The organism is Pseudomonas sp. (genome assembly GCF_048265905.1).
Taxonomy (GTDB): Bacteria; Pseudomonadota; Gammaproteobacteria; order Pseudomonadales; family Pseudomonadaceae; genus Aquipseudomonas.
In genome coordinates, this window is sequence record NZ_JBLXAP010000005.1 from 1 (window position 1) to 115,343 (window position 115,343).

A 115,343-nucleotide genomic window follows, 5' to 3' on the forward strand; every position below is an offset into this window, starting at 1 on the left:
CCACCAGCCGTAAGGGATGCTGTAATAGAGACTTTGGTTGTCGGAGTGGCGCCACTGATCACTGACGATGTCGTTACTCGCCCGCAGGCTTAGTTGGTCAGCCAGCCCAAGCGGGCTGTCCCAGTCAAACCCGAGCCCGACCTGTTGCTCACCGGTGCTTTTGTCACCATCGTTATGCCGGTTGGCCGATACCCGCCAAGGTTTTACCTTGGTCCCTTTGATTAGAACCCGGCTGCCGCCCACAGCCTCACCTGGAACCAGCTCAAGTTCGGCCTGGCGCGACGGTAGACGATTCAATTGATCGACTAACTGTTCAAGCTCGCGCAGATCAAGGATCTCACCGCTCTCGCCAGGAAAGGTCATGCCAAGCTCTGGCTCGGAGGCCACGCCAGAGCTGTCCAGACCTTCAAGCTTGCCTTCTACAACAATGACCTGAAGCGTGCCGCTGGATAGATCCTGCTGCGGCAAATAGGCGCGAGTGGTGACGTAGCCACGATTCAAGTAATGCGTGGTGATGACTTTGAGCAGGTCATTGAGTTGAGTAACGCCTAAGCATTGATCAATGTAAGGCGCCAGCAATTGCGTTCGCTGCGCAGCACTTAGGTGTTCGGCGCCCTGGAGGTCGATGTGTTTGATGTCGAAGCATTGTGCATTCGGGTCTGCGGCTTGAGGCTTGGGGGCTTCAACCTTGCCCGGCAACTGCTGGAGCGTCTCCAAGCGCTTTTGTTGCTCGTCCAGCAAGCGCTCCTGCCGATCTCGGATCAGGTCGCGGTCGCCTGGCGACTGCGGTGTTTGGGCATAGACAGCCGACGCGCCCAGCACTCCAAGAAGCCAACAATAGCGTACAGCGCAATGCATAAGCTCAATCCCTTGATCCTCAGTAAAGGCAAAATGCCATCATGCGTTAATGATCGCGACAGTAGCACAAATTAAAAGTTCCATTACAGTGGATAAACGAATATGTGACTTGGGTCCAGCCTCAAGACACGTATCCAACCGTAAGTCCGGCTGAGTGGAACGACCACGAACGCAGACAGAACTTTTGGCGCACCGGGCGACGGCTAGCGACCGTGACGCTATCGTCAGAACCTAAAACGCTTAAACAAAAAAACCGGCACATGGCCGGCTTTTTGATCAGCTACAGGTTATGAAGACAGATACGAGGAGCGCGTCAGGCCCAGGCGTAGCGCATCAAGATAGGTGGTGCGCTCGCGCGCGGTGATCTTGGCGCTGGCGACTTTGTCGCGGTAATGAGTCATCAACTCTTCTGGCGACAAGTGCACGTAACGCAACATGTCTTCGATGGTGTCGTGGGTTTCGATACCGGCGTGGTAAACACTGCCGTCCGGATTCTGGTAGATATTCACCGAGTCGGTGTCGCCGAACAGGTTGTGCATATCACCGAGAATTTCCTGATACGCACCGACCAGGAAGATACCCAGCAGGTAGTCTTCACCCTCGCGCACTTCATGCACCGGCAAGCTGCTTTCGATGCTTTGCTCATCGACGTACTGCCGGATTTTACCGTCGGAATCGCAGGTCAGATCCTGCAGCACCGCACGGCGCAGAGGCTCTTCTTCAAGACGATTGAGCGGTAGTATCGGCAATACTTGGCCAATCGCCCAGGTATCCGGCAGGCTCTGGAAGACCGAGAAGTTGCAGATGTATTTGTCAGCCAGTTTGTCGTTGAGCTCATCAAGCACTTGGCGATGCGAACGCTGGCGCGCCTTCATCGAGTTGTACAGGCGCCGGCACACCGCAAAGTAGCATTGCTCGGCCAGAGCTTTTTCAACCAGGCCAATCTTGCCTTCGGCATACTGGCTGGCGACATCACTCATGTAATGGGTGGCGCGCCAGTACGTTTCGGTGGCCATTTCAAAATCAGTCGGTGCCAGCAAGTCGGCCAGGTAACCCACGGTTTCCGGCAGGCTTTGGCGATCCTCGATAACCGGTACGTCATCGTTATGCTTTTCAACGTCGGTCACCTGCACCACCAGCATGGCGTGGTGCGCGGTCAGCGAGCGACCGCTTTCCGAGAAGATATTGGGATGCGGCAACTCCTGCGCATCGCAGAACTCCTTGAGCATGCCCACGACAACGCCTGCGTAGTCATCCATGTCGTAGTTGATCGAGCTGGCATTGCGCGAGTGGGTGCCGTCGTAGTCAACACCCAGGCCGCCGCCAACGTCGATGTGATCGACCGGCAAGCCAAGACCGCGTAATTCGCCGTAGTAACGAATCGCTTCCTTGAAGCCGTGCTGATAATCAGCCAGGTTGGCGATTTGCGACCCCATATGAAAGTGCAGCAGGCGGATGCCCTGGTCCAGCTTGGCCGCGCGAAACCGCTCAACCACCGAGAGCAGCTGCGCGGCAGACAGGCCAAACTTGGACTTTTCACCGCCCGTATCAGCCCACTTCGAGGAGGCCAGCGACGACAAGCGCACACGCAGACCAATCTGCGGCGCCACCTTGAGTTCAGTTGCCTCATCGATCACCAGCTGAACTTCGGATTCCTTCTCGATGACGATAAAAACGTTGTGACCGAGCTTCTGGCCCATCAATGCAAGCCTGATGAATTCGCGGTCCTTGTAGCCGTTGCAGACGATGGTGCCGCCCTTTGGCGCCAGTGCCAGCACGGCCAATAACTCAGGCTTCGAACCGGCCTCAAGACCGATGGCGACGTCCTTGGTGGCGATGATGTTCTCGACCACCGCCTCTTGCTGGTTAACCTTGATCGGGTACAGCGCCATGTACTTGCTCTGGTATTCCAGGCGCTCAATGTTGGCGTCGAATGCGCCGGTCAACTGGCGCACACGGTCTTGCAGAATATCCGGAAAACGCACCAGCAACGGTAAGCTGAGGCCGCTGGCACGCAACTCGTCAACCTGCTGATAAAGATCAATCGGTGTACTGTCAGGGCCATTCGGGCGCACTTCTACGCGGCCGCTGTCATTGATGGCGAAATAACCAGCGCCCCAATGACGAATTCCGTAAACGCTACGGCTGTCGGCAACTGTCCATTGGCTGCCGTCATCTTTACGTGTGCGTCGCGCAGACATTGAAGTCTCCCTTGCTTGCGATAGATAGCCCTGGCTAAACCAGTGCCTGTACAGGTTAAAATCTGGAAATGACGATTTCTCAGTAACTGACTAGCAATCCACCGAGCAAGTTTAGAATAGTCGCTTGGCTTAGCCGCCAGACTTTTTCGCTTTGAAACCGCGCTTTGTGAGTTCTTCGAGCAGCAGCTCGACGTGATCGCCCTGGATCTCAATCACCCCATCCTTCAGCGAGCCGCCACAACCGCAGCGCTTTTTCAGCGCAGTGGCCAGCTCTTTCAGGGGTTCCTCAGGCAATGGCACACCGCTGACGGTGCTCACGGTTTTACCACCACGGCCTTTGGTTTCTCGGCGCACACGGGCAATGCCGTCGCCTTCAGGGACCCGATTGGTTTTACAGATGCAGGCGTCAACCGGCTGACTGCAATCCGGGCAATGCCGGCCTGTGTCAGTGGAATACACCAAACCGCTTAATGCGGCGAATGACGAGGCTTTCTTGACCACCGGCTATCCTCTTTGGCAGGTCAGAAACATGCTGGGCAATAATCAACCCAACAGGTTTGAAAGCGATAGGCTGACAAGCGTCAACCGCGAAGCCCCACTCTGGCAGGGGCAGCGCACCACAACCCTTGGGATCTCTTGGGCTGTGGCTTAAAGGGCGCGCAGTGTAACGAGAAAATAGCGGAATGCTAAGCATAAAAACGCGCCATTAATCGCTGATTTAGCGACGTTTACCGGCAGACGTTCGACATCATGGACAGCCTGCCCGCATATCCTGAACAAAATGGGTCTCAAGCCAAAAAATGGCTTAACAACCGCTATTTTGCTTCTGGGTTTCAAGATAGGCGCGCAAGGCCTGCAGTGAGTCAGGGCAGTAGTCTTTGACACTGGCTTCGGCGAGAGCCTGTTCCACACTGATGAACCGCGCTTCGAGCACTTCTTCGGGCTGCAGGACCAGCGGCGCATCAGACACCGCTGAAAACACGGCACACCACAAACGGTTGTCAGCCTGATCAAAAAAGAAGCGCTGGCCCTCTCGCAACAGGACGCCCTCGATACCCAGCTCTTCATGCAACTCACGAGCAGCTGACTCAGCGTAGCTTTCATCCGCCATGACCATGCCGCCAGCGGCCACATCCCAATAACCGGGGTACAGAGCTTTGCTCAGCGTACGCCGATGCACGCAAAGCATGCCTGCCGAGTTGAATAACAGGATAAAGGTTGCGCGACCAATCAGGCCGCGCTCTCGCAACTGCGCGCGGGGCAAGGCGCCGAGTTGACAGTCTTGCTCGTCAACCCAGGCGATTCGCTCCGCGTCTGAGGCCGCTCGATGTGCGATCTCGGCTTGCGAGATAGGCATCGATCAGCCCTGCGACAACAGTTGGCGCAAGTCGATAATCCCAGCGTTGGCGCGGGAAATGTAGTTGGCCATGACCAGCGAGTGGTTGGCCAGCAAACCATAGCCGCTACCGTTGAGAATCATCGGGCTCCAAATTGGCTCTTGCGCTGCTTCCAGCTCACGGATGATCTGACGCACGCTTACCGTGGCGTTCTTTTTGGCCAGTACATCGGCAAAGTCGACTTCCACTGCACGCAGGAACTGCGCAAGAGCCCAGGCTTGACCACGCGCTTCATAGAACACATTGTCGATCTGCATCCACGGCGTTTCGTAGGCGTTCTCGTCGACCTTGACCGCAGTACCGGCGGCGACAAGGTCTTGTTTAACGTCAGTATTCAAACGTACCTGACCGACGCTGGCTGACAGGCGCTGCGACAGCGAACCCAGACGTGTTGCGGCATCGCCCAGCCAGTTGTTGAGGTTATCGGCACGGGTGTAAAACTCCGCAGCTGGCTTGGCATCGCCGGCTAAACGCGCGAGGTAGCGATCCAGCGACTTGATACCTTCGCGGTACTCCGACTCGGATGCAGGCAGCGCCCAGCTTTTGTTATCAAAGTTGAAACGTGGCTCAGCCTTGGCCAAGTCAGTATCTTCGGTTGACTGCGACTGTGAGCGCGAGAAGTCTTTACGCATGGCCCGCGACAGGTCACGTACCTGGACCAACACCCCCAGCTCCCAGCTCGGCATGTTATCCAGCCACAGGCCCGGAGGTGCGAGATCGTTGGACAGGTATCCACCCGGCTTTTCAAGCAGGGTCGTGGCCACGTATATAAGAGTTTCAACGGTGGTGTAACCATTGACCATCTGCCGCTGTGAATTCTGCGCGGCTGATTCGGCGTGCTGCTGTACAGGGAACTGATCAGGCTCCTGGCTCCAATACCAGCCAACTACCAGCGCGGCCAACAAATAGATGCCAAGGAGAGTGCCAAATATCTTGGTTACCCAGCCCCCACGAAAATAACTGCGGACGTTGGCGACGGAATCGTCGACGTTGTCGCGCGTGCCAGTCGTGCGTTTCTTCCAATCCAGCATGGCAATGTCCTTCTTTTACGGCGTTCGGGTGTTCGACAGCAACCTAAGGCAAGTGTTGCGCGAAAGACTTCCACTATAAGGGAAACGCGCAGCAATGCGCAGCGTGAACCACAACCTTAGCATTGGTAGGTGCGTTATACCCCTGAACCACAGAGTCAGGGCAATTGCCGCCCCCTACGCATAAGCGGCAAACCGCAGACCAGATAACTGCCCACTATTTGGCAACTTTGACCAGCGTCATACTTCTGTAACTAAAACGCAATAACTTCATGGGCTTACGGCATGCCGAGCATGCCCATACCGTTCCGTTGTCGGTAGAGCCCTATGCGCCTGAAATTTTTCACCAACCTCAATACCTCCCTTTTGGTCACAGCCTGCATCGCTCTGGGCGTAACGCTTTGGTGGTCGCAGCAAGCACTTGAACGACCCTATGCGCTGATGGAGCGCTACATGAACTTGTCTGAGCGCTTCCAAAAAAACGTCAGCCGCAATATTTACGCTTATCTGCAAAGCGGCGATGCGCTGCGCCACAGTGAAGCACTCAAGGCAATTGATGAGTTGCAACCTGAACTCGATCAGCTACCAGCAGAACTTGCAGGTAACCTCCGCAACAGCCTGAATGCCCTGCGCAGCTTCAGCGCGGGTGAGTTGTTGGCCGCTGGTAAATTGGCGGGTGACCCTCAGGGTTTGATGGTCCAGGCCGAGCGTGAAATGGCGAGCGCCCTTGAGCAGCTCGCGCAATACGCCGCAGACAGCGATTCAACCGCCGCCCGGCAATACCACGCCCCGCTGTTCAGCGCCGCACAACATTTAGTCAAACTCAGCCACGCCCGCAATAAATTAGTGGGCAGCGCCAACAACGATTTAGCCGCCGACGTTGAGCGCGAACGCCAAGCACTCGAACAGCAAGCACAACTGCTCAATAACTTGCCGTTACTCGGGATCGAGGACACAAGCGAGTCCGCCAGCGACGGTTTTGCAGCAATGCTCGGGCTCGATACCGCAAACACGCAAAGTCAGGCGGAAGACCGCGGCATAGGCCTGAAACGCGAATTTTCCAGCTTGATCAGCCGCTACCCGAACGAACTCAAGAGAACGGTCAGCCTGATCGAGCAGCGTCATCAACTGAATCAGGCCACCCGCGCACAAATCGATCAGGTCAGCCAAACACTGGATGAACTGGAACCCTTGGTGCGTGCAGAACATGCCAGGATTCAGGGTGAAGTTCGCCTGTTGCAGGGCGTCATGATTGCCCTGATTCTATGCATCGCGCTGACCATCGATACCTTGCAACGGCGCCTGACCCGCGTGCTTACCCTGTTGGTGCCGGGCTTGTCTGCCTGGGCCCAGGGCAACTTTGCCCAGCCGATCAAACTCAATAGCAAGACCCGCGAACTGGCCGACATCGAAGACTCACTGAGCCACCTGCGCAATTACCTGGTGACCTTGGTTGGCACCATTCGCGAGCACGCCGAACAAGTCGCCGGATCGAGTCGCACCTTGGCCGACCTCAACGGCGGGATGCATAAGGGCGCTGAACGCCAAGCGACAGACACCGCGCAGATTCGCGATGCACTGGGCAATCTCGAATCAACCATTGTTCAGGTTGCAGATGACGCCAGTAACGCTGCAGACGCCAGCCGTAATGCCGACAAAGCCCTGGAGCAAGGCCAGCAAGTCATCAGCCAGAGCCTTACCGGCCTGCACACACTGGCCGGTGAAGTGCAGAACAACGCCCAGGCGATTGAGCGCCTGGCAGAAGAAACCACCACCATCGGCAATGTACTGACCGTTATTCGCGGTATTGCCGAGCAAACCAACCTGCTCGCGCTCAATGCGGCCATCGAGGCTGCCCGCGCTGGCGAAATGGGCCGCGGCTTTGCGGTGGTCGCCGAAGAGGTTCGCTCACTGTCGCAACGCACCAGTGGCGCAACCGAGCAAATTCAGGAGCTGATTGCGCGCCTGCAACAAGCGGCCCGGCATTCGGTCGAAGCAATGCGCAGCCAGCTGGAACACGCGCAGACCAGCGCAAATCAAGCCGCAGCGGCGGATGGCGCACTGGATGAGATTGTCAGCTCGATTCGCACCATCGCCAGCATTGCCGAGCGAATTGCCGCCGCAACAGCCCAGCAGAGCGGCACCGTCAGCGAGATTCGCAGTCACAGCGAGCGAATTCACAGACTCGGCGATGACAATTTGCAACGAATCGGCAAGGGCCGCGACCAAGGCGAACAACTGCTCCAGCTCGGCGGGGAACTGCGCACGGCAGTCCAAGCGTTCCACTTGTAAATGCTGACGCAGGGGCCAGCGCAAGGTAAAAACTGACACCGCGTATATTTGTCGCACCCCTGCTGCGCGTTGCCATATGGGCGTTTTGCGGCATTTCATCGGCCTGACAAAGCCGCTTACAGCTCAGCCAATGCCATCAGTTACCCGGCTCCGCTATGATGGGCGGATACTTGTTTGTCGAGATTCACATGCGCCGTTTAATCAGCCTGCTCCTGCTCATCGTTGCCCTACCCGCCAGCGCCAGCTTGCTCGATAGCCGACCAACCCTTGCGCCACTGGGCGCTCCGCTGAATAACAGCGCCGATTTCCTGCCGGTTCGCGAAGCCTTCAAGCTCAACCTGATCAGCAACTCGGCTGACAACATAAAGCTGCGCTTCGTCGCCACCGACGGTTATTACCTGTACAAGCACCGCTTCAAATTCAGCACCGAGCCAGCCGACATCGGCCTCGGCGAGGCGCAAATACCTGCTGGAGAACAGAAGACCGACGAGTACTTCGGTGATGTCGAGGTTTATCACAACATTGTCGACGTTGACCTGCCGATCAACCCACCGACTGATCGGCCCTATACGCTCAATGTCACCTACCAGGGCTGCGCAGACAAAGGCCTGTGCTATCCGCCCGAAACCGAACAAATTCAAATCAATGGTGGCGCAGCTGCCAGTGGCGCCAGCAACGTCGCAGCGGCTGGCAGCGCTGACAAGACCAGCTGGAAATGGACAGATCTGGCCCTGTTCTTTCTCGCCGGCCTTGGATTGACCTTTACGCCTTGCGTGCTGCCGATGCTACCGATTCTCTCTGGCGTGGTCTTGCGCGGTCGCCCAAGTAATCGGCGCGGTCTGGTGTTATCGCTCGCCTACGTTCTGCCAATGGCTGCCTGTTACGCCGCGCTCGGCGCATTGATGGGCCTGTTTGGCGCCAGCCTCAACCTGCAGGCCATGCTGCAATCGCCATGGGTGCTTATCCCATTCGCCTTGTTCTTTAGTCTGTTCGCGATTGCCATGTTTGGCATGTTTGAGATCCGCTTACCGGCGTTCATTCGTGAGCGACTGGACCGCAAGGCCTCGCAAACCCAAGGTGGCTCAATTGCGGGCGCAGCAACTTTGGGCGTGCTGTCCAGCTTGATCGTCTCGCCCTGCGTCACAGCGCCACTAACCGGTCTTTTGCTCTACATCAGCAGCACCGGCGACGCACTGGGCGGCGGCTTGCAACTATTCGCCCTGGGCCTTGGCATGGGTGCGCCGCTGGTATTGATTGGTGCTGGCGGCGGCGCATTGTTACCACGCAGCGGCGCCTGGATGAACGGCGTGCGCAACTTGTTTGGCGTGATGCTGCTGGCCGTTTCCATCTGGCTGCTCGACCGCTTGTTGCCGGGCCCAGTAACGCTGGCGCTATGGGGCCTGCTGGCAGCCGGTTCGGCGCTGTTCCTCGGCGCGCTGGAGTTCAATGTAAAAAGCTCGAAAGGCAAACTTGCTCAGCTTGCTGGCCTAGCCTTGCTGGTCTACGCACTCACTGCCTGGGTTGGCGCCTTGCAGGGTCATGACGATCCATTACGTCCGCTCGGTCGCATGCAACTCAACTCTGGCCAGATGCTGCCAAATGCCCAAGCCCAACATGGCAACTGGCAAACCGTGACCAGCGGCGCCGAACTTGATGCAGCGCTAGCCGCCGCCCAAAAAAGTGGCAAACCCCTGCTGCTCGACTGGTACGCGGACTGGTGCATCAGCTGTAAGGTCATTGAGCGTGAAGTACTGACTGACCCCACAGTCGTCACCCAGTTGAACGATTACGCCCTGGTGCGCTTCGACATCACCGATAGCACCCCGGCACAACGTTCGGTTCTGGATCGCTATTCGTTGTTCGGCCCCCCTGCCATCCTGTTTTTTGATAAAAGCGGCGACGAATGGCAAGACCTTCGTGTTGTCGGTGAAGTCGATGCTGAAACCTTCTCTGCCCGGCTGAATAAAGCCCGCGAACGCTTTTAAGCATCTCAGTCACAAAACTGCCGCAAACACCGGCCATCGTGCTGGCTACTGCATAGAACTAGACAGTCACGAGGCGACTCCGGCATAGTTCTGCGTGTAAGAACAACAAGGAACACGGAACATGGCGACCTTACTGGTCCTGCACGGCCCAAATCTGAATTTACTCGGCACCCGCGAGCCGGGTGTATATGGTGCAACGACCCTGGAGCAGATCAATCTTGATCTGGAGCGCCGCGCCCGGGAGCAAGGGCACCATCTGCAGTACCTGCAGAGCAATGCCGAGTACGAGTTGATCGAACGCATTCACGCTGCAAGAAGCGAAGGCGTCGACTTTATTCTGATCAATCCAGCCGCTTTTACACACACAAGCGTCGCATTACGTGACGCATTGCTGGCGGTGAGCATCCCATTCATCGAAGTGCATTTATCCAACGTGCACAAACGCGAAGCATTCCGCCATCACTCCTACTTTTCAGATGTTGCTGTAGGTGTGATCTGCGGCCTTGGCGCCAGCGGTTATCGGCTGGCCCTGGAGGCTGCACTCGAACAACTTGAACTTGAACGGCCCTGACCCAACTGGGAGTTGAAAAGCTATGGATATTCGTAAAGTCAAAAAACTGATCGAGCTGCTGGAAGAGTCCGGCATCGACGAACTGGAGATTCACGAAGGTGAAGAGTCAGTTCGCATCAGTCGCAACAGCAAGCAACCTGCTTATGCACCACAACCCATGTACGCACCTGCACCGGCTCCTGCCGCAGCGCCAGCCGCACCTGCTGCTGCCGCCGAAGCAGCGGCACCTGCAGCGCCAAAACTGAACGGCACTGTGGTTCGCTCGCCAATGGTCGGTACCTTCTACCGCGCCTCGTCACCAACCTCAGGCAATTTCGTTGAAGTTGGGCAAACCGTTAAGAAAGGCGACATCCTCTGCATCGTTGAAGCGATGAAGATGATGAACCACATCGAAGCTGAAACCAGCGGCGTTATCGAATCCATTCTGGGCGAGAACGGCCAGCCGGTTGAGTACGACCAGCCTCTGTTCACAATCGTTTGAACCGAGGAGAGCCAGCGATGTTGGAAAAAGTTCTAATAGCCAACCGCGGCGAGATCGCATTGCGCGTCTTGCGTGCGTGTAAAGAATTGGGCATCAAAACTGTTGCTGTGCATTCCACAGCAGACCGTGAATTGATGCATTTGGCTCTGGCAGACGAATCTGTCTGCATTGGCCCAGCGGCCGGTACCCAGTCCTATCTGAACATCCCGGCAATCATCAGCGCAGCTGAAGTCACCGGCGCCACGGCCATTCACCCTGGCTACGGTTTCCTTGCGGAAAACGCCGACTTCGCTGAACAGGTGGAAAACTCAGGCTTTGCCTTTATCGGCCCGAAAGCTGAAACCATCCGCCTGATGGGCGACAAGGTTTCAGCTAAAGAAGCCATGATCAAAGCAGGCGTTCCTGTGGTTCCTGGCTCCGACGGCCCACTGCCGGAAGATGAAGAAACCGCACTGGCAATTGCTCGTGAAGTCGGCTACCCGGTGATCATCAAAGCCGCAGGCGGCGGCGGTGGTCGCGGTATGCGCGTGGTCTACAAAGAAGAAGACCTGATCAAGTCAGCCCGTTTGACTCGCAGTGAAGCCGGTTCGGTATTTGGCAACCCAATGGTTTATCTGGAGAAATTCCTCGGCAACCCACGTCACGTGGAAGTCCAGGTACTCTCAGACGGCCAGGGCAACGCAATTCACCTCGGTGATCGCGATTGCTCGTTGCAGCGCCGCCACCAAAAAGTGCTTGAAGAAGCACCAGCGCCATACATCAACGAAAAGGCTCGCGCCGAAGTGCTCAAGCGCTGCGTCGATGCCTGTATCGAAATTGGCTACCGTGGCGCCGGTACGTTCGAGTTCCTGTACGAGAACGACAGTTTCTACTTCATCGAGATGAACACTCGTGTGCAGGTGGAGCATCCGGTGACTGAAATGGTTACCGGCATCGACATCGTCAAAGAGATGCTCAGCATCGCCGCTGGCAACAAGCTGTCGTTCACCCAGGATGACGTTGTCGTTCGCGGACACGCACTTGAGTGTCGGATCAACGCAGAAGACCCGGATAACTTCATGCCCTGCCCGGGCAAGGTTAAGCACTTCCATGCACCCGGCGGCTTTGGCGTTCGCGTTGACTCGCACCTGTACAGTGGCTACACCGTACCACCGCACTACGATTCATTGATCGGCAAGCTGATCACTTACGGAGCAACCCGTGACGAAGCCATGGCGCGCATGCGCAACGGTCTCGACGAGATGGTAGTTGACGGCATCAAGACCAACATTCCACTGCACCGGATGCTGGTTCGCGACAAGGGTTTCAATGAAGGTGGCGTGAACATTCACTACCTTGAAAAGAAACTGGGTATGGATAAGCACTGATACCAGTGCCTGCATAACCTGCAACAACAAGGGCTGCCGTTTGGCGGCCCTTGTTGCTTACGCAGCTCTATATCTGGAAGCGGGCCAGCCCCTACAGTAAGCTTGCGCCCCCACAAAGCGCTCAAATTGATTTGGCTTCCAACGAGGTTCCGTTATGCCCTGGTTACAAGTACGTCTCGCCATCACCCCGGAACAAGCACCGACCTACGAAGATGCTCTGCTCGAAGTGGGCGCCGTGTCTGTGACCTTTATGGATGCTGAAGACAACCCAATCTTTGAACCGGAGCTGAACACCACCCCGCTTTGGTCGCACACCCATTTGCTAGCGCTGTTCGAAGCGGACACCGACACCGATGCCCTGCTCGCCCACTTGCAGCTGCTCACTGGCGGCGCATTACCCGAGCACCAGGTTGAAGAAATTGCCGACCAGGACTGGGAACGCAGCTGGATGGATAACTTCAAGCCGATGCGTTTTGGCCAGCGTCTGTGGATAGTTCCAAGCTGGACCGATGCCCCTGAACCCGACGCGGTAAACCTGCTTCTCGACCCGGGTCTGGCATTCGGCACCGGCACCCACCCCACCACGGCGCTGTGCCTTGAGTGGCTCGACGGCCAACCACTTAACGATTGCAGCGTTATCGATTTCGGCTGCGGCTCGGGCATCCTGGCGATCGCCGCGTTACTGCTTGGCGCACCGCACGCAGTAGGTACTGATATTGACCCACAAGCACTTGAGGCCTCGCGTGACAACGCCGGGCGCAACGGTATCGATCCGGCACGCTTCCCGCTGTATCTACCAGCCGATATGCCGCAGGAGCCTGCCGACGTGGTAGTTGCCAACATCCTTGCTGGCCCGCTGGTCGCACTAGCGCCGCAAATCACCACGCTGGTGAAAGCTGGCGGACGTCTGGCATTGTCGGGAATACTTGCCGAACAGGCCGAAGACGTTCGCGCCGCATACGCTGCAGACTTTGACCTCGACCCAACCGCAAGCAACGACGGCTGGGTACGCATCAGCGGCGTACGCCGTTAAAAACCTGACGCTGCAGCCACCTCAAGACTTGCGTTAGACTAGCCCCAATGTTTTTCCGGATTGCAGCATGACCGAGAGTTTTGTCACCCAGTGCCCCCAATGCCGCACCAGTTTCCGCGTAAATACCGCGCAATTGGGTGCGGCGCACGGCGCTGTGCGTTGCGGCGCCTGCCTAAACGTATTTAATGCAGCCCAACAGTTGCAGCAACAGGGCCATGTGATTGCGCCTGCGCCCGCAACACCGCCAGTGACGCAACAAAATCACGCTCCGGCAGCGACCAGCAAGCCGAAAAAACCTGAAGACACGCTGTGGATTCATGACGATCTAGATCTCGATGAGCTGGACCTCGATGAAGAGCTGGCCAAACTTGAAGAACAAGAGCAGCAACTCTCACAAGAATTTCTCAAACTTGAACGCAGCACGCACTTCAGCTCCGTATTCGCCGCTCCACCGCGCAATACACCTGAAGCGCACGATGAGCGCTGGGCTGAAGAGTTACTGCGCGAAGATGAAATCAAACCCGCTGATAAAATGGCCATTGAGCCATTGGGCTTGAAACAACGGGACACGCACAGCAGCCCACCGCCTGCGACGCAGCCATTTCAGCAACCGCCCCTGGCTGCACAGCCTTACAGCAGCGATGCGCCCGGCAGCGAACCTGAGCTCAAGCTAACCGCTGCTGATTTCGGGGCGGCTGATGAGCCAACAACAGATACCCTCTCCGAACCGTTACCGGCCAACCCGGCCGATGAGCCGCAGCACAGCCAGCCCTCCATAAGCGACATAGATGATGCTGAAGAGCCCGAACACGCGCCACTGATTCCAGAACCGATTACTCGGCATGAAACCCAAAAGGGCCAGCACAAGCTATTCGAACTGGAAGACGAGCCCGTTGAGTTTGACTGGCAGAAGCCAGGGCCGTCATGGGGCCGGATTATTGGTTGGGCAATCTTGATACTACTGGCCGGCGGCGCACTGGCTGGCCAATATGTGGCCTATCACTTCGAACAACTTGCGCGTCAAGATCAGTACCGCCCTCTATTTGAGCAGATGTGTCCGAAGATTGGCTGCGAGCTGCCGTCAAAAGTCGACATCAGCCTGATCAAAAGCAGCAATCTGGTTGTGCGCTCGCACCCCGACTTCAGCGGCGCATTGGTGGTCGATGCAATCATCTATAACCGTGCTGCTTTTTCGCAACCTTTCCCACTGCTGGAAATTCGTTTTGCTGACATCAACGGCAAGTTACTTGCCAGTCGTCGTTTCACTCCCGGCGAATACTTAGCAGGCGAACTTGCTGGGCGCACAGAAATGCCTCCGCAAACACCGATCCATATTTCACTGGACATCCTTGATCCCGGCAACCAAGCCGTTAACTACAGCCTGAGCTTCCACTCACCCTAATAGCTTCCATAAATGAACAGGTTGTCGCCCTCATAACTCATGGCGATAAGCTGGCAACTGTTCAGATTTTGTTCAAAACAGCCTTTATCCGGTCATCCAGAGCAGGTATGATTCTCCCCCTTTTTCGCCGTCTCCTATTTGGCTCATCAGCTTGTCTTTTGAGCAGGGAACCCTATGTCGACGTTACGCATCGGCCCGTACATACTGCCGAACCAGTTGATTCTGGCGCCAATGGCCGGAGTCACTGATCAACCATTTCGCAAGCTCTGCCAACGCTTGGGCGCGGGCATGGTGGTATCTGAAATGGTCACCAGCGATGTTCGGTTGTGGAATACGCGCAAATCAAGCCTACGCTTGATCCATCAGGATGATCCCGAGCCGCGCTCGGTACAGATCGCCGGTGGCGACCCGCAGATGCTTGCAGAAGCAGCTAAGCGGAACGTCGAATTGGGTGCCCAGATAATTGATATTAATATGGGTTGCCCGGCAAAAAAGGTCTGTAATAAAGCGGCAGGTTCTGCGCTGTTGAAAGACCAAAATCTGGTCCGTGAAATTTTGCATGCTGTGGTCGGTGCGGTTGATGTGCCGGTCACCTTGAAGATTCGCACAGGCTGGGACAGAGAGAATAAAAACGGCGTTGAAGTGGCAAAAATTGCCGAGCAAGCCGGGATAGTTGCGTTAGCGGTACATGGTCGCACCCGTGCAGATCTTTATACCGGTAACGCCGAATACGACACTATTGCAGCGATAAAACAGGCGGTTTCAATCCCGGTGCTGGCCAATGGCGACATCACCAGCCCGGAAAAAGCCAAAGCCGTACTCGCTGCAACAGGAGCAGATGGATTACTGATAGGCAGGGCCGCTCAAGGGCGACCTTGGATATTCCGTGAGACTGACCATTACTTGCGCACCGGCGAAACCATGCCAGCGCCAAGCTTGGTCGAAATAGAAAGTATTTTGCTAGAACACCTCAGCGCACTGCACGTCTTCTACGGCGAAGTGATGGGCGCTCGAATCGCTCGCAAACATGTGGGCTGGTATCTAGCAACTCTGCCGGGCGCCAGAGAATTTCGCGCTGAATTCAATCGCCTTGAATGTACGGACGCACAGTGCGCCAACGTTCGCCAGTTTTTTCGCGAACGGCAAAATGATGGAGATGGGGTGGCTGCATGACGATGTTGACCGAGACTTTAGGAAGTGGAATTGCACCTGTGAGTGACAACACCAGCTTGAAACAGCACCTCAACACGCCAAGCGCAGAAGGGCAGACCCTGCGCGGTAATGTTGAGAAAGCGCTGCATAACTATTTCGCCCACCTTGAAGGCGCAGACGTCTCAGACGTATACAACCTGGTGTTGACCGAAGTCGAGGCGCCACTGCTGGAAACGGTGATGAACTACGTCAAGGGCAACCAAACCAAAGCCTCGGAACTACTCGGCCTGAATCGCGGCACCCTGCGTAAGAAGCTCAAGCAGTACGACCTGCTCTAATCTCTTCCTCTCAAAAAGGGCGACCTAACCAGTCGCCTTTTTGTTTATTTCTCTGCTCTGATGGACTCTGAAATGACCGACCAGACTACCCGCCTTCCCGTTCGCCGCGCCTTGATCAGCGTATCTGACAAGACTGGCATCCTCGAATTCGCTCGCGAGCTCGTCGCCCTCAATGTGGAAATTCTTTCCACTGGCGGCACCTACAAGCTGCTCAAGGACAATGGCGTCGCAGCAGTTGAAGTAGCTGATTACACCGGGTTTCCGGAAATGATGGATGGCCGGGTCAAGACCCTGCACCCGAAAATTCACGGTGGTATTCTCGGTCGCCGCGCGATTGACGGCGAGGTCATGACGCAGCAAGGCATCAAGCCAATTGACCTGGTTGCGGTCAACCTGTATCCGTTTGAAGCCACAGTCGCAAAACCTGACTGCGACCTGGCTGACGCCATCGAGAACATCGATATCGGTGGCCCGACCATGGTCCGCAGCGCGGCCAAAAACCATAAAGACGTAGCTATTGTGGTCAACACTGGCGACTACGCCAGCATCATCGAAAGCCTTAAAGCTGGCGGCCTGAGTTATGCACAGCGCTTCGATTTGGCCCTCAAGGCATTCGAGCACACTGCAGCCTACGACGGCATGATTGCCAATTATCTGGGCACTATTGACCAGAGCACTGAAAAGCTCAGCACTGAAGATCGCGGCGCCTTCCCGCGCACGTTCAACAGCCAATTTATCAAGACTCAGGAAATGCGTTACGGCGAGAACCCGCATCAGAGCGCGGCGTTCTACGTTGAAGCGAAAAAAGGCGAGGCCAGCATCGCCAGCGCCGTGCAACTGCAAGGCAAAGAGCTGTCTTACAACAACGTTGCCGACACTGATGCTGCGCTCGAATGCGTCAAGAGCTTCGTCAAGCCTGCTTGCGTCATCGTCAAGCACGCCAATCCATGCGGTGTTGCTGTTGTACCGGAAGACGAAGGCGGTATTCGCAAAGCCTACGATCTGGCCTACGCAACCGATACTGAATCAGCCTTTGGCGGCATCATTGCATTCAACCGCGAGCTGGATGGCGAAACCGCCAAAGCCATTGTTGAGCGCCAGTTTGTTGAAGTGATCATTGCTCCACGCATCAGTGCTGTCGCCCGTGAAGTGGTCGCCGCCAAAGCCAACGTACGTTTGCTCGAGTGTGGCGAGTGGCCAGCCGAGCGTAGCGCGGGTTGGGACTTCAAGCGGGTAAATGGCGGCTTGCTGGTACAGAGCCGCGATATCGGCATGATCACCGCTGACGACCTGAAAATCGTTACCGCGCGGGCGCCAAGCGAGCAAGAAATCCATGACCTGATCTTCGCTTGGAAAGTGGCAAAATTCGTGAAATCCAACGCCATCGTCTACGCCAAGAATCGTCAGACCGTGGGTGTTGGCGCCGGTCAGATGAGCCGCGTTAACTCGGCACGCATTGCCGGTATCAAGGCCGAACACGCTGGCTTGCCAGTACCGGGCGCAGTAATGGCCAGCGACGCCTTCTTCCCATTCCGTGACGGTATCGATAACGCGGCCAAGGCTGGAATTACTGCGGTGATCCAACCGGGTGGCTCGATGCGTGATAACGAAGTGATTGCTGCCGCAGATGAAGCTGGCATTGCAATGGTATTTACCGGCATGCGCCATTTCAGGCACTAACTAAAAGACGGTCGCACTGAAACAGGCATCTGCTGCGTTGCCCTATGTTCCGCCAATGCTCATTGCCACTTGGCAACTCCGCTTGTCGAAACTTAGGGCGCCTTGCATCTACCCGCTTCATCGCGACCTTGATTGTGTTGGATCGTGGTGTTGGACTGCGGTGTTAAATAATGAAACAGCCGTAGGGTGGATGACGCTGTTTTCATCCACCACATGCAACACCGAACGTACAGTTTAGTAGTGTGGGTAACGCTCTGTTTATCCACCAAAAGGGCTCACCAGCCCGCCTCCATTAGGGGACAGACATGAATGTTTTGATCATTGGCAGCGGCGGTCGTGAACACGCACTGGCTTGGAAAATCGCGCAAGACCCACGCGTTGAGAAAGTCTTTGTTGCGCCAGGCAACGCTGGCACGGCCACTGAAGCCAAGTGTGAGAATGTCGCCATCGACGTGTTGGCGCTTGAGCAACTGGCGGACTTCGCCGAGAAAAACGTCGAAATCACCATCGTAGGCCCGGAAGCGCCGCTGGTTGCTGGCGTGGTTGATTTGTTCAATCAGCGCGGCCTGCATTGCTTCGGCCCCACCGCTGGCGCCGCTCAACTGGAGGGTTCGAAAGCCTTTACCAAGGACTTCCTGGCTCGCCACAACATCCCGACGGCCGATTACCAAAACTTCACCGAAGTCGAACCTGCGTTGGCCTACCTGCAAAAGGTTGGCGCGCCAATCGTAATCAAAGCGGATGGCCTGGCGGCAGGTAAAGGTGTAATCGTCGCCATGACCCTGGCCGAAGCCGAAGATGCGGTGCGCGACATGCTCGCGGGCAATGCATTCGGTGAAGCCGGTTCACGGGTTGTGATCGAAGAGTTCCTCGACGGGGAAGAAGCCAGCTTCATCGTCATGGTCGACGGCACCAATGTGCTGCCGATGGCTACCAGCCAAGACCACAAGCGGGTTGGCGATCAAGATACCGGGCCGAACACCGGCGGCATGGGCGCTTATTCGCCAGCGCCCGTTGTCACCGCTGAAGTCCATAAGCGGGTGATGGACGAAGTTATCTGGCCAACCGTTAAGGGCATGGCTGCTGAAGGCAACGTGTATACCGGTTTCCTCTACGCTGGCTTGATGATCGATAAATCTGGCGCACCAAAGGTTATCGAGTTCAACTGCCGCTTCGGTGACCCCGAAACCCAGCCGATCATGCTGCGTCTGCAATCAAGCCTGTTGCTGCTGATCGAAGCCGCACAAGCCAAAGCCCTGAATATTGTCGAAGCACAGTGGGACCCACGCCCTAGCCTTGGTGTGGTTATGGCCGCGGGCGGTTACCCTGCTGACTACAGCAAAGGTGATGCGATCAAGGGCCTCGATAGCGCCGCTGCAACCGAGGGCAAAGTCTTCCACGCCGGAACCGCGCTGAAAGACGGCGAAGTGATCACCTCTGGTGGACGCGTGCTGTGCGCGACCGCGCTTGGTGAAACCGTCCAACAAGCACAACACAACGCTTATGCGCTGGCCGCCAAGGTCGATTGGCAAGGCTGTTTCTATCGTAAAGACATTGGCTACCGTGCAATCGCGCGTGAAAACGCCGAAGACTGATTGCTCCAGCACAACAATTCATGACAAAGGCGTCCAATTGGCCGTCTTTGTCATGTTTCCCTCCTAGCCCATTAACCTATAATCTCTCGACTAACTTTCGAAGGGAATTCACTGTGCGTCGGCCCGGGATTGCCACCAAACTGTTTTTCAGCATACTGCTGACAGTCTTTTTGCATCTGCCTTTGTATGCGGCAGCGAGCCATAACTGGTCAATTCTCAATGACTCCAGTGGCGAGTTGCAGCTCAGTGACATCCGTTCCCCGCAACACAGCACCCAATTCGCTCCAGTCGATATCAACGACCTGCTAACCAGCGGCGGTGATACCGCTGCATGGCTGCACTACCGTTTAGAACCAAGCAATCAACAGCAACTGATTAGAGTTTTCTCGCCCTATCTGGCCTATCTAGATCTCTACGTAATGGATGGCGACGAGCTGCTTGATCATGTGCGCACAGGTAATAAGCTGCCGCTGTCGAGCAGACCGTTAAACAGTCGCGACTTCTTGTTGCCGCTGCCCATTGCCGACAAACCCATCGATATTTATTTGCGCCTGGCATCCCCACAAATGCTGCGCCCGGCAATTTCATTGAATAACGCCCAAGACATTGCCGCCAATGAAAGCCGACCACTGCTGCTCGGCGCGTTACTGGGCAGTATTTTCATGCTCGCGATTTACAATTTTGTGCGCTATTGGCTGAGCCGTGAGCCAGCAAATCTGTGGTTATGCGCAATCAATACTCTTCTTCTGTTCGCCACCAGCACCTTACTTGGTATCACCAGTGGCTGGCTTTCCAGCCTGCAGCCGTATCAGGCCCATGCTGCCAATCTGTCGATGTTGATCGCACTATTTTGTGCGCTGGCATTAACCTTGAGCTTCTTTCGCGACAGCCCATCCTACTTACTGCTTAAACGCCTGATACTCTCAGAAATCGTGGTAATCGCAGGCTTGTTCGCTGTCATCCTCACCACAACAAACCTGCAATTTGCACTGTTGCTCTATATATTCTCAGCGATATGCGGCTTGAGTATTTTACTGGTCGCCCTGCATCAGTGGCGCAGCGGCTACACCCCTGCCCGGCTATTTATCGTTTCCATCGCCTTTCTCTGTGTCGCGTACATTGCAAGCCTGCCGATCCACATTGGCATCTGGCCGATGCCATCAGGCTGGTTGAGTTACGGCTTCCTGCTCACAGTTATCATTAGCAGCAGTATTCTGTGCATTGCCTTAAGTGAGAGGCAGCGACGCATCACTCATGAAAAGTTCAGCTCCAGCCGTGAGCTGGCAGCAAGCTCGGCAGAACTCAAAGCTAAAGGCGAGTTTTTAGCCAAGATCAGCCATGAAATTCGCACGCCTATGAATGGAGTGCTGGGCATGACCGAACTGTTGCTCGGCACCCCGCTTTCAAGCAAACAGCGCGACTATGTGCAAACGATCCACAGCTCTGGCAATGAGCTACTTAGTTTGATCAACGAAATTCTCGACATTTCCAAACTTGAGTCGGGACAGATTGAACTGGATGACGTGCAGTTTGATTTGAATGCGCTGATTGAAGACTGCCTGGATATTTTCCGCGCCAAGGCCGAACAACAAAAAGTCGAGCTGATCAGCTTCATCCAGCCACAAGTACCGCGCATTATCAGCGGTGATCCGACACGCATCCGCCAAGCGCTCTTAAGCCTGCTGGACAATGCCTTCAAGCAAACCGACGTAGGTGAGATTCTTTTAATCGCAGCGCTGGAAAGCAGTGCAGGTAAACCTCGCTTACGCCTCGCGGTGCAAGACAGCGGCAAGCCCATGCCACCTAGCGAGCGCAATGCATTGCTGCATGCCGAGCTGCACAGCAAAGACTTCCTCGCAGCGACTAAACTTGGTGGGCGCTTAGGCCTGATTATCGCTCGGCAGCTAATTCGCTTGATGGACGGTGAGTTTGGCATCCAAAACGGCAGTAATCAGGGATCCACCTTGTGGCTGAGCTTGCCGCTGGACAGCAAACTACTTGAGCAACCTACAGCCGACCTCGACAGCCCGCTGCAAGACGCCCGTCTGCTGATCGTTGATGACAACGAGACTTGCCGGAAAGTATTGCTTCAGCAATGCAGTGCGTGGGGGTTGAATGTCAGTGCAGTGCCTTCAGGCAAAGAAGCCCTGGCCCTATTGCGTAGCAAAGTGCACATGGGCGAATACTTTGATGTGGTGCTGCTCGACCAGGAAATGCCCGGAATGAACGGTATGCAACTGGCGGCAAAAATCAAAGAAGACCCGAGCCTGAACCGCGATATCTTGCTGATTATGCTCACCGGCATCAGCAACATGCCAAGCAAGATTATCGCCCGTAACGCCGGGATCAAGCGCATCCTGGCCAAGCCAGTTGCCGGTTATACGCTGAAAGCGACTTTGGCGGATGAGTTAACCCATCGCCGCGATGGCAAACCCTCGCAGTCAACGGCAAACAACCTCACAACCTATACGCCACCTGCTGACTTCCAGATTCTGGTTGCTGAAGACAACACTATTTCCACCAAAGTCATTCGCGGCATGCTCGGCAAGCTCAACTTGCAGCCAGACACCGCCAGCAATGGCGAGGAAGCTCTACAGGCGATCAAATCAAAACACTATGATCTGGTCCTGATGGATTGCGAGATGCCAGTACTCGATGGATTCTCCGCCACCGAACTGCTACGCGCCTGGGAAGTTGCCGGGCAGCGTCCACGCACACCGGTAGTTGCCCTCACCGCGCACATCCTCAGCGAGCACAAAGAGCGTGCGCGTCAGGCCGGGATGGATGGTCACATGGCCAAACCTGTCGAGCTTTCGCAACTGCGTGACTTGGTCAATTATTGGATAGGTCAACGCGCGGTACGTGATGCCAAAGCCCCCTGACTTACAACCTTCAAGTCATCGGCTGTTCAGGGCTGGAGATCGGCTTCTCAATCGCTGATCATAGGCCCCATCAGAGAGAAGCCCAAACAGCTTGGTCTATTCTTTGACGTCCATCAGTCAACCACATCTGCAGTTAAGAGCCCACTAATGGCGTCCGATTTATTCAGCCTGTACCTGAAACTACTCGTGCTCTACAGCCCATTCTTTGTGCTGTCGTGCTTCATTGGCCTAAGCCGTGGTTACACCGTTAAAGAGCGTAAAAGGCTGGCCTGGAAAGTCGCGGCCGGGGTTCTGATCGCGAGCATTTTGCTGTACCTGTTCGGCAAATATATTTTTACCTTGTTTGGTATCACTATCGACGCATTTCGTATTGGCGCGGGCAGTGTGCTGTTTATTTCAGCACTGGGCATGGCGCAGGGAAAATCTGCCGTACAGACGGATAACGTGCAGCAAGATGTGACAATAGTACCGCTGACGATCCCACTGACTGTTGGCCCCGGAACCATCGGTGCGTTGCTGCTGATGGGCGCAAGCCAACCGCACTGGGGAGACAAAGTCATCGCAATCATGAGCATCGCCCTGGCCAGTTTTACCGTTGGTATCGTGCTCTATTTATCCAATCAGTTCGAACGCTTGCTTGGCGATCAAGGTTTACAAATAGTTAGCCGTCTTATGGGGCTTTTTGTCTGCGCGTTAGCCGCACAAATCATCTTCACCGGGGTAAAAAACTACTTAATGCCCTGATCCGGTGCGCGACCGTCTGTCGAGCGTGCATCACGCCAATACGCGCACCATTGCAGCGCAGCAGTGTTTCTCTTAACAGCCAAAAAATCGATCAAAAACCATAAAAAACAATCACTTGCATTGATTGGCACGGATGCTGCCATTGGAAGAAGACTCAACCAGTCTCTTCCAACAGCTGCGCATGGAGCCATAAGAATGAAACGCCGTCCTTTTCTAAAAACGACACTCGCCGCAAGTGCCTTAATTCTCAGCGGTCTATTCCCGTTCAGTGCACACGCAGCCGATACCATTAAGGTCGGCATTCTTCACTCGCTCTCCGGCACCATGGCCATTTCAGAAACCTCCCTGAAAGATATGGCAATGATGACCATCGACGAAATCAACGCCAAAGGTGGTGTACTGGGCAAACAGCTTGAGCCTGTGGTGGTTGACCCGGCTTCAAACTGGCCACTTTTCGCGGAAAAAGGTCGTCAACTGCTGACTCAAGATAAAGTCGCAGTCACCTTTGGCTGCTGGACTTCGGTCTCGCGCAAATCAGTACTGCCAGTCTACGAAGAACTTAACGGTTTGCTGTTCTACCCGGTGCAGTACGAAGGTGAAGAACTCTCGCCCAACGTGTTCTACACCGGCGCAGCACCAAACCAGCAGGCAATTCCTGCGGTTGAATACCTGATGAGCGAAGACGGCGGCAGCGCCAAACGCTTCTTCCTGCTGGGCACCGACTACGTCTACCCACGCACCACCAACAAAATCCTGCGCGCCTTCCTGCACAGCAAAGGTGTTGCCGACAAAGACATCGAAGAGGTGTACACCCCGTTCGGCCACAGCGATTACCAAACCATCGTAGCCAATATCAAGAAGTTCTCGGCGGGCGGTAAAACAGCAGTTATCTCGACGGTAAACGGCGACTCCAACGTACCGTTCTACAAAGAGTTGGCAAACCAGGGTATTGAAGCCACAGACGTCCCGGTTGTGGCCTTCTCGGTAGGTGAAGAAGAACTACGTGGCATCGACACCAAGCCTCTGGTCGGCCAACTGGCGGCCTGGAACTATTTCGAGTCGGTTGAAAACCCAGTCAACGAAAAATTTGTGCAGAAGTGGAAGGCCTACGCCAAAGCCAAGAACCTGCCAGGCGCTGATAAAGCGGTGACCAACGACCCAATGGAAGCCACCTACGTCGGTATCAATATGTGGGCGCAAGCAGTTGAAAAAGCGGGCACCACTGATGTCGACAAAGTCCGTGATGCCATGGCCGGTCAAACCTTCGCTGCGCCTTCTGGCTACACCCTGACCATGGATAAGACCAATCACCACCTGCACAAGCCGGTCATGATTGGCGAGATTCAGGATAACGGTCAGTTTGACGTGGTCTGGCAGACCGATGGCCCTGTCCGCGCCCAACCTTGGAGCCCTTATATCGAGGGTAACGACAAAAAGCCGGACTACGCCGTCAAATCCAACTAAAGAGCTCACGGCTCGGCCCAGCGTTTGAGTGTTCGCTAGACAAACGCTGGTCACACCAAAACCTCCACCAAGAGAGGTGGTGCTTTAACAGGAAACTGCATGATGACCTCTGCCCTTTACCGGCTGTTATTCGCGCTGTTGCTCTGCCTGTCATGGTCGAGCAGTCACGCTGGAGACGCGGCTGATTTCAGCGCCGCCAACTCCTCAAAACAGGCCAAGCTGCTGCAAGCCTGGGCTGCAGCACCTGATGCGGCACGCCTGCCTTTACTTGAGGCGCTGCAAAGCGGGCGTGTTGAAGCCGATAGCAACAAAACCCCCTTTTATAAAACCGACTCCGGCTACCAAGCGGCTGAAGGCGGTGAAGTAAAACCAGTCGGCAAGCTGCGCAAATTACGTTTGAACAACCGTTTGCGCGGGCTTATCGCCACCAGCATGGCCAGCCACCAGTTATTTGCCACAGACCCGGCGGTACGTCTGCAAGCCGCTCAAGACCTGCAAAAAAGTGCCAAAGCCGCGCAACTGCAGATGCTCAATGAGCGCTTGGCTCAAGAAGACAATGCAGAAGTCAGCGAGGCGCTGTCACTGGCCCTCGCCAGCTTGCAGTTGATTGATAGCGACCCGCAGGTACGACTTGCGGCGGTACGCTTGTTGGGTGAAACCGGCCAGCCGCTGGCGCGTGTGCGCCTGGAAGGTCTACTCGCCGACAGCAACGAAACCGATGCGGCTGTGCGCACTGCAGCTGAAACCAGTCTGGCTCAAGTAAAGCGTCGCTTGATGATTGGCGAGTTGCTCGGCCAAGCCTTCAGCGGCATGAGTCTGGGTTCGATCCTGCTGCTCGCAGCGCTGGGCCTTGCAATCACCTTTGGCCTGCTCGGCGTGATCAACATGGCGCACGGCGAGATGCTGATGCTCGGCGCCTACTCGACCTACATGGTGCAGGTGATGTTCCAACGCTTCGCCCCTGAAGCGATTGCCCTGTATCCGCTGGTTGCACTGCCCGTCGCCTTCTTTGTCACCGCCGTCATCGGCATGGCCTTGGAGCGTACAGTCATCCGCCACCTGTATGGCCGCCCGCTGGAAACCCTGCTGGCAACTTGGGGTATCAGCCTGATTCTGATTCAATTGGTGCGCGTGCTGTTCGGCGCGCAAAACGTCGAGGTGGCCAATCCTTACTGGCTGTCCGGCGGCATTCAGGTGCTGCCAAACCTGGTACTGCCCTACAACCGGATCGTGATCATCGCGTTTGCCTTGTTCGTGGTGGTCTTGACCTGGCTGCTGCTGAACAAGACCCGGCTGGGTCTCAACGTTCGCGCCGTGACCCAGAACCGCAACATGGCGGCCTGCTGCGGCGTACCGACCGGACGCGTGGACATGCTCGCCTTCGGTCTAGGCTCAGGCATTGCAGGCCTTGGCGGCGTGGCCCTGAGCCAGATTGGCAACGTCGGCCCCGACCTAGGCCAGAGTTACATCATCGACTCATTTTTAGTGGTCGTGCTGGGCGGTGTTGGCCAGTTGGCTGGCAGTGTCATGGCGGCGTTTGGCCTGGGTATCGCCAACAAGATTCTTGAGCCGCAGATCGGCGCCGTACTCGGCAAGATCCTCATCCTCGCCTTGATCATTCTGTTTATCCAGAAGCGCCCGCAAGGTTTGTTCGCACTCAAAGGACGGGTAATCGATTAATGACTATGCCCCTGAATCAAACCCTGCTGGCACGCACCAGCGCCAAGCTTGGCCCGCAGTTATCCATTGCGATTGGCGTTTTAGTGCTGGCGCTGTTGATCGCCCTGCCGCTGTTGCACCTGACGCCCGCCGACAGCGCATTTCACGTTAACGCCTACACCTTGACTCTGGTCGGCAAGATTCTTTGCTACGCCATTGTCGCCCTGGCTCTGGATCTGGTCTGGGGTTACGCCGGGCTGTTATCCCTGGGCCACGGCTTGTTCTTTGCGCTGGGTGGCTACGCGATGGGCATGTACCTGATGCGCCAATCCGCCGGTGATGGTTTGCCAGCCTTCATGAGTTTTCTAGCCTGGAAAGAGTTGCCTTGGTACTGGATGGGCACCGACAATTTCATCTGGGCGATGTGCCTGGTGGTTTTGGCGCCCGGTTTGCTGGCCTTGGTTTTCGGATTCTTCGCCTTCCGTTCGCGGATCAAGGGCGTGTATTTCTCGATCATGACCCAAGCGCTGACGTTCGCTGGCATGTTGCTGTTCTTTCGCAACGAAACCGGCTTTGGCGGCAACAACGGCTTCACCGACTTCAAACGCATTCTCGGCTTTGATATCACCGCGCCCGCGACCCGTGCGGCGTTATTTTTAGCCACAGTGATCTTGCTGGTCGCCAGCCTGCTGCTCGGCTGGAAACTGGCCAGAAGTAAATTTGGCCGGGTGCTGACAGCGCTGCGTGACGCAGAAAACCGCTTGATGTTCTGCGGCTATGACCCACGCGGCTACAAGTTGTTTATCTGGGTGCTGTCGGCGGTGCTGTGCGGTTTGGCCGGAGCACTGTATGTGCCGCAAGTTGGCATCATCAATCCCAGCGAAATGTCACCAACCAACTCCATCGAGGCGGCTGTATGGGTTGCGCTAGGCGGCCGCGGCACCTTGATCGGTCCGTTGCTCGGTGCTGGCGTGGTCAACGGCATGAAGAGCTGGTTCACAGTCGCATTCCCCGAGTATTGGTTATTTGCGCTCGGTGCGCTGTTTATCCTGATCACCCTGTACTTGCCGCACGGCATCATCGGCCTGCTGAAAAGAGGGGAAAAGCAATGAGAGCCACTCCGGTCCCAGAAGCCATGCTTGAACCCATTTACGATCCGTTAAGCAGTGCCCGTGATGCAATCGGCGCTGGGCGTCTGGCTGAAAAAGGCCTCAACGTGCGCCACGGCACCATCCTGACCCTGGAAGATATCAACGTTAGCTTCGATGGTTTTAAAGCCCTGACCAACCTCAACCTGTACATCGGTGTGGGTGAGCTACGTTGCATAATCGGCCCCAATGGCGCCGGTAAAACCACGATGATGGATGTGATCACCGGTAAAACACGACCAGATAACGGCAGCGCCTACTTCGGCGAAACCCTTGATTTGACGCGGATGAGCGAAGTCGAAATCGCCCAGTCCGGCATTGGTCGCAAGTTCCAGAAGCCAACAGTGTTCGAGGCGCTGAGCGTGTTTGAAAACCTTGAGCTGGCGCAGAAAACCAACAAGTCAGTCTGGGCCAGTTTACGCGCCAAACTCAGTGGCGAGCAGCGTGAGCGGATCGATGAAGTGCTCGAAACCATCCGCCTGGAAGGCTCGCACGAACGTCAGGCGGGCTTGCTCTCCCACGGCCAGAAGCAGTTCCTCGAAATCGGCATGCTGCTGATGCAAGACCCGCAACTGTTGCTGCTTGATGAGCCTGTCGCCGGTATGACCGACGCCGAAACCGAGTTCACCGCCGAGCTGTTCAAGTCCCTGGCACGCAAGCATTCGCTAATGGTGGTTGAGCACGACATGGGCTTTGTTGGCTCGATCGCCGATCACGTCACCGTCCTGCATCAAGGCAGCGTACTTGCCGAAGGCTCGCTCAATGATGTGCAGGCAGATGAACGGGTGATCGAAGTTTATCTGGGCCGTTAAGCCCATAACTAGTTGTGATTGATGATCCGGATGGCAGTCCTCAGCATCCGGAAATATGCACAAGCAAGGAACATCCCTATGTTGCAAGTTCAACAATTGCACCAGTATTACGGCGGCAGCCACATCCTGCGTGGCTTGTCATTCGACGTGAAGGTTGGCGAAGTCACCTGCCTGTTGGGTCGTAACGGCGTTGGTAAAACCACGCTGCTCAAATGCCTGATGGGCCTGATCCCCGCCAAGCAGGGCGACATCAAGTGGGAAGACCAGGCCATTACCGGCTTCAAGCCACACCAGCGCGTGCATGCCGGCATTGCCTACGTGCCGCAAGGGCGAGAAATATTCGGCCGCCTCACCGTAGAAGAAAACCTGCTGATGGGCCTTTCGCGCTTTCCCGGCAGCCAGGCAAAGGAAGTGCCGGGGTTTATTTATGAGCTGTTTCCGGTGCTCAAAGAGATGAAATTACGCCGTGGTGGCGACCTGTCAGGCGGGCAACAGCAACAGCTAGCAATTGGCCGAGCGCTGGCCAGCCAGCCGCGCTTACTAATACTTGATGAGCCAACTGAAGGTATCCAGCCCTCGGTCATCAAAGAAATTGGCGTGGTGATCAAAAAACTGGCTGAGCGTGGTGACATGGCGATTCTGTTGGTCGAGCAGTTCTACGACTTTGCCGCCGAACTGGCTGACCAGTACTTGGTGATGTCGCGCGGAGAAATTGTCCAGCAAGGTCGCGGTGAAACCATGGAGGCCGACGGAGTAAGGGGCTTGGTCGCGATTTAAAGTATCGAGCCGCATGGCTTTTAAAAGCCGCGTACAGCACCCAAACTAGCGCATACGCTTAACTGAAGTCTGAATAGTCAGCCCTTTATGAATGCACCCTTGACCCAAGGTATCTTCACGCCCAGCTGGCATGCCGAGCTGGAGCTTGGCTATGCCCGTGATGCCGACACCACCCGGCCGGTCATGCGCCGCCATAAAGGCCCGCTGCGGGTGCAAAAACACCTGTACGCAGAAGGCCCGCAAGTTTGCCAGCACATTATTGTTCACCCGCCGGGAGGGATTGCCGGAGGTGATCGCCTGGATATCGACGTCAACCTCGGCGAGAACGCTTGGGCACAGTTAACCAGCCCCGGCGCAGCCAAATGGTATCGCGCCGCTGGCCCGGCTTATCAGCAATTGAATATACGGGTTAAAGCCGGTGCGACACTGGAATGGCTGCCACAGGAAACCATCGTTTACAGCGCCGCCCAAGCCGAGCTGGTCAGTAATATTGAGCTGATCGGCGATGGCCAATTATTGTATTGGGACATCGTTGCCCTTGGTCGTCCAGCCAGCGGTGAACGCTTTGACCTTGGTCACTTTCAGGCCGAGCTGAATATTCGCCGTGACGGCGAACTGCTCTGGCATGAGCGTCAACGGGTGATCGGAGGCGACGGCTTGCTTGACTCGCCGATTGGTCTTGATGGCTACCCTGTGTTCGCAACCTTGCTGCTCAGCGCCGACATCGCCCCTGAATTACTTGAACAGTGCCGCGAGCTGGCCGCGAACAACAAACTGCAACTGCGCGGCGACCTCAGCCAGCTGCCGGGCATGCTGGTCGCTCGCTGCCTGGCCCGCGAAGCCCTGCATGCCCGCGCGTGGTTGATCCAGCTGTGGCAACTGCTGCGCCCTGCGGTGCTTGGTCGTGAAGCCGTACCACCGAGAATCTGGAACACCTAATTATCGACGCCTTATCGCGTGTAGCTTGGAGAAACACAGATGGATTTAAGTCCACGGGAAAAAGACAAACTGCTGATTTTCACTGCCGGGCTGGTCGCCGAGCGCCGCTTGGCACGTGGGGTCAAGCTCAACTACCCGGAAGCCATTGCTTTGATTTCCGCAGCGCTGCTCGAAGGTGCTCGCGATGGCAAGACAGTAGCTGAGTTGATGCACTTCGGCACGACCCTGCTCAGCCGCGATCAGGTCATGGAAGGCATACCGGAAATGATCCCGGAAATTCAGGTCGAGGCGACTTTTCCAGACGGTACCAAGCTGGTCACCGTGCACCAGCCAATCGCCTGATAGCCGCATTGTACCAAGGAGCTTCGCGTGAATATCGACAACGCAACCGAAGATGATCTACCTGAGCTGCTGGCGATTTATAACGATGCCGTACTCAACAGCACCGCAATCTGGAATGAGACAACCTCTGATCTGGAAAGCCGCCGTATCTGGCTACGCGAACGGCAGGCCTTGGGGTTTCCGATACTTGCTGCACGCAATAGCACCGGGCGTTTAGTCGGCTACGCCACCTACGGCCCTTGGCGCAGCATCGAAGGTTTTAAGCATACCGTTGAGCACTCGGTTTACGTCTGCGCCGACCAACGCGGTCTGGGTATAGGTCCGGCGCTGATGAAAGCGCTGATTGAGCGCGCACGCAGCGCCAATCTGCATGTGATGGTCGCAGCAATTGAGAGCGAAAACCGCGCCTCGATTCGCCTGCACAGACAGCTGGGGTTTAGCGTTACCGGGCAAATGCCGCAAGTGGGACGCAAGTTTGACCGCTGGCTCGACCTGACGTTTATGCAACTCAATCTGGGCGCGGACGAACCGGACGACAATAAGGAGTAACGCCGAATGAGCAGAGCCCAATTGCGTCGCGTCCACCCGGAAAGCTTTGCCCACTATCGACAGGGCTTGATCGACCTGCTCTTTGACGCGGTTCGACACGGCGCATCAGTTGGGTTCATGGCTGACATAACGGATGACGAGGCTCGTGATTACATCAACAGCGTCCAGGCAGATGTGAATGCTGGCGACCTGTTGCTGTGGGTGGTTGTCGACAGCGAACAGGTGCTGCCTTGCGTACAACTCGCGCTGTGCCTCAAAGCCAATGGTCGCAACCGCGCCGAGGTGCAAAAGCTACTTGTTTTGCATCAGGCTCGGCGTCACGGCCTGGGCCAACAATTGATGCAAGCGCTTGAACAAGAGGCAATAAAACAAAACCGCGGCCTGCTCTATCTGGATACCGAAGCAGGCTCTGGTGCTGAACTGTTTTACCGCACCCAAGGTTTCCAGCGGGTCGGTGAGCTGCCCAATTATTGCCAAAGCCCGGACGGACGCTATAGCGCGACTGCCATCTATTTCAAAACCATTGGACAACCCACATGATTCCAGGTGAATACCAGGTCCTGCCCGGCGACATCGAACTCAACTCGGGTCGACGCACCATCAGCCTTGACGTAGCCAATAGCGGCGACCGCCCGATTCAGGTGGGTTCGCACTATCACTTCTTCGAAACCAACGATGCACTGACCTTTGACCGGGCCGCTGCCCGAGGCATGCGCCTGAATATTCCGGCAGGCACCGCCGTGCGCTTCGAGCCGGGCCAGTCGCGTCAGGTCGAGTTGGTTGACTTGGCAGGCGAACGCCGGGTGTTCGGTTTTGCCGGACGAATTATGGGTGACCTTTGATACGCCAGCCTGAAACAGGACATATTCTATGAAAATCAGCAGACAAGCCTACGCAGACATGTATGGCCCAACCGTTGGCGACAAGGTGCGTTTGGCCGATACCGAACTCTGGGTCGAGGTCGAGAAAGACTTCACCCACTACGGTGAAGAAGTGAAGTTCGGCGGCGGCAAGGTGATTCGTGACGGCATGGGCCAAGGCCAGCTCTGCGCCAAGGATGTAGTGGACACCCTGATCACCAACGCATTAATCATCGACCACTGGGGCGTGGTCAAAGCCGACGTTGGTATCAAGGACGGGCGTATTGCGGCCATCGGCAAAGGCGGTAACGCCGATATCCAGCCGGATGTGACCATCGCCGTCGGCGCTGGCACTGAAGTCATTGCGGGCGAAGGCATGATTCTCACCGCTGGCGGCATCGACTCCCACATTCACTTCATCTGCCCGCAGCAGATCGAAGAGGCGTTGATGAGCGGTGTGACCACCATGATTGGTGGCGGCACCGGCCCGGCGACCGGCACCAACGCCACCACCTGCACTTCTGGCCCGTGGCACATGGCGCGCATGCTCCAGGCCGCCGATGCTTTTCCAATGAATATTGGGTTCACGGGCAAAGGCAACGCCAGCCTGCCGGAGCCGCTTATCGAACAAGTCAAAGCTGGAGCCATTGGCCTCAAGCTGCATGAAGACTGGGGCACCACGCCAGCGGCTATCGACAATTGCCTGACGGTTGCCGACCAGTACGACGTGCAGGTGGCCATCCATACCGACACGCTGAATGAGTCGGGCTTCGTCGAAACCACCTTGGGCGCCTTCAAGGGCCGCACCATTCACACCTACCACACCGAAGGTGCCGGTGGCGGGCATGCACCAGACATCATCAAGGCCTGCGGCTTCCCCAACGTGCTGCCAAGTTCGACCAATCCGACCCGGCCTTTCACTAAAAACACCATCGATGAACACCTCGATATGCTTATGGTTTGCCATCACCTGGACCCAAGCATTGCCGAAGACGTGGCATTCGCGGAAAGCCGTATTCGCCGAGAAACCATCGCCGCCGAAGATATCCTGCATGACCTCGGCGCCTTCTCGATGATCAGCTCGGACAGCCAGGCCATGGGCCGCGTCGGTGAGGTCATCACCCGGACCTGGCAGACCGCCGACAAGATGAAGCAACAACGCGGCGCCTTGCCCGGTGACGGCGAAGGCAACGACAACTTCCGCATCAAGCGCTATATCGCCAAATACACCATTAACCCGGCGATCACCCACGGCATCAGCCATGAAGTTGGTTCGATCGAAGTCGGCAAATGGGCGGATCTGGTGCTTTGGCGCCCGGCGTTCTTTGGCGTTAAACCGACCTTGATCCTAAAGGGCGGGGCAATTGCCGCCAGCCTGATGGGCGATGCCAACGCCTCGATCCCAACGCCGCAACCGGTTCACTACCGCCCCATGTTTGCCAGCTACGGCGGTTCTCGCCATGCCACCTGCCTGACCTTTATCAGCCAGGCCGCGCTGACAGCCGGGGTTCCCGAGCAGTTGGGCTTAAAGAAACAGATTGCGGTGGTCAAAGGCTGTCGCGAGGTTAAGAAAACCGATCTTATCCACAACGATTACCTGCCGAATATCGAGGTCGATGCACAGAACTACCAAGTGAAAGCCGATGGCCAGTTGCTCTGGTGCGAGCCAGCGGAAGTCTTGCCGATGGCCCAGCGTTACTTTCTGTTCTAGAAAACCGCTGAAAACTACTGCTCAGCCCGCAGCGGTTGGTCGCACGCGACACAAACAACAAGGCCCGCAATCGCGGGCCTTGTGCCAGAACCTTGAGCCAGGAGACTAGCGTAGCTGGCTGTCTTTACTGGCGCGACGGTTGTAACCCGCAGCGCCTGCGTTGGCTTTGTCTTCAGCCGCCTGACAGCTCACGCACAGGCGCACTCCTTTGATTGCCTCACGCCGCGCCTGCGGGATCGGCGCATCGCATTCTTCACAGTGATGCAGGCTCTCGCCTTGCGGTAACTGGCTGCGCGCCCGCGCGACGGCATCCTCGATACTGCTGTCGATCTGCTCTTGCACCGCACCATCACTTGCCCAACCGCCCGCCATGGAAACCTCCTGAGAAAGAAGTTTGAGTCACTAAGGTATGCGCCAAACCAGAGCGATTGACAAGCGCAGGTCATCGCTCGCGTTACTCCTTAACGTCCATAAACTCTTCTGCCCAGACAATATATTCCTCAGGCAGGGTGTACTTGAGCGCCAGTTCCGAAGCACTCAGCTCCGAGGCAACAGCACCACGCTGCTCGCGCAGGCAATCATAGGTTGCCTTGATCGCAGCAAAATAAGCACCGTGGCCGTTCACCACGATACGCACGCCAAGCTTGGCCAAACGGGCATCATCGCGCAGCTTCGGATTACCGTAAGTCACCAGCATTAACGGCACACTCAAGTGTTCGGCAATTTTCTCAAGGTGCTCGAAATCTTCGATACCGACGATGCAGATACCGTCGGCCCCTGCTTGTTGGTAGGCCACTGTGCGGCTGATCACTTCGTCGACATTGAGTACACCTGCGTGGGTCCGGGCAATGATCGATAACTCTGGATCAACTCGCGCCTCCAACGCCGCCCGAATTTTCCCCACGCCCTCTGCAACGCTGATCAAGTCAGTCGATTTACGCCCGAACTGCGCAGGCAACAGGGTGTCTTCAATGGTCAGCGCGGCGATACCTGCCCGCTCAAGCTCAACCACCGTGCGCATGACATTAAGCGCGTTGCCATAGCCGTGGTCGGCGTCAGCGATAACCGGCAAGCGGCTGACACGGCCAATACGGGTGGCCTGCTCGACAAATTCGCTGAGGGTAATCAAGGCAAAGTCTGGCGCAGCAATTACCTGTAATGAGGCAACCGAACCACCGAGGATACCCACCTCAAAACCCAGGTCTGCAGCGATCCGAGCAGACATCGGATCAAAAACCGAAGCGGTATGAAAGCAGCTATCTGCGGCGAGCAAAGCGCGAAAAGCACTGCGCAGTTCATGATGGGAAGCACGTTGCATGATTGGCATAGACTGTATTTTCCAAAAACTAATATTGAAACGACGCTCGATTACCTACCTTTCGCCACACGCTGATGCAAGGGCAACTCTGGCTTGCCAAACGAGCTAAACAGGTATTGCCCAATTAAGGGAGCGGCACAGATTGCTCAGGATCAGCATCAGGCAACCAACGCTCTAAAATGATCGCGTAGGTTCCGTCACGCCGCATGTCATCAAACGCCCTTTGCCAGCTTGCGACAATTTCAGGGGCTGTACTTAACGAAAAAGCAATGTAGTAAGCCGAATGCATAAATGGTGCATGGCTCTGTACCTCTGCAACCTTGAGGCCACCCGTGGCAAGTTCGTCTTTGAGCGTGACATCCTGAGTGGCGATCAGTTTAACCCGACCATGTTTCAACATGGTCACCATGTTTTTAGCGGTGGCCACACCGTACAGATTGTCAAAGCCCAACTCAGTCAGCGCATCAAAGGTGTACCATTTTTTGGGGACAGCCAAAGGGCCGCTGGCCTTGGCGTCTTGCAGGGTATTGATTTTCAAATTACGCGATTTCAACGAATAAAAGCTGGTGGTGCCGACTAAAATCGGACCGACCCATTGGAACAGCTCTTCACGCTCAGGGGTGCGCACCGTCGAGAAAATTGCAGTGTTGGGCTCATGCAGCGCTTTATAGTAACCGCGTGCCCAGGGCCTGATCTTTATCACCGCATCGCGGCTGGCGGTACGCTGGATCAACTCGCGGGTAATCTCTACCGACATACCGCGCAACTGATTACCCTCGGTAAACGCCAACGGAGCGGCTTCCTCAGTAAACAAGTGGATCGTCGCATTGTTACCCGTATGCGCATTGGCGCCCGCAGCGCACAGGCTTATTAGCATCACTGCGACAATCTTTCGCTGCAAAGAACGCATCAAGCCCAACCCCTTACACACAAATTCTGACGGTAGCCGTTCACAGCAGATACTTAAAGCATTGCCAAGTAGATAGACGTCGACACGAGCCTGCGCATTACATTCATTTGAAATCTATCGGCCAGCTTGGAAAAATCCGCAGTTTGATCGGGTTTCACAGCCCGTGCCGGCATCAATTAAAAGCAGTTTACAGGCCACAACATGGCGCAATTGAGCACAATATTCACCCGAAAAACCAACTATCGATTATTGCGCCAGCCGACCCACCGAACCAAAATCACACACTTCAACCGACAATCGGACTAGCCGGGAAGCCCCAAGCAGGCGATGATCGCGGTTCAACTCAGCGCTATGACAGATATGATCGACACTATTGAAAGCTCAACACCTAAACACAAACCCCGTCCGCTAATCGATTTACTCGTCAGCATCGTCATACCGTCACTGGTACTGATGAAGCTCAGTGGCGAGGCAAGGCTTGGCCCAGATGGCGCGTTATTGCTGGCTCTGGCCTTCCCAATCGGCTGGGGCGCATTCGAGCTGATCAAATACCGCAAGTTCAACTTCATTGCCTTGCTTGGTCTGGTCAGCGTCATCCTCACCGGCGGCATTGGTTTACTGCACCTGAATAACCAGTGGCTCGCAGTCAAAGAGGCAGCCGTGCCGGGCGTGATAGGTATCGCCGTGTTGGTGTCGACGCGCACACGCTACCCGCTAATTCGCACAATGCTGTTTAACAAAACCGTGCTCAATGTCGACAAGATTCAAGAGCGACTTGAGGAAGGCGGCAACACTCAATTGTTCGAAGCCCGCTTGCTCAAGGCCACGTACCTGCTGAGCGGTACGTTCTTTTTCTCATCGGTAATGAATTACATTCTGGCGCGCTGGATTGTTGTCAGCCCTGCAGGCAGTGAGGCTTTCAACGACGAGTTGGGCCGCCTGACGCTGCTCAGCTACCCAATGATCGCAATCCCGTCGATGATCATGATGATGGCCATCTTTTATTACCTGTGGCGCACGATTCATGGCCTGACAGGCCTCAAGCTGGAAGAAATCATGCACCAGACTGAAAAAGACAAACAGTCCTGAGCCCAGCAATGAACAATCCCTATCAGGGTTGTTCTGTTGCGTTTATCTGCACAGTTTCTGCGCAGATAAACGCTAGCCTTCAAACCTGCGATCCCCCGCCTGTGTGCTAACCCTGTCGATCTACCTAAGTTTATTTCTGTCAGCCTTTGGTGCGGCGACCTTGCTGCCGCTGCAATCCGAGGCGCTGCTCGTTGGCCTGTTGCTGAGTGAGGATTACCCGGTTCTATTTCTGCTAATCGCAGCCAGTGTCGGTAATATCCTCGGCTCGGTGATCAACTGGTGGCTCGGTCGCTACATCGAGCGCTTCCGCCAGCACCGCTGGTTTCCTGTTAATCCAAGCCAATTACAGCGGGCTCAGGACTTTTACGCGGGATACGGCCGCTGGAGCCTGCTGCTCAGTTGGACACCCATCATCGGTGACCCATTGACACTGGTCGCGGGCATCATGCGCGAGCCATTGTGGCGCTTTCTATTGCTGGTAAGCATCGCAAAAACTGCACGCTACGGGATTCTCGCGGCTATAACCCTAAGTTTAAGTTAACCCCTCGACAGCGTTAATTTGTCGCAAAGCACAACACATGGGGAGCATTCGCGCGCCACCTCGCATAGAATGCGCGGCCGTTTTTCAGGAACAGCGCGCAGCATGTCTTTTTCTACTCCAGCCCGCGCCTGCGGCATCGACTTCGGCACCTCCAACTCAACCGTCGGCTGGCAGCGCCCAGGCGTTGACGCCTTGATTGAGCTCGAAGATGGCAAGATCACCCTGCCCTCGGTTATTTTCTTTAACTTTGAAGAGCGTCGCCCGGTTTACGGCCGACTGGCCTTGCACGAATACCTTGAAGGTTATGAAGGGCGCTTGATGCGCTCCCTGAAAAGCCTGCTTGGCTCAAAACTCCTGAAGAGTGAAACCACGGTGCTCGGCAGTGCCTTGCCATTCAAAGACTTGCTTGGCTTCTTCATTGGTGAACTGAAAAGCCGCGCCGAAGCCGTTGCTGAGCGCCCCTTTGAAGAAGTGGTGCTCGGTCGTCCGGTGTTTTTCGTCGACGATGACCCGGTTGCCGACCAGGAAGCACAAAACACCTTGGTCGCCGTTGCCCACAAGCTTGGATTCAAAGACGTTTCCTTCCAGTATGAACCGATTGCCGCCGCATTCGACTACGAAAGCACCATTGCCAAGGAAGAGCTGGTCTTGATCGTCGACATCGGCGGCGGTACTTCCGACTTCTCGCTGGTACGCCTGTCGCCCGAGCGCCGTGCCGTTGCCGAACGTCATGACGATATTCTCGCAACCGGCGGCGTACACATCGGCGGCACCGACTTCGACAAACAACTGAGTCTGCAAGGCGTTATGCCGCTGTTCGGTTACGGCAGTCGCATGAAAAGCGATGCATTGATGCCAACCAGCTTTCACCTCAACCTGGCGACTTGGCACACCATTAATGCGGTGTACGCGCAAAAATCCCAGCTGTCGCTCAAGAGCATGCGTTACGACATCGTCGATCCGACGGGTATCGATCGCCTGTTCAAGCTGATTGAGCAACGCGCCGGACACTGGCTGGCCATGCAAGTGGAAGACAGCAAGATCGAACTGACCGAACAAGATGTGCGGCCGATCGATCTCAAGCGCGTTGAACCGGGTCTGGTTGCAGAACTAAGCCGCGAGCTGTTCGACACCTCAATCGAACCACTGCTGGAGCGCATTCGCGCCAGCGTCAGCCAACTGCTGAGCAGCGCAGGTGTCGGTGTTGCCGATGTCGATACGGTGTTCTTCACTGGCGGCTCCAGCAGCATTCCGGCGCTACGCCAAAGCGTCGCGGCCATGCTGCCCAACGCCCGCCATGTCGAAGGCAATAACTTCGGCAGCATCGGCAATGGTCTGGCAATTGAGGCACAGAAGCGTTACGGCTAGAGGATTTGAAGGCGGCAGGCCAAGGCTGGATGACAGGCGCAAGCACGCAGTTCAAGAGCGTTGAATTCGATATTGAGCATGACGCCTTACTGAATAATCTCAGGCTCGAGCCTGTTGCCTACCTGGGTCAGTAGAGCCGCTTTTCGAAGTAGACACGCTTAAAGCCTTCCTCGGTTCTGCGTCCAACTTGTGCATAACCGAGCTTGGGATAGATTGCCAAGTTGTCGCTCATCAGCTCATTGGTATACAGCTGCACGGTATCAATTGCGAGCTTACGGCCAGCCTGCTCACAAAAAGCAATCAGCGACTTGCCCACGCCCTGACCAGCAGCGCTGGGCAAGACAGCCACATTCTCCAGAAGTAGCTGCCCGGCGTTGACATAAAACACAATAAACCCAAGCAAACTGCCGTTTGCATCTGTTGCGACGTAGACGATACCCGCGGCAATCTGCGCGGCATAATTGGCAAGCATTGGTGCGGGCTTGCGCCCGATCACAGGCACATAGCGCGCATAAGCTTGTTCAGCACAGTCACGAATGCTCGACTCATCACTGGCGATAGCCAACCTGATCATGGCAACCTCTTTAGCAGTTGATCCGCTGATAGGCTTCGACGCTCAAGGTTGGTACTCGCTGCAAAACCCAAAAGTCTGGCAGGCGGCGCCTAGCTTGCGGCGTGACAACTGACGAGGTCATCAATGGCGACCCCGTCAGGGATGTAGGGCAATTAACGCGGTACCGCAGGCGCCTTGGTTGGCTTCTTGCCTTTGCCCTTCTTGGCATTGGCGCGTTCTCTGGCCGCTTCCTGGTTCTTGGCGAAGGCAGCTGCTTTAGCCTGCTCACGCTTATCCCAGGGTTTGCTACCGTCGCTGGCACGCGGCGGCAGGCCGGTGTGCTGGGTCAGCATTGGCTTGCCGACTTTCTTGCTACCGGCTGGCGTCGAATTCTTGCGACGTGCGCTTTGATAGCCATCAACCGCTGGCTGAAACGCTGGAATCAGCTGATTCTTGCCATTGCCGATCAAGTCGCTACGGCCCATACGCTCAAGCGCTTCGCGCAACATTGGCCAGCCACGTGGGTCGTGGTAACGCAAGAAAGCCTTGTGCAAGCGGCGCTGGGCCTCGCTCTTAACAATGGTTACACCATCACTCTTGTATGTCACCTTGCGCAGCGGGTTTTTACCCGAGTGATACATGGCCGTCGCTGTCGCCATTGGCGACGGATAGAAGGCCTGAACCTGGTCCGCACGGAAGCCATTGCCTTTGAGCCAGAGCGCCAGGTTCATCATGTCTTCATCAGTGGTGCCTGGGTGCGCAGCGATGAAGTAAGGAATCAGGTATTGCTCCTTACCCGCCTCTTTCGAGTACTTTTCGAACATGCGCTTGAACTTGTCATAGCTGCCGATGCCCGGCTTCATCATCTGATTGAGCGGACCTTCCTCGGTGTGCTCCGGCGCGATCTTGAGGTAGCCTCCGACGTGATGGGTAACCAGCTCTTTGACGTACTCCGGCGACTCAACCGCAAGGTCATAACGCAGGCCGGATGCGATCAGAATTTTCTTCACCCCCGGCAATGCACGTGCCGAACGATACAGCTGAATCAACGATGAGTGATCGGTATTGAGGTTCTCACAAATACCTGGAAACACGCACGATGGCTTACGGCACGCGGCTTCAATCTCAGGGCTTTTGCAGGCAATACGGTACATATTGGCGGTTGGGCCACCGAGATCAGAAATAACCCCGGTGAAGCCTGGCACCTTGTCACGGATCTCTTCAATCTCGCGAATAATCGACTCTTCGGAACGGTTCTGGATAATCCGGCCTTCGTGCTCGGTGATCGAACAGAAGGTACAGCCGCCAAAGCAGCCACGCATGATGTTCACCGAAAAGCGAATCATCTCGTAAGCTGGAATTTTCTCTTTACCGTACGCTGGGTGCGGAACACGTGCGTAGGGCATGCCGAACACGTAATCCATCTCTTCGGTGGTCATTGGAATCGGCGGTGGATTAAACCAGACATCGACTTCGCCATGACGCTGCACCAGCGCACGCGCGTTACCCGGATTGGTCTCCAAGTGCAGCACGCGGTTGGCGTGGGCATAGAGCACGCCATCACCGCGAACTTTCTCAAATGAAGGCAAACGAATGACCGTTTTGTCACGCTCAAGACGTGGGTGCGGCAACAGCTGCACAACCTTGGCCTCGTTCGGATCTTCAACCGGGCCTTTTTCCTGCTCGATGGCGCAGGCCGCAGTATCTTGAGTGTTCACGTACGGATTAATGATTTTGTCGATCTTGCCCGGACGGTCGATGCGTGTGGAGTCGATCTCCATCCAACCTTCAGGCGTGTCACGGCGAATAAACGCGGTGCCGCGAATGTCATTGATGTCTTCGATCTTCTGACCGTAAGACAGGCGTTGGGCGATCTCGACCACTGCACGCTCGGCGTTGCCGTACAGCAGGATATCGGCGCAGGCATCAATCAGGATCGAGTGACGAACCTTGTCCTGCCAGTAATCGTAATGGGCGATACGGCGCAAGGACGCCTCAATACCGCCAAGTACAATCGGCACATGCTTGTAGGCTTCCTTGCAGCGCTGGCTATAAACCAGGCTGGCGCGGTCCGGACGACTACCCGCCTGACCACCAGGCGTATAGGCGTCGTCCGAACGAATCTTTTTATCCGCGGTGTAGCGGTTGATCATCGAGTCCATGTTGCCAGCCGCAACGCCGAAGAACAGATTCGGCTCGCCGAGCTTCATGAAGTCATCTTTCGACTGCCAGTTAGGCTGCGCGATGATCCCGACACGGAAACCCTGCGCTTCAAGCAAACGGCCAATAATCGCCATACCAAACGATGGGTGGTCAACATAGGCATCACCGGTGACGATGATGATGTCGCACGAATCCCAGCCAAGCTGATCCATCTCCTCCCTGCTCATCGGCAGGAAAGGTGCTGGGCCGAAACACTCGGCCCAGTATTTTGGATAATCGAATAATGGCTTGACTGCTTGCATGACGATAACCGAAGGGTTCATGGATTTTCACGGGCGCGGATAATAGCACAATTTTTAACCAAACCCGACGACTAAGCTCAGGCTTTACCTCCAGAACATCGCCTGGACCGGTAGGTTCCTGCGCTGTACGCAAGAAAGCTTAGCCAACCCCCATTAGTCTGCACTGCTGCCAGACGAGGGCAACTGCAGAACTTTTGTATAGCCACCCGCAAAACAACACGTGGCCTTGCCCAAAGCACGCAACCATCAGTAACGAAGCTGAATTGAGCTGCCGTTTCTTCGCGTCCTCTGCACAGCATGTGTTACCCGACAAACGGTGTAACAGAACTTTAGATCACTACCTCGCCCATACCCAAAAATCGACACTAGCAACCGTCTACCCCAAGCGACCATGCGTGCGAGCGAAGTGTTCGGATCAATAGTGTTGGACTGCTCAATCAATAAGAAGCGCTTGGCCAATCCTGCACTCACAACACAGCGAGTGCGGATGATTCAATTGGTCACAGAGGGCTGAGTTGTGAAAACTCCAAGTGAACGCATCTACAGCAGCTTTATCGCATTGCAGGATTTAAAAACAACCGATACGCAGGCGATGTATGCAATCTATTCTAAGTTTTACCAGAACACCTCACACGCGATCTTTATCAATGACCTTCAGCATAAAACCGGTGCGATTGTTGCCCGCACACGCCAAACAAACCGAATAATCGGCTTCTCAACCCTAACCATTTTTGACTGTGATCTGCACGGCAAGAGAATTCGCGGCATTTTTAGCGGCGATACAATCGTTGAACCCGAGTACTGGGGCAGTCGCTGTCTGCATGTAGCGTTCTACAAGCAAATTCTCCTCGCTCGCCTACGCCACCCATTCACCCCCCTGTACTGGTATTTAATTTCCAAGGGCTACAAAACCTATCTGCTACTGACACGCAACTTTTACGACTTCTATCCAAACCGGAATAAGCAGGACAACAAGTTACGTGATGTCGTCAGCGCCTTCAGCAAACAACAGTACCCCGATGCATTCGATCCTGAACGCATGCTGCTGGACTTCGGCGACGGCGCACCGTGCCTAGATGACAATATTGCCAAAATCACCCCCGAGATTCGCGCCCAAGAACCTGATATTGCCTATTTTGAGGACTGCAATCCCAACTGGCGAAAAGGCACCGAACTGCCCTGCACGGGAGAAATTTCGTTCTCTGCGCTGCTGAAGTATTGCTATCACCTTTCACTAAAAGTGCTCAGGTTAAAACTCAAGGGCCGCGCCACAACCGAAGATCAAACACGCCCGAGTGTGCTCAAGGGCGGTACTGCTGGCCCCCAAATATGACACGACTCCTAGCGAGCCGCTTAGGCCATGGGCTCCTTAAAACCTTTATACAACGCGGGTTGCAACGCTTCGAGCGCGAAGCGCCGAATCTAGAGGCAATCCAACGGGGCATGTTACAAAAGTGGCTGCATAGCTATACCCGCTCATCATCAGGCAAGCATTCGCCTCTCAATGTGGGCGATGATTGGGAGCAATTCGGCAGCAAGCAGCCTTGCACGACGTACGACAGCTACCGAGATGCGATTGAGCGACAGCGCACCCTACAAATCCCCTTCCTCATTGACAGCCCAATTAGCCGCTATCAACCTACTAGCGGCTCAACCTCGGCAATAAAGTGGATTCCCTATACACAGGCTTTTTTAGGCGAACTTGATCAGGCGATAACACCTTGGATCGGTGACCTGTACAGACAATTTCCGAACATTGCGCAAGGCAGTCATTACTGGTCGCTATCCTGGATCCCAACCTCATTACGCGATGCTAGCAGCAGCGAACTGAATGACGACATGCAACTCATGTCACTCAGTAAACGCCTGATTGCAGGCCTCACCCAAACAGCGCCCGCCTCTATTGCCCTGGCTAAAACAGCCGATGATTCACTGTTCGCGACGCTCGCATATTTAGCCGCTGATGAGCAGCTCAGTGTGATCTCGATCTGGAGCCCTACTTTTGGCTTAGGCCTTCTCGAGCAACTAAGCACCTGCCGTGAAGAGCTTGCAGAGGTTCTTGAACGTGGTAGCTGGGGTGATCGAATAGGGGCCATGGGTAGCCTGAAGTGCCCTCAATCGCGCAAAACAGCACAGCGCTTAAAAGCCTGGGATGGTGTCGCAGACCCTGCATTTTTTGCGGTGCTTTGGCCACACCTTGCACTCCTTAGCGCCTGGGATACCGCGGCGGCGGAGCCTTGGGCTCAGCGCCTTAAGAAACTGCTCGCGCATGCTCAGTTTCAGGGAAAGGGTTTATGGGCGACTGAGGGCGTTGTTAGCATTCCAGTTCAAGGCCATTACCCATTGGCTTATCGCAGCCATGTATATGAATTTGAAGACCTCGATAACGGGCAAATTCTGGCCCCGTGGCAATTACGCAAAGGTCAGCAGGTCATGCCCTTGCTGACCACCGGCAGCGGGTTTGCGCGCTATCGCATGAATGACGTTTTGGAGGTTAGCCACCACTGGCGAACCTTGCCTTGCTTTACCTTTCTCGGCCGCAATGATGGCACTGATCTGGTCGGCGAAAAGATCAGCGCTACACTCGCACAATCAATACTCGACAGCCTGACCTACTGCGACTTACTTCCCATCACTCTACTTGCCCTTAGCGATAGCACCGCAGGGAAGCCCGGTTATGTCTTATTAATTGAGGGGCAGGCAGACACGACCTCAGTGCCCATCACGACCCTTGCGGCCCAGCTTGAACATGCACTTCTGGATAACTTCCATTACCGCCTAGCGCGGGACCTTGGTCAGCTTGCACAAGCCCGCTGCATCAGTTTGCCTAACATGCGCCAAATCTACTTAGAACAATCTCGCGCGCGCGGAATGCTTGAAGGGAACATAAAACTCGAAGCACTACGGCACTGGTCCAGCCCATTACCAATAGAGCTCCGCCACGCACTACAGGCTACCCAGTGAATAAAGAAATAGAAATTCAAACCCGCCTTGCCACGGCCCAAGACAATACCGCCCTTCTGGCGCTGCTCAAACGCACTCCGCAAATGGGCAGTATCACTCTGACATTTGAGCGAGAGCCAAATTTTTTTGCCGGCGCGCTCGTGAGTTGCGAGCATGAACATGTACTTGTTGCTGAGGACCTGAATACCCCTGGCGTACTTATTGCCATGATCGATATTGGTCTGCGTCGGCAGTACATCGACGGAAAAGTTGAAGCAGTCAGATACTTACATGACTTACGCGTTGCCCCTGAAGCTCGTGGAGGAAAAGCCTTAAAAGCGCTGTTTCTGGCCGTTGCCGACCACACCAACACTCAAGAAGAATGGATGGAGGCCGTGATTTTGGAAGAGAACCTTCTTCCACTAGGCATCATTGATCGGGGTCGATCCTGGCTGCCGAACTTCTATCCAGGCGGACGCGTCATCACCAGCTTAATACCTGCCCAGAAACGAAAAACTGTACCCACCAACAACCTGACAATCCGCGCAGCAACCACAAGCGATGCAACCCTGCTACAACAATTGTGGGATGAGGCTAGCCACCGTCAGGGATTCCCACTTTATAACGTCAATGACCTGCTAGCTGGCAATGGCTATTACCAAGGTTTAAAGATCACTAGCTACCTGATTGCCTTCATCAACGGTAAAGCCGTTGGTACTGTGGGCATGTGGGACCAGAAGCCTTTCAAGCAAACATGCGTAACCCGTTACACGCCCTGGCTGGCTGTGTCACGCCTAGCTTATAACCTGTACAGCATGCTATTCGGCGGCATACACCTGCCGCCGCCCGGCAATTGTTTCGACTACTTGACGCTACATAGTCTGACGATTGACCAAGATAATCCGGAGGTATTTAAAGCACTGCTCGATTATGTGATTGAGCACTACCTACAACCCAAACAAAGTCTTGTCTGTGGGTTCTTTGACAATCACCCTCTGGAAGCCGCGCTTGAGGCCTATAAACGCCAAAAACTTTATAGCCGCCACTTTCTAATCAGTTACCAACAAGACCCAAGTGAATCGCAGAGTTCCACCGTACGTCACGTTGAGATAGCTCGTCTGTGAGCGTCAGCCTGAGTGAGCCACCTGCTGATTCATCAATGTCTACAGCGGTGTCGCCTGACGCCTATCAAATGAACCGCAAGACGCAGACGCGACTTGCCATATTTGCCAGTTTGTTAGCGTTGGCAGCATTAGCCTATTCGAGCTACTGGTTGCTTCATTTGCGTTTTATCGAAAGCACAGACAATGCCTATGTACGAGCCGATACTGTAATTATTTCTAGCCAGCTCGCCGGACGTATCGATCAAGTCCTTGTCAATGACAACCAGTGGGTTGAGGCAGGGGAGACCCTTGCACACATTGAAGATGCAGATTTTAAATTCAATGTTGTGCGCAGCGAAACACAGATAGCTAACCTTGTTGTACAGCTCGACGACTTAAGCAATCAGCGTGATCAGCAACTCGCCAGCATTGAAGCGCAAAAAGCTGCAATTCGTGCCAGTCACGCAGAGTTAAAGCGCCATCAGCAAGACCTTGAGCGTATCCGTAAAATGCGCACCAATGGGTTTGCATCTGAGCAAGCCTTCTCCACCTTATCGGCAAATGTAGCCGTGGCGACAGCCAAGCTTGATCAAGCAAAATCGGCACTTAAAGGCCAACAAATAGCCTTGGCGCAGCTCGACAACCGCCGCCAACAACTAAAAACACAAGTCACGGGCCGCAAAAACGAACTGCACCTGGCCGAGCTCAACCTATCCCGCACAACGATCACCGCCCCTGTTGCAGGCAGAGTTGGTAATCGCTCACTTAACCTGGGGGAATATGTGCGCCCTGGTGAAGCATTGCTATCGCTGGTGCCGCAAACCAAGTGGATACAGGCAAACTTTAAAGAAACGCAAATTGACTCAATACGTAAAGGCTACAAAGCTCAGCTACGCTTCGATGCCCTACCTGACTTGGTTATTGAAGGCGTCATCGATAGCCTGCAACCGTCTACAGGATCTCAATTCAGCCTACTACCGCCGGACAATGCCACAGGTAACTTCACTAAAGTGATCCAGCGGGTTCCAGTAAAAATCCTGCTTCCAGAAGATTTTACTGAGCTGGAGCAAATACGTCCCGGCCTCTCGGTAGAGGTGACTGTTGACCGACGCCAATAGCACCTCAACATCCTTGCAAGAGCCTAGCTTACGCGACTGGATAGCCGTGCTCAGCACTATGTTGGGCGCGTTTATGGCGGTTATCGACATCCTGATTACCAACGCCTCACTGAAAGAAATTCAATCCGCTTTAGGTGCAACCATCACCGAAGGCTCATGGATATCAACGGCATACCTGGTTGCAGAAATCATCATCATTCCCCTCACCGTATGGCTCAGTGACCTATTGGGCAAACGCCGTTTAACAATATGGCTGACGCTTGGTTTTATTTGCTCTTCCCTGCTGTGCTCTCTCGCTTGGTCGCTCAACAGCATGATTATCTTTCGTGCATTCCAGGGTCTTTGTGGCGGGGCCTTTATTCCACTTGCGTTCAGCATGGTACTGACCCACTTGCCTGCACACCGGCGCCCAGCCGGTATGGCTCTGTTTGCCGTAACTGCAACATTTGCCCCCGCAATAGGCCCCACCATTGGTGGTTGGCTGACTGAGACTCTAGGCTGGCAGTACTTGTTCTATATCAACATCCCGCCTGGACTGCTGATGATTATGGGTTTGATGTACGGCCTGAAAAAACAACCCATCAATTGGAAACTTCTGGGTCAAGCAGACTACGCAGGCATATGCACCATGGCGGTTGGTTTAGCAGCGCTGCAGATATTTCTGGAAGAAGGTTATCGCAGCGACTGGTTCAGCTCACGCATGATCGTAATCCTGGCGATTGTCGCGTTTATCAGCCTCGGCGCATTTATTACTATTCAGCTGTCCCGCGACACCCCGTTACTCAATTTGCGTATATTGAAAAATCGTAACTTTTTCCTGAGCTGTATTGCCACCGTAGGCTTGGGCATCGGACTGTACGGTTCAATCTATGCATTACCGCTGTATATGTCGCAAATTCAGGACAACAGTCCACTGCAGATCGGCCGACTAATTATGTGGATGGGCCTTCCGCAACTGGCGATTATTCCTTGCGTCCCCCTGCTCATGCGCTTTATTGACCCGCGCATACTCTGCGCCATTGGTTTTATGTTGTTTGGCTACGCAAGTTTTCTTAGTGGCTCGCTAAACCCAGATATGGGCGGTGAGCAATTGCTGCATATTCAGCTAATTCGCGCCGTTGGCCAGCCATTAATCCTGATCACCTCATCCCTGATTGCAACCAGTTATATCGAGCCCAAAGATGCTGGCGCAGCATCAGCTTTGTTCAACATCATCCGAAATCTCACTGGCGCCATTTTCATTGCACTGTTAGTGACCATGCTGCAAAACGATACCAGCCGCAATTATGAGTATTTACGTGAGTCACTCAGTAGCCTTAACCCGCAAGCACTCAGCCGCTTGCAATGGCTGACTGACAGGCTGGGTAACGCCGACCGGGCTCTGGCAATAGTCGTCGAGCAAACCCGTGAGCAGGCCTCGATCCTGGCTTACAACGAAGCATTCCACATCATGGGGGTTGCCCTGATAATCAGCGTGCTTGCGATGTTTTTTACCCGCAGGCTTCCGGCAGGATTGAAAGCCGGCGGAGCGCATTAAGCTCAATACTGCTCAGAGCCCTCTCAAGCAACCCTACGACGGTAAGCCCAAAGTAGCCGGGTGCGAAACGGACTGTCCACGCTCTAACGCAGACGCGTTTAGTCATTCAGGTAGCGCCGCTGCACCCTCGCTGTGACTTTGGTCAACAGCTCATAACCAATGGTGCCCGCAGCCCGAGCCACTTCATCGACGGGCAACTGCTTACCCCACAACTCCACCGAGTCGCCAATAGCAGGTGCGGCTAAATCAGTCAGATCGACCGTCAACATATCCATCGAAACCCGGCCGATCAGTGGTACGCGCTGGCCATTGACCACTGCCTCTGTGCCCGCCGGGGCATGCCGAGGATAACCGTCGGCATAACCGCAACTCACGGTACCTATTACCGAGTCTCGCGGGGCTATCCAACTGGCGCCATATCCAACAGACTCGCCCATGGCGACCCGCCGCACGGCAATCAGCTGCGCGGTCAGGGTCATCACTGGCATAAGACCAAGCTCGGCGACGCTTAAATCCGCAAAAGGTGTGGCGCCATAGAGCATGATGCCGGGACGCAGCCAATCCATATGCGCAGCAGGGATCATCAGAATCGCCGCAGAATTGGCCAGTGAACGTTGATTGAAATCCAGATCAAGCACATCAAGGAAGCACTCAAGCTGACGCTCCGTCAGCTCATGGCCACGCTCATCCGCGCAGGCAAAGTGGCTCATCAGGTTTAGCTCATTGCATTGGCGACTGTCGCGCAAAGCCAGGTGTGCCGCACGCAGCTCAGTGCTATCAAAACCCAGACGATGCATGCCACTGTCGAGTTTTAGCCATATGTTCAGCGATTGCCCTTCAGGGGCGCCAAGCACCGCAGCCAATTGCTGGTTGTTTTGCACCGCGATGTCCAGCCGCAGTTGTTGCGCCAGCTGCACCTCGACGGCTTCCAAACAGCCTTCGAGCAACAATATGCGTGCCTGCCCGTGCATGGCGCGTACCTGTGCGGCCTCTTCCAAGCTGGCAACAGCAAACCCATCAGCAATGTCATGCAACGCTGTAACCACTTCACGCACGCCGTGGCCATAGGCATTGGCCTTGACCACCGCAAATGCCTCACGCCCCGGCGCGCAGCGCTTGGCGACAGCGTAGTTATGGCAAACGGCATCCAAATCGATGGTGGCAACAAGAGGGCGCATAAACACAGCATCCAAATAGAAAAACAGGCGGCCAGTTTAACGTCTGGACGCCTGTTTTTATTGATCTAGGGAAAGTTTTACGCTGAACACACAGCCAGTCTTGGCCCGTAGTGTTTAATCTTCGTCGAACTGATAGCTACCCGGCGCCAGGTTTTCGAAGCGCGAATATTTACCGAGAAACGCCAGCCGAGTCGTGCCGATTGGACCGTTACGTTGCTTACCGATGATGATTTCGGCAACGCCTTTGTATTCAGTCTCCGGGTGATAGACCTCATCCCGATACACGAACATGATGATATCGGCGTCCTGCTCGATCGCACCAGACTCACGCAAGTCAGAGTTGATTGGCCGTTTGTTTGGCCGCTGTTCAAGGCCCCGGTTAAGCTGCGACAGGGCAACGACTGGGCAGTTGAACTCTTTCGCCAATGCTTTAAGCGAGCGCGAAATCTCGGAAATTTCGTTTACCCGGCTTTCACTGCTCGAGCCTGGAATCTGCATCAACTGCAAATAGTCGACCATAATCATGCCGATTTCGCCGTGCTCACGGGCCAGACGCCGAGTACGAGCGCGCATTTCAGACGGTGAGATACCGGCGGTATCATCGATAAACAACTTGCGGTCGTTAAGCAGATTTACTGCGGATGTCAGGCGCGGCCAATCGTCATCATCCAAGCGTCCGGCACGCACTTTGGTCTGATCGATACGGCCAAGGGATGCCAGCATACGCATGACGATGGAATCAGCAGGCATTTCCAACGAATAAACCACAATCGCCTTGTCGCTGCGCAGCACCGCGTTTTCAACCAGGTTCATGGCGAAGGTGGTTTTACCCATCGACGGACGACCCGCAACGATCACCAAGTCGGCGGGTTGCAAGCCACTGGTTTGCGCATCGAGGTCAGTAAAGCCAGTCGACAGACCGGTAATGTCATCGCCACTGTTGAACAGGGTGTCGATGCGGTCGATGGCCTTAACCAGAATATCGTTGATCGCCATCGGCCCACCGGTCTTCGGTCGCGCCTCGGCAATCTGAAAGATCAGGCGTTCGGCCTCATCAAGAATCTCTTCACCCGTGCGGCCCTCTGGGGCGTAGGCACTGTCAGCGATCTCGCTGCTGATACCGATAAGCTGGCGTAAAGTGGCGCGTTCACGAATGATCTGCGCATAGGCCTTGATGTTGGCCACCGATGGTGTGTTCTTGGCGAGCTCGCCTAAATAAGCCAAGCCACCGGCGGCAGGCAACTGACCTTCTTTGTCCAACTGTTCGGACAGGGTCACCACGTCAAACGGGTGGTTACGCTCTGCCAATTTGAAAATGGCGCGGAAGATCAGCCGGTGATCATGACGATAGAAGTCACCATCCGAGACCTGATCAAGCACACGCTCCCAAGCATTGTTGTCGAGCATCAAGCCACCGAGCACAGCTTGTTCCGCCTCAATCGAATGCGGCGGCACTTTTAGCGCCGAAGTTTGCAAGTCGTATTGCTCGGGAATGCTGATGTCGTTCATAAGTTCTGAGAATAATTCTTTAGGTGCATAAAAACAAAAGGCACGACATCGCTTTCGCAATGCCGTGCCTGATTGTCAGCAGACCCGCACCGAAGTGCAAGATCTACTATGTCGCATACTGCTTAAGTGAATCTCTGAAAAAATACTGCGCTAGAGATTACTGCGTTGAAAAGCTGCTCAAAATGCTCATTTAGAACGACTAAACTGTGCTTTTTCGCATCTTTTCGCCTTGTACTCCCGGCGCTCGCTACCTTTTTCAAAGGTTCCTACGCAGCTACAACAACAACCTTAACGGTTGCTTCAACGTCGCTGTGCAGGTGCACGGCTACGTCGTATTCGCCAATTTGACGAATAGTGCCGTTCGGCAGACGAACTTCAGCTTTAGCTACTTCAACGCCAGAGGCGGTCAGAGCATCAGCGATGTCGTGAGTACCGATCGAACCGAACAGCTTGCCCTCATCGCCCGCAGTAGCGGTGATGGTGACTTCCAGTTCAGCCAGCTGAGCAGCGCGAGATTCAGCAGAAGCTTTCTTCTCGGCAGCAATTTTTTCCAGTTCAGCGCGACGTGCTTCAAAAGCAGCAACGTTTGCAGCAGTAGCTGCAGTCGCCTTGCCTTTTGGCAGCAGGAAGTTACGGCCGTAACCAGACTTAACGTTCACTTTATCGCCCAGGTTGCCCAGGTTGGCGATTTTTTCCAGCAGGATCAGTTCCATTTGGTAATAACCTCTTAACTTTTAACCTTCACCGTTCGTGGAGTCAGAGCCTTTTTTACGCTCATGACGCCCACGAAAATCAAACAGACTGTCGACAATGGCGATTACCACCAGTAACGGATAAGTCAGCTGCATAAACAGCAGCAGCGTGATGTACAGCCCCACAAGCCAAAACTTGGACATCCGCCCTTGCGCCACCAACCCATGAATCAGGGCGATGCCTGCAAACGCCAACGGTACGCTACACAACGGTGTCAGCATGGCCATTTGTGGACCGAGGTTCGGCCCTAACAGCATGCCCACCAGCAGCAACATCGCTAACGGCGGCGGCAGTCTCAAGCTGCGAAATTCGCGCCCGAAACCACCCGGGTTATACAACAACGCCTGCCAGTATCGCCCAAGCATCAGGCTCAACAGGCTGACAATCTGCAGCAAAGCTGCCAGTAAACCGGTCAGCACCGGTGCAATTAGGTTGTCCAGACGCGCTCGCTCATCTACCGACATTTGCTGGTAGACCCCATCAAGCACTTGCGGCATGAGCTGTTTCAACTCACCCGCCATTGCATCGATAGGTTCACGGAACACCGCACCCAAAACCAACCCGTACACCAGGCCTAATGCCACACTGCAAAGCAGTACACGGTTCCACGACATACTGGAGCGCAACAACAACCCCATCCCCAGCGCGCCCAGCAACACCAATAAGGTGCGCGGTTCGCCGAAGTACCACCAAGCAATTGCTGGCAGTAATGCCCATGCGAGGATGCCTAGGGCATCACTCAAACCGCGCCGCAGGAGTACAAGACAACCTGCTGCAGCACTCAACCAGAACAGCAGCGGCAATGCCGCCGATCCGACCACTACAAGAGTGGCCTGCACACGGCCGCGCATAATAAATTCAGCTAAGGCGCGCATGCGTTAATCCCTTACTACTTGTCGAACATCCGGTCTTAGCGGCCGTGGCTGTCGGTGTAAGGCAGCAGGGCCAGGAAGCGGGCGCGCTTGATAGCGGTAGCCAGCTGACGCTGATAACGAGCCTTAGTACCGGTGATACGGCTAGGAACGATTTTGCCGGTTTCCGAGATGTAAGCTTTCAGCGTGTTGAGATCTTTGAAATCGATCTCTTTCACGTCTTCAGCGGTGAAACGGCAGAATTTACGACGACGGAAGAAACGTGCCATTTGATAGGCTCCTCAATAGATCCGTGGATTACTCGTCAGCGTTGTCGCTGTCGTTGTTGTCGCTGTCATCGCTGTTCGAGTCGTCAGACTCAGCGTTTTCAGGACGGTCACGACGCTCACGGCGCTCACTGCGGTTTTCTTCGGCCTTGAGCATCTCCGACTGTTCAACGACTGCTTCTTCGCGACGGATGACCATGTTACGGATCACAGCGTCGTTGTAACGGAAGTTGTCTTCCAGCTCAGCCAAGGCTTTGCCAGTGCACTCAACGTTCAGCATCACGTAGTGAGCCTTGTGAACGTTGTTGATAGCGTACGCCAACTGGCGACGGCCCCAATCTTCCAGACGGTGAATTTTGCCGCCGTCTTCTTCGATCAGCTTGGTGTAACGCTCAACCATGCCGCCGACTTGCTCGCTCTGGTCCGGGTGAACCAGAAAGATGATTTCGTAATGACGCATAAATGCTCCTTACGGGTTGTAGCCTGCCGCTTAATGCGGTCAGGCAAGGAGTGAAGATCACTTGTTTAGTCTTGCTGAGCGGAGGGCACAAAAGCACCTGCCGTCACGGCAAGGGGCGACATTCTAGAGAAGCACCCTACTACAAGCAAGGTAAACTGGTGATTATTTGAACAATTACAGCCGAGCGGCTGGACGCCTCGCCACTCACCGAGAATGGCCCCGGCGACCAGCCGAGCCTAAGCACCCAGCCATGAGGCACTGCGCCCGGCAGTGCCCATGCCGGTCTTATTTCTTCACATTACGACGCTGGCGCATCGCTTCAAACAGGCAGACGCCAGTGGCGACCGAGACGTTAAGACTGCTAACGCTACCCGCCATTGGCAGCTTAACCAGGTAATCACAATGCTCACGCGTGAGGCGGCGCATACCGCGACCTTCGGCGCCCATGATCAGAATCGTTGGGCCTGTCAGGTCTTGATCGTAGATCTCTTGCTCGGCTTCACCGGCAGTACCCACAACCCACAAGCCGCGCTGCTGAAGCTTTTCCAGGCTGCGCGCCAAGTTGGTCACCGCGACCAGCGGAATCACTTCAGCGGCGCCACAGGCAACTTTACGCACCGTTGCATTGAGCGTGGCTGACTTGTCTTTCGGAATCAGCACTGCCAGCGCGCCCGCAGCATCAGCGGTGCGCAGGCAGGCGCCGAGATTGTGCGGATCAGTCACACCATCGAGCACAAGAATCAATGGCGCGCCCTCAGTACGATCGAGCAGTTCGTCGAGCATTGCCTCGCCCCACACCTGACTCGGGCTGACGTCAGCAACAACGCCTTGATGCACGCCTTCGACCCAAGCATCCATCTCGCGCCGCTCACACTGGCCAACCGCTACACGCGACTCGCTCGCCAAAGCGATCAAGGTTTGCACCCGCGGATCACTGCGCCCTTCAGCCAGCCAAACCTGCTTGACTCGCTTAGGGTGGTGACGCAGCAATGCTTCTACGGCATGCACTCCGTAGATTTTTTCCAACTGACTCATGATTTCGCCTTACGTTTACGCGGTGCACTGCTGCTGGCCCCACCTGACTTCGGTGGGCCCTTGCGGTGTTTGGACGGTGCAGCCGGCCCTTCTGTCTTTGACGCCCCTTTAGCTCCAGCAGCTTTTGGCTTGCCTTTGGCGCCAGCCAGCAATGCGCGCTTAACATCACGACTTTTTTGCACATCAGCGTTAGGCGCTGGCTTGCTCGAGGATTTGCTTTCACGCTCACCCTTACCGGCACGCTCAGTCTTGCTGCTGCGCTCACCCTTTGCAGAGCGGTCATTACGCCCACGAGCACTGTCGCCACGCTTGCGACCGACCGGTGCATCGGTGACGCTTTGCGCCATCTCGAAGTCGATTTTGCGCTCGTCGAGATCAACCCGCATCACCTTCACTTCAACGCTGTCACCCAGACGGAAGTTACGGCCACTGCGCTCACCGGCCAAACGATGATGAACCGGGTCGAAGTGGTAATAATCCGCAGGCAGCGCGGTGACATGCACCAAACCTTCCACGTAGATATCACTCAGCTCGACGAACAGGCCAAAACCCGTCACCGCAGTGATTACGCCCGGAAAAGTCTCGCCAACGCGGTCTTTCATAAACTCGCACTTGAGCCAATTCACCACATCGCGCGTGGCTTCATCGGCGCGTCGCTCAGACATCGAGCACTGCTCACCAAGCTCTTCGAGAATTGCCTCGTCATACGGATAAATCCGCGCTTTGGGCATGCTCGTGGCACCGGCACGCTGGACGTGCGGGGTATCGAGCTTGGAGCGGATCACACTGCGGATCGCCCGATGAATCAATAGATCCGGGTAGCGACGAATCGGCGAAGTGAAGTGCGCATAGGCGTCGTAATTAAGACCAAAGTGGCCATGATTATCAGCGCTGTACACCGCCTGGCTCAATGAACGCAGCATTACGGTCTGAATCAGGTGGTAATCCGGGCGATCCTTGATGGTTTCAAGCAGCGCCTGGTAATCCTTGGGCGACGGACCATCTTTGGCCTTGCCCCGATGCAGGCTCAGGCCCAACTCGCCAAGGAATGCTTTGAGCTTTTCCAGGCGCTCAGGCGGCGGACCATCGTGTACACGGTACAGCGCCGGAATTTCATGCTTTTGCATAAATGCGGCGGTGGCAACGTTGGCGGCCAGCATGCACTCTTCGATCAACTTGTGCGCATCGTTGCGCTGGGTTGGGCGAATTTCAGCAATCTTGCGCCCTGCCCCGAAGATAATACGGGTTTCCTGTGTTTCGAAATCAATCGCACCACGCTCGTGACGTGCAGTCAGCAACACGTGATACAGGGAATAGAGTTGCTTGAGATGCGGCAACACCTCTTTGTACTCGCCACACAGAGCCTTGCCATCGGCAGTCTTCGGTTGCTCAAGCATGGTGCTGACTTTGTTGTAAGTCAGGCGCGCATGGGAATGAATAACCGCCTCATAAAACTGATAGTCAGTCATCTTGCCGGTTTTCGAGATGGTCATCTCACAAACCATGGCCAGGCGATCAACATGCGGATTCAACGAGCACAGGCCGTTGGACAGCTCTTCCGGCAGCATCGGGATAACCCGCTCCGGGAAGTACACCGAGTTGCCGCGCACTTGCGCCTCGGCATCCAGCGCCGAACCGATTTTGACGTAATGGGAAACGTCAGCGATGGCTACATACAGCTTCCAACCACCTCCGAACAGGCGCCAGTTGCCGCCGCCTTTCTCGCAATACACCGCGTCATCGAAGTCGCGCGCATCCTCACCGTCGATGGTGACGAACGGCAGATGGCGCAAATCAACCCGCTTCTCTTTGTCCTTTTCTTCGACTTCCGGCTTCAGCTTGCTGGCTTCTTTAACCACCGCATCTGGCCAGACATGGGGAATGTCGTAGCTGCGCAGGGCAACGTCGATTTCCATGCCCGGCGCCATGTAGTTACCCACAACCTCAACCACATCACCTTGCGGCTGGAAGCGCTGGGTTGGCCAATGGGTGATTTTCACCTCGACAAACTGGCCTTGCTTGGCACCCGCATTACGACCTTGAGTGACCAACACTTCTTGTTGGATTTTCGGGTTATCGGGAATTACGAAGCCAATACCGCTTTCTTCGTAATAACGACCAACGATGGATTCATGGCCACGGGCGATCACTTCGACCACCGCACCTTCACGGCGACCACGACGATCGAGACCGGCAACCCGCGCCAAAGCGCGATCACCATCAAAGACCAAACGCATCTGCGCCGGGCTCAGAAACAGGTCATCGCTGCCATCATCCGGAACCAGGAAGCCAAAACCATCGCGGTGACCGCTGACACGGCCAAGCACCAGATCCAACTTATCAACCGGCGCATAGGTGCCGCGACGGGTATAGATTAATTGACCGTCGCGCTCCATGGCGCGCAGTCGACGGCGCAGCGCTTCTATCTGCTCGTCAGTTGTCAGCCCGAACTCTTCCAGCAGCTGTTCACGGTTTGCCGGGGAGCCACGCTCATCGAGATGCTTAAGAATAAGCTCACGACTTGGAATGGGGTTTTCATACTTTTCCGCTTCACGAGCGGCCTCGGGATCGAGGGATTGCCAATCGGCCATTAGAGAGGATTCACCTTTTCTATATAAATTCGGTTTGCCATGCGCCTATTGAAGCGCGAAACAGGTGTCCGGGTCAGCCCGCAACACATAATATTTTTTTAACGACGGGGGTTTACAACTAAAATACCGATCCGTATTATGCGCGCCACAACGACGGCAAACGTTGTTGTAGTTGATCGTAAAAGAGCAATCTTTGCAATCAATGCCCAGGTGGTGAAATTGGTAGACACGCCAGCTTCAGGTGCTGGTGACCTTACGGTCGTGGAAGTTCGAGTCTTCTCCTGGGCACCAAATTCAAAAAACCGAGCCAAAGGCTCGGTTTTTTTATGCCTGTTATTTAGCTTAGCAGCTGTTTGAAACTAACCAACACGCGCCCTCCATCACCTTAATCTAAAGCCTTCCGGCCCCGACCAAGTCTTGAACTGCACATCCAAAAAAGCAGCAGCTCTGGCGCAAACCGCAAACAACTCTGCACTAACCAGTGCAATCGCATTCACCTGACGCAACCTCAAAAACACTTCGCTCGCAATCGCTGGACGAGTGATTTATTTAAGCCCGCCAAGATCCAACCCCAAAAAATTGCCTCGACGGCAATAGCCTCACAAGCAAACGACCCGGCCCAGAATGCAAAAAGGGCCGCCCCAGGCGACCCTTTTTAACCCCGCGCAGTGTTTACGCGAACGGGTGACGCAACACGATGGTCTCGTTGCGGTCAGGACCGGTCGAGATGATATCGATTGGCGCACCGACCAACTCTTCAACACGCTTGATGTAATTGCGCGCGTTAGCTGGTAGCTCTTCAAGGGTTTTGGCGCCCAGAGTCGACTCACTCCAGCCCGGCACTTCTTCGTACACTGGCTGCAAACCGATGTAGCTATCAGCATCAGTTGGCGCATCAACCAGAACGTCACCGTTCTGATCCTTGTAGCCCACACAGATGTTGATGGTTTCCAGACCGTCGAGCACGTCCAACTTGGTCAGGCACAAGCCCGAGATGCTGTTGATTTCGATAGCACGACGCAGGATAACTGCGTCAAACCAACCGCAACGACGAGCACGACCGGTAGTCGCACCAAACTCGTGACCGCGCTTGGCGAGGAATGCACCGGTCTCATCGAACAACTCAGTCGGGAACGGACCCGAACCCACACGCGTGGTGTAAGCCTTGGTGATACCCAAGATGTAATCGAGGTACATCGGACCAAAACCAGAACCGGTAGCGATGCCGCCAGCCGTGGTATTGGAGCTGGTTACGTACGGGTAAGTACCGTGATCGATGTCCAGCAGCGAACCCTGCGCACCTTCAAACATGATGTCTTTGGCGTCACGGCGCATTTCGTGAAGAATAGCCGTCACGTCAGCCATCATCGGCTTCAGCAACTCGGCATATTCCATGCACTCGTCCAGAGTTTTCTGGAAATCGATTGCAGGCTCTTTGTAGAAATTCTGCAGCACGAAGTTGTGATAATCGAGCAACTCACCAAGCTTGGCGGCAAAGCGTTCACGGTGGAACAAATCACCGATACGCAGACCACGACGCGCGACCTTATCTTCGTAAGCCGGGCCAATACCGCGACCGGTCGTACCGATCTTGGCATCACCACGGGCTTTTTCACGAGCCTGATCCAGCGCCACGTGATAAGACAGAATCAGCGGGCAAGAAGGGCTGATACGCAGACGCTCGCGCACCGGCACACCTTTCTCTTCGAGCTTGATGATTTCACGCATCAGCGCATCCGGGGCAACCACGACACCGTTGCCGATCAAGCACTGCACGCCATCGCGCAGGACGCCCGAAGGAATCAGGTGCAGTACGGTTTTCTCACCGTCGATGACCAGTGTGTGGCCTGCGTTATGACCGCCCTGATAACGAACTACAGCGGCAGCCTGCTCAGTCAGCAGATCGACGATCTTGCCCTTACCCTCATCGCCCCACTGGGTGCCCAGGACTACGACATTCTTACCCATAACACTTGTCCTCATTCGCGCAAGCTAGATGTCGGTGATAACCGACGGAAACATATCAGGACGCCAAGGGCGTCACTTGCCAACGACCATCACGCAACTGCAACTGACGGTCACAGCCAGCCTCATGCGCATCAGCCAAAGATTGCTCTGGCAGAGCCTGTACAACCCGCACACCTTCGCCGCGCAGCTTTTGTACCGCTTGCCACAGGTAAACATCGTGGTGATCAGGCGCCCAAATGCCCGCCGGCGCATCCGCCAGCTGCATGTTGCCCAAACTCACCAGCGTTTTTAAATCTGTCGAGAAACCGGTAGCCGGGCGAGCGCGACCGAAGTCTGCACCGATATCGTCATAACGACCACCCTGCGCAATCGACTGACCGACACCCGGTACAAACGCGGCAAATACGACACCGGTGTGATAGTGATAGCCGCGCAACTCACCAAGATCAAAGTACAACGGCAACTCTGGGTAACGCAGACTCAGCTCATCGGCAATCGCCACAAGATCATCCAGCGCCGCATGCACATCATCCGGCGCCTCAACCAGGCACGCTTGCGCCAGATCAAGCACCTCACGACCACCGCACAGCTCAGCCAGCGCGCGCAGCATTTTGCTCAGATCAGCAGGCAATGCTTCGGTCAGCTCGGCAATTTCATCAATAGCCTTGCGCTGCAGAGCATCAAACAACTGCTGCTCAACCGCACCAGACAAGCCAGCAGCGCGCGCCAGGCCGCGATAGATGCCGACATGACCGAGGTCCATGTGCACATCCGGCACGACAGCTAGCTCAAGCGTATTGACCAGCAGACTGATCACCTCGACATCACTCGCCGGGCTCGCATCGCCATACAACTCGGCGCCCAACTGGATCGGGCTGCGCGAGGTGGTTAGCGCGCGCGGCTGCGCATGCAACACGCTACCGGCATAACATAGGCGGCTCGGCCCTTCGCGGCGCAGTGTATGCGCATCAATGCGTGCAACCTGCGGGGTAATGTCCGCACGGAAGCCCATTTGCCGACCCGACAAAGGATCGATCACCTTGAACGTCCGCAGATCGAGATCCTGACCCGCGCCAGTCAGCAGCGACTCAAGGTATTCGATATGCGGCGTTACTACGAATTCATAGCCCCAGCGCTGGAACAGATCCAGCACCTGCCGGCGCGCCACTTCGATGCGCGCAGCCTCTGGAGGTAATACTTCTTCGATGCCATCTGGCAGCAGCCAGCGGTCTACCGTCGCCATTTCGCCATTCCCCTCTTGATCCGGGCGGCACAAGCCATCAGTGAAGCCAATAAAGAAGTGCTGTGCCCAGCAACATGCTGGTCAGCCCCATAAGACGCAGTCCGCGATCTGACAATTGAATTAGCTGCTCGACCATACCGCGCCAACGACGCGGATAGAGAAAGGGCAGGATACCTTCCAGCACCAAGACCAAACAGACTGCAATGCCTAATTCCTGCCACATGATTCCCACAGACGCAAAAAAGCCGGGATTTTCCCGGCTGCCGCATCATACCACGTTTTCTTAAACGGTCACCCCGACAGACGACATGCGTCCGTCGGGGCGAAAGTTATGGCTGCTTGGATTTCTCCAGATAGCGGAAGAACTCGCTACTTGGATCCAGTACCAACACGTCACGCTTGTCCGCGAAACTCTCACGGTAAGCCTTGAGGCTGCGGTAGAAGGAGTAAAACTCCTGATCCTGACCGTATGCCTTGGCGTAGATGGCTGCAGCTTTAGCATCACCCTCACCGCGCAGCTCTTCAGCTTGACGGTAGGCTTCTGCCAGCAGTACGCGGCGCTGACGATCGGCATCCGCACGGATACCTTCCGCCAGCTCTTTACCCTTGGCGCGATGCTCACGAGCCTCACGCTCACGCTCCGAGCCCATACGATCGAACACGCTGCGGTTTACTTCTTTAGGCAAATCAATGCCTTTAACCCGCACGTCAACAACTTCGATACCCAGTTCGCTCTGTGCCGCCCGGTTTAGCGATGCAGTCACGTCAGCCATCAGCGCATCGCGCTCACCCGACACAGACTCGTGCAAAGTGCGCTTACCGAACTGGTCACGCAGGGAAGCCTCAAGACGACGTGACAGACGCTCGTCAGCCGTTTGCTTGATACCGGAAGTCGCAGTGTAGAAGCGCTCAGCATCACGCACTCGCCACTTGGCATAAGCATCAACCATCAATGCTTTCTTTTCCAAGGTGAGGAAACGCGAGCTGCTTGCATCCAATGTCAACAAGCGACCATCAAACAGACGCACCTGGTTAACGTATGGAATCTTCACGTGCAAGCCAGGCTTCACGTCCGGATTGACGATACGACCGAACTGCAGCAGCACCGCACGCTCGGTTTGAGCAACGATATAGAAGCTGTTCCAAGCAACGATTGCCAGAACCACTGCAACGATCAGGGCAACCAGTGATTTACTACTCATCAGCGGCTCTCCCTTGAACGTAGATCAACCGGTTGTGGTGTACGCATCGCCCCTGCATCCGCATCACTTGCTGAAGCGCTGCCGGAAATTGCACTTGAGCCACTGCCTTTACGGCCATCAATCATTTTATCCAGCGGCAGGTAAAGCAGATTGTTCTGCCCTTTGTCGCCAGTGACCAAGACCTTGCTGGTGTTGCTCATCAGCTCTTGCATGGTGTCGAGATACAAACGCTCACGGGTAATCTCTGGTGCCCTGCGGTACTCAGCGACCAATGCTGTGAAGCGATCCGCCTCACCCTCGGCACGAGAAACCACTTCGTCACGATAACCCATTGCATCTTCGACCAGACGCTGGGCCTGACCACGTGCCTCTGGAACCACACCGTTGGCATAGGTTTCAGCTTTGTTCTTTTCGCGCTGCTCATCCTCACGGGCACGAATCACGTCATCGAACGCCTCTTGAACTTCACGCGGCGCCGCAGCACTTTGCAAGTTCACCTGAGTCACAACGATACCGGTCTTGTAAGTGTCCATGAACCGCTGTAAGCGCTCCGTGACCTCACTGGCCAACAGCTCACGACCTTCAGTCAGCACCTGGTCCATTTCAGTCGAGCCAACCACGTGACGTATCGCGCTATCAGTTGCTTGCTGCAAACTGGTTTCAGGCGAATCCACGTTAAGTACGAAATCCTGCAGATTGCTGATTTTGTACTGCACGGTCAGCGGTACTTCGATGATGTTTTCATCTTCGGTCAACATCTGCCCCTGCTTGCTATATGCACGCTCACGGGTGACGTTTTCCTGAAATTTACGATCAATCGGCGGGAAGTAGATGTTCAGACCCGGCCCTACAGTCTCGTAATACTTACCGAAACGCAGAACAACAGCTTGCTCCTGCTCATCGACAACATAGATCGCGCTGTAAAGCCAAAAAGCCACAACCACCAGAAAGCCAACCAAGAGCATGCCGTAGCCACCCTTGTTGCTGCCACTGCCAGCGTCGCCACTGCCACGTTTTTTACCGCCACCGAACAACCCGTTAAGGCTTTCCTGTAGCTTGCGGAAGGCCTCGTCGAGATCCGGAGGTCCTTTGCGGTCGCCACCGTTATTACGGCGCCCACCCCATGGATCCTGATTATTCGAGTTGCCACCCGGCTCATTCCAAGCCATAGCGCTCTCCATCTGATAAAGCAAAGACGCACCCACGGCGCGCCAGCCAATGCTACCGAATGCCTAGCCTCAGCGGCACAACCGCTGACACAGGCTTTATTGCAAAGTGTGTTGCTCGATAAACTCTAAGGGCTGCAGACCGGCGCGACTCACCAACCGGTTCAGCTCTACACGCGGCAAACGTACTGCCAACAAGCTACTTCCGTCCTCGCTATGACCTTCACTCTGTACGGCGCCCAACTCAAAAAACTGAGCACGCAACCGGCCAAGCTTTTGCGGCAACTGTAATGTGCCGACAAACAGATCATCACTCAAGAGTTCCGCAATCGCCTGTTTAAGTAAAGGCAGACCACGCCCATCGCGTGCCGACAACCATACACGTTGTGGTTTGCCATCGGCATTACGTTGAATCTGTGGTTCAACTCCTTCGAGCAGATCAAGCTTGTTGTAGACCTCAAGAATCGGCAGTTCATGCGCGCCAATTTCAGTCAACACCGCCAGCACCTGTTCCATCTGCGCCATACGCTCCGGCTCATGCGAGTCAATCACATGGAGCAACAAATCGGAGTTACTTGACTCCTCAAGGGTCGCACGAAACGCCTCAACCAATTTGTGCGGCAAGTGGCGAATAAAGCCAACCGTATCCGCCAGCACAATAGGTCCAAAGTCATTTAAGTCTAGACGACGCAGAGTTGGGTCAAGCGTTGCGAACAATTGATCAGCAGCGAAGACTTCAGAGTCGGTCACCGCATTGAACAATGTCGACTTACCGGCGTTGGTATAACCGACTAAGGAAACCGAAGGGATATCAGCCCGCTGACGGCCACGGCGAGCCTGCTCACGCTGGCTACGGACCTTATCGAGCTTCTGCTTAATTTGACGAATACGAACCCGCAATAAGCGGCGGTCGGTTTCGAGCTGTGTCTCACCCGGGCCCCGCAAGCCGATACCACCTTTTTGTCGCTCAAGGTGAGTCCAGCCACGGACCAAGCGGGTACTCAGGTGATCAAGCTGGGCAAGTTCGACCTGCAACTTACCCTCGTGAGTACGCGCACGCTGGGCAAAAATGTCGAGAATCAAACCTGTACGGTCCAATACACGACATTCAAAGGCACGCTCAAGATTACGTTCCTGACTGGGTGTCAGAACGTGATTAAAGATAACCAGATCGGCTTCAACAACCTTAACCTGGTCACGCAACTCTTCAACCTTACCGCTACCGATGAGGTATTTCGCAGTCAGCCGATTGCTCGGCACACTGAGAAAGGCCACCGTGTCAGCACCCGCTGAAATAGCGAGCTCCTGAAACTCTTGCGGATCTTCACTCGCCTCGGAGTTCTGGCCATCCAAATGTACCAGGATGGCCCGCTCACCACCTTCATGGCGTTCGAAGAACAATACAGCCCCCTAAAATCAGGCGTTACCTGGCTCGGCTTCTGCCTGCTCCGTTTCGCTAGCGGTTGGCAGACGAACCGGGCGGCTCGGCACTACGGTGGAAATTGCATGCTTATAGACCATCTGGCTGACAGTGTTCTTCAGCAAAATTACAAACTGGTCGAAAGATTCGATTTGCCCCTGCAGCTTAATCCCGTTTACCAAGTATATAGATACCGGTACGCGTTCCTTACGCAGGGTATTTAAGTAAGGGTCTTGTAGCGAATGCCCTTTTGACATGTGCCGCACTCCTTTAAGGATCAATTTCAATAATTTAAGAATCAACAAACAACTCAGCGCCGCCCTCCCTCAAGGATAGACGGCTAACGGCATGGTCTCATTTCAATATGGAGGCCGATGCAAAGTATTTCAAGGCACGTGACGCATTGTCGCAAGCTAAGCTATCCAGCCAGTGCACATCAGACCAACTGCGCAGCCATGTAAACTGCCGCTTGGCCAACTGGCGAGTTGCGATAATCCCCAATTCCTGCATCTTCGAACGACTTACACCGCCGTCGAGGTACTCCCACACTTGGCGGTAACCTACTGCTCGTATAGACGGTAAACCTGGATGCAAGTCACTTCTTTGGCGCAGAAGTTCGACCTCTTCGATGAAGCCTTGTTCAAGCATTATCTGAAAACGTTGTGAAATTCGTTCGTGGAGCACGCTTCGATCAGCCGGAGCAATGGCCACACAAGCAACATTATAGGGTAAATGCCCAGCAGTCGCCGGGTTAACGTCAACATTTTGTTGCGCCTGACGCTGACGATGTTCAGTCATGGTCAACCCACTGACTTTATATACCTCAAGAGCCCGGGTTAAGCGCTGAGGATCGTTAGGATGTATACGCGCGGCAGACTCAGGGTCGACAGCGGCCAACTCTTGATGCAATACGCCCCAACCCTCGGCCAGGGCCCGCGCTTCGAGCTCTGCGCGCACCTGTGCATCAGCGCCCGGCATATCAGCCAAACCTTCCTGAAGCGCCTTGTAATAGAGCATGGTACCGCCCACCAGGAGCGGAATCCGCCCTCTTGCGCTGATTTCAGCCATTTCAGCCAAGGCATCGCTGCGAAATTCCGCCGCCGAATAGCTCTGCGCCGGATCGCGAATATCAATCAGGCGGTGCGGGTACTCAGCCAACGTGGCTTTGTCAGGCTTGGCCGTGCCGATATCCATACCGGTGTAGATCAACGCCGAGTCGACACTTATCAGGTCACAAGGCAGCGCCCGCGCCAACTCCAGGGCCAAATCGGTTTTACCGGCAGCCGTAGGCCCCATGAGGAATATTGCTGGCGGCAGACGCTCAGACATTGGTTACATCTCTTGATAACAGCGAGACTGCGCGACCAATCAACGCCCGCGCAGGAATAATTTGTCCAGATCGTCCATACCAAGCTGCGTCCATGTCGGACGACCATGATTGCATTGACCGCTACGCTCGGTGTGTTCCATATCACGCAGCAACGCATTCATCTCAGGCAGCGTCAGGCGTCGATTAGCTCGTACCGAGCCATGACAAGCCATGGTGCCGAGCAATTCGTTGATATGCGCCTGAACGCGATCACTGGTGCCGTATTCGAGCAGGTCAGTGAGCACATCCTGCACCAGTCGCGTGGCCTCGGCCTGTTTAAGCAGTGCCGGAATTTGACGGATAGCCAAGGTTTCCGGCCCTAGGCGCTGCAACTCAAAGCCAAGCGTCTGGAACAGCGCCGCGTGTTCTTCAGCGCTATCCGCTTCACGCTGGCTCACTGCAATAGACTCAGGCACCAACAGTGGCTGACCGCGCAAACCCTCGCTGGCCATCGCCACCTTGAGGCGTTCGTAAGTAATCCGCTCGTGCGCGGCGTGCATATCAACCAGAACCATGCCCTGCACGTTTTCAGCAAGGATATAGACACCTTTGAGCTGCGCGATTGCATAGCCCAGTGGCGGTACATCACCTTGCTCTTGCGGCAAGCCAACAGGCGCTGGAGCTGGCGACATCGGCGTAAAATACTCGCGGTACGCGCCTTGGGCTTCTGCGGCAGGCAAAGCACCACGCCCGCCCTGAAAGCCCGCACCCGGCGAGCGCCAAACCGATTCAGCTTGTGGGCGTTCAAGCACATTGGCCGCCAGCCCCATCTCACCTTGCGGACCAAACTCACCAGCGGCCTGGCCCGTCGGGCGAACCATAGTGTTAACCGATGCAGGCGCTGCCAACTGATCTTCAGGGCGTACATCACCTAGCGCGCGATGCAAGGTGCCATAAAGAAAGTCATGAACCATGCGCCCGTCACGGAAACGCACTTCGTGCTTAGTTGGATGCACGTTGACATCAACCACACCCGGATCGATTTCGAGAAACAGGACAAAGGTCGGATGGCGCCCATTGAACAACACATCGCGATAAGCCTGACGCACGGCATGAGCGACTAATTTGTCGCGGACCATGCGCCCATTGACATAGAAGTACTGCAAATCAGCTTGGCTGCGCGAAAAGGTAGGCAAGCCAACCCAGCCCCACAGCCGCAGGCCGTTGCGCTCGATTTCAATTGGCAAGGCTTGCTCAAGAAAGCCGTTACTGCACACTGACGAAACGCGTCGGGCCCGACTGGCTTCATCATGCGCTTCGTGCAGTGAAAGAATGGTCTTGCCGTTGTGGCGCAACTGAAAGCCCACATCAAACCGCGCCAACGCCAAGCGCTTGATCACTTCTTGCAGATGATCAAACTCGGTCTTCTCAGCACGCAAAAATTTACGCCGAGCGGGCGTATTGAAAAATAAATCGCGAACTTCGACCGAGGTTCCAACCGGGTGCGCAGCAGGCTGCACCCGAGGCTGCATATCGCGACCTTCGGTTTCGACTTGCCACCCTTGATCAGCGTCAGCAGTGCGTGACGTCAAGGTCAGCCGCGACACCGAACTAATTGATGCCAATGCTTCACCACGAAAGCCGAGGCTCAGCACTTGTTCAAGATCTTCAAGCTCACGAATTTTGCTGGTGGCGTGACGAGCAAGCGCTAAAGGCAGATCGTCAGCGGAAATGCCACCGCCATCATCGCGTACCCGCAACAGCTTGACACCGCCTTGCTCAACATCCACTTCGATGCGCTTGGCGCCTGAGTCCAGGCTGTTTTCTAATAATTCTTTGATGACCGAGGCGGGCCGCTCTACGACCTCGCCAGCGGCAATCTGGTTAGCCAGCCGCGGGCTAAGCAGCTGGATTCTTGCAGCATCAGTCATGGTTGTGCAGCCAGCGAGGTAGCAGGAATTTTCAGAACTTGGCCAATTTTAACCACGCTTGAAGTCATTGAGTTGGCACTTTTGATCGAGGCCATGCTGACCTGATAGCGCGCGGCAATCAGCGCCAGGCTATCCCCGGAACTCACTCGATGCTCACGGGGTCCTTGGGCGATCTTGCCGGAGTCACGCATCCACGCGATATAGGTGCCAGGCGGTGGATTTTGCTCAAAAAACTGCTTTACCCCGGTCATTATCGAGCGCGCCAACGTCCGCTGGTGACTCGAGGTTACCAGCTTGTTTGACTCATTCAGATTTGAAATAAAGCCGGTTTCCACCAGGATCGACGGAATATCTGGCGACTTCAGCACCATGAACCCAGCTTGCTCAACCCGGCGCTTGTGCAGCGGCGTCACTTGGCCGATGTTACCCAGCACCTTCTGACCGACATTCAAACTCGAAGACAACGATGCAGTCATCGACAGATCGAGCAGCACCCCCGCCAACATTCGATCTTTATCATCGAGGCTGACGTTACCCGCACCACCAATCAAGTCCGACTGGTTTTCCGAGTCTGCCAACCAGCGCGCGGTTTCAGAGGTTGCACCGCGATCAGACAAGGCATACACCGAAGCACCGAACGCAGCTCGCGATGGCGCGGCATCTGCGTGAATCGAAACGAACAGGTCCGCCCCCTTCTTGCGGGCGATCTCGGTACGTTTACGCAATGGAATAAAATAGTCGCCGGTGCGTACCAACTCGCCACGGTAACCTTTCTCAGCATTGACTTGGCGTTGCAACTCTTTAGCGATGGCCAAGGTGACGTTTTTCTCCACGCGCCCCTTCACCGGCGACAGCGCGCCTGGGTCTTCGCCGCCGTGACCAGCATCAATCGCGATAACGATTTCGCGCTTACCATTGGGCACCGGGGTCAGCTTCGGCCGGGCCTGAGTCGGAGTAACCGGCACCGGCGCTGACGGGGTTACCGTGGTTGGCGGCAAGTTAGGTGTGCTATCAGCGCCTTTATCGTACAAATCAACGACTAAACGATCGCCGTATTGTTGATTAGGTGCCAAGGTGAAGCTTTTAGGCGTGACCATGTCTTTAAGGTCAATCACCACACGCAAATCATCGGCTGTGCGCTGCGCCGAACGCACGCCTGTAATGGGAGTGTTGCTCAACGCAAGCTTATCCAGTGAGGTCGCCAGCTTAGCGCCACTGATGTCGATCACGATGCGATCAGGTGCAGCCAAGGTAAATACGCTGTGTTTCACCGGGCCTGATAAATCAAAGACCAAACGGGTATTGTCCGGTGCTCGCCACAAGCGAACGCCGCGCACATCCGAGGCAGCAAAAACCTCTGACGCAAAAGCCGCCAGTACGACCCCTACCAAAACTAAACGCGCGCTTATGCGCATACCCGACCCCATTATTTTATTCATCTCCCAATGGCCAAATTGGCACACCAGGCAGTACCGCGCGAGCTATGCGCTTGAAAATGCAGCAACCGCCCTGCTCCCTGCACGCTAATGGTAATGTCCATGTCCGCCTTTGGCAAAACGCCTGTACCGCGCTCGGGCCACTCAACCAAGCACAATGCATCGCCATCGAAGTAATCACGAATACCTAAAAACTCTAGCTCTTCCGGGTCGACCAAGCGATACAGGTCAAAGTGATAAACCCGAACATCGTCCAACTCATAGGGTTCAACCAAGGTAAAGGTGGGACTTTTAACCGCACCCACATGACCAAAACCACGAATTATCCCGCGTGAAAACGTGGTTTTACCGGCCCCGAGATCACCGTGCAGATAGATTACTCCAGCACCAGCCGTAATACCGGCAATGCGCCCACCCAACTCGACCATGGCCTGCTCATCCGCTGCGTATAGCTCTAAATCAGACAACAGACTGCTCCTGTAATAACTGACGAATGGCATCACACAAATCACTGGCGGCCAATCCCTCCCCTTTGACTGCTAAACGCTCACCGGCGCACGCATGCAACCAAACCGCCAAACTTGCTGCCGCAAAGGGCCCCAAGCCTTGCGCCAGCAGCGCACCAATGAGTCCAGCTAGTACATCACCTAGCCCGGCACCAGCCATCACCGGATGGCCACGATCACAAAGATGCAATTGTCCGCCAGGATCAGCAATCAGACTACCCGCACCTTTCAATACACAGACTGTGTCAAAGCGCTTGGCCAGTTCCAGTGCTGCGGCAGGTCGATTGCCCTGCACTTGAGCAGTACTCAAACCAAGCAAGCGTGCAGCTTCGCCCGGATGCGGGGTAATTACACAATTTGCTGGCAGTGAGACACAACCAGTGGCCAACAGGTTCAGCGCATCAGCATCCCAAACCTGCGGCGCCTGGTTAATCGCGGCAGCAGATAACAGGCTGCGCGCCCATGCGCCCTGTCCCAAACCCGGACCTACGACCCAAACCGATGCGGCTTCACCCAGTGCCAGCAATTGATTGGCTGAAACCACAGCTGCAGCCATCACTTCTGGAGTCCGCACTTGCGCGGCACTTACATGCGCGCTGCGGGTTGCCAAGGAAACCATGCCTGCGCCGCCACGCAGCGCACTTTGCGCGGCCAGCAATGCGGCGCCCGCAAAACCCAGCTCACCACCCACCACCAGCACATGGCCCAACTGGCCTTTGTGCACAGTCAGCTGACGCGCAGTCAACTGCGGCAAACTCCCCTTAGTCAGCCGGTGCGCTGTGGCAGCCTGAGCCGCAACGATTGCAGGATCCGCCTGCAAATCAGTGAACTGTAATTGCCCAAGGTATTCAGGAGCTTGCCCGGTAAACAAACCTATCTTCAAACCAATCAGGCTAACGGTAATATCGGCACGCACGGCGCAACCAAGGGCTTGTCCGGTATCAGCACAGAGACCGGAAGGAATATCCACAGCCAATACCGGCAAGCCGCTGACGTTGAGCTGCTCAATAACTGCGCAATATGGCGCTCGCACCTGACCTTTCAAGCCTGTACCGAGCATTGCATCGACAACCACGCCATTGAGCACAGCCTGCTCACACCAAGGCTCGACCAGCACTCCGGCGGCCTGCGCCTGCTTGAATGCCAGCCGCGCATCGCTGGCAAGCGCACCCGGCTCGCCAACTGCAAGCACTTTGACCTGCCAGCCCGCGCGCAATGCCAACTCGGCAATCAAGTAGCCATCGCCCGCATTGTTGCCCTTTCCCGCCAGCACAGTCAGCTCACTGGCACTCGGCCAACGCTGGCGCAACGCGCGCCAAATGGCATGCGCAGCACGGCTCATCAGCTCGAAACCGGAGGTGCCTGCGGCGATCAAACTGGCGTCAAGCTGTCTCACCTGAGCACTGCTATAAAGGGCTAGAGGAAAATTGTCTGCAGAATCCGGCATGCGAGTACTCCGTTGTCTGGCAGAATTATACGCACCTCATCTATTGGTTTGCCGCTGAACATGTCTATCGATACGCTTGATCTCAACCAACTCGCACAGTCGATCAAAGACTGGGGCCGAGAACTGGGCTTCCAGCAGGTCGGTATCAGCGGGCTCGACCTCGGCGAACACGAAGCACATTTGCAGCGCTGGCTGGATGCCGGATACCAAGGTGAGATGGAGTACATGGCGGCGCACGGCAGCAAGCGCTCGCACCCGGAGCAATTGGTGCCGGGTACGCTACGGGTGATTTCGCTGCGCATGGATTACCTGCCGGGCGACACGCAAATGGTCAAACGTTTAGCCCAACCGGAGAAAGCCTACATCTCCCGCTATGCGCTGGGCCGTGACTATCACAAGCTAATCCGCAAACGCTTGCAGCATTTAGCCGAACGCATCCAACAGACAATTGGCCCCTTCGGTTTTCGCGCCTTTGTCGATAGCGCACCAGTACTGGAAAAAGCCATCGCCGAGCAATCTGGCCTCGGCTGGATTGGCAAAAACACCTTGGTGCTCAACCGCAAAGCCGGCAGTTATTTTTTTTTGGGCGAATTGTTTGTCGATATCGACCTGCCCGTAGATGCGCCACACGGCAGCGAACATTGCGGACGCTGCACGGCGTGCATGGATATTTGCCCAACCCAGGCCTTTGTCGGGCCCTATGTACTTGATGCCCGGCGCTGCATTTCTTATCTGACGATAGAACTCAAGGGCGCAATTCCCGAAGACCTGCGCGCGCCTATCGGCAATCGCGTATTTGGTTGTGATGACTGCCAGATGGTCTGCCCTTGGAACCGCTTTGCCAGCCCCACCGAGCAATCAGACTTCAAACCGCGCCACCAACTCGATAATGCCGAGCTGGCGGAGCTGTTTTGCTGGAGCGAAGAAGATTTTCTCAGCCGCACCGAGGGTTCGCCTTTGCGCAGAGCGGGTTACGAACGCTGGCTACGCAACTTAGCTGTCGGCCTTGGTAACGCACCCTCAAGCATTCCAGTGATCGAAGCGCTCAAAGCACGCCGTGGTTACCCATCAGAGCTGGTGCGCGAGCATGTCGAGTGGGCCCTCAAGCGCCATAATCAAGCCTGATCAGACCTTGAGGAAGTGCTCGCGGTAGTACTGCAGTTCAGCGATGGACTCACGAATATCATCCAGCGCCTGATGCGTACCTTTTTTGACGAAGCCTTCCTTGATTTGCGGCGCCCAACGATCAGCCAGAATCTTCAGAGTCGAGACGTCCAGATAGCGGTAATGGAAGTACGCCTCCAGCGTTGGCATGTAGCGATACAAGAAACGGCGATCCTGACCAATGCTGTTGCCGCAAATTGGCGACTTACCTTTGGGCACCCATTGCTCAAGGAATGCGATGGTTTGTGCCTCAGCCTCAGTCTGGCTGATTTTGCTCTCCCGCACACGCTTGGTCAGACCGCTTTCGCCGTGGGTGCGGGTATTCCACTCATCCATACCGGCAAGCGCTTCATCACTCTGGTGCACAGCAATGACCGGACCCTCAGCCAGAACCTTGAGATCACTGTCGGTGACAATGGTGGCCATCTCGATGATCACGTCACGCTCAGGATCAAGCCCGGTCATTTCCAGGTCGATCCAAATCAAGTTGTTTGCGCTTTGCATATGTTGCTCCTCTGAAGGCCTGCAAGTTTAACGAATTAATCAGCCGGGGATACGCCAAAGCAACAGGCTCGAATCGCGCCAATCGTTCAATTGCAGTTGCTGATCGGCCGGAACATCAGGCACCGCGAAAGTATTGCTCACCAATAATGTGTCAGGCTGCATTTCCCTGCAGGCCTTTTGCCAGAGCTCAGCCATGGGTGCTGGCGACAAAAAACAGTACACAACATTAAATTCTGCCAGGTCAGTGCGCCAAAGGCTTTGATAGCGAATGCTGCAGTTGGCTTGAAACAGCGACCGCAACAAGGCCAGCAAATAAGATAACGGCGCAGTCTCGACCCCGACAAACAGCCCCTCTGGAAACGTTCGCGCCAGCGCCAGCAACGATCCCGCCGGACCGCACCCCAAATCAACGAAGCGCAGCGGCGTAGCCTGCTGCTCGACGATACTGACCAATAACTGCGTGCCTTGAGTACCGGTCAGGTACAAGGGCACGCGCTCGCCGAAACTGTTCCAGTTGAATAGCAGCAGCGTCAAAAATGCCAGCAAAAATACCCAAGACGGCAAAGGCGCTCCGGCAAAGACCAGCAAGGCAGGCGCGAACGCCAGATTCAGCCACCACCACAAACGTGACAGCCCAAACCAACGGCCAATGGTTGCAGCCAGCAACCCGTGCAACAGCCCGGCACTCATCCAGTCAAGACGCCAACCCGCAACCGAGATGCACAGCAGCACAATTACCGCCAGCAATGCCGTTGCCAGCACTTGAGCAAACAGCGCCACCAACGCCGGATAGCGCTGAGCAAGCTGACGCAGCCCACCAACCAACCCCATCAATCCACTCCCGGCCTTGCAGCAGCAAAATTTGCTACCACCATGATTTTATTGTCTGCCATTGTTTGTCGGCTGATGCGATGCACAGTTTAGCCGGAACACTAGCCTTTGCCTTGCCCGTGCTAGAATTGCCTGCGAAATAAACGGCTGCAACTCTGCCTCCCTTAAGTAACACACCTTCGGAACCTTCATGGCCAAACGCCAACTCAATCGCCGGCAAAACTGGCGCATCGAAAAAATCCAGGGCGAGCGTGCTGCCCGCGCCGCCAAGCGCGAATCACAAGCATTGCAAACACTGGAAGGCGGTGATCTTGGCCCAGAACAAACGGGTTTAGTCATCGCTCACTTTGGTGTTCAAGTCGAAGTTGAGGCGCTCGAAGGGGAAATGGCTGGCCAGGTCTTTCGTTGCCACCTGCGCGCCAACTTACCGACCATGGTCACCGGCGATCGTGTGGTCTGGCGCCCAGGCAATCAGGGAATAGGCGTTATTGTTGCGCAACTGCCGCGCAACACTGAACTCTGTCGTCCAGACACTCGCGGCCAGCTAAAACCGGTAGCCGCCAACGTTGACCTGATCGTCATCGTCTTCGCCCCCTTACCTGAACCACACGCCAACTTGATCGACCGTTATCTGGTCGCCGCTGAGCACGCTGGCATCCGCCCGCTACTCTTGCTCAACAAGGCTGACTTGATTGACGAGCAAAACGGCGTCGCCCTCAACGCAATGCTGGCGGTCTACCGCCAACTCGGTTACCCGTTGCTGGAAGTATCAGCCCATCACGGTGACGGCATGGAGCAGCTTATGCAGCAGCTTGATGGGCACGTTAGCGTGTTCGTCGGCCAGTCCGGCGTTGGCAAGTCGTCGCTGGTCAACAGCTTGCTACCCGAAGTTGAAACTCGCGTCGGCCCACTGTCTGAGTTGACTGGCAAGGGTACGCACACCACGACCACTGCGCGTCTGTTCCATTTCCCGGGTGGCGGCGAATTGATCGATTCACCCGGCATTCGTGAGTTTGGCTTGGTGCATGTCAGCCGTGATGACGTTGAAGCAGGGTTTATTGAATTTCATGAACTGCTCGGCCACTGCCGCTTTCGCGACTGCAAACACGACAGAGAACCAGGCTGCGCACTACTCAAGGCCCTTGATGAAGGTCGCATCCAACCGCAACGCATGGCCAGCTACCGGCATATTCTGGCGAGCCTGCCTGAAGACGAATACTAAACCGTTTACGCCCGTTAAGGCTCGGGCGTATCGATCTTCAGCGCGCCATCTTCGAAGATATTCAAGCGCTGTTTGATCTCCTCGGCTGGCAAGATATCCGGGGCAGTGTCCATAGCGCCCTCCTCAGCCCCAGCCTCGCCCGGAGCTGACGGATTGGGCGCGTCTCCAGCGCCCTGCGCACCATCGATCGCGCGCTGAGCTCGCTTGGTCAACACGACAATATCAATACGCCGGTTTACCGGGTTTAACGGATCTTCGCGATCGAACAGCGCTGAAGATGCGTAGCCCACCACCCGCGCCACCTTATCCGGGTCATACCCGCCCTCGACCAATACGCGCCGCGCCGCGTTGGCGCGGTTGGCAGACAACTCCCAGTTACCAAAGCCGCCAGTGCCAGCGAAGGGTTTAGCATCGGTGTGGCCACTGACACTGATTTTATTGGGTACCGCGTTGATGGTGTCAGTAAGCGCCAGCAAGATATCCTCAAAGTAAGGCTGCAATTGGGCGCTGCCGATGGCAAACATGGGGCGGTTTTCGGCATCCATGATCTGAATACGCAAACCATCCTGGGTAATTTCAAACAGAATCTGATCCTTGAAATTACGCAACTGCGGGTCTTCGTTAACCTTGTTCTGCAACTCTTGAAGCAACAATTCCAGGCGTTCGCGCTCCATTTGCTCAGCAATACTCTCCGCCTCATGCGGATCCACCGGAGATCCATCAGAGGAAGTGTCAGGCTGCACATCCGTTGCACTCTGTTGTGCATCCGGCTGATCCTCAGGATTCAACGTACGATCAGGCGAAGGGGTTGGCGAACCGCCCAAATCAATAACATAAGGGCTGGCGCTTTCAGTGAAGCCAATCGGGTCTTGGAAGTAACCGGAAATCAACTTTTTCTGCTCAGGCGTTGCCGACGACATCAGCCACATCACCATGAAAAACGCCATCATCGCGATTGCGAAGTCGGCAAAGGCAATTTTCCAGGCGCCGCCATGACCGCCACCGACAACTTTCTTGACTCGCTTTACAATGATGGGCTGATTGTTCTCCATGATTCAGCCTTTAGTTTCCACGCATGGCCTGTTCAAGCTCGATAAAGCTTGGGCGGTGCGCCGGGTACAAGACTTTGCGCGCGAACTCGACAGCCAGCGATGGCGGCATGCCGGAAGCCGAAGCCACCAAACCGGCCTTGATCGCCTCGTAGACATTGACCTCTTCTTTGGCGTCATGCTCAAGAGAACTGGCCAGAGGGCCAAAGAAGCCGTACGAAGCCAAAATCCCCATAAAGGTCCCGGCTAACGCAGTGCCAACCTTTTCCCCGATTTCGGCGTTATTCGCTTCGGCCAGTACCGACATGGTAATAACAATACCCAGCACCGCAGCGACGATACCCATCGCGGGCAAGCCATCGGCAACTTTCGCTACCGCATGGCTTGGGTGTTCGAGCTCTTCTTTGAGGCTGGCGATTTCCATGTCGAACAAGCCTTCCAGCTCATGTGGCGCCATATTGCCGGATGACATGATCCGCAGGTAATCACAGATAAACGCGGTCATCCGCTCATCTTTAAGAATCGCCGGGTATTTACTGAATATTGGGCTTGCAGCTGGATCCTCAACATCAGCCTCAATCGCCATCATGCCTTCCCGGCGGCTCTTGTTAAGGATTTCGTAGATCAGTCGCAACACATCCAAATAATAAGAGTGTTTGAAGCGCGAACTGAACATCTTCAATGATTTCTTGAACACCAACATAAAGGTGCTGCCAGGGTTTGCCTGGAGGAATGCCCCCAATGCCGCGCCCCCGATAATCAGCACCTCAAATGGGTGCACCAATGCCATTACATGGCCGCCAGACATGATGAAGCCACCCAGAACGCTGGCGAACACAACGATGATGCCGATGATTTTTGCCATAATTTAAAAACTTATGCGCCTAAAAATAAGGGAATGCCTGAAAAACGTAGCAAACGGCAGGCGATCAAGGCTAAAAAGTGCAAAAACAACCAAGGTCGCGCTCGACTTTACTGGGTGTAAGTGAGCATTTTGAGCATCTTTCCAACACAGCGATACCTGATGCAGCCAGTTTTCCAGGATGTTCCTAGGAATATTTGAAACAACCCTTCTCTATATCGGAAGGTTTGCGCGAGACTATAGTCAGTTAATAATAAAAGCCAGTTTGGCCAACCCAATGCCCAATCCAATCGCTAGACCTCGCACTCTTAAAGCATGGCTGGAGCTGTTAGATAAACAGCTATTGCCTGTACAGATTGAAAGCAGACAGAAAGTTCTGGCGGCACTGGCTGACAGCAACCGCTCATTGCGTGAGATTGCAGACCTGATTCAAAGTAGCCCAGCTTTGGCGATCAGCGTGCTGCGCGAAGCCAATGCATCGCAAAACACCTTGGGTGAGCCCGCTGAAAGCCTTGAAAACGCACTCAACAGACTCGGCCTGCAGCGCACCCAGGCACTGCTTGAGCGCTTGCCAGCACTTAAGCGCGAAGAAATCCCCTTGGGCCTGCGTCAGATCCAACTGATCAGCCAACACGCATCGCAACAAGCCAATGGCTTGTTCTCCAGCCGTCTGGCTAGGCTATGGCAAGAAATCCACTGGGGCAGCCTGCTGTTTCTCGCCCCGGTCTGGGCATTAGTTTCGAGCTTCCCCGATTTGCTGAGCACTTGGGAACAACGCGTACTGGTCAAGGCCGAGCCTGCACAAAAGGTTGAAATTGACATGCTCGGCGTACCTTTACTCCAGCTTTGTCTCGCGCTTGCTGAACGCTGGAGACTCCCCGAATGGATTTGCTACAGCTACCGACTGCTGCTCAATGACCGGCGCTTTCTTGCCAAAGCGCTGCTGATTGCTCGCGACAACGAGCACCCATTGCATCAACAACAATGCCTAGATGCCGATCCTGATCTGCAACGCTGGCTTGGCCAGCCCGCCAATTGCATTCTTCTGGCAAACGGCCTGGCACTTTCAGCACACCACTCATGGGATGGTCAGCACAGTCTGCGCTGGCAGCAGCTCACCGGGCTCTACCTGCAATTACCAGTTGCTGACTTACAGCAGTCGATTCATCAGCAAGCCGCGATCAGCGCCCGAAAACTGGTTACCACCGATCTTTGGCACCCAGCGCAAGCAATGCTCTGGCCTTGGCACGACAGCCACTTGATCTCGCCTGAGCCGCCTCCCGCCGTTCAAACTGACGTCCAGGACTGGCGCCAGCTTTGCAAACAACTGCTCCAAGAGCCCAGCGGGTTTAACAATGTTCTGCAATTAACCGCCTGCGCCAGTCGCGCTTTGCAAGCTGGCGGAATGCAGCGCGTGCTTTTACTGCTGGCAGATCGCACGCAAAGTAAACTGGTTTCACAACACCCCATTGGTCTCAATAAGTCGGCCCAAGGGCTGAGCCTTGACCCGCAACAAAGCCAGGTTCTGCGCACCCTATTGAATGCCCCCGGACAACTGCGTTTAACCCCTGAGAATATCGCGCAATTCTCAGCACGCTTGTCGGGCGCAGTTAAAGAGCTATTTCCCAGCGAGCATTTATTGTTCAGGTCATTGGGTACCAATGGCCGGGTGGTGATGATTGCGGTCTGTGATTGCAACGGCGCAGCGCTGGACGATAAGCGCCTGCAAATCTTTGCAAAGACAAGTCAATGCATCGAGCGCGCACTCAGCAACTTTGCCAATCGCGGGCGCTAGGCTTTCCCACGCAAGGCAGTGCAACGCTGCCTTTAATGCAAGATTCCTTAGGCAAAACAGCGCCTTGAGCCTGATAAATCGCAGCAAAACTGCCGTAATAATCTCTCGCACAGTCGCTCGAAGGTTTTCCCACCTTTCCGTTACAATGCCAAGCATATCCGACTACTGAGGCCCGGCATGTCCGCCTTCGCTGAACTCCCACTGGTTATTGAGCCTGCTGAACTGGCCAGCCGCCTTGACGCGCCTGAGCTAATACTGGTCGACCTAACTAGCGCATCGCGCTATGCATCGGGGCATATTCCTGGCGCGTACTTTATCGACCCCAAGCGCACGCAACTGGGCCAACCTCCTGCTCCCGGCCTGCTGCCGAAGCATGAAGACTTAGAGCAAGTTTTCACTGAACTGGGGCACAACCCTGACGCCGTTTACGTGGTGTACGACGATGAAGGCGGCGGCTGGGCCGGGCGGTTTATCTGGCTGCTGGATGTCATCGGACACAGCAATTACCACTACCTGGACGGCGGCCTACTGGCATGGCTTGCAGAAAATCGCGAAGTCAGCGCCGCTCAACCAGCACTACACAGCGAAAAGGTTGAACTGACGCTAAATAACGCGCCAATTGCCAGCCGCGAATACCTGCAAAGCCGTCTTGGCGCTAGTGATCTGGCGATTTGGGACGCGCGCGCCCCTGGCGAATACAGCGGCGAAAAAGTGCTAGCGGCCAAGGGCGGGCATATTCCCGGGGCGATTAACTTCGAATGGACCGCCGGCATGGACCCCGCGCGCTCACTGCGTATCCGTCAGGATATGGCCGAGGTCTTGCAAATGCTCGGTATCACACCTGACAAGGAAATCATCACTCATTGCCAAACGCATCACCGCTCAGGCTTTACCTACCTTGCAGCAAAAGCGCTTGGTTATCCCAACGTTAAAGCCTATGCCGGCTCGTGGGGCGAATGGGGCAACCACCCAGATACCCCTGTAGAATATTGAGCTATCGGTAATACGCGCATCAGTATGTGCAGTGTTTGCAGCATCGCGGCAGCACTGCACAATCAAGTAAGACTCTAAGGAATCACAATGAAACAACGCTTGTTCATCATCAGCCAGTATTTGCTGCCACATCACCTGTTGTCGCGGCTGATTGGCTGCGCTGCTGAGTGCCGTGCTGCGTGGTTCAAAAATCGCCTGATCAAATGGTTTATCAAGCAATACAACGTCAACATGAGTGAAGCTCAGGTCGAAGACCCAACGGCTTTCGAGCATTTCAATGCATTCTTCACCCGAGCCCTCAAAGATGACGCACGTCCACTCGATACCAGCGCCGATGCAGTGCTCTGCCCAGCAGACGGCACCATCAGTCAGCTCGGCAAAATTGAGCATGGCCGGGTATTCCAAGCCAAGGGCCACAGCTTTAGCGTGGTCGAACTACTTGGCGGTGATACACAGCTAGCAAGCCCATTCATGGGCGGCGAATTTGCTACCGTTTACCTGTCGCCGAAAGACTATCACCGCGTACACATGCCGCTGGCAGGCACGCTTAAACAGATGGTTTACGTACCTGGCCGCCTGTTTTCGGTCAACCAGACCACAGCAGAAAATGTGCCTGAGTTGTTCGCCCGTAACGAACGCGTAGTTTGCCTGTTTGACACCGAGCGCGGCCCGATGGCGGTGGTATTGGTTGGCGCGATGATTGTTGCCTCGGTCGAAACCGTTTGGGCAGGCTTGGTCACTCCACCAAAGCGCGAGCTGAAAACATTTAGCTACGATGAAACCGCTCGTGCGCCAATCTATCTGGAGAAAGGCGCAGAAATGGGTCGCTTTAAACTGGGCTCGACAGCCGTTGTTCTGTTTGGACCTGAGCAGGTTAAATGGAGTGAAGAGTTAACGGCTTGCAGCAGTGTACAAATGGGTCAACTGATGGGTGCCAAAGCACTTTAGACTGGCGCATAAACGCCGCAGCTCAATGAATAGTGTACAGTTATAAAACGCTCGGTCAGGGAATACCGAGCGTGCATGAGTCATACAGAACTATGCTTAAGGTTGTGCTAATAGCGTTGCGACTCAACAACATACAACTCGTTTTTTGTCCCGTGTCACGCAAGGATGCTGCTAGGGTTTCTAGTATGACCACTAGAATGTCGGCTTCTCACCGGCATGGAGTATCCAAGTTTGACTGAGACACAGACTCCTCATCTCTTGCTTCGCGTTTCGACGCCGAAAAACCAGAGCCTGTCGTTCTGTGATTCTACTCCGCGTGACCTTAAACGCTGGATCGCCCACCTGCCCAAAGCCAATATTGGCGAGACGGCCCGCCAGCTTTATCAGGCGCTTGTCGAGATAAACCAACTGCTGACGCCCTCTGATAATCGCTTACAGCTTCTGGAGCTGTTGCGCCCTGAGGTCTTCTACGTTTGTCAGCACTTGGAAAAACACTTTCTCAATCAAGCCATTGTCCTTGATGAGCGCCCACGAAAAGTCGCCAACCTTTGCCAAGCTTTGCAAAACCATCTGGCCAACGGCTACAAACTGGTTATTTCGCGCAACGTCATCAAAAGCAGCAAAGAATCCAAGCAACTCCTGACGATTGCCCTGCAGCGCGCTATTCATAGTCTTTGTGGACCACTGGTGCGTGCCAGCCAGCTTTATTGCCCGGTTCCTGAAGGGTTGTGGTTTGAGCTGCACCAGCTGTATTTGATCGCCAAACAGCGTGGCCTGAAAAATATCGTGGTGCGCGACCCGCTGGCTCGACACAGCCAAGGGCTGAGTGTCGAGCAAAACTATATCGTCGCTGCATTGATGGGCTGCTCGCGCTGCAATCAGATGCGCCAGAATGCTATTGGCCGTGTTGCCGAGGCACTTGAGCAATGGAGCACCTTGGTCAACATCGAAGATGGCAACGACCCAGAGAGCTTATTTGCCGTTGCAACTCAGCTTGATGGCCCGCCACGTTACACCTCGTTATTCCAGAAAAAAGACCTGCAGGTTGCGATCGGCATTGATACCCACCCACTGATTGATGCGATCAATGAACACTTGCTCCTTCCACCAGAGTCAGTCGGCAAATCTCGAGTGCTGGTACCTGAAGGTTTAAGCATTGATTTGTTGCAGCACCTGAGCGCAGCCTGGGGCGATATTTCCGAACGGACTTTTCAGCGCAGCAATGGCCAAGGCTCGTTAACCCTTTGCATTGGCATGAGTGCCTTGCACTACTTCATCGCCAATAAACGCACCTTTGCCGATATCCTCAAACTGCCGGCAGAAATCAACAAAGTCGAATTTAAAGAATCAACGGGCAAGCCAGATATATGGTCGAATGCCTTCGATGCGCAAAAAACGCCCGGTTGGGATCACGGTCTGCCCTACGAAGAAATCGAGTACCAAAAACCGCAGACCCAAGCGGCCGAGACTTATGAGGCTGCGCACCAAGACGTCGAAAGTCAGGTTTTCCCGACATTCGAGCTGCCCATCATTAACCTCAGCCCGGGCGGATACTGCCTTACCTGGCCAAAAGAAGTGCCTAGCCAACTGCAAGCCGGGGAGCTGCTGGGTATTCAAGATGCCCCCGGTCAAGCCTGGAGTATTGCGGTGGTGCGCTGGATCCGTCAGGCACGCGGCGGCGGCACCCAGATGGGTATCGAGCTTATAGCCCCTCACGCTCAACCCTGCGGCCTGCAGCTAATTCGCAAAAGCGAGCAAAACAGCAGCTATCTACGCGGGTTGTTACTGCCAGAAATAAGCGCTATTTCTCGCCCTGCCTCGGTCATTGTGCCGCGCCTGCCCTTCCAGGAAGGCAATAAAGTAATAGTCAATATTGCCGGGGTAGAACACCGCGCAATGCTGGGTCAAAAACACACATCAACTGGCAGTTTCAATCAGTTTGAATACCGTCTCCACAGCTCTATACCTGACGATCACGGGAAGCCCGTCACACCCGTGGAAAACCAGCGTGCGGGTTCAGAGGAAGACTTTGACTCACTCTGGAAGTCGCTGTAGATTCCGTACGAATTCTCTCATTTAGCGTGCTGCCAGCGTAACCAAGCCAGTGAGACATGTTTTCTATCTGTCACTTTTGCATCGCTCGTTCCAGGCACACAATTGGTGTTCTGCACCGCACGACTCGAACGTGCATACGCCGACAACTCTGCTCAACTGACGATTAACCTTGGCCGAGAGTTCACATACCTTGGCGCAGACCGAACTGAACAATGGCCATCGAAAAAAAGACCATCCGCCTGCTGATCCTCGAAGACTCGCAAAATGAGGCCGAACGCCTTGTCAGCCTGTTTCGTAACTCAGGTAGCGCAACACGCGTTCACCGTCTTACCTCCAGCGATGACCTCAGCGAAGCCCTGCAACAAACCTGGGACCTGCTAATTTGCGCACCCAACAGTGAACAGCTGTCGCCCACAGAGGCGATCGGTTCGATCCGGCGCCTGGCCAAAGATGTACCAGCAATCCAGTTACTCGCCGACAACGACTCCGACAGCATCACCGAAGCATTAGCCATGGGCGCTCAGGATGCCTTGCCGCAAGGTGATGACGAGCGCCTGATTCTGATCGCTAAGCGCGAACTGCAAAACCTCGAGGAACGTCGTGCTCGCAGGCGTGCCGAGGTTGCCTTGCGCGAGGCGGAAAAGCGCTGCCAACTGTTACTTGAAAGCTCAGTAGACGCCATAACCTACGTCCATGACGGCATGCATATCTACGCCAACCGCGCCTACCTTGAACTCTTCGACTACGAAGACGCCGACGAGCTTGAAGGCATGCCGATGATCGACTTGATCGACAGCTGCGACCAAGGCGAATTCAAGAGTTTCCTGAAGAACTATGCAGACAGCGAAAGCGCAGCAGAGCTGAAATTCTCCGGAGTAAAAGCCAGCGGCAAGCGCTTCAAGGCGCGCATGAGTTTTCTCCCGGCCACTTACGATGGCGAACCATGCACCCAAGTCGTCATTCGCTCGGATGCCGACAATAGCGAACTGGAAGAGAAACTGCGTGAAATCAGCAGTCAGGATTTGGTCACCGGGCTGTTCAATCGCCCCCACTTCCTGGAATTGATCGACACAGCAGCAGATCGAGCAGTGAATACCGGGCAACCGTCCAGCCTGGCGTACATCCGCCTTGATCAGTACTCCACCTTGCTCGCCGACATCGGCATCGCAGGTATCGATATGTTACTGGCCGACCTGGCCAGTCTGTTACGCACCCACTTCGCCGGTGAAGCACAGCTGGCACGCTTTGGCGATGATGTATTCGCCGCCTTGCAACTGGGTGTCACGCCTGAGCAGGCAGAGCCTGAGCTCAAAGTGCTGCTGAAAAAAGTCGAAGGCCATTTATTTGATGTTAATGGCCGAACTGCACAAACCACTCTCTCGATTGGCGTTGCTGGGCTCAACGAGACCACGCCGAATGGGCAAATCGTAGTTGATCGCGCGCACCGCTGCGCCGACGAGCAAGAACAGGGCAACAACCTCAAACTATTCAACCCAGCCGATGTGATCGCCGCGGCGGCGAACCGTGGTGACATTGTGGCCATGGTGAAGCAGGCACTGGATAACAACGGCTTGCGCTTACTGTTCCAGCCGATCATCAGCCTGCGCGGCGACAACCAAGAGCACTATGAAGTGCTTTTACGCATGCTCAACTCCAAAGGTGAAGAAACTCAACCGACTGAGTTTCTTGCTGATGCCGTTACCGCCGGATTGGGCGAGAAGCTGGATCGCTGGGTAATCCTCAATGCGATCAAGCAACTCACCGAGCATCGTAGCAAAGGTCATAACACCCGCCTGTTTGTGCACTTGTCGAGCGCCAGCCTGCAAGACCAGACGCTACTCCCTTGGCTAAGCGTTGCTCTCAAGGCGGCACGCCTGCCTTCGGATGCGCTGGCCTTCCAGCTTAGCGAAACAGATGCGGTGACATACTTGAAGCAGGCGAAAGCGCTGACTCAAGGCCTCAACGAATTGCACTGCAAAGTAGCTCTCAGCCAATTTGGCTGCGCACTCAACCCGTTCAACTCGTTGAAACATCTGCATATCGACTTTGTCAAAATCGACGGTTCTTTCAGCCAGGACCTCAATCGTGCCGAAAATCAGGAGGCCCTGAAAACCCTGCTCGATAGCCTGCACTCACAAGCCAAGCTGACCATCGTGCCCTTCGTTGAGTCTGCAACTGTGCTGTCGACTCTCTGGCAAGCTGGGGTCAATTACATTCAGGGTTTCTATCTGCAGGGGCCGACACAAACCATGAACTACGACTTCGCCTCCGACGACGAATAACGTCGCAAGCTAGCTCGACGAAGATAGAACGGATTAGTTTTTATCCGACGGCCAACGCCCAAGCTATTTGCTTGGGCGTCTTGCTGTGTGAACCGAGCTGGGCGAAACCACCGAGATATCGACTGCTACAAAGGCCACGTTGCAAGCGCGCGATAGCGCCCCTTGTGCGACTCGTACAAAACAAAGTGGTCCGTCCTGAGCATAAATTCAGCTGGCTCAATGGCTTCCGGCACAACAGCTCGGTAATCGCGTGACAAGGTCAAGTGCGCTCGAAACTCATGGTGCCCAAGCAACAAACCAAAAGGTAACAACGCTTGCTCTAGCGCGTAGACCAACTGCCCAAGCGCGGGCGGCGGGTCCTGGGGTTGCAACACTAAAATGTTCGAGCGCGGCCAGACTTGCAGAGAATCAAGGCAGACGTTCAGCGACTTTCCCGTAACCGGCATCAGGCTAACCGCTGTACAGATTGCATCAATTTGGCTGACTGGCACGGCGCCGAGAAAGGCCAAAGTCAGATGGAAGTTCTCGGCGGCAACCGGCCGACCAGAGCGCAGCTGCAAACCCCTGCGCCACTGCGAAATCGCACCACGCAATGCAGGGGCGCAAGCTAAGGCGAAAAACAATCGCTTACTTGGTTCAGCGCTGCTCATCACTTACAACCTCGGGCCAGTCATGAGTTGCTCAATCGAGGCCATCACGGTCACGGAAGCCGAGCAAATACAAAATGCCATCAAGGCCCAATGTCGAGATGGCTTGCTTAGCCGACTGTTTCACCAATGGTTTGGCGCGAAATGCGACGCCAAGTCCAGCAATCGCCAGCATTGGCAAATCGTTGGCTCCGTCACCCACCGCAATCGTCTGCTCTAGGCGCAAGCCTTCTTTTTCAGCGAGCTGACGCAGCAAATCGGCTTTGCGCTGCGCATCAACAATCGGCTCGACCGCAACACCGGTGACCAACCCATCGACGATTTCCAGCTCATTGGCGTAGACATAATCAATACCAAGCTTGACTTGCAACTGCTTGGCAAAATAGCTGAAACCACCGGACAGGATCGCCGTTTTATAGCCCAGACGACGCAACTCGCTAAACAATGTCTCGGCGCCTTCAGTCAGGCGCAATGAAGCGCCAATGTCACTCAATACCGTTTCAGGCAGGCCTTTTAGTAGCGCCAGACGCTCTTTGAAACTGGCCGCAAAGTCCAACTCGCCACGCATTGCACGCTCAGTGATCTCCGAAACCTGATCACCAACACCTGCAGCCTTGGCTAACTCGTCGATAACCTCTGCCTCGATCAGCGTCGAATCCATATCGAATACCGCCAATCGGCGGTTACGGCGAAACAGCGAGTCGCTCTGAAAGGCGATATCGACATTCAACTCCTGCGCCACACTGAGGAACTCTGCGCGTAACGCCGCTGGATCAGCAGGCTCGCCGCGCACAGAAAACTCAATGCAGCCCTTGCCCTGCTCGGCAGGCATGTCCAACGGCATGCGACCAGAGAGGCGATCGATATGATCAATATTCAAGGCGTACTTGGCGGTGATTGCACTCACTCGCTGCAGTTGTTCCGCCGTGACCTTGCGCGTGAGCAGTGTGACGATGTGCCGGGCTTTACCCTGGCCAGCGACCCACAGCTGGTAATCAGCTTCGGAGACAGGCGTGAATCGCACCTGCTGATCCAGTTCATAGGCACTGAACAGCACGTCTTTAAGCACTGAAGAACCGCGCTCGGTATCAGGAATCTCAACCAAAATGCCAAAAGACAGTGTGTCGTGAATGACCGCTTGGCCGATATCAAGAATATTGACTCCACCTTGGGCCAATACTCCCGTGATGGCGGCAGTCAGACCGGGACGATCTTCACCAGTGATGTTGATCAGGACGATTTCGCGCAAGGCGCACCCTCCAAAGGCTTGATAAGTAATAAACAGCCGTTAAATAGCTGTTAAGACAATTAATGAAGCGCAAATTGGCGCGTCACAAGATGATAGTTAGGCGAAAAAAGCACTTTTCCAGCCCATTTCGACAGCAGCACATCCTGTCGGATGTTTTTTCGTCTGGCACTTATACCCAGCAGGGCCGGTGAAGAACCCACATTCTACCCACTTTCCTAGCAATTCGGACATGCGCAGTGCTTTGCCGTACGCGGGCCGCTCGCTATACTGCGCGGCATCTTCAGTCGACAAGATCAGAGCGCTGTGAACCGGCCCGCCCCCGTGAAATCCGATAATTTCTTTATCCTGCTATTTCAGGCACTGCGCCAACGTCGCGTGCCACTCGCCTTGCGCATCGCTAGCCACAGCTTATTGCTCGTCGCTATGGCGCTGGTGATCTATGCGTGGGTGATCGGCATGCAGTTCAAACAAGCCATGCAGCAGCAAGCTGAAGCGCTGGGCACCAGCCTGATTACGCAAACGGCGTCTTCCGCCACCGAGTTGCTGGTTGCCAACGATATTCTCAGCCTGAATGTGCTGTTGAATAATCTGGTGAAAAATCCGCTGGTCGCACATGCCGCTATTTATAGCATCGACAATCGCATTCTTGCCGAAGCAGGCTCACGTCCAAGCCAAGGCATGCTTGGCGAGACTGACGGGCTGTACTCGTCGCCTATCACCTTTCAAGAGGTAATAGCCGGGCAGCTGCGCATCAGCCTGGATATGCGCCAGTTCGAACAACCCATGACCATCAGCCTGCAGAGCATGGGTATTCTCAGCCTGATTTTGTTGGCGCTAACACTGACGCTAAGCCTGCGCCTGGGCCGCTATATTTCAACGCCGCTGTTGCAAATGCGCGTATGGCTGCGCGATCCCGACGATCCTGCACCTGGCGCCAGTCGTCAGGATGAAATTGGTGATCTCGCCCGCCAACTGCAAGCGCGTCTGGTCCCGGAAAAGCCGGAGCCAGAACACGAGTTGGAAGCTGAAGACCTGTACGACGATGCAGACTACGGCGATGAAGATGACAACTACGATGAAGACGCCGATGAACCGGGGTTTTCGATGCCAAATCTCAGCGCCAAAGACGATGACAACCATGACGTGCACGACTTTGACGAGTCGCCACGGCCGACGCCTAGCGTAAAAACGAGCCAGCCAGCAAACAGCACCCTTCACACTAAGAACGACCCATTTGCTGACTTGCATGACATGGATAACGACGCAGCTGAACTAGACGAAGATGACTTCACTGACGCGACGCCAGCCCCTGCTGCGCATGTGCCGGCGACGCCAAGAGCTTCCCAGCCAAGCGCAGTGCTGGCAATTCAGCTAGGCGCTCAGGAGCAACTACGTCGCTTACCGCGCGCCCGCCTGATGGATTTGCTGAAACGTTATCGCGATTGTCTGGATCGCGCAGCGAACCTTTATCAAGCTGAACTGCATACGCTTAAAGACGGCAGTAGCCTGATGCTATTCCATCGCCAAGACAGCGGTGAAGAGTTTCTGATTCATGCTATTTGCTGTGGTGAGCTGATGCGCGCACTGGGGCACGCCCTGCAAATCGAAGTTGCCGACAGTGGCATCACCTTGCAGTTGCAGCTGGGCATGACCTTGGGTGACGACCTGATGAATCTAAGCCAGGGTGAGCTGCTGCTCAACGAAACCTCACAGGACGCTCTGGCGCTGTCACAACATAGCCGCAACTTGCTGTTGGTCGAACGCGGCGTAGCCGATGATGAATTGGTTCGCCAACGCGCTCGCACCCGCTCTATCGCCAGCCCAGAAGGTGCATGTTGCGTCGAAAGGCTGCTGGACCCATATCCAGCCCTGCTAGAACGCCAGCTAGGCAAGTTGCGCGACCACTAGGCCGTACAATTGCAGCGCTAGCAGAGCCGGCCCACAGCCCTGCTCTCAAGCCTTTAGCACCAGACGACTCCTGCGCCTAAATAGAGCCGTGCATCACATGTCAGGCGCTTGCGGTACGGCCGGCCAGCGGCGCCATTCGCCACTGGCGGCTGGAACTGGCGCTAGGAAATCAATGCTGCTGAATGCAAAAAACCGCAAATTGCGGTTTTTTGGGTTTTATGCTGCAAACTGTTTTAGAACCGGAACACTTCAGAGTCAATTCGCACCGGTTGTGCCATTGGGATTTTAGGTGGATCTTGTTCTTTCTTGGATGTGGCAGGTGCTTTTTTAGGGGCTCGCTCAGCGATTGCCGGAATCTCACCGTCTTGCTGTTTGACCGCCATCGCAACTTGCTCAACCAGCTGATGCATTAGTGTGCTCTGAGCATGCACTTGTTCAGCGATGGAGCCACCGTGAGCCTGTTCCAGACGTACCAGTCGGCCATCCAGCAATTGACCGTTTTTGCCCATCAAACGCCATTGGGCTTCAAGCACGGCTGGGCGCTGCGGGCCAGAGTCAAGCCGGGCAATCGACATCAGGATCTGGACCTGCGGGGTGACGCCAGGCACAGCCGGGGCAAGCGTCAAGCGCTGGCTATTCAGTTGCGAAGACAATTGAAGAAGCAGCTGCTGATCAATGTCTGAAGCCAAGCTGCCTGCCCAGCGCGCATCTCTCGACGCGATCAAGCTGCCATCTTCCTGGCGCTGCAGCAACGCCTCACGCTGCAAGTAATCGGCAATCGATACCGGGCCCAGCAACACCGCTACACCCTCGTCAGCAGACGGTACTTTAGCGCCGCCACTGTCGAGCTGATACAAAGGCACCGGCTGGTAACGCGCACAACCAGCTAACCCGAGTAGAGCTATCAACAGAATTAAGGGGAGTCGCATTGCAATCATCAATATCATCCAGCCAGTCATCAGACTGGTCTATATATCCATAAAATTCAAAAGCGGTTTTAGGCTATAACATCCATTGTTAGCGAATTAAAAACCCTTAGAAAAACTCACTCAAGACACAAGTTCCAACCTTCAGATAGGCATACTCCTGCACGCCAACTGATGGCAATTTACCATTGCCCGCACCGGGAATATGCCCTGAACAATGAACGCTGCCAGCAGTCATATCATCCTAGAAACCTGCGTCAGACTCCAGTGTTGATCTGCCTTAGAGTATTTCAGGTGTTACCCAGCTACTCAACCAGCAGGCTGTCAACTCGCTGAAAGCCCCGTGGTAGCTTATTACCACGCCGACCTCGCTCACCTTTATAGTGTTCAAGATCATCAGCCTTGAGTGACAAGGTGCGCTTACCCGCTTGCAGCACCAGCGTTGCCCCAACCGGCAGAACAGCGAGATCGGTCAGGTACTCTTCCCGTGAAGCGACTCGGTCGCCCGGGATGCCGATAATTTTATTGCCCTTACCTTTGCCCAACTGCGGTAAGTCCGCCACCTTGAACAGCAACAAGCGGCCTTCGGTTGTAACCGCTGCAAGCCAATCCTCTTCGCGACTGACCAACGGCTTGGGTGGTATCACTTTGGCGCCATTTGGCAGACTCAGTAGAGCTTTACCGGCTTTGTTCTTGGCTTGCAGGTCTTCACCTTTAACCACGAAGCCATAACCCGCATCCGAAGCGATCACATACAACGCCTCGTCATCCGGCAACATCACGCATTCAAACGTGGCGCCAGGCGGCGGGGTCAGACGACCAGTCAATGGCTCGCCCTGGCCACGCGCGGAAGGTAATGAATGCGCTGCCAACGAATAACTGCGCCCGGTCGAGTCGATAAATACGGCAAATTGGTTGGAACGTCCTGGCGCCATGGCCTTGAAGCCATCACCGGCCTTATATGACAAGCCCGTCGCGTCAAGATCATGGCCTTTGCCGCAACGCACCCAGCCTTTCTCGGAGATCACCACGGTGACGGGCTCAGCAGGCATCAGTTCATTTTCTGACAGTGCCTTGGCCTCGGCACGCGCGACAATTGGCGAGCGTCGATCATCGCCATAGGTTTCAGCGTCTTTGATGATTTCGTCACGCACCAGCTTCTTCAGGCGCGCTTCGCTGCCAAGCAGCTTGAGCAGTTTTTCGCGCTCTTTGGCCAGCTCATCTTGTTCACCCCGAATTTTCATCTCTTCAAGGCGCGCCAACTGACGTAAGCGCGTATCGAGGATGTAATCAGCCTGAATATCTGTCAGTGCAAAGCGCTCAATCAGCACCGCTTTTGGCTGTTCTTCGGTACGGATGATGTGGATCACTTCATCCAGATTGAGGAAGGCAACCAACAAGCCTTCCAACAGGTGCAAGCGGCGCTCGACCTTATCCAGACGGAACTGCAGACGGCGGCGTACGGTATTAACCCGATATTCAAGCCACTCACGCAGTAGTTGGCGTAGATTTTTCACCTGTGGTTTGCCGTCCAAACCAATCACGTTGGTGTTGACCCGGTAACTCGACTCAAGCTCAGTAGTGGCAAACAAGTGCTGCATCAACTCCGCGGCATCGACCCGGTTTGAACGCGGAATGATAACGATGCGGCATGGGTTTTCGTGGTCAGACTCATCACGCAGGTCAGCCACCATAGGCAGCTTTTTAGCCTGCATTTGCCCGGCAATCTGCTCCAAAACTTTAGAACCAGAGACCTGATGCGGCAGCGAGGTGACAACGATATCGCCATCTTCAACCCGATAAACCGCACGCATGCGCACCGACCCACGACCGGTTTCGTAGATTTTCAGCAAATCAGCCCGTGGCGTGATGATCTCAGCTTCGGTCGGATAATCCGGCCCCAATACGTGCTCACAAAGCTGCTCGACAGTGGCATTGGGCTCGTCGATCAAGCGTACGCAGGCCGCAGCCACTTCACGCAGGTTATGTGGCGGCACATCGGTCGCCATGCCAACAGCAATACCTGTCGTGCCATTGAGCAGCAAGTTCGGCAAGCGCGCAGGCAGGGTTGCGGGCTCGTTCATGGTGCCGTCAAAGTTAGGCACCCAATCAACAGTGCCCTGCCCCAACTCGGTCAGCAGGACTTCCGAATAGCGCGACAACCGCGCTTCGGTATAACGCATGGCGGCGAAGGATTTTGGGTCATCCGGCGCCCCCCAGTTACCCTGGCCATCGACCAAGGTATAGCGATAGCTGAACGGCTGCGCCATGAGGACCATTGCCTCGTAGCATGCCGAATCGCCGTGCGGATGAAACTTACCCAGCACGTCACCGACAGTACGCGCCGATTTTTTGTGCTTTGAGTCAGCATCCAGACCCAATTCACTCATCGCGTAGATGATGCGTCGCTGAACCGGCTTCAGACCATCACCGATGTGCGGCAAAGCCCGGTCCATGATTACGTACATGGAGTAGTTGAGGTAAGCCTGCTCGGTAAAATCGGCAAGGGACCGGCGTTCAACACCGTCCAGACTCAAATCGAGAGAATCGCTCATGCGTGCCTCATTGCAAAGTTGATTGGCGCAGCAACAACGTGCCGTCGCGCTGGGTAAATTCGAGTTTCTTCAGGGCACTCATGCCCAGCAGTACTTCCTCACCGGTCATGCCGGGAGCAATCAGAGCGGCGACATCGTGGAGCACAATATCGCCTAATTTAAGTTGTTCGAGCCGCGTTCGATGCCCTGTAGTCTGGCCATTAGCCGTTCGCAGGGTAACCGCTGCACCTGCCTGCAAACCCAGCTGTCGAGCAAGCTCTGCTGGAACCGCGACATCTGTCGCCCCGGTATCCAGTAAAAATTCAACACTCTCACCGTTTATCTGCCCGCTAGCGAAATAGTGCCCTTGCCGACTACTGGCCAGACGCACCTCAACATAACCATTGGCATGCACCGATTGTGGATTACTGTTCGGGTTACGCTGTTTATCTTCAAGATTGCCAAAAAAATGCGTCGCAAGGAACAAGCCTGCGCCCCACGCCAGTATCAGCATTACCCGACCGGCGCGCTTCCCCGCAGGCTGCGCACTCACTTGCTAGCCTCCCAGCCACCTTTCGGTGCGGCAAAGCGCCAAACTATAGGGCGCGCCTCGCCATCGGCACGCACCCGACCACCGTTATCGACGCCCAGCCAAGCTCCACTTTCATCAATCTGCAGTGCTTCGACCCGCCCGTAAGCGCTTGGGTAGCGCCGCGTCTCGGTAAGCGCGTCATCCGCAAATGACCAGCAGCGCTCAATCTCACCATTGCTCAGCTTGCGCCGACAGATGCGATGAGCCTGACGCTCCAGAGTAAAGAGTTTTTCAGCGTAGTAACTCAGGTCAGAGAAGTCTTTCGGTTGCGGCTTGCCACCGAGTTGCTCGGGTCCAGGTGTTTTGCCGCTTTCGCTAAACAATACACAGCCGCCGGTACATTCCCACACTGAACGCTTCTTGTGCAGAACCAACAAACCACGGCGCTGACGCTCAGCTGCCAGCCACATACGTTCACCGGCAGGATCAATCGTGATGCCTTCGAGCAGCGCATTGAAATGCAACAACATGCCGCTGCCCCGGACTTGACGCACCAGAGACTCCGGCAGTCGCACCCACTCAGGGTCTGCGGCGACGGGCAACTGCAACACCTCAGCCTTAGCCTCACTGACCAAATAGCGATTACCGATCGAGTCGCAGGTGATGCCTTCAAAATCGAGCGAACCACCGCGCACTAAACCCGTCGCCCAAGCACGCACGCCAATCCCCCAAGGCAAGCTTGAGTCGGGAGCAGGTGGAGCCGCAAATAACTCCGGTTCAGCTTGCCACACACCGTCGCCACCGCTGAGACGGAAGACGCGATCATCATCCCGATCTGAAACCGCCCACAAGGCATCACCGCACCAGGCAAAACCTGACAAGTTGCCCGCAGACATACCATCGACCGGGTGTTCACTGATTAACTTAAGTTGCTCTACCGGCTGACTGACAGCCAACTGATTAGCCGCTACAAGCGGCGCAACACTAAGCAATAGCAGGGCGTAAAACGTGTGCCTCAAAGCAGGACCTCAGCCAGATCACCTTTCGACTCAAGCCACGCCTTGCGATCGCTTGCGCGTTTTTTCGCCAGCAGCATGTCCATCATTTCCTGAGTGGCGGGATAATCTTCCAACGTCAACTGCACCAGTCGCCGCGTGTTCGGGTCCATGGTGGTTTCACGCAACTGCGGCGGGTTCATCTCACCAAGCCCTTTGAATCGGGTGACCTGCGGCTTACCACGGCGCTTCTCGGCAACCAGACGGTCAAGAATGCCGTCACGCTCAGCGTCGTCAAGGGCGTAGAAAATCTCTTTACCCAAGTCGATCCGGTATAGCGGAGGCATGGCGACAAAGATGTGCCCGGCATCAACCAAGGCGCGAAAATGCTGAACAAACAATGCGCAGAGCAAGGTCGCAATGTGCAGGCCGTCAGAGTCGGCGTCGGCAAGGATGCAAATCTTGCCGTAACGCAGTTGCGTCAGATCGTTGGAGCCCGGATCGATACCAATGGCCACGGCAATGTCATGCACCTCTTGTGAGGCGAGGACTTCGCTGCCATCAACCTCCCAAGTGTTGAGGATCTTGCCGCGCAACGGCATGATTGCCTGGAATTCCTTATCCCGCGCCTGCTTGGCAGAACCACCGGCGGAGTCACCCTCGACCAAGAACAACTCAGAGCGCATAGGGTCCTGCCCCGCACAATCCGCCAACTTGCCCGGCAGCGCAGGGCCTTGAGTAATTTTCTTGCGCTCAACCTTTTTACCGGCCTTGAGGCGGCGGTTAGCGTTACTGATCGCCAGTTCAGCCAACTGCTGGCCAAACTCAGGGTGCGCGTTCAACCAAAGGCTGAAGGCATCTTTAACCACGCCAGAGACAAACGCCGCGGCTTCACGTGAAGACAAACGCTCTTTGGTCTGACCGCTGAACTGGGCATCTTGCATCTTCATCGACAAAACGAAGGCAATCCGCTCCCAAATATCTTCCGGAGCCAGCTTGACCCCGCGCGGCAGCAAGTTACGAAACTCACAAAACTCACGCATGGCATCCAGCAAGCCCTGACGCAAGCCGTTGACATGGGTACCGCCTTGCGCAGTCGGGATCAGGTTGACGTAGCTCTCCTGAACACTCTCGCCGCCCTCCGGCAGCCACAGCAGCGCCCAATCAACCGCTTCTTTGTTGCCAGCCAAACTGCCACAGAATGGCTCATCAGGCAGGCGTGGGTATTCACTGACCGCATCGACCAAATACGAGCGTAGACCGTCTTCAAACAGCCACTCAATACGTTCACCGCTGGCTTTATCTTCAAAGCTGACGCTAAGGCCGGGGCACAGCACAGCTTTAGCCTTTAGCACGTGCTTAAGGCGGCTGATCGAGAATTTGTGCGAGTCGAAATACTTACCGTCTGGCCAAAAGTGCACGCTGGTGCCGGTATTGCGCTTACCCACAGTGCCAACGACTTCGAGTTCACTGGCTTTAAAGCCGTTCTCAAAGGTCATGCGGTATTCACTACCCTCGCGCTTGACGCGAACCTCGACCAGGGTCGATAGGGCGTTAACCACGGAAATACCAACACCGTGCAAACCACCGGAGAACTGGTAGTTTTTGTTGGAAAACTTACCGCCGGCGTGGAGCTTGGTGAAAATCAGCTCGACCCCGGGCACCCCTTCTTCAGGGTGAATATCGACCGGCATACCGCGACCGTCATCGGTGACCTCCAGCGAGTTATCCTCATGCAGGATCACCTGAATGCTTTGCGCATGCCCAGCCAGGGCTTCGTCGACCGAGTTATCGATGACTTCTTGAGCCAAGTGATTGGGGCGACTGGTATCGGTGTACATGCCCGGGCGTTTGCGCACCGGGTCAAGACCGGAAAGGACTTCGATGGCGTCGGCGTTATAACTGGCCATAAGGTCTCTTAATTTTTAACAGTTAATCGAGAAACTCACATAACCGCTGACTGCGCTGCCGTAATTGATCGGCGACTGCGGCGCAGCGGGATACGAGTCGTTCAAAGGTCAGAAAAGTCGATATCGTGCCACAACTTGGGCGCAATACCGGCAAAAGCAAATAGCATTGGCAAGCGTTGAGCAAACCCTTGGAAACCATGGTCACCCCCTGCTTGGATACGCAGCGCGCAACCGCGATAAAAAGCCTGAGCCTGACGATAGTCCAGGGTTTCATCAGCCGTCTGCAACCATACCTGATAACGCTCGGGATCTTGTGACGGTATCACTTCCAGCTCAGCCAGAGCGTTAACGTGATCTGTCGTCAGATCCCAGGTTTCGTCGCTATAAAAGTTTTTTTGCGGTCCAAGAAAGCCGTCAAACAGTGCGTGCGGGCGAACTGCGGGGTTTATCAGTAGTGCTCTTAAGCCATACCGCTCAGCCAGATGCGTCGCATAGTAGCCGCCCAGTGAGCTGCCTACCAGCAAAGGGCTGCCCAAAGCTGCAATCTCAGCCTCGATCTGCGCAATCGCTTGGCGCGGGTGATGATGCAATGCAGGCACACGTAATTGCTCAGCCAGCCCCATACGCGTCATGCATCGGCGCAGTTGACTGGCCTTGAGCGAGTCTGGCGAACTATTAAGTCCATGCAAATAAAGGATATTTTCGGTCATGGGAAAGCAGGCTACTAGGTCACGACCACAAGCTGCAAGCGCCTGCTTCACGGTGTTTGCAGCAAAATATGAGTGTGGCTGCCCGCACGTGGCAGTTAATAGCCCTTGACGCTGTAATCGACCTCGAAATCGATTCCAGTTACGCGTGACACTCCGGTCTCTATCCGCCCGTCTCCAAACAAGCGCAACCATCGATAGCCTGGGGCGCTGGTATCAACCTGAAACTCCTCACTGCCCGGCGCAAACTGCACGCAGGTCGACGGCGAAGCCAGCAGCCGCACCGAGTTGCGCATCTGGTCGAATTCTTGATGGATATGCCCCCAGAGCATGCAGCGAACCTGTGAAAAGCGCGCCACAATCGCAAACAACGCTTCTGGATTGCGCAAGCCAATGGGGTCCATCCAGCGACTGCCAATCGGAACCGGATGATGGTGCATGCAGATTAAATGGTGGCGTTCAGGCGCTTCACTCAGTGCTCGCTCCAGCAGCGCGAGTTGGCGGTCACCGAGAAAACCGGGAACCGCTCCTGGAATTGCCGAATCGAGCAAAATGACTCGCCAATTGCCAACATCCACCACCGTGTCGAGCAAGTTGCTGCCGATACAGGCAGCCTGCATCGCGGGAACTTCATCATGATTACCCGGGAACCAACGCATGGGAGCGCGAATAACGGAGGTCATCTGCCGAAAGCGAGTGTATGAGGCCTCACTGCCGTCCTGGGATAAGTCTCCGCTGGCCAGCACCAAGTCAATTTGCGGCTGCTCGTCGACCACTCGCTCAATCACTTGTTGCAAGCTGTCTTGGGTGTCCATACCTAATAGTTTGCCGTTCGCCTCGGCGAATAGGTGACTATCCGATAACTGAACCAGCAGCACCGATGAGTCGGCAGGATAAGTTTGCGCGCTCGGCAAGGCCGTCTCCTTGAGCGGAATAGTTTAATTATGGCGGCTTGCACAACTAGGGGAAACTCAATTTGCGCGGCCTGGTTCACATATCCCACGCACAATTACAGCAAAGCCAGCGAATACACCGGCTCAAAGCCATGCGATGAATATCCCCCAACCACTGCCCACCATGTTCAACGTGCATCGTCCTTAACAACACTCAACATGCATCTCATACGCTGACGCCCCACGTCGTGAAGCACTAGCTGGCCTGTCAAATCTAGCCTGGCAAATGATCGGAGTCAGGGGTGAAGCTCAGATGGATAAATAGGCTCAATCTTAGATTTGCGGCTCGGTTTCATGACCGCAAGCCAGGCAGTGACTTAACCATTCCCCGAGGAACAGGTTGAGCTGGGTTTTCTCATCGGGTTGGTGCATATCAGCATTGGGATATGGATAAATCCCACGAAAGCGACGCGAACTCTCGGCACCGACCACCTCAGCCATACGCGCATCGTGATACACACGCACTTCCAGCGCAGGTATCGGCAGCCACGGCAAGCTGTGTTCCTGACGCACTCGAACAGTCGAAGTGTAGGGACAGTTTTCCAACACATCCAGCGCCAGCACTCCGAGCAGCTTCTCTCCCTGGCTCACCGCCACGCGGCGTGCACTCGGTTCCTCACGCATAGCCGGAAGCAAACGCATTAAACGTGCATAATTGGCCTCGCAAGCCGTCTGCAACTCGACCAAGTCAACGCGGTAACGATCACGTAGCAAATTTACTGCCATAACCCCCTAACCTCGGCGCGGTTAAGCGCCAACCATTGCAAGGCAATAATGCTTGCGGCGTTATCAATTCGCCCATCTTTTACTGCATCCAATGCATCTTCAAAAGGCCAGACATGGACCTTGATGTCTTCGCCCTCTTCGGCGAGACCATAGACCCCGCCAACTCCTTCACTGTCGCAACGCCCTACAAACAAATGCACCCGTTCGTTAGAACCTCCAGGAGAAGGATAGTACTGAGTGATCGGCCACAGCGCCCCCAACTTCAGCCCAGCTTCCTCCATTGACTCGCGGTGTGCGACTTCTTCAGGCTCTTCGTCTTTGTCAATCAACCCCGCGACCAGCTCCAGCAGCCATGGATTCTCGCTCTTATGCATAGCGCCAACCCTGAATTGCTCGATCAACACCACCACGTCACGTTGTGGATCATAAGGCAGTACGCAGACCGCATCGTGGCGCAGAAAGACTTCCCGATTGAGTATCGGACCCATTTCTCCGGAAAACTGACGATGGCGCAGATGCAAGCGATCAAGGCTGTAAAAACCTCGAAAGCAGGCTTCACGCTCAACGATTTCGACCGCATTGGGCCCCGGCTTAAAAGTGTCTGGCATTGAATCCTCACTCAGTCTTGTTAACCTGACTTTCACGCATCCTACCCCTGCAATTGGCACAACGCAGCCTCTTTACATTAGCCTCAAGAGCGTTTTTCAGGTGCACTCGTCACCAGGATCATGCAGCATAGATGGGGTCGTAAAGGCTCGAACTCAAGCGCCAGCCTGTAGTCGAAGCCTGCAACCCTCAACAGTCTTCAGCCAAACGATGGATTACATGTCTCTGACCAAAAAGCTCGCAATCGTCGGCATTAGCCTCTTTCTCAGCGCCTGCCAGAGCATGATGCCTGGCGATAAACCCTTAGTCGCTCAACGTATTGCATGGGAGCACGTGACGCCGGGCTGCACCGGTGAGCCTTGCCCCTTGGTGAATATCGACACCTTAAAGTTTGCCGAAGAGCCCCAGCTGAATTCACTAATTGAACATGCATTGCGGCGCATGACCGCTGACGCACCCGATGCGCCGCTGCCTGCGTCACTTGAGTCCTATGAAAAGGATTTCCTGGCGCGCGCCGAGCCCGGCTGGAAAACCTATTTGCAAGCCAAGATGCGCGAGCAACATGACCAATTAGTGATCATTGAGCTGTCGAGTTATTTAGCGACTGGCGGAGCCCATGGAATGCCGGGCCGTGGCTTTATCAACTATGACCGCGACCAGCATAAGGCACTGACTCTAAAGGACATGATCAAACCCGGCACCGAAGACGCCTTTTGGCAGGCGGCGGAGCAAGCGCATCAGCGTTGGTTGAAGGCCAACAAACTCGATCAAGACCCCGAGTATGTAAAAACCTGGCCTTTCACCCATACGAACAATATAGCCTTGCTGAAAAAGTCCGTATTGCTCAAGTATGACGTCTATTCCCTGGCTCCATACTCCAGCGGACATGTATCGTTGACCATTCCTTACTCGCAACTGGGCGCGATACTCAAGCCTGAGTACATACCGGCTTCGCAATAGCCCCACCGAGCAGCCATTGCAGCCCGCCAGCTATTACCAATGCTGGCAGGGTTGCACCGACATCCGGTAACCAGTTGCTCAACACGTGGTAAATCACCACACCGCAAGCCCATGCCAGAAGTGTGTCCCAGCGTAAATAGACCTTCGGCGCCAAGGCCGCCTGACGTTTGCGCAAGATAAAGTGATCAACCAGTACCACGCCAAACAACGGCGCAAACACCGAACCAATAAGCAGCAGGAAGTTCTGGTATTCAGCCAACGGCGCCAGCAAGGCAATCAGCGTGCACAGCGCGCCAATTGCCAATGCCAAGTGCTCGACCTTGAACCTGAACATGATGCCACCAGACACCGCCGCCGAGTGAATATCGGCAAAGGCGTTCTCTGACTCATCGAGCAATATCAGCAACAAGGGTATGCCCAGCCCAGCCCCCGCCAATGCAAGTAACAGCGCGTTAACCTCACCGCTCGGCGCAAAGGCCAAGGTATAAGCCACGCCTAGGCTCATCAGCCAGAAGTTACCAAGGAAGAAACCAGCCGCAGTGCCGCCGAAGACGTTCCGCGCCCGCTTGCCGAACCGGGAATAATCGGCAATCAGCGGTAGCCACGACAGCGGCATGGCGATTGCGATATCAAAGCCCAATGCAAACGGCATCGAACCATCACCCGCAAGCGCCCACAGCACAGCCAGATCGGTCTTGTCGATAAGATTCCAAGTCAGCCACACACAAGCACCCAGCAACAACCAGATACCCCACTTACGCAGGATGCGTCGAACAAAGGTCAACGGCCCGGTCACCGCAAGCAACGTGGCGATTGCACCAAAAAACACGGTCCACAGCGCCGCATTGGTCAACACGCTACCTTCACCAAACGCCTGCGCCGAGAGCAGACTTGCCGCATCGCGCATGACAATAATTTCAAACGCGCCCCAGCCAACCAGTTGCAGAATATTCAGTAAGGCGGGCATCACCGCGCCTTTACTGCCCAAACTGAGTTTCAGCGCGGCCATGGCAGATAAGCCGGTATCAACACCGATCACCGCCACGGCACCGAGCAACAACACGCCCACTGCTGTACCGCAAGCGATAGCCAGCATCGCTCCAGACATGCCCAAGCCCGGCGCCAGTAAAGCACCGAGTTGCAGCACCATCAAACCAATGCCAAGCGAAAACCACAGTGAAAACATGTCACGCGCGCCAAACACCCGCTGATTAACAGGCACCGCGTGATGTGGCGAATAAGTACTCGGAATGTTCACACGCAAGACTCTCGAAAATTATTATTGGATGCGCGAACGCCCGACTGAATACAGCCGGGCGTTCGCCGTTTCACTCAACGCATCTGAATCAGACCTGGCGGTAGATCACCGAGCCTTCTTCTTTAAAGCGCTGCGCTTGCTCTTTGAAGCCCGCCTCAATCGCTTTGCTTTCCTCTGACAAACCATTCACCTTGGCGTACTCACGCACTTCCTGGGTGATTTTCATCGAGCAGAACTTAGGTCCACACATCGAGCAGAAGTGTGCGACCTTGGCTGAGTCTTTAGGCAGGGTTTCATCGTGATAGCTGCGCGCAGTGTCGGGATCAAGACCCAGGTTGAACTGGTCTTCCCAGCGGAACTCGAAGCGCGCCTTGGACAAGGCGTTGTCACGAATCTGCGCCCCCGGATGGCCCTTGGCCAAGTCAGCAGCGTGGGCGGCAATCTTGTAAGTGATGATGCCGGTTTTAACATCATCCTTATTAGGTAGGCCCAAGTGCTCTTTTGGTGTCACGTAGCAAAGCATCGCGCAACCGAACCAACCGATCATCGCCGCACCAATACCGGAGGTGATGTGGTCGTAGCCAGGCGCAATATCCGTAGTCAGCGGGCCGAGGGTATAAAACGGCGCCTCATCACAGCACTCCAGTTGCTTGTCCATGTTCTCTTTGATCAGGTGCATCGGCACGTGCCCTGGCCCTTCGATCATGCACTGCACGTCGTGCTTCCAGGCAATCTTGGTCAGCTCGCCAAGGGTTTCCAGCTCGCCGAACTGAGCGGCATCGTTGGCGTCGGCAATCGAGCCAGGACGCAAGCCGTCACCCAGCGAGAAGCTGACGTCATAGGCCTTCATGATTTCGCAGATCTCATCAAAGTGCGTGTACAAAAAGTTTTCCTGGTGATGCGCCAAGCACCACTTGGCCATGATTGAGCCGCCACGAGAAACAATGCCTGTCACCCTCTTGGCCGTCAGTGGCACGTAACGCAGCAGCACACCCGCATGGATGGTGAAGTAATCAACACCCTGCTCGGCCTGCTCAATCAGGGTGTCGCGAAACAACTCCCACGTCAGGTCTTCAGCAACACCGTTGACCTTCTCCAAGGCCTGATAAATCGGCACGGTACCGATTGGCACTGGCGAGTTACGGATAATCCACTCGCGGGTTTCGTGGATGTGTTTGCCGGTCGACAAATCCATCACGGTGTCCGAACCCCAGCGAATACCCCAAGTCAGTTTGGCGACTTCTTCTTCGATCGATGAACCCAGCGCCGAGTTACCAATGTTGCCGTTGATCTTCACCAGGAAGTTACGGCCAATAATCATCGGCTCAAGTTCGGTGTGGTTAATGTTTGCTGGAATAATCGCACGGCCGCGGGCAACTTCTTCGCGGACAAACTCAGCGGTGATCTGCTGTGGAATTGAAGCACCAAAGCTTTGCCCCGGATGCTGATCTTCAAGCAAGCCAGCGGCGCGAGCTTCTTGCAGCTTAAGGTTCTCGCGAATCGCCACGTACTCCATCTCAGGCGTAATGATGCCCTGTCGCGCGTAATGCATTTGGCTGACGTTGCGGCCTTCCTTCGCCCGGCGCGGGTTACGTACATGGGCAAAGCGCATTTTGCTGAGTTCTGCGTCCGCCAGACGTACCTGACCAAAATGTGAGCTCAAACCGTCGAGCTGCTCTGTATCGCCACGATCCACGATCCACGCCGAGCGCACATCAGCTAAACCCTTGCGCACATCAATCTGCACTTGCGGGTCGGTGTACGGGCCCGACGTGTCATACACCAATACCGGGGCGTTTACTTCACCGCCAAATTCGGTAGGCGTAATGTCGAGGCTGATTTCACGCATAGGTACACGGATATCGGCGCGCGAACCTTCTACATAAATCTTGCGCGAACGGGTAAACGGCTGGACTGACTGCAGGTCAACCTGCGCGGACTCACTGAGATTCTTGTGGCTATTTTGTTGTTGTACGCTCATCGACGGCTCTCTCCTGAGATAGTTGTCGGAGCGAACTTGAACGAGGGAGTGCTGGCGCGGGGTCACCGGAACGGTGCAGAGAAGACTCGCCGAGGGAATGGCGAGGACATCTTGTTCCCTACGCAGGCCTTAACCTGATCAGGTTCAACGGGATCCGGCGACAGCCAATCTCAGCCCCTCAATTAGGGCACCCCGACAAGAACATCGCCATTCTATCAGCACGCCTGTGAAATCCAACCCACAAGTCAAAATAAGCTGACCCACGCGTCGGAATGCGACCCAGTCGAGTGCGGCCCATGCATTTGCGAACCCAATCATTTTGACAATCTATCGATTTGCCAACTAGTCGATTCGTGACGCGGTAATATAAGAAGTATTAACATCAACAGTACTTACACTAAACTGTGGAATTGTTGCGATAACGCAACATAGCTTGTTGCAAACTACACTCATGACGCTAATTGCCAGTCTTGACCCTCTCGTCAGCGACGCTTAGCCTTGTCGATTACTGCTAATTTTAGGATCACCTCAATGTTGCGTAGACTTTCTCTGGCTGTCGCTGTTGCTAGTGCGATAACCGGTCAAGCTTGGGCTGCACAAGCTCCGACCACAGCAATGAACGACCTGATATCGGTTTATCGGGAAGCCGCGCAGAATAACGCTGATATCGCTGCCGCTCGCGCCGATTATCAAGCGCGCCGTGAAGTCGTTCCGCAAGCACGCGCAGGGTTACTACCTAACTTATCCGCTGGCGCCGAGCTTGCTGATACCCGCACCAAACTTGACTCACCGTCCTATACCGCTAACCGCAGCGGCACGGTGTATCAGGCAAATTTAAGCCAACCGCTGTTCCGTGCAGACCGCTGGTTCCAGCTGCAAGCCGCTGAAGCCACTAGCGAACAAGCCGCTCTTGACCTGTCTGCAACCGAGCAAAACCTGATTCTGCAAAGTGCCGAGAGCTACTTCAATGTGCTCCGCGCGCAAGACAACCTAGCCTCGACCAAAGCAGAAGAAGCCGCATTCAAACGTCAGCTGGATCAGTCCAACGAGCGGTTTGATGTCGGCCTTTCGGATAAAACCGATGTGCTTGAATCGCAAGCTGGCTACGACACCGCTCGCGCGAACCGCATCATTGCCGAGCGCCAGGTTGACGATGCCTTTCAAGCACTGACCACCTTGACCAACCGCGATTACCCAGCACTTGAGGGCATGCGCCACACACTACCGATCTTGGCGCCAACGCCGAACGACGCCAAAGCATGGGTCGACACGGCGGCAGCGCAAAACCTCAATCTGTTGGCCAGCAACTATGCCGTTGATGCTGCGAAAGAAACCCTTAGCCAACGCAAGTCGGGCCACGCCCCAACGCTTGACGCCGTTGCCAGCTATCAAAAAGGTGACAATGACAGCCTGGGTTTCACCAATAGCGGCCTGAACAGCGGCATCCCGCCTTACAGCGGTGATGTAGAGCAAAGCTCGATTGGCCTGCAGCTGAATATCCCGATCTACAGCGGCGGTCTCACCAGCTCGCAAGTACGTGAAGCCTACCAACGCCTGAACCAGACTGAGCAGCAGCGCGAAAGCTTGCGTCGCCAAGTGGTACAAGACACGCGTAACCTGCACCGCGCGGTTAATACCGATGTCGAAACAGTCAAGGCACGCAAACAGTCGATCGTCTCCAACCAGAGCGCACTGGAAGCAACCGAAATTGGTTATCAGGTGGGTACGCGTAACATTGTTGACGTACTCGATGCCCAACGTCAGCTGTACAGCTCGGTTCGTACCTATAACGATGCGCGTTATGACTATATCCTCAATAATCTGCGCTTGAAGCAGGCAGCGGGCACGTTGAGCCCTGGTGATCTGGAAGCGCTAGACAACTACTTGAAACCAGACTACAACCCGGACAAAGACTTCCTGCCGCCAGATCTTGCCGAGGCAGCAGAAGCACAGCTTAAGAGCAACCCTAACTACTAAGGTTGGGCGCAGATAAAAAACCCGACTGACGTCGGGTTTTTTATGCTTAAGACATACATCTGAAAAGGCAATCACCCAGCCTTTAAGCAACGCTCCAACCCCGCCAACAATCGCTGCAGCGCACCTTGATTAGCCCGCATTACTGACAAGCCAGCGGCGCGCATTGCAGTTGCTTGCTGCGGTGTTTGCCACAGCTGTGCAACCTGCTGCGCCAACTGATCCGCATCACTCACTTCAAACAGAGCGCCAGCCTCGCGCAGTTGATTGGCGATCTCAAGAAAGTTGAATAAGTGCGGCCCACTCAACACTGGCTTGCTCAACGCTGCCGGCTCCAGCAAGTTATGCCCACCATTGGCAACCAAACTACCGCCCACAAATGCAACATCGGCCAGCGCATACAAAAACAACAGCTCACCCATGGTATCGCCCAGTAAAACCTGATGCTCAGCCGTAACCAACTCGCCCGTTGAACGCCGCTGAACCTGTAAACCGACAGCTTTGATTTTTTCAAACACCGCGTTAAACCGTTCAGGGTGACGCGGCACTAAAATCAATAGTGCATCAGGCCACTGCTGCAATAGTCTGCGATGTGCAGCAATGATCTGTTCATCCTCGCCCTCATGCGTACTTGCGGCAATCCACAACGGACGTTCAAGCGCCGCCCACTCAGCACGCAATGCATGTGCACGCTCAAGTAACGCTGGATCGACAGTCAGATCAAACTTGATCGACCCCGTCACTTCAACGCACGCTTCGCGCGCACCCAATGAGACAAAACGTGCGGCCTCAACCGGGGTTTGCGCGGCGATCAGACTCATCTGCGCCAGCATTGGCGCGGTCAACTTGGAAAATCTCGCGTAACCGCGCGCTGAACGCTCAGACAAGCGAGCGTTAGCCAACGCCACCGGGATACCATGCTTGGCACATTGATTGATGTGGTTGGGCCACAACTCAGTTTCCATTATCACCGCTAGCTTGGGCTGAACCCGATCAAGAAATCGCGCCGCCACCCAAGGCAAGTCGTAACCTAAGTAACAATGCTGCACACGGCCGTGATATTCGGCGCCACCAAACATCGCCTGAATACGCTCCGAACCGGTTGGCGTCATACAAGTGATGGTAATCGGCAGATCAGGATGACGCGCCATCAATTCACGGATCATCGGCGCGGCGGCAATACTCTCGCCGACAGAAACCGCATGCACCCAAATTCCGCCCGGCTTGAGCGGCGGTAAGTTAAACGCAAAGCGCTCGCCAATTCGCGAGGCATAAGCCGGTGCCTTGCGTGCACGCAGGGCCAGACGTACAGCGACCAATGGCAGGCCGAGATGAAATAACAAGGTGTAAAGCAAACGGTTCATTAGCGCTCGGCTTAATAAAATAAAGGGCGAGGTTTGAAAAGTGATCAGCTTATCAGAGGCTCAGCCAATTGCGCGCAAGTGCTCGGCAAAGCGGTCCGCCAGCCAACGCGCTGCGGGCCCCAGCGTTTCATCTCGCCGCCACACCAATTCAACCACCAGCGGTGGCGGTGTCCAGTCACTGCTCAATTCGACCAAGTGGTTCTGATACGTGGGGTACTGCACCACATGACGCGGCAACCACGCCCAGCCCAAATTGCGTATCAATAGCTCGGCCATGGCGTAAAAGCTGTCGGCGCGCCACACGGCCGGGCTGATCTGCTCGCCGCCGGGATAATGACTGTCCTGTAGCGCCATCAGTAGTTGCCGATGACGAGCCAGCTCACGCCGATCAACCCGCTTGAGTCCGGCAAGCGAATGCCCTGCACCGCAAACAGTAACCATCTCAACCGTGCCCAAGCGCTGGCGCTCAAGCGTGTCAGGCATTTGCTCATGGTGAAACAACAAGCCCAGGTCTGCACGGCGCTCAAGTAATTTTCGCGCGACATCGCCTTGTGCGCCGCTTGCCAATTGAACTTCAATCAAGGGATACGCCTGCGAGAGCGCCTCCAGACTATCGAGCACCGGTTGATAAGGCATGGCCTCATCTTGCGCTAAGCGCAAACACAGCTCCTCGCCCCGCACCAAACCTAGCGCCCTGCCCTCCAAACGCTGACATTGACGCAAAACCTCGCGCGCTTCTTCCAAAAGCGCAGCACCCTCTTTTGTCAGTCGCGGCTGGCGACCACTGCTGCGCTCAAACAGCAGTACACCAAGATCCGCCTCAAGCATCGCAATCGAACTGCTGACGGCGGACTGAACCCGGTTCATTTGCCGCGCAACGGCCGAAAACGATTGCCCTTCGGCAACGCTTACAAATAAGCGAATTTGTTCAAGATTCCATTGCACAACCTATCTCCAATACAGGCAGGTAATCACTTTATCCCATCAGCCAAATAACTAGAATAGCTGGCTTGCACAGGAGACATGCATATGAGCGGATACCTTTACTTAGCTATTGCAGTGACAGCTGAAGTCATCGCGACAACATCGATGAAAGCCATCAGCGGCCTGAGCAAACCACTGCCACTGATGCTGGTGATCGTCGGTTACGGGATTTCCTTCTGGATGCTCAGCCTGGTCGTCAAAACCATTCCCGTAGGCGTTGCATATGCTGTTTGGGCGGGACTGGGAATCGTGCTGGTCAGTATTGCCGCGACCTTTATTTATCAGCAGCGGCTCGACTTACCAGCCATGCTCGGCATGGGGCTGATTGTCGCAGGAGTCATGGTTATTCAACTGTTCTCCCAAACCACCGGCCACTGATCGTGACACTCAATCGCGCCGAAAGCCTTGGCCGTCTACAGGTTTTCGGCGTCACATGGCGAGCCGAGTCCAGCAAGCAGGTTATACTGGGCGTCTGATATTTTGATGAGACGCGAGTATGCCCAGCACTCTAAGCACAGACGTTCTAATCATCGGCGGCGGTATCGCTGGCCTGTGGCTGAATGCACGTTTGCGCAAAGAAGGTTTCGCCACCATTCTGGTTGAAAACCACACATTAGGTGGCGGCCAGAGCGTCAAATCACAGGGAATCATCCATGGCGGCGCCAAGTATGCGCTGCATGGTGCGCTCACCGGTGCTTCCGAGGCGATTGCCGATATGCCAAGACGTTGGCGCGAGGCGTTGGCTGGCACAGGTGAACTTGATCTAAGCGGTGTTCGCTTGCTTTCCGACGCCCATTATTTGTGGTCGCCCGGCACAATCGCAGGCAACCTCACCAGCTTTTTTGCCAGTAAGGCTGTGCGCGGTCGCGTTGATCAAGTTAAAGGCGATCAATTGCCACCAGCGCTGCAGCACGCAAAATTCAAAGGCAAAGTTTACCGCCTCGCAGAGCTGGTGCTGGATGTGCCCAGCCTGATCAACCGCCTTGCCGAGCTGTCTGGCGATAGCTTGCTTGCAGGACAGACCATCGAGCCATTATTTGAGTCTGGCAAATTAGTTGGCCTGCGCGTTGATGACTGCGAGATTCGCGCACAACGAATCGTCCTCAGCGCGGGTGACGGTAATGCTGAGCTGCTCAAGACCCTGAACATCAGCCAGCCCACTCAACAGCTGCGTCCGCTGCATATGATTTTAGTCAAAGGGCCGACCCTTAAGCCGCTATACGCTCATTGCCTCGGCAGCGGGACGAAACCTCGGGTTACAGTCACCACTCACCCAGCAGCAGATGGTCAGTGGGTTTGGTATTTGGGCGGAGACATTGCAGAAGCTGAAGGTGTCGCCCGCGACCCAGATTCACAGATCAAAGCTGCACAAAAAGAACTGGGTGACCTGCTGCCTTGGATCGATCTATCCAGTGCGCAATGGGCAACCCTGCGCGTTGACCGTGCAGAACCCGCGCAATCTGGCCTAGTACGCCCAGACAATGCATTTCTCGCCGAATCAGATAACTTGCTTATTGGTTGGCCGACTAAGCTGGCGCTTGCCCCCGACCTTGCCGACCGGGTGCTGGCAAGCTTCAAACGCGATGGCGTCGAGCCCAGCGCAACCTCTGCCCTTCCTGACTTACCACGTCCTGTAATTGCCCAGCCAGTATGGGAGAGCTTGTTTTGACTCAGACCCTGCATGGCCTGCACCGCCCGCTTGGTTCAACCGGATTATCGGTCTCCCCGCTAGGGCTGGGCACCGTCAAGATTGGTCGTGACCAAGGGGTGAAATACCCCAATGGCTTCACCATTCCCGATGATGCCAGTGTGCGCAACCTGCTCGCGCTCAGTCAAAGTCTAGGTATCAACCTGATCGACACTGCTCCTGCTTATGGCACGAGTGAAATGCGTCTAGGCCCCCTATTGCGCGGCCAGCGACAGGATTGGGTGATTGTCAGCAAGGTCGGCGAAGAGTTTGAAAACGGCTTGTCGTATTTTGATTTCAGCCCAGCGCACACAAGACTATCCGTCGAACGCAGCCTAAAACGCTTGGAAACCGACTACATTGATATGTTGCTGGTACATTCCGATGGCAACGATGCCTCGATACTTCATGACAGTGGTATTTACCAGACGTTGTCCGAATTGAAGCGCGAAGGCAAAATCCGCAGCTTTGGTCTGTCTGGAAAAACAGTTGAAGGAGGTCTGTTAGCGCTGGCCGATGGCGATTGTGCGATGGTGACCTACAACCTGAGTCAACAAGACGAGTTACCTGTATTGGATTACGCCCAGGCGCACAACAAAGGCATTTTGATTAAAAAAGCCTTGGCCAGCGGTCACGCATGCTTAGCACCTGGAGAAGATCCGATCCGCGCCAGTTTCGAATTGATATTTGCCCACCGTGCCGTTTCAAGTGCAATTATTGGCACCATTAATCCGCAACATTTAACCGCTAACGTCGCAAGCGCAGCAGCCGTGATTCGAGACATTGCCTGAAACATTTTCTGTCCAGCCCATCACCTTAGTGACAGTGAAATTGTGGCAGGCTCTAGCGTCAAAAGCCGTCACCCACCGCATTGGCTAAATGGTTAATCGCAGAGGAGTTCAGATGTCGCGCACCTTAATCAGCAAAGATCCTGGCAACTTTAAAACCTTGCCGTTGCGTGTCGAAGCCACTCCCGATGGCCTGACTTACCAAGGTTACGGCTGGCCACTTAATTTCGATGAAATGCTTCAGCGCCGAAAAAAGGTAAACATTACCGACGCTCAACGGTTTTCAGTTGAGCTGGCAAATCTTGGTGTTTCCGTTCGCCTGACTCTGAACTGGCAAGGCCGCGAATATTGGGTACTGGTCCGCCAACGCCGTCTTGATCGCGGTGATGTGGTGCTCAAGCTGATATCGGGCTATGTACCCGCCCACGAACTCAACCTGCCGTTGCTCACCGCCATTCAAGAAGTTGCTGAGGAGTGCCTCTTGGAGACACCAGAAGGCTGGCTTAGTGGCCGGTTTGGCGACACTTGGCTGCCGGCGCCGTATCAGGGCACACTGCATTATCGCGAGGCGGTCAACTTTCGCTTAAGCCCGCTCTCGGGAGCCGCCCGCCCGGTCCAATGTGGCAATCTGACCTTACTTGAGCGTCCACGCGCCTATGTACATATGCCGACCGCTTCATTGCAGCTGGTTTATGACCTGTGCTTGGAGTTGCCGAAAGAGGCCAAGCAGTTGAGCCTGTTCCACGTTGACGAGTGCCTTGAGGGCGGCAAGTTAGTTGCACGCTTGCAACGCACTCGCCCCGACCTGTTTTTGCTGCCATTGGAGCAAGGCCGCCCCACCGGCGAGCTGTTCACTTTGCACAAAGGTACCCTGAAAGTAGCAAGCACCCGCGGCGTTTGGCTGGCAGAAAGCTTTGCGCCTCAAGATGGCTGGGTGGTTCGAGATGCGCACATCCGCTGGAAAGACTGGGTACAACAACAAGACCTTCAAACACCCGCCAAAACCAAACAAACGCCTAAAACTGCTGCGCTTAACCCACCGCCACCGCAGCTCAAAGCGGCTGGGCATGCATAAGGCCACACGTTTAATCCAGGGTTGAGCGCAACGGAGTGACCAGCCGACTACTTCAATTCGGACGATGTCTTACCGAGCAGGCGTCGAGCAATAATCAATAACTGGATCTGCTGGGTGCCTTCAAAAATATCAAGAATTTTTGAGTCGCGCGCCCACTTTTCCAGTAGCTCATCCTCGCCATATCCCAGCGCCCCGACTAACTCAACACACTTTAACGTCAGTTGATTGGCCACACGCCCAGCTTTAGCTTTCGCAACAGACGCCTCTTTCGAGTTAGGAATACGATTGTCTGCCATCCATGCAGCCTTAAGGGTCAACAAGCGTGCTGCTTGCCAGTCAGCTTCTAGCTGATACAACGTGGCTTGAGCGTGGCTGACATTAAACAGCGTCGTAGCGTAATCAAACTTGAGTTTTTTCTTGAGCAACTCGCGAGTGCGGTCAAGCGACGCTTTTGCCACGCCAATGGCCATACCCGCCACTAACGGCCGGGTGTTATCAAACGTTTCCATCACCCCGGCAAAGCCTTTTTCGACATTGATTTCCGAGGGGCCCAACATATTGCGAGCAGGCACCCGGCAATCCGTAAAGCTGATGGAGGCGGTGTCCGAAGCTTTAATCCCGAGTTTTTTCTCTAGCCGCGTCACGCTCATACCCGGCGTGCCATGCTCAACTACAAAAGACTTGATTGCCGCACGCCCCAGAGCTTTATCCAACGTAGCCCAAACCACTACCGCATCGGCGCGCTCACCAGAGGTCACGAAAATCTTTTCGCCATTGATGATGTAGTCGTCGCCGTCCTTGGTAGCTGTCGTGCGGATGGCAGCGGAGTCAGAACCGCAACCCGGCTCAGTGATTGCCATTGCCGCCCAGATCCCCTTGAACCGCTGCAGTTGATCCGCATCAGCCACCGCAGCAATTGCAGCATTACCCAAGCCCTGACGTGGCATCGCCAACAGTAACCCTACATCACCCCAGCACAGCTCCATAATGCCCAGCAACGCCGCCATATTGCCGCCGTTTTTGATTCCCTGATCGCTTTCAGCGTCGCTGCGTTTACTTGCCGAGGTCGCACCGATCGCCTCAGGTGAACTGGCATTCATACCGTCAAGCAGCGTCGCCAGAAGCTCCAGCTCACGCGGATAGCTATGCTCGGCCTTATCGTATTTGCGCGAAATAGGTCGGTAATAATGCTCTGCCACTTGATGAGCATGATTCACCAGGCCTTTGAATTTTTTTGGTATATCAAGATTCATCTTTATTCCTCAAGGCAAATGCCGGAGATAGGCGGACTACAACTGGAGCCCGCCTTTCATTAGCGCAACAGCGCGAATGTCTCGGTACCAGCGCTCCGCCGGATGATCTTTGGTGAAACCATGGCCACCCAATAACTGCACCGCGTCGGTTGCAATTTTCATCGCCTTCTCTGCACAGAGCAGATGGGTTAGGTAACTCATCTGCTGAAACGGTTTGCCGCGCTCGGCTAATGAGCAGGCGTTCCAAACCATCAGGCGCATGGCGTCGACCTCAACAGCCATGTCGGCGATCATGAATGCGACCCCTTGCCGGTGGCTGATCGGCTCTGCAAACGCTATGCGTTCGTTGCAGTACGGAATCACGTAGTCCAGAGCGGACTGGGCAGCTCCCACCGCCAATGCACACCAGGCAAGGTCGGCATAATTGAGAAAACTTTGATAATTGAAGTCATCAGCACTTAAGCGCGCCTCAACCGGTACTTTCACCGCGTTCAATTGCAGCCGGCAGGTACCCGTTGCTTTGAGCCCCATCGCTGGCTCAGCTTTACGCTGCACGCCCTTGCTGCTTGCGTCGACAATAAATAACCCCGGCCCCTTTGCAGTCTGTGCGGCAATAATCAAATGACTGGCATCAAGACCTCTTACGACCAGACATTTCTCGCCATGAAGCACATAGTGCTTACCTCTGCGCTTGGCCTGAGTTGTCAGCTTGAGTGAATCAAATAACCCATGCGGTTCATTGACCGCAATCGCCATTTGTGGCGCGTCATTCTCATCGAGGAATTGCGGTAGCCAGTGCGCCTTTTGGCTAACTGACCCCCAACGCCGAATACAATTCGCGCTGGATAATGGCACCAACATGTTAGCTGCCAGAGATAAATCCCCCTTTGCAAGGGACTCCGCCATTAAGGCATTTGTCAGAGTCGTGCGGTCTCCAGCCAAGCCGCCGTGGAGCTCACTCACCGCATAATGAACCAAGCCCAACTCATGCATTTTCTTAAGCAGCGGTTCTGACACTGCTGCCTGCTCATCAGCTGAGTACGCTGCTGCTCGCAAAACTTCGCTGGCGAAGCCTTCAAGCATCTCAACCAGCATTTTCTGCTCGTCAGTCAATGACAGATCGAACAGCGCGCTCGAATCCTCCAGCGCCAGTGGCGCTTGCATGTTGGTTGAGCGCCGCGCGGCAAGTTTAAAACCTGTTCTCGCACCGTTATAAACCAACGTCTCAAAGGGTTTGCGTAGTTTTAGGTAATCAGGCCAATCTGCTTGAGCAAAGCGATTAAGCAAGGCCAAGGCATGACCGCTAACATCGGAGGACATGGCATCTCGCTCCTTGAGCGATGAAAGATGCCAAAGATCATGCCGTCATGCCTGTAACCAGACCATGACCGCATAGCCGCTAGCCGGTGGCGATAAAGCCAGTGGCTAGCGCGAGAGGATGTTAACGATTGCGGATTTTGTCGACAATGGCAGTGGTCGAGCTATTTTCGACCAAGCCCAGCACTCGAACCTCGCCACCATAGGCAGTGACGATGTCTGCGCCGACAACTTTATCGATTGAGTAGTCGCCGCCTTTAACCAGAACATCCGGCTGGACCAGCTTGAGTAAGTTTTCCGGGGTGTCTTCACCGAAGCTTACTACCCAGTCCACTGCGCCAAGCCCTGCCAATACCGCCATTCGCCGATCCACCGAGTTTATCGGTCGGCCCGGCCCTTTCAGGCGACTTACCGAAGCGTCATCATTAACCGCCAGCACTAGACGATCCCCCTGAGCGCGTGCTTGCTCGAGGTAAGTCACGTGACCTGCATGCAGGATGTCAAAGCAACCGTTAGTGAAGACTATTTTCTCGCCATGGGCGCGAGCATCCTCAATCGCGGCCAGCAGTTGATCTGGACGCATCACGCCACGTTCAGAGCCCTGCTCACGTTGCACAGCACGGCGCAACTCTGGCGCGCTGATTGCAGCAGTGCCGAGTTTGCCAACCACAATGCCTGCTGCCAGATTAGCAAGGGCCACCGCTTGCGGCAGTTCCTCTCCAGCCGCAATTGAAGCGGCTAAAGTTGAAATCACCGTATCACCGGCACCGGTAACATCGAACACCTCACGGGCGCGAGCTGGCAGGTGCAGCGGTGCATGTTGTGGACGCAACAAGGTCATGCCGTGCTCGCCACGCGTCACCAGCAATGCACCCAGCTGCAGCTCCTGCATTAGCTGGGCGCCTTTGCTGACAAGCTGAGCTTCATCGATACAGACGCCAACAATCGCTTCAAACTCACTGAGATTGGGCGTGATCAGACTCGCGCCACGATAGATCGAAAAGTCCTTGCCTTTAGGGTCCGCCAACACCGGAATGCCACGCTTGACTGCGAGCTGCACCAAGGCTTGATGGTTTTTCAGAGCGCCTTTGCCGTAGTCCGACAGCACCAACACTTTCACCCCGTCGAGCAGCGACTCGACATCTTTAGCTAGCGCATCAGAGTCGGTATTGAACGGCTCTTCAAAATCCATACGCAACAGTTGCTGGTGACGACTCATCACTCGCAACTTAACAATGGTCGGTTGGTCGTTAATCCGCTGAAACCGGGTTTTAACGCCCACGCAACGTAAGCTGTCAGTCAAACTGTCAGCCGCTTCGTCTTCGCCGGTCACACCCACCAGCGTGGCTGGAGCGCCCAAGGCAGCAATATTCAGGGCAACGTTAGCGGCGCCGCCTGGACGGTCTTCAATTTGATCGACCTTGACCACCGGCACGGGTGCTTCGGGAGATATCCGCGAAGTACCGCCATGCCAATAACGGTCGAGCATGACATCACCCACGACTAAAACCGGGGCTTGATCAAAACGTGGCATGGACAACTTCATATGAACTCCGAGGGCCGTTGGTGGCGGTCGAATAGTTTATCAGGCGTGATTAAGTGGTGCGTTTTCATCCAGACCCATGGCATGCAAACGTGCGTAATAGCCATTCAATGCCAAGAGTTCAACGTGGGTGCCACGCTCTACAATCTGCCCCTGATCCATAACCAGAATAAGGTCGGCCTTTTCAATCGTCGACAACCGATGGGCAATCACCAATGTCGTGCGCCCTTTCATCACGCGATCAAGCGCTGCCTGAATATGCCGCTCCGACTCGGTATCCAGCGCTGAAGTGGCTTCATCGAGCACCAACACCGGAGAATCCTTGAGCAAAGCACGGGCAATCGCCAAGCGCTGACGCTGGCCACCGGAAAGCAGAACACCATTTTCGCCAACTTCGGTGTCTAAACCTTGTGGAAGTTTGTCGACAAACTCCTTGGCGTACGCAGCCTCCACGGCTTTCTCAATATCTTCACGGGGCGCACCCGCCAAGTCGCCGTAGGCAATATTGTTGGCAACCGTGTCATTAAACAGTGTGGTCTGCTGGGTCACCAAAGCTATATGGCGACGCAAATTACGCAGTTTGTAGTCCTCGACATCGACACCGTCTAGCAAGATCTGTCCGCTTTCGTGGTGATAGAAGCGCGGAATCAGGTTCGCCAGCGTCGACTTGCCACTGCCAGAACGCCCGACCAGAGCGATCATTTGCCCGGGCTCAGCGACAAAGTTAATGTCCCGCAACACCTGCTTTTCTGCACTTGGATACTTAAAGTTGAGGTTCTTAACCTCCATACGGCCTGTAGCTTTGTCGATCTCGAACGTACCAGCGTCTACTTCAGACGGCTCATCCAACTGCTCGAAAATACTGTCCGCAGCAGCCAAACCTTTCTGGATGGTGGCACTCACCTCGGAAAGCTGGCGAATCGGCTTGGGCAACAAGCCTGCTGCTGTGATGTAGGCGACCAAGTCACCCGCCGTGGCATCACCGCGCAAAAGCAGCACTAAGAACAACAAAACAGCCATGGCAATGTAGATGACTAACTGCAGCATGGGGGTATAGACCGCCCCGGTTTTAGTCATTTTCAGCTGTTTAAGAGTATTGTCGCGACTTGCAGTCTCAAAGCGTGCGGCTTCGTAGGTTTCACCGCCGAAACTACGAACCACTCGATAACCTTGAATAGTTTCCGAGGCCACATGAGTAACATCCCCCATCGCAACCTGGATCTTCTTGCTTTGCTTACGGAATTTTTTGCTGGCACT

99 protein-coding genes, 1 tRNA gene and 1 riboswitch (1 of these 101 running past the window's edge) are annotated in these 115,343 nt (G+C 55.1%); of the genes, 47 read left to right on the plus strand and 53 right to left on the minus strand.

Translation table 11 applies throughout. The features are described from left to right. The 5 genes from ACN0UH_RS08695 to ACN0UH_RS08715 all read right to left on the minus strand — a co-directional run. The coding region (locus ACN0UH_RS08695) for a ShlB/FhaC/HecB family hemolysin secretion/activation protein (protein ID WP_417661692.1) at positions 1-858 on the minus strand (858 nt) is incomplete at its 3' end. A gap of 287 nt (positions 859-1,145) precedes the next feature. After that, positions 1,146-3,059, minus strand: coding sequence for an arginine decarboxylase (speA, locus tag ACN0UH_RS08700; protein WP_417661693.1), 1,914 nt, complete (start codon positions 3,057-3,059; stop codon positions 1,146-1,148). Positions 3,060-3,188: 129 nt separating this feature from the next. After that, positions 3,189-3,560 carry a translation initiation factor Sui1 gene (locus ACN0UH_RS08705; RefSeq protein WP_339515791.1) on the minus strand — a complete coding sequence of 124 codons (372 nt, stop codon included), beginning with the start codon at positions 3,558-3,560 and terminating at the stop codon, positions 3,189-3,191. A gap of 304 nt (positions 3,561-3,864) precedes the next feature. Beyond that, positions 3,865-4,416 (minus strand): NUDIX hydrolase, encoded by a 552-nt coding sequence (locus ACN0UH_RS08710; RefSeq protein WP_417661694.1) that lies wholly within the window; start codon positions 4,414-4,416, stop codon positions 3,865-3,867. Positions 4,417-4,419: 3 nt separating this feature from the next. Further along, positions 4,420-5,487: a DUF2333 family protein gene (locus ACN0UH_RS08715; protein ID WP_417661695.1), complete on the minus strand. Its 1,068-nt coding sequence runs from the start codon at positions 5,485-5,487 to the stop codon at positions 4,420-4,422. 1,521 nt (positions 5,488-7,008) lie between these two features. Between ACN0UH_RS08715 and ACN0UH_RS08720 the strand changes: the two genes are divergently transcribed. The 24 genes from ACN0UH_RS08720 to ureC all read left to right on the plus strand — a co-directional run bounded on the left by ACN0UH_RS08720 (position 7,009) and on the right by ureC (position 33,267). Then, positions 7,009-7,776 carry a methyl-accepting chemotaxis protein gene (locus ACN0UH_RS08720; RefSeq protein ID WP_417661915.1) on the plus strand — a complete coding sequence of 256 codons (768 nt, stop codon included), beginning with the start codon at positions 7,009-7,011 and terminating at the stop codon, positions 7,774-7,776. A 188-nt stretch (positions 7,777-7,964) separates the two neighbouring features. Beyond that, a complete protein-coding gene (locus tag ACN0UH_RS08725; RefSeq protein WP_417661696.1) occupies positions 7,965-9,761 on the plus strand; it encodes a protein-disulfide reductase DsbD in 1,797 nt (598 codons plus the stop codon). A 121-nt stretch (positions 9,762-9,882) separates the two neighbouring features. Next, entirely contained in the window at positions 9,883-10,332 is a 450-nt protein-coding gene (aroQ, locus tag ACN0UH_RS08730) for a type II 3-dehydroquinate dehydratase (RefSeq protein WP_417661697.1), read from the plus strand. A 22-nt stretch (positions 10,333-10,354) separates the two neighbouring features. Then, positions 10,355-10,813: an acetyl-CoA carboxylase biotin carboxyl carrier protein gene (accB, locus tag ACN0UH_RS08735; RefSeq protein WP_417661698.1), complete on the plus strand. Its 459-nt coding sequence runs from the start codon at positions 10,355-10,357 to the stop codon at positions 10,811-10,813. A gap of 17 nt (positions 10,814-10,830) precedes the next feature. Beyond that, positions 10,831-12,180, plus strand: coding sequence for an acetyl-CoA carboxylase biotin carboxylase subunit (accC, locus tag ACN0UH_RS08740; protein ID WP_087518336.1), 1,350 nt, complete (start codon positions 10,831-10,833; stop codon positions 12,178-12,180). A 154-nt stretch (positions 12,181-12,334) separates the two neighbouring features. After that, on the plus strand, positions 12,335-13,213 hold the full coding sequence (gene prmA / locus ACN0UH_RS08745) for a 50S ribosomal protein L11 methyltransferase (protein WP_417661699.1): 879 nt from the start codon (positions 12,335-12,337) through the stop codon (positions 13,211-13,213). Between the two features lie 67 nt (positions 13,214-13,280). Beyond that, entirely contained in the window at positions 13,281-14,615 is a 1,335-nt protein-coding gene (locus ACN0UH_RS08750) for a DUF3426 domain-containing protein (protein ID WP_417661700.1), read from the plus strand. Positions 14,616-14,789: 174 nt separating this feature from the next. After that, complete coding sequence (gene dusB / locus ACN0UH_RS08755) at positions 14,790-15,788, plus strand: tRNA dihydrouridine synthase DusB (RefSeq protein ID WP_417661701.1); 999 nt, start codon at positions 14,790-14,792, stop codon at positions 15,786-15,788. Further along, positions 15,785-16,105: a DNA-binding transcriptional regulator Fis gene (gene fis / locus ACN0UH_RS08760; RefSeq protein WP_087518340.1), complete on the plus strand. Its 321-nt coding sequence runs from the start codon at positions 15,785-15,787 to the stop codon at positions 16,103-16,105. Before dusB ends, fis begins: the two co-directional genes overlap by 4 nt. A 72-nt stretch (positions 16,106-16,177) precedes the next feature. Next, positions 16,178-17,785, plus strand: a complete 1,608-nt coding sequence (gene purH / locus ACN0UH_RS08765; RefSeq protein WP_417661702.1) for a bifunctional phosphoribosylaminoimidazolecarboxamide formyltransferase/IMP cyclohydrolase — start codon at positions 16,178-16,180, stop codon at positions 17,783-17,785. A gap of 305 nt (positions 17,786-18,090) precedes the next feature. After that, positions 18,091-19,380 carry a phosphoribosylamine--glycine ligase gene (gene purD / locus ACN0UH_RS08770; protein WP_417661703.1) on the plus strand — a complete coding sequence of 430 codons (1,290 nt, stop codon included), beginning with the start codon at positions 18,091-18,093 and terminating at the stop codon, positions 19,378-19,380. Between the two features lie 113 nt (positions 19,381-19,493). Then, positions 19,494-22,262 (plus strand): response regulator, encoded by a 2,769-nt coding sequence (locus ACN0UH_RS08775; RefSeq protein WP_417661704.1) that lies wholly within the window; start codon positions 19,494-19,496, stop codon positions 22,260-22,262. A 147-nt stretch (positions 22,263-22,409) separates the two neighbouring features. Further along, on the plus strand, positions 22,410-23,006 hold the full coding sequence (locus ACN0UH_RS08780; RefSeq protein ID WP_417661705.1) for a MarC family protein: 597 nt from the start codon (positions 22,410-22,412) through the stop codon (positions 23,004-23,006). Between the two features lie 195 nt (positions 23,007-23,201). Then, positions 23,202-24,470, plus strand: coding sequence for an urea ABC transporter substrate-binding protein (urtA, locus tag ACN0UH_RS08785; protein WP_417661706.1), 1,269 nt, complete (start codon positions 23,202-23,204; stop codon positions 24,468-24,470). A 99-nt stretch (positions 24,471-24,569) separates the two neighbouring features. Further along, positions 24,570-26,150, plus strand: a complete 1,581-nt coding sequence (gene urtB, locus ACN0UH_RS08790) for an urea ABC transporter permease subunit UrtB (protein WP_417661707.1) — start codon at positions 24,570-24,572, stop codon at positions 26,148-26,150. Continuing rightward, positions 26,150-27,241 carry an urea ABC transporter permease subunit UrtC gene (urtC, locus tag ACN0UH_RS08795; RefSeq protein ID WP_417661708.1) on the plus strand — a complete coding sequence of 364 codons (1,092 nt, stop codon included), beginning with the start codon at positions 26,150-26,152 and terminating at the stop codon, positions 27,239-27,241. The genes urtB and urtC overlap by 1 nt, the downstream gene beginning before the upstream one ends. Then, positions 27,238-28,089 (plus strand): urea ABC transporter ATP-binding protein UrtD, encoded by an 852-nt coding sequence (urtD, locus tag ACN0UH_RS08800; RefSeq protein ID WP_417661709.1) that lies wholly within the window; start codon positions 27,238-27,240, stop codon positions 28,087-28,089. The genes urtC and urtD overlap by 4 nt, the downstream gene beginning before the upstream one ends. 78 nt (positions 28,090-28,167) lie before the next feature. Next, entirely contained in the window at positions 28,168-28,866 is a 699-nt protein-coding gene (gene urtE / locus ACN0UH_RS08805; protein ID WP_417661710.1) for an urea ABC transporter ATP-binding subunit UrtE, read from the plus strand. Positions 28,867-28,953: 87 nt separating this feature from the next. Further along, entirely contained in the window at positions 28,954-29,805 is an 852-nt protein-coding gene (locus ACN0UH_RS08810) for an urease accessory protein UreD (protein WP_417661711.1), read from the plus strand. A 39-nt stretch (positions 29,806-29,844) separates the two neighbouring features. Further along, complete coding sequence (gene ureA, locus ACN0UH_RS08815; protein WP_339515809.1) at positions 29,845-30,147, plus strand: urease subunit gamma; 303 nt, start codon at positions 29,845-29,847, stop codon at positions 30,145-30,147. A gap of 27 nt (positions 30,148-30,174) precedes the next feature. Next, on the plus strand, positions 30,175-30,696 hold the full coding sequence (locus ACN0UH_RS08820; protein ID WP_417661712.1) for a GNAT family N-acetyltransferase: 522 nt from the start codon (positions 30,175-30,177) through the stop codon (positions 30,694-30,696). Positions 30,697-30,702: 6 nt separating this feature from the next. After that, entirely contained in the window at positions 30,703-31,236 is a 534-nt protein-coding gene (locus ACN0UH_RS08825; protein ID WP_417661713.1) for a GNAT family N-acetyltransferase, read from the plus strand. Continuing rightward, positions 31,233-31,538: an urease subunit beta gene (locus tag ACN0UH_RS08830; protein ID WP_417661714.1), complete on the plus strand. Its 306-nt coding sequence runs from the start codon at positions 31,233-31,235 to the stop codon at positions 31,536-31,538. The genes ACN0UH_RS08825 and ACN0UH_RS08830 overlap by 4 nt, the downstream gene beginning before the upstream one ends. A 28-nt stretch (positions 31,539-31,566) precedes the next feature. After that, on the plus strand, positions 31,567-33,267 hold the full coding sequence (gene ureC / locus ACN0UH_RS08835; RefSeq protein ID WP_417661715.1) for an urease subunit alpha: 1,701 nt from the start codon (positions 31,567-31,569) through the stop codon (positions 33,265-33,267). Positions 33,268-33,372: 105 nt separating this feature from the next. On the opposite strand, the gene ACN0UH_RS08840 is transcribed toward ureC, so the two are convergent. The 3 genes from ACN0UH_RS08840 to ACN0UH_RS08850 all read right to left on the minus strand — a co-directional run bounded on the left by ACN0UH_RS08840 (position 33,373) and on the right by ACN0UH_RS08850 (position 35,495). Continuing rightward, on the minus strand, positions 33,373-33,639 hold the full coding sequence (locus ACN0UH_RS08840; protein ID WP_417661716.1) for a DksA/TraR family C4-type zinc finger protein: 267 nt from the start codon (positions 33,637-33,639) through the stop codon (positions 33,373-33,375). A gap of 82 nt (positions 33,640-33,721) precedes the next feature. Then, the gene (locus ACN0UH_RS08845) at positions 33,722-34,585 is read right to left on the minus strand and encodes an isocitrate lyase/PEP mutase family protein (RefSeq protein ID WP_417661916.1); all 864 of its coding nucleotides are present in this window, start codon (positions 34,583-34,585) and stop codon (positions 33,722-33,724) included. 124 nt (positions 34,586-34,709) lie between these two features. Continuing rightward, the gene (locus ACN0UH_RS08850; protein ID WP_417661717.1) at positions 34,710-35,495 is read right to left on the minus strand and encodes a substrate-binding periplasmic protein; all 786 of its coding nucleotides are present in this window, start codon (positions 35,493-35,495) and stop codon (positions 34,710-34,712) included. Between the two features lie 360 nt (positions 35,496-35,855). Between ACN0UH_RS08850 and ACN0UH_RS08855 the strand changes: the two genes are divergently transcribed. The 3 genes from ACN0UH_RS08855 (at position 35,856) to ACN0UH_RS08865 (ending at position 38,493) form a co-directional block, all read left to right on the plus strand. Continuing rightward, complete coding sequence (locus ACN0UH_RS08855; RefSeq protein ID WP_417661718.1) at positions 35,856-36,584, plus strand: VC0807 family protein; 729 nt, start codon at positions 35,856-35,858, stop codon at positions 36,582-36,584. Positions 36,585-36,687: 103 nt separating this feature from the next. Next, positions 36,688-37,125 carry a YqaA family protein gene (locus ACN0UH_RS08860; RefSeq protein ID WP_417661719.1) on the plus strand — a complete coding sequence of 146 codons (438 nt, stop codon included), beginning with the start codon at positions 36,688-36,690 and terminating at the stop codon, positions 37,123-37,125. Positions 37,126-37,227: 102 nt separating this feature from the next. Beyond that, positions 37,228-38,493 (plus strand): Hsp70 family protein, encoded by a 1,266-nt coding sequence (locus tag ACN0UH_RS08865; RefSeq protein WP_417661720.1) that lies wholly within the window; start codon positions 37,228-37,230, stop codon positions 38,491-38,493. Positions 38,494-38,620: 127 nt separating this feature from the next. Here the strand turns inward: ACN0UH_RS08865 and ACN0UH_RS08870 are convergent, their stop codons facing one another. After that, positions 38,621-39,067, minus strand: coding sequence for a GNAT family N-acetyltransferase (locus ACN0UH_RS08870; protein ID WP_417661721.1), 447 nt, complete (start codon positions 39,065-39,067; stop codon positions 38,621-38,623). A 152-nt stretch (positions 39,068-39,219) separates the two neighbouring features. Next, entirely contained in the window at positions 39,220-41,511 is a 2,292-nt protein-coding gene (locus tag ACN0UH_RS08875) for a YgiQ family radical SAM protein (RefSeq protein ID WP_417661917.1), read from the minus strand. A gap of 559 nt (positions 41,512-42,070) precedes the next feature. On the opposite strand from ACN0UH_RS08875, the gene ACN0UH_RS08880 reads away from it, so the two are divergent. From ACN0UH_RS08880 to ACN0UH_RS08900, 5 genes are read left to right on the plus strand one after another with little or no spacing between them, the layout of a single operon-like run. Beyond that, the gene (locus ACN0UH_RS08880; protein WP_417661722.1) at positions 42,071-42,844 is read left to right on the plus strand and encodes a hypothetical protein; all 774 of its coding nucleotides are present in this window, start codon (positions 42,071-42,073) and stop codon (positions 42,842-42,844) included. Beyond that, on the plus strand, positions 42,841-44,475 hold the full coding sequence (locus ACN0UH_RS08885) for a GH3 family domain-containing protein (protein ID WP_417661723.1): 1,635 nt from the start codon (positions 42,841-42,843) through the stop codon (positions 44,473-44,475). The genes ACN0UH_RS08880 and ACN0UH_RS08885 overlap by 4 nt, the downstream gene beginning before the upstream one ends. Beyond that, positions 44,472-45,578 carry a GNAT family N-acetyltransferase gene (locus tag ACN0UH_RS08890; RefSeq protein WP_417661724.1) on the plus strand — a complete coding sequence of 369 codons (1,107 nt, stop codon included), beginning with the start codon at positions 44,472-44,474 and terminating at the stop codon, positions 45,576-45,578. Before ACN0UH_RS08885 ends, ACN0UH_RS08890 begins: the two co-directional genes overlap by 4 nt. A gap of 35 nt (positions 45,579-45,613) precedes the next feature. Further along, the gene (locus ACN0UH_RS08895) at positions 45,614-46,675 is read left to right on the plus strand and encodes an HlyD family secretion protein (RefSeq protein ID WP_417661725.1); all 1,062 of its coding nucleotides are present in this window, start codon (positions 45,614-45,616) and stop codon (positions 46,673-46,675) included. Continuing rightward, complete coding sequence (locus tag ACN0UH_RS08900) at positions 46,659-48,212, plus strand: DHA2 family efflux MFS transporter permease subunit (RefSeq protein WP_417661726.1); 1,554 nt, start codon at positions 46,659-46,661, stop codon at positions 48,210-48,212. Before ACN0UH_RS08895 ends, ACN0UH_RS08900 begins: the two co-directional genes overlap by 17 nt. Positions 48,213-48,310: 98 nt before the next feature. On the opposite strand, the gene alr is transcribed toward ACN0UH_RS08900, so the two are convergent. The 8 genes from alr to rnr form a co-directional block, all read right to left on the minus strand. Next, a complete protein-coding gene (gene alr, locus ACN0UH_RS08905; RefSeq protein ID WP_417661727.1) occupies positions 48,311-49,390 on the minus strand; it encodes an alanine racemase in 1,080 nt (359 codons plus the stop codon). Between the two features lie 114 nt (positions 49,391-49,504). Further along, entirely contained in the window at positions 49,505-50,899 is a 1,395-nt protein-coding gene (dnaB, locus tag ACN0UH_RS08910) for a replicative DNA helicase (protein ID WP_417661728.1), read from the minus strand. Positions 50,900-51,165: 266 nt separating this feature from the next. Next, positions 51,166-51,612: a 50S ribosomal protein L9 gene (rplI, locus tag ACN0UH_RS08915; RefSeq protein WP_417661729.1), complete on the minus strand. Its 447-nt coding sequence runs from the start codon at positions 51,610-51,612 to the stop codon at positions 51,166-51,168. A 21-nt stretch (positions 51,613-51,633) separates the two neighbouring features. Then, a complete protein-coding gene (locus ACN0UH_RS08920) occupies positions 51,634-52,527 on the minus strand; it encodes a hypothetical protein (protein ID WP_417661730.1) in 894 nt (297 codons plus the stop codon). Positions 52,528-52,562: 35 nt separating this feature from the next. Beyond that, positions 52,563-52,793: a 30S ribosomal protein S18 gene (gene rpsR / locus ACN0UH_RS08925; RefSeq protein WP_003246847.1), complete on the minus strand. Its 231-nt coding sequence runs from the start codon at positions 52,791-52,793 to the stop codon at positions 52,563-52,565. A 28-nt stretch (positions 52,794-52,821) separates the two neighbouring features. Continuing rightward, a complete protein-coding gene (gene rpsF / locus ACN0UH_RS08930) occupies positions 52,822-53,250 on the minus strand; it encodes a 30S ribosomal protein S6 (protein ID WP_087518366.1) in 429 nt (142 codons plus the stop codon). Between the two features lie 285 nt (positions 53,251-53,535). Then, positions 53,536-54,285: a 23S rRNA (guanosine(2251)-2'-O)-methyltransferase RlmB gene (rlmB, locus tag ACN0UH_RS08935; RefSeq protein ID WP_417661731.1), complete on the minus strand. Its 750-nt coding sequence runs from the start codon at positions 54,283-54,285 to the stop codon at positions 53,536-53,538. After that, entirely contained in the window at positions 54,282-56,876 is a 2,595-nt protein-coding gene (gene rnr / locus ACN0UH_RS08940; protein WP_417661732.1) for a ribonuclease R, read from the minus strand. The genes rlmB and rnr overlap by 4 nt, the downstream gene beginning before the upstream one ends. Before the next feature lie 204 nt (positions 56,877-57,080). Between rnr and ACN0UH_RS08945 the strand changes: the two genes are divergently transcribed. Then, positions 57,081-57,167 (plus strand) — tRNA-Leu (locus tag ACN0UH_RS08945). Positions 57,168-57,548: 381 nt separating this feature from the next. On the opposite strand, the gene ACN0UH_RS08950 is transcribed toward ACN0UH_RS08945, so the two are convergent. The 12 genes from ACN0UH_RS08950 to ACN0UH_RS09005 all read right to left on the minus strand — a co-directional run bounded on the left by ACN0UH_RS08950 (position 57,549) and on the right by ACN0UH_RS09005 (position 70,504). After that, entirely contained in the window at positions 57,549-58,844 is a 1,296-nt protein-coding gene (locus ACN0UH_RS08950) for an adenylosuccinate synthase (protein ID WP_417661733.1), read from the minus strand. A 55-nt stretch (positions 58,845-58,899) separates the two neighbouring features. Further along, positions 58,900-60,087 carry an ATP phosphoribosyltransferase regulatory subunit gene (locus ACN0UH_RS08955; RefSeq protein WP_417661734.1) on the minus strand — a complete coding sequence of 396 codons (1,188 nt, stop codon included), beginning with the start codon at positions 60,085-60,087 and terminating at the stop codon, positions 58,900-58,902. A gap of 37 nt (positions 60,088-60,124) precedes the next feature. Then, a complete protein-coding gene (locus ACN0UH_RS08960) occupies positions 60,125-60,310 on the minus strand; it encodes a DUF2065 domain-containing protein (protein ID WP_417661735.1) in 186 nt (61 codons plus the stop codon). Between the two features lie 106 nt (positions 60,311-60,416). Continuing rightward, entirely contained in the window at positions 60,417-61,289 is an 873-nt protein-coding gene (gene hflC, locus ACN0UH_RS08965; protein ID WP_417661736.1) for a protease modulator HflC, read from the minus strand. Beyond that, positions 61,289-62,458, minus strand: coding sequence for an FtsH protease activity modulator HflK (hflK, locus tag ACN0UH_RS08970; RefSeq protein WP_417661737.1), 1,170 nt, complete (start codon positions 62,456-62,458; stop codon positions 61,289-61,291). Before hflK ends, hflC begins: the two co-directional genes overlap by 1 nt. A 96-nt stretch (positions 62,459-62,554) precedes the next feature. Continuing rightward, entirely contained in the window at positions 62,555-63,856 is a 1,302-nt protein-coding gene (gene hflX, locus ACN0UH_RS08975; protein ID WP_417661738.1) for a ribosome rescue GTPase HflX, read from the minus strand. A 15-nt stretch (positions 63,857-63,871) separates the two neighbouring features. Beyond that, complete coding sequence (gene hfq / locus ACN0UH_RS08980; protein WP_417661739.1) at positions 63,872-64,132, minus strand: RNA chaperone Hfq; 261 nt, start codon at positions 64,130-64,132, stop codon at positions 63,872-63,874. Positions 64,133-64,229: 97 nt separating this feature from the next. Next, positions 64,230-65,204 (minus strand): tRNA (adenosine(37)-N6)-dimethylallyltransferase MiaA, encoded by a 975-nt coding sequence (gene miaA / locus ACN0UH_RS08985; RefSeq protein ID WP_417661740.1) that lies wholly within the window; start codon positions 65,202-65,204, stop codon positions 64,230-64,232. Positions 65,205-65,243: 39 nt separating this feature from the next. Continuing rightward, on the minus strand, positions 65,244-67,115 hold the full coding sequence (mutL, locus tag ACN0UH_RS08990; RefSeq protein ID WP_417661741.1) for a DNA mismatch repair endonuclease MutL: 1,872 nt from the start codon (positions 67,113-67,115) through the stop codon (positions 65,244-65,246). Continuing rightward, positions 67,112-68,542 carry an N-acetylmuramoyl-L-alanine amidase gene (locus ACN0UH_RS08995; RefSeq protein WP_417661918.1) on the minus strand — a complete coding sequence of 477 codons (1,431 nt, stop codon included), beginning with the start codon at positions 68,540-68,542 and terminating at the stop codon, positions 67,112-67,114. The genes mutL and ACN0UH_RS08995 overlap by 4 nt, the downstream gene beginning before the upstream one ends. Positions 68,543-68,550: 8 nt before the next feature. Continuing rightward, on the minus strand, positions 68,551-69,051 hold the full coding sequence (gene tsaE, locus ACN0UH_RS09000; RefSeq protein ID WP_417661742.1) for a tRNA (adenosine(37)-N6)-threonylcarbamoyltransferase complex ATPase subunit type 1 TsaE: 501 nt from the start codon (positions 69,049-69,051) through the stop codon (positions 68,551-68,553). Continuing rightward, on the minus strand, positions 69,011-70,504 hold the full coding sequence (locus tag ACN0UH_RS09005) for an NAD(P)H-hydrate dehydratase (protein ID WP_417661743.1): 1,494 nt from the start codon (positions 70,502-70,504) through the stop codon (positions 69,011-69,013). Before ACN0UH_RS09005 ends, tsaE begins: the two co-directional genes overlap by 41 nt. Before the next feature lie 60 nt (positions 70,505-70,564). On the opposite strand from ACN0UH_RS09005, the gene queG reads away from it, so the two are divergent. Beyond that, the gene (gene queG, locus ACN0UH_RS09010; protein ID WP_417661744.1) at positions 70,565-71,629 is read left to right on the plus strand and encodes a tRNA epoxyqueuosine(34) reductase QueG; all 1,065 of its coding nucleotides are present in this window, start codon (positions 70,565-70,567) and stop codon (positions 71,627-71,629) included. Here the strand turns inward: queG and orn are convergent, their stop codons facing one another. Further along, positions 71,630-72,172, minus strand: coding sequence for an oligoribonuclease (gene orn / locus ACN0UH_RS09015; protein WP_417661745.1), 543 nt, complete (start codon positions 72,170-72,172; stop codon positions 71,630-71,632). 39 nt (positions 72,173-72,211) lie between these two features. Further along, complete coding sequence (locus ACN0UH_RS09020; protein ID WP_417661746.1) at positions 72,212-73,003, minus strand: class I SAM-dependent methyltransferase; 792 nt, start codon at positions 73,001-73,003, stop codon at positions 72,212-72,214. A gap of 190 nt (positions 73,004-73,193) precedes the next feature. Here ACN0UH_RS09020 and rsgA point away from each other — a divergent pair, with 190 nt between their 5' ends. Further along, positions 73,194-74,225, plus strand: a complete 1,032-nt coding sequence (gene rsgA / locus ACN0UH_RS09025) for a small ribosomal subunit biogenesis GTPase RsgA (RefSeq protein WP_417661747.1) — start codon at positions 73,194-73,196, stop codon at positions 74,223-74,225. A gap of 14 nt (positions 74,226-74,239) precedes the next feature. On the opposite strand, the gene motB is transcribed toward rsgA, so the two are convergent. Together motB and motA are read right to left on the minus strand one after the other, a co-directional pair. Further along, positions 74,240-75,277, minus strand: a complete 1,038-nt coding sequence (gene motB, locus ACN0UH_RS09030) for a flagellar motor protein MotB (protein WP_417661748.1) — start codon at positions 75,275-75,277, stop codon at positions 74,240-74,242. Positions 75,278-75,287: 10 nt separating this feature from the next. After that, positions 75,288-76,139: a flagellar motor stator protein MotA gene (gene motA / locus ACN0UH_RS09035; protein WP_417661749.1), complete on the minus strand. Its 852-nt coding sequence runs from the start codon at positions 76,137-76,139 to the stop codon at positions 75,288-75,290. A gap of 274 nt (positions 76,140-76,413) precedes the next feature. On the opposite strand from motA, the gene ACN0UH_RS09040 reads away from it, so the two are divergent. The 5 genes from ACN0UH_RS09040 to ACN0UH_RS09060 all read left to right on the plus strand — a co-directional run bounded on the left by ACN0UH_RS09040 (position 76,414) and on the right by ACN0UH_RS09060 (position 84,209). Then, entirely contained in the window at positions 76,414-77,931 is a 1,518-nt protein-coding gene (locus ACN0UH_RS09040) for an HDOD domain-containing protein (RefSeq protein ID WP_417661750.1), read from the plus strand. 177 nt (positions 77,932-78,108) lie between these two features. Further along, on the plus strand, positions 78,109-78,924 hold the full coding sequence (locus ACN0UH_RS09045; protein ID WP_417661751.1) for a rhodanese-like domain-containing protein: 816 nt from the start codon (positions 78,109-78,111) through the stop codon (positions 78,922-78,924). 81 nt (positions 78,925-79,005) lie between these two features. Further along, on the plus strand, positions 79,006-79,872 hold the full coding sequence (asd, locus tag ACN0UH_RS09050; RefSeq protein ID WP_417661919.1) for an archaetidylserine decarboxylase: 867 nt from the start codon (positions 79,006-79,008) through the stop codon (positions 79,870-79,872). 216 nt (positions 79,873-80,088) lie between these two features. Continuing rightward, complete coding sequence (locus tag ACN0UH_RS09055; protein ID WP_417661752.1) at positions 80,089-81,927, plus strand: molecular chaperone; 1,839 nt, start codon at positions 80,089-80,091, stop codon at positions 81,925-81,927. Positions 81,928-82,139: 212 nt separating this feature from the next. Next, positions 82,140-84,209 carry an EAL domain-containing protein gene (locus ACN0UH_RS09060; RefSeq protein WP_417661753.1) on the plus strand — a complete coding sequence of 690 codons (2,070 nt, stop codon included), beginning with the start codon at positions 82,140-82,142 and terminating at the stop codon, positions 84,207-84,209. Positions 84,210-84,334: 125 nt separating this feature from the next. Here the strand turns inward: ACN0UH_RS09060 and thpR are convergent, their stop codons facing one another. After that, entirely contained in the window at positions 84,335-84,859 is a 525-nt protein-coding gene (gene thpR, locus ACN0UH_RS09065; RefSeq protein ID WP_417661754.1) for an RNA 2',3'-cyclic phosphodiesterase, read from the minus strand. 31 nt (positions 84,860-84,890) lie between these two features. Further along, positions 84,891-86,105 (minus strand): phosphoserine phosphatase SerB, encoded by a 1,215-nt coding sequence (gene serB / locus ACN0UH_RS09070; RefSeq protein WP_417661755.1) that lies wholly within the window; start codon positions 86,103-86,105, stop codon positions 84,891-84,893. 303 nt (positions 86,106-86,408) lie between these two features. On the opposite strand from serB, the gene ACN0UH_RS09075 reads away from it, so the two are divergent. Continuing rightward, positions 86,409-88,013 carry a histidine kinase gene (locus ACN0UH_RS09075; protein ID WP_417661756.1) on the plus strand — a complete coding sequence of 535 codons (1,605 nt, stop codon included), beginning with the start codon at positions 86,409-86,411 and terminating at the stop codon, positions 88,011-88,013. A gap of 233 nt (positions 88,014-88,246) precedes the next feature. Here the strand turns inward: ACN0UH_RS09075 and ACN0UH_RS09080 are convergent, their stop codons facing one another. From ACN0UH_RS09080 to ACN0UH_RS09120, 9 genes are all read right to left on the minus strand, one after another. Then, entirely contained in the window at positions 88,247-88,951 is a 705-nt protein-coding gene (locus ACN0UH_RS09080; protein WP_417661757.1) for a PqiC family protein, read from the minus strand. A gap of 293 nt (positions 88,952-89,244) precedes the next feature. Next, positions 89,245-91,494 carry a DNA topoisomerase IV subunit A gene (gene parC / locus ACN0UH_RS09085; RefSeq protein ID WP_417661758.1) on the minus strand — a complete coding sequence of 750 codons (2,250 nt, stop codon included), beginning with the start codon at positions 91,492-91,494 and terminating at the stop codon, positions 89,245-89,247. Positions 91,495-91,501: 7 nt separating this feature from the next. After that, complete coding sequence (locus ACN0UH_RS09090) at positions 91,502-92,026, minus strand: retropepsin-like aspartic protease family protein (protein WP_417661759.1); 525 nt, start codon at positions 92,024-92,026, stop codon at positions 91,502-91,504. Continuing rightward, positions 92,023-93,024 (minus strand): DNA topoisomerase IV, encoded by a 1,002-nt coding sequence (locus tag ACN0UH_RS09095; protein ID WP_417661760.1) that lies wholly within the window; start codon positions 93,022-93,024, stop codon positions 92,023-92,025. Before ACN0UH_RS09095 ends, ACN0UH_RS09090 begins: the two co-directional genes overlap by 4 nt. Then, on the minus strand, positions 93,021-94,910 hold the full coding sequence (gene parE / locus ACN0UH_RS09100; RefSeq protein WP_417661761.1) for a DNA topoisomerase IV subunit B: 1,890 nt from the start codon (positions 94,908-94,910) through the stop codon (positions 93,021-93,023). The genes ACN0UH_RS09095 and parE overlap by 4 nt, the downstream gene beginning before the upstream one ends. 101 nt (positions 94,911-95,011) lie before the next feature. Beyond that, positions 95,012-95,620: a YqiA/YcfP family alpha/beta fold hydrolase gene (locus ACN0UH_RS09105; RefSeq protein WP_417661762.1), complete on the minus strand. Its 609-nt coding sequence runs from the start codon at positions 95,618-95,620 to the stop codon at positions 95,012-95,014. A gap of 95 nt (positions 95,621-95,715) precedes the next feature. Beyond that, positions 95,716-96,531, minus strand: coding sequence for a 3',5'-cyclic-AMP phosphodiesterase (gene cpdA, locus ACN0UH_RS09110; protein ID WP_417661763.1), 816 nt, complete (start codon positions 96,529-96,531; stop codon positions 95,716-95,718). A 312-nt stretch (positions 96,532-96,843) separates the two neighbouring features. Further along, positions 96,844-97,296, minus strand: coding sequence for a DUF1249 domain-containing protein (locus tag ACN0UH_RS09115; RefSeq protein WP_087518400.1), 453 nt, complete (start codon positions 97,294-97,296; stop codon positions 96,844-96,846). Next, positions 97,287-97,904 (minus strand): NUDIX domain-containing protein, encoded by a 618-nt coding sequence (locus tag ACN0UH_RS09120; protein WP_417661764.1) that lies wholly within the window; start codon positions 97,902-97,904, stop codon positions 97,287-97,289. Before ACN0UH_RS09120 ends, ACN0UH_RS09115 begins: the two co-directional genes overlap by 10 nt. Before the next feature lie 217 nt (positions 97,905-98,121). On the opposite strand from ACN0UH_RS09120, the gene ACN0UH_RS09125 reads away from it, so the two are divergent. Further along, a complete protein-coding gene (locus ACN0UH_RS09125) occupies positions 98,122-98,862 on the plus strand; it encodes an RsiV family protein (RefSeq protein WP_417661765.1) in 741 nt (246 codons plus the stop codon). On the opposite strand, the gene cytX is transcribed toward ACN0UH_RS09125, so the two are convergent. Then, positions 98,831-100,120: a putative hydroxymethylpyrimidine transporter CytX gene (cytX, locus tag ACN0UH_RS09130; protein WP_417661766.1), complete on the minus strand. Its 1,290-nt coding sequence runs from the start codon at positions 100,118-100,120 to the stop codon at positions 98,831-98,833. The two genes, ACN0UH_RS09125 and cytX, sit on opposite strands and share 32 nt — an antisense overlap. Positions 100,121-100,208: 88 nt before the next feature. Next, the gene (gene thiC, locus ACN0UH_RS09135; RefSeq protein WP_417661767.1) at positions 100,209-102,101 is read right to left on the minus strand and encodes a phosphomethylpyrimidine synthase ThiC; all 1,893 of its coding nucleotides are present in this window, start codon (positions 102,099-102,101) and stop codon (positions 100,209-100,211) included. A 98-nt stretch (positions 102,102-102,199) separates the two neighbouring features. After that, positions 102,200-102,306: riboswitch (TPP riboswitch) on the minus strand. A 326-nt stretch (positions 102,307-102,632) separates the two neighbouring features. Here thiC and ACN0UH_RS09140 point away from each other — a divergent pair. Then, positions 102,633-104,078 (plus strand): TolC family outer membrane protein, encoded by a 1,446-nt coding sequence (locus ACN0UH_RS09140; protein WP_417661768.1) that lies wholly within the window; start codon positions 102,633-102,635, stop codon positions 104,076-104,078. A 71-nt stretch (positions 104,079-104,149) separates the two neighbouring features. Here the strand turns inward: ACN0UH_RS09140 and waaA are convergent, their stop codons facing one another. Continuing rightward, positions 104,150-105,439, minus strand: a complete 1,290-nt coding sequence (gene waaA / locus ACN0UH_RS09145) for a lipid IV(A) 3-deoxy-D-manno-octulosonic acid transferase (protein WP_417661769.1) — start codon at positions 105,437-105,439, stop codon at positions 104,150-104,152. Positions 105,440-105,499: 60 nt separating this feature from the next. Next, on the minus strand, positions 105,500-106,384 hold the full coding sequence (locus tag ACN0UH_RS09150; protein ID WP_417661770.1) for a LysR family transcriptional regulator: 885 nt from the start codon (positions 106,382-106,384) through the stop codon (positions 105,500-105,502). Between the two features lie 84 nt (positions 106,385-106,468). Between ACN0UH_RS09150 and ACN0UH_RS09155 the strand changes: the two genes are divergently transcribed. The 4 genes from ACN0UH_RS09155 to ACN0UH_RS09170 all read left to right on the plus strand — a co-directional run bounded on the left by ACN0UH_RS09155 (position 106,469) and on the right by ACN0UH_RS09170 (position 109,973). Further along, the gene (locus tag ACN0UH_RS09155) at positions 106,469-106,801 is read left to right on the plus strand and encodes a DMT family transporter (RefSeq protein WP_417661771.1); all 333 of its coding nucleotides are present in this window, start codon (positions 106,469-106,471) and stop codon (positions 106,799-106,801) included. 118 nt (positions 106,802-106,919) lie between these two features. Continuing rightward, the gene (locus ACN0UH_RS09160) at positions 106,920-108,092 is read left to right on the plus strand and encodes an FAD-dependent oxidoreductase (RefSeq protein ID WP_417661772.1); all 1,173 of its coding nucleotides are present in this window, start codon (positions 106,920-106,922) and stop codon (positions 108,090-108,092) included. After that, the gene (locus tag ACN0UH_RS09165) at positions 108,089-108,901 is read left to right on the plus strand and encodes an aldo/keto reductase (RefSeq protein WP_417661773.1); all 813 of its coding nucleotides are present in this window, start codon (positions 108,089-108,091) and stop codon (positions 108,899-108,901) included. Before ACN0UH_RS09160 ends, ACN0UH_RS09165 begins: the two co-directional genes overlap by 4 nt. 112 nt (positions 108,902-109,013) lie before the next feature. Further along, on the plus strand, positions 109,014-109,973 hold the full coding sequence (locus ACN0UH_RS09170) for a metal ABC transporter ATPase (protein WP_417661774.1): 960 nt from the start codon (positions 109,014-109,016) through the stop codon (positions 109,971-109,973). Positions 109,974-110,020: 47 nt separating this feature from the next. Here ACN0UH_RS09170 and ACN0UH_RS09175 read toward each other — a convergent pair whose 3' ends face one another. From ACN0UH_RS09175 to msbA, 4 genes are all read right to left on the minus strand, one after another. Continuing rightward, positions 110,021-111,226, minus strand: coding sequence for an acyl-CoA dehydrogenase family protein (locus ACN0UH_RS09175; RefSeq protein WP_417661775.1), 1,206 nt, complete (start codon positions 111,224-111,226; stop codon positions 110,021-110,023). 36 nt (positions 111,227-111,262) lie between these two features. After that, positions 111,263-112,546: an acyl-CoA dehydrogenase family protein gene (locus ACN0UH_RS09180; protein WP_417661776.1), complete on the minus strand. Its 1,284-nt coding sequence runs from the start codon at positions 112,544-112,546 to the stop codon at positions 111,263-111,265. Between the two features lie 121 nt (positions 112,547-112,667). Next, positions 112,668-114,089: a bifunctional D-glycero-beta-D-manno-heptose-7-phosphate kinase/D-glycero-beta-D-manno-heptose 1-phosphate adenylyltransferase HldE gene (hldE, locus tag ACN0UH_RS09185; protein WP_417661777.1), complete on the minus strand. Its 1,422-nt coding sequence runs from the start codon at positions 114,087-114,089 to the stop codon at positions 112,668-112,670. Positions 114,090-114,128: 39 nt separating this feature from the next. Further along, positions 114,129-115,343, minus strand: the 3' portion of a protein-coding gene (gene msbA, locus ACN0UH_RS09190; protein ID WP_417661778.1) for a lipid A export permease/ATP-binding protein MsbA. It continues 585 nt past the right edge of the window; the window shows 1,215 of its 1,800 coding nt (coding positions 586-1,800); its start codon lies beyond the right edge, outside the window — the gene reads right to left on this strand; its stop codon occupies positions 114,129-114,131.

Excerpts from the sequence above, each read along its gene's own strand:
- speA (WP_417661693.1), bottom strand. The coding sequence starts at position 3,059 with ATGTCTGCGCGACGCACACGTAAAGATGACGGCAGCCAATGGACAGTT.
- ACN0UH_RS08710 (WP_417661694.1), bottom strand. The coding sequence starts at position 4,416 with ATGCCTATCTCGCAAGCCGAGATCGCACATCGAGCGGCCTCAGACGCG.
- ACN0UH_RS08715 (WP_417661695.1), bottom strand. The coding sequence starts at position 5,487 with ATGCTGGATTGGAAGAAACGCACGACTGGCACGCGCGACAACGTCGAC.
- ACN0UH_RS08720 (WP_417661915.1), top strand. The coding sequence starts at position 7,009 with ATGCATAAGGGCGCTGAACGCCAAGCGACAGACACCGCGCAGATTCGC.
- ACN0UH_RS08725 (WP_417661696.1), top strand. The coding sequence starts at position 7,965 with ATGCGCCGTTTAATCAGCCTGCTCCTGCTCATCGTTGCCCTACCCGCC.
- aroQ (WP_417661697.1), top strand. The coding sequence starts at position 9,883 with ATGGCGACCTTACTGGTCCTGCACGGCCCAAATCTGAATTTACTCGGC.
- accB (WP_417661698.1), top strand. The coding sequence starts at position 10,355 with ATGGATATTCGTAAAGTCAAAAAACTGATCGAGCTGCTGGAAGAGTCC.
- accC (WP_087518336.1), top strand. The coding sequence starts at position 10,831 with ATGTTGGAAAAAGTTCTAATAGCCAACCGCGGCGAGATCGCATTGCGC.
- prmA (WP_417661699.1), top strand. The coding sequence starts at position 12,335 with ATGCCCTGGTTACAAGTACGTCTCGCCATCACCCCGGAACAAGCACCG.
- ACN0UH_RS08750 (WP_417661700.1), top strand. The coding sequence starts at position 13,281 with ATGACCGAGAGTTTTGTCACCCAGTGCCCCCAATGCCGCACCAGTTTC.
- dusB (WP_417661701.1), top strand. The coding sequence starts at position 14,790 with ATGTCGACGTTACGCATCGGCCCGTACATACTGCCGAACCAGTTGATT.
- fis (WP_087518340.1), top strand. The coding sequence starts at position 15,785 with ATGACGATGTTGACCGAGACTTTAGGAAGTGGAATTGCACCTGTGAGT.
- purH (WP_417661702.1), top strand. The coding sequence starts at position 16,178 with ATGACCGACCAGACTACCCGCCTTCCCGTTCGCCGCGCCTTGATCAGC.
- purD (WP_417661703.1), top strand. The coding sequence starts at position 18,091 with ATGAATGTTTTGATCATTGGCAGCGGCGGTCGTGAACACGCACTGGCT.
- ACN0UH_RS08780 (WP_417661705.1), top strand. The coding sequence starts at position 22,410 with ATGGCGTCCGATTTATTCAGCCTGTACCTGAAACTACTCGTGCTCTAC.
- urtA (WP_417661706.1), top strand. The coding sequence starts at position 23,202 with ATGAAACGCCGTCCTTTTCTAAAAACGACACTCGCCGCAAGTGCCTTA.
- urtB (WP_417661707.1), top strand. The coding sequence starts at position 24,570 with ATGATGACCTCTGCCCTTTACCGGCTGTTATTCGCGCTGTTGCTCTGC.
- urtC (WP_417661708.1), top strand. The coding sequence starts at position 26,150 with ATGACTATGCCCCTGAATCAAACCCTGCTGGCACGCACCAGCGCCAAG.
- urtD (WP_417661709.1), top strand. The coding sequence starts at position 27,238 with ATGAGAGCCACTCCGGTCCCAGAAGCCATGCTTGAACCCATTTACGAT.
- urtE (WP_417661710.1), top strand. The coding sequence starts at position 28,168 with ATGTTGCAAGTTCAACAATTGCACCAGTATTACGGCGGCAGCCACATC.
- ACN0UH_RS08810 (WP_417661711.1), top strand. The coding sequence starts at position 28,954 with ATGAATGCACCCTTGACCCAAGGTATCTTCACGCCCAGCTGGCATGCC.
- ureA (WP_339515809.1), top strand. The coding sequence starts at position 29,845 with ATGGATTTAAGTCCACGGGAAAAAGACAAACTGCTGATTTTCACTGCC.
- ACN0UH_RS08825 (WP_417661713.1), top strand. The coding sequence starts at position 30,703 with ATGAGCAGAGCCCAATTGCGTCGCGTCCACCCGGAAAGCTTTGCCCAC.
- ACN0UH_RS08830 (WP_417661714.1), top strand. The coding sequence starts at position 31,233 with ATGATTCCAGGTGAATACCAGGTCCTGCCCGGCGACATCGAACTCAAC.
- ureC (WP_417661715.1), top strand. The coding sequence starts at position 31,567 with ATGAAAATCAGCAGACAAGCCTACGCAGACATGTATGGCCCAACCGTT.
- ACN0UH_RS08840 (WP_417661716.1), bottom strand. The coding sequence starts at position 33,639 with ATGGCGGGCGGTTGGGCAAGTGATGGTGCGGTGCAAGAGCAGATCGAC.
- ACN0UH_RS08845 (WP_417661916.1), bottom strand. The coding sequence starts at position 34,585 with ATGCAACGTGCTTCCCATCATGAACTGCGCAGTGCTTTTCGCGCTTTG.
- ACN0UH_RS08850 (WP_417661717.1), bottom strand. The coding sequence starts at position 35,495 with ATGCGTTCTTTGCAGCGAAAGATTGTCGCAGTGATGCTAATAAGCCTG.
- ACN0UH_RS08855 (WP_417661718.1), top strand. The coding sequence starts at position 35,856 with ATGATCGACACTATTGAAAGCTCAACACCTAAACACAAACCCCGTCCG.
- ACN0UH_RS08865 (WP_417661720.1), top strand. The coding sequence starts at position 37,228 with ATGTCTTTTTCTACTCCAGCCCGCGCCTGCGGCATCGACTTCGGCACC.
- ACN0UH_RS08870 (WP_417661721.1), bottom strand. The coding sequence starts at position 39,067 with ATGATCAGGTTGGCTATCGCCAGTGATGAGTCGAGCATTCGTGACTGT.
- ACN0UH_RS08875 (WP_417661917.1), bottom strand. The coding sequence starts at position 41,511 with ATGCAAGCAGTCAAGCCATTATTCGATTATCCAAAATACTGGGCCGAG.
- ACN0UH_RS08885 (WP_417661723.1), top strand. The coding sequence starts at position 42,841 with ATGACACGACTCCTAGCGAGCCGCTTAGGCCATGGGCTCCTTAAAACC.
- ACN0UH_RS08895 (WP_417661725.1), top strand. The coding sequence starts at position 45,614 with ATGTCTACAGCGGTGTCGCCTGACGCCTATCAAATGAACCGCAAGACG.
- alr (WP_417661727.1), bottom strand. The coding sequence starts at position 49,390 with ATGCGCCCTCTTGTTGCCACCATCGATTTGGATGCCGTTTGCCATAAC.
- dnaB (WP_417661728.1), bottom strand. The coding sequence starts at position 50,899 with ATGAACGACATCAGCATTCCCGAGCAATACGACTTGCAAACTTCGGCG.
- rplI (WP_417661729.1), bottom strand. The coding sequence starts at position 51,612 with ATGGAACTGATCCTGCTGGAAAAAATCGCCAACCTGGGCAACCTGGGC.
- ACN0UH_RS08920 (WP_417661730.1), bottom strand. The coding sequence starts at position 52,527 with ATGCGCGCCTTAGCTGAATTTATTATGCGCGGCCGTGTGCAGGCCACT.
- rpsR (WP_003246847.1), bottom strand. The coding sequence starts at position 52,793 with ATGGCACGTTTCTTCCGTCGTCGTAAATTCTGCCGTTTCACCGCTGAA.
- rpsF (WP_087518366.1), bottom strand. The coding sequence starts at position 53,250 with ATGCGTCATTACGAAATCATCTTTCTGGTTCACCCGGACCAGAGCGAG.
- rlmB (WP_417661731.1), bottom strand. The coding sequence starts at position 54,285 with ATGAGTCAGTTGGAAAAAATCTACGGAGTGCATGCCGTAGAAGCATTG.
- rnr (WP_417661732.1), bottom strand. The coding sequence starts at position 56,876 with ATGGCCGATTGGCAATCCCTCGATCCCGAGGCCGCTCGTGAAGCGGAA.
- ACN0UH_RS08950 (WP_417661733.1), bottom strand. The coding sequence starts at position 58,844 with ATGGGTAAGAATGTCGTAGTCCTGGGCACCCAGTGGGGCGATGAGGGT.
- ACN0UH_RS08955 (WP_417661734.1), bottom strand. The coding sequence starts at position 60,087 with ATGGCGACGGTAGACCGCTGGCTGCTGCCAGATGGCATCGAAGAAGTA.
- ACN0UH_RS08960 (WP_417661735.1), bottom strand. The coding sequence starts at position 60,310 with ATGTGGCAGGAATTAGGCATTGCAGTCTGTTTGGTCTTGGTGCTGGAA.
- hflC (WP_417661736.1), bottom strand. The coding sequence starts at position 61,289 with ATGAGTAGTAAATCACTGGTTGCCCTGATCGTTGCAGTGGTTCTGGCA.
- hflK (WP_417661737.1), bottom strand. The coding sequence starts at position 62,458 with ATGGCTTGGAATGAGCCGGGTGGCAACTCGAATAATCAGGATCCATGG.
- hfq (WP_417661739.1), bottom strand. The coding sequence starts at position 64,132 with ATGTCAAAAGGGCATTCGCTACAAGACCCTTACTTAAATACCCTGCGT.
- miaA (WP_417661740.1), bottom strand. The coding sequence starts at position 65,204 with ATGTCTGAGCGTCTGCCGCCAGCAATATTCCTCATGGGGCCTACGGCT.
- mutL (WP_417661741.1), bottom strand. The coding sequence starts at position 67,115 with ATGACTGATGCTGCAAGAATCCAGCTGCTTAGCCCGCGGCTGGCTAAC.
- ACN0UH_RS08995 (WP_417661918.1), bottom strand. The coding sequence starts at position 68,542 with ATGGGGTCGGGTATGCGCATAAGCGCGCGTTTAGTTTTGGTAGGGGTC.
- tsaE (WP_417661742.1), bottom strand. The coding sequence starts at position 69,051 with ATGCCATTCGTCAGTTATTACAGGAGCAGTCTGTTGTCTGATTTAGAG.
- ACN0UH_RS09005 (WP_417661743.1), bottom strand. The coding sequence starts at position 70,504 with ATGCCGGATTCTGCAGACAATTTTCCTCTAGCCCTTTATAGCAGTGCT.
- queG (WP_417661744.1), top strand. The coding sequence starts at position 70,565 with ATGTCTATCGATACGCTTGATCTCAACCAACTCGCACAGTCGATCAAA.
- orn (WP_417661745.1), bottom strand. The coding sequence starts at position 72,172 with ATGCAAAGCGCAAACAACTTGATTTGGATCGACCTGGAAATGACCGGG.
- ACN0UH_RS09020 (WP_417661746.1), bottom strand. The coding sequence starts at position 73,003 with ATGGGGTTGGTTGGTGGGCTGCGTCAGCTTGCTCAGCGCTATCCGGCG.
- rsgA (WP_417661747.1), top strand. The coding sequence starts at position 73,194 with ATGGCCAAACGCCAACTCAATCGCCGGCAAAACTGGCGCATCGAAAAA.
- motB (WP_417661748.1), bottom strand. The coding sequence starts at position 75,277 with ATGGAGAACAATCAGCCCATCATTGTAAAGCGAGTCAAGAAAGTTGTC.
- motA (WP_417661749.1), bottom strand. The coding sequence starts at position 76,139 with ATGGCAAAAATCATCGGCATCATCGTTGTGTTCGCCAGCGTTCTGGGT.
- ACN0UH_RS09040 (WP_417661750.1), top strand. The coding sequence starts at position 76,414 with ATGCCCAATCCAATCGCTAGACCTCGCACTCTTAAAGCATGGCTGGAG.
- ACN0UH_RS09045 (WP_417661751.1), top strand. The coding sequence starts at position 78,109 with ATGTCCGCCTTCGCTGAACTCCCACTGGTTATTGAGCCTGCTGAACTG.
- ACN0UH_RS09055 (WP_417661752.1), top strand. The coding sequence starts at position 80,089 with ATGGAGTATCCAAGTTTGACTGAGACACAGACTCCTCATCTCTTGCTT.
- ACN0UH_RS09060 (WP_417661753.1), top strand. The coding sequence starts at position 82,140 with ATGGCCATCGAAAAAAAGACCATCCGCCTGCTGATCCTCGAAGACTCG.
- thpR (WP_417661754.1), bottom strand. The coding sequence starts at position 84,859 with ATGAGCAGCGCTGAACCAAGTAAGCGATTGTTTTTCGCCTTAGCTTGC.
- ACN0UH_RS09080 (WP_417661757.1), bottom strand. The coding sequence starts at position 88,951 with ATGATTGCAATGCGACTCCCCTTAATTCTGTTGATAGCTCTACTCGGG.
- parC (WP_417661758.1), bottom strand. The coding sequence starts at position 91,494 with ATGAGCGATTCTCTCGATTTGAGTCTGGACGGTGTTGAACGCCGGTCC.
- parE (WP_417661761.1), bottom strand. The coding sequence starts at position 94,910 with ATGGCCAGTTATAACGCCGACGCCATCGAAGTCCTTTCCGGTCTTGAC.
- ACN0UH_RS09105 (WP_417661762.1), bottom strand. The coding sequence starts at position 95,620 with ATGACCGAAAATATCCTTTATTTGCATGGACTTAATAGTTCGCCAGAC.
- ACN0UH_RS09115 (WP_087518400.1), bottom strand. The coding sequence starts at position 97,296 with ATGGCAGTAAATTTGCTACGTGATCGTTACCGCGTTGACTTGGTCGAG.
- ACN0UH_RS09120 (WP_417661764.1), bottom strand. The coding sequence starts at position 97,904 with ATGCCAGACACTTTTAAGCCGGGGCCCAATGCGGTCGAAATCGTTGAG.
- ACN0UH_RS09125 (WP_417661765.1), top strand. The coding sequence starts at position 98,122 with ATGTCTCTGACCAAAAAGCTCGCAATCGTCGGCATTAGCCTCTTTCTC.
- thiC (WP_417661767.1), bottom strand. The coding sequence starts at position 102,101 with ATGAGCGTACAACAACAAAATAGCCACAAGAATCTCAGTGAGTCCGCG.
- ACN0UH_RS09140 (WP_417661768.1), top strand. The coding sequence starts at position 102,633 with ATGTTGCGTAGACTTTCTCTGGCTGTCGCTGTTGCTAGTGCGATAACC.
- waaA (WP_417661769.1), bottom strand. The coding sequence starts at position 105,439 with ATGAACCGTTTGCTTTACACCTTGTTATTTCATCTCGGCCTGCCATTG.
- ACN0UH_RS09155 (WP_417661771.1), top strand. The coding sequence starts at position 106,469 with ATGAGCGGATACCTTTACTTAGCTATTGCAGTGACAGCTGAAGTCATC.
- ACN0UH_RS09160 (WP_417661772.1), top strand. The coding sequence starts at position 106,920 with ATGCCCAGCACTCTAAGCACAGACGTTCTAATCATCGGCGGCGGTATC.
- ACN0UH_RS09170 (WP_417661774.1), top strand. The coding sequence starts at position 109,014 with ATGTCGCGCACCTTAATCAGCAAAGATCCTGGCAACTTTAAAACCTTG.
- ACN0UH_RS09175 (WP_417661775.1), bottom strand. The coding sequence starts at position 111,226 with ATGAATCTTGATATACCAAAAAAATTCAAAGGCCTGGTGAATCATGCT.
- ACN0UH_RS09180 (WP_417661776.1), bottom strand. The coding sequence starts at position 112,546 with ATGTCCTCCGATGTTAGCGGTCATGCCTTGGCCTTGCTTAATCGCTTT.
- hldE (WP_417661777.1), bottom strand. The coding sequence starts at position 114,089 with ATGAAGTTGTCCATGCCACGTTTTGATCAAGCCCCGGTTTTAGTCGTG.